Raw genomic sequence first — 104,935 nt, 5'->3', positions numbered from 1 at the left:
GGAGGAAAAAGCGTCGAGAAGAGGAGAGAAAAAGAGATGACAAAATCCTACATCCCCGGCTTCGGCAACCACGTCGCGACCGAGGCGGTCCCCGGCGCGCTCCCGGTCGGGCGCAACTCGCCGCAGCGCCCCCCTTACGGCCTATACGCCGAGCAGCTCTCCGGCACCGCCTTCACCGCGCCCCGCCACGAGAACCGTCGCTCCTGGCTCTATCGTCTGCGCCCCACCGCCGAGCACCCGCCTTATCAGCCTTATGACGGCGCACCGCGCTTCGCCCCCGGTACGAGCGACGTCCCCCTGCCCCCCAATCGACTGCGCTGGGATCCGGCCCCGATGACGCCACCGGACACCGACTGGATCGACGGCATGACGACGATGCTCGCCAACCGCGATCCGGCGGATCTCGAAGGCGTCGCCGTCCATGTCTATGCCTGCAATCGCGACATGGACCGGGTGTTCGTCGATGCCGATGGCGAACTCGTCTTTCTGCCCCAGTCCGGGCGGCTGACGATCCTGACCGAGCTCGGCCGTATCGACATCGCGCCGGGCCAGATCGCACTGGTCCCGCGCGGTGTGCGGTTCCGGGTCGAACTGCCCGATGGCGAAGCGGCGGGCTATGTCGCCGAAAACCATGGCAGCCTGTTCCGGCTGCCCGATCTTGGCCCGATCGGTGCCAATGGCCTGGGCAATCCGCGTGATTTCGAGACGCCGGTCGCCTGGTTCGAGGATCGCGACGAGCCGACCGAGGTCGTACAGAAGTTTCTCGGCTCGCTCTGGACGATGACGCTGGATCACAGCCCGCTCGACGTCGTGGCGTGGCATGGCAATCTTGCCCCCTGGCGCTATGATCTATCGCGTTTCAACACGATCAACACGGTCAGCTTCGACCATCCCGATCCGTCGATCTTCACCCTGCTGACCTCGCCCAGCGACGTGCCCGGCCGGGCCAATGCCGACCTCGTCCTGTTCCCGCCGCGCTGGATGGTGGCGGAAGACACGTTCCGGCCGCCCTGGTTCCACCGCAACGTCATGTCGGAGGCGATGGGCCTGATCACGGGCGCTTACGACGCCAAGGCAGAGGGCTTCCGTCCCGGCGGCCTCTCGCTCCACAATCTGATGGCGGGCCATGGGCCCGATCTGGCCAGTTGGCAGGGGGCTAGCCATGCTGAGCTGAAGCCGCATCGCATCGAGAGGACGATGGCCTTCATGGTCGAAAGCTGCTGGCCCTATCGGCCGACCGAGCATGCGCTGGCCCATGCCCAACTCGATTATGACGCGGTATGGAAGGACTTCCCCAAGGCCAAGCTGCCATGAGCCTGACGCTCCACGGCTATTGGCGGTCGAGCGCGGCCTACCGCGTTCGGCTGGCGCTGGGATTGAAGGGTTTGTCCTATGACAGCGTCGCCCACGACCTGCGCAGGGGCGCGCAACGGGCCGAGGATTATCGGCTTCTTCAACCACAGGGGCTGGTCCCGGTGCTGGAGACGCCCGATGGTCCGCTGATCCAAAGCCCGGCCATTCTCGAATGGCTGGAGGAGCGCTATCCCGATCCGCCGCTGCTCCCCGGCGAAAGTGTTGGCCGAGCGGTCGTTCGTGCCATGGCGGCGATCGTCGCCTGCGACATTCACCCGATCAACAATCTACGCGTCCTGACCCGCCTGCGCGAGGATATGGGCGCCGACGAAGCCGCCATACGCCGCTGGATCGGCCATTGGGTCAGCGAGGGTTTGGCGGCGCTCGAAACCCTGATCGCACAACATGGTGACGGCTATGCCTATGGCGACAGGCCGACCCTGGCTGACTGCCACATCCTGCCCCAGGTCTATAATGCCCAGCGGTTCGCGGTCGATCTCAGCCCCTATCCCCTGTTGACCGCCAGCGCCGCCCGCCTGCATGCCCTCGTGCCGGACGCGGCGCCCGAAGCCCAGGGCGATGCGGGATGAGCGAAGAACGACTGACAAGCACGCCGGCCGGCATCGGGCTCGGTCCGCTGGAGACGATCGCCGATGGTAGCGCGCGCAATTTCGTCATCCAGATGCGGGCGGGCCGCTTTCACGGCTTCGTCGTGCGCCGGGGGGAGCAGGTCCATGGCTATGTCGATCGCTGCCCACATATGGGGCTGCCGCTGGCACAGGAGTTGGATGCCTATCTGACACCGCGTGGCGACCGGATCGCCTGTTCCTGGCATGGCGCCATCTTTGCGATCGAGGATGGTCAGTGTCTGGGCGGCCCCTGTGCGGGCCAGGCGCTCACCCCCTGGCCGGTTACCCTTCGCGACGGCATGATCGTTACGGCCTGACGCCCGTCAGTTCGGCTTGGGCAATCGCCTGGAGGCGCCCGACCATGCGCGGCTCCAGCCCCAGATCGCGACCTGCCCGTTCCTCCTCGCCCAGGCGGCGGACATCGAAACCCGTCACCTTGCCGAACACGACCAGCGCTTCGAGATAATAGCCCGCCGCGCTGGCGTGATATTGATCCCAGGTCCATAGATCGATCTGGCCAAAGGCGATGCCATCATAGGGGTTGGGATCGGCCACCCGTTCGCGCCATGCCCGGTTCCACGCCTGCCCCACCGGGATCGCCCCTGCCAGATCGGGCCGGCGTCGCAGCGTATAGGCATTCGCCGCCGCCAGATCGTCCGCCATCGCGGTGATCGGCTTGCCATGCCAGGGGCTGGGCGTGCGATAGGTCAGGTCGGCGCGGCTCCAGGTCGAAACCAGCTCGATCCGGACGCGCGGATTGGCCCGCCGCAGCAGGTCGGCGATCAGCCCGACCGCCTCGACATGGCGCACGGGGTCGCCGGGCTTCTGCGCGTCCAATGTGCTGTAATCCTGAAGGATCACGACATCCCAGCGGCGATCGATCTCGCGCCGCTTCTGCTCGTAATGAAAGGCCAGATCCTTGCCCGGCGACGTCTCCAGGCTGACAGTCCAGTCGAGCCCCGCCTGCTCGGCAAAGGTCTTGAACAGGGCGGGCACCCCACCGATGCCCTCCTTGTTCAGATCGCGCACCACATCGGGCCGATAGCGCATCACCGGAGAATGTGCGCCGAACGTAAAGCTGTTGCCGACGAACAGGATCGACTCGGCCGAGACCGGCGTGGTCCCGCACAGGGCCATCAGGGCCAGCGCCCATCGCCGCCACAACCGCATGATCTTATTCCCCTTTGGCCATCCCAGTCCGAGGCTTTTGGCGGAGGGAAAGGCCTGCGGCAACCCGAGGATTGCGGCTAAACTCGATATACCCTATACCCCTATCCATTATGGCGCATGTGACAACGAGCAAGGAAAAGATCATCGCCCGCGTCCGTCGGATCGCGGGGCAGGTCGCGGCGATCGAACGCTCGGTGACGGCGGATGCGGATTGCGCCGAGACACTGCACCTCGTCGCGGCGGTGCGTGGTGCGGTCGCGGGCCTGATGGACGAACTGGTCGAGGACCATCTGCACGCCCATGTCGCAGCCCCCGGTCAGTCCGATGCCGAGCGCAACGCCGCCGCCGCCGAGCTGGCCAAGCTGCTCCGCCGTCATTTTCGCTGATTTGGAAAGCCTGAGGACGACGTCATGATCACCCATAGTCATGATTATCTGGGCCACGCCCATGACCATAATGCCCGGCGCACCGCAGCGGTCGCTTGGCTATCAGCGCTGATGATGGTGGGCGAGATCGTCGCCGGCTATTGGACCGGGTCGATGGCGCTGCTAGCGGACGGCTTTCATATGGCGACGCATGTCGGCGCGCTGGGGATCGCGGCGATCGCCTATTCCTATGCCAAGCGGCACGTGGCCAATCCCCGCTATAGCTGGGGCACCGGCAAGGTCGGCGAGCTGGCCGGGTTCGGATCGGCGATGGTGCTGGGCCTCGTCTCGCTGTTCATCGCCTATGAGTCGATTACCCGTCTAGCCGAGCCGCATCCCGTCATCTTCGGCGACGCGATCATGGTCGCGGTGCTGGGGCTGGCAATCAATCTGATCAGCGCCTTGATGCTCTCGGGCGGACATCATCATGGTCATCACCATCATCACGGCCATGGCCATGATCACGACGATCATCACGGGCATGACCATCAGCATGACCGCCATGGCGGCGACACCAATATGCGGGCGGCCTATGTCCATGTGCTGGCCGATGCGCTGACCTCGGTCATGGCGATATTGGCGCTGGTGGCCGGTCGCTATCTGGGGTGGGTCTGGCTCGATCCGGCAGTCGGCCTGCTCGGTGCCGTCGTGATCGCCAACTGGTCGATCGGGCTGATGCGGCAGGCTTCCTCGGTACTGCTCGATGCCGCCGATCCCAAGCTGGCGCGCGAGGTCCGCGACCGGGTCGAAGGCCCCGGCGACACGCGCATTCATGATTTCCATATCTGGCGGATCGGCCCGACCGCGCATGCCGTCGTGCTGGCCGTCGAGGGTGTCGGAACGCCGCTCAGCAGCGCCACGATCCACGGCCGACTGGCGGGCATGGCGGCGGTGGGGCATGTCACGGTCGAAATCCGCTAACGCTTCGTTCAGCGGCAACCATTAGGTCTATCGGCATGCGAGCGTTGCAATTTCTGGCTGGCGCGATCTTGCTCGGGGCCCTTGGCGGTGGCGCGATGCTCCTGCGCCGTGCCGATACTCCGGCGGCAGAGCCGGTCCCGAGGTCGCCCAAACCGGTGGCCGCCACGCCTTCGCCCTTACCGCCTCCGACGCCGATCGCATCGCCCCCCCCCACCCCTTTCGTGGTCCGCCAGATCCTCGACCTGAAAAAGCCACTGCGGCATGGCGATTATGTCTGGAACGAGAGCGCCGCGCCGCAGGGACCGGTGGTGATCACGGTCGACCTCGCGGCGCAGGTCGTCTCGATCTTCCGCGACGGCTATGAGATCGGGACGGCCGCGATCATCTATGGCGCGGACAATATGCCGACCCCGCTCGGCGTGTTCCCGATCCTGCAAAAGGATGCCGATCACGTCTCCAACCTCTATGACGCGCCGATGCCCTATATGCTGCGGCTGACCAATGACGGGATCGCGATCCACGCCAGCGATGTTCAATACGGCAACGCCACCCATGGCTGTATCGGCGTGCCGACCGGCTTTGCCCGCAAGCTGTTCAACGCCACCCGGATTGGGGACCGGGTGATCGTGACCAATGGCAAGACGATGACCCTGGGCCAGTCGATCATCGGCTGACGTCCGAGAGATTTACATTCACGAAAATGGAGCGGGTGAAGGGAATCGAACCCTCGTCGTAAGCTTGGGAAGCTTCTGCTCTACCATTGAGCTACACCCGCGCGACCAAGGAAGTTTGCCTTGGCGGCATGATCGCGGTCGCGATGGAAAGGCACCTATTGAAGCGCAATCAATTTGGCAAGCGGGTTACGACGCCTTTTCGGACGGAAAGGCTCTGCTCAAACTCGGTAATAATCCCGGTACCAGTTCGCGAAGCACCCCAATCCCTCGGCCAGCCTGACTTTCGGTTCATAGCCCGCAATGGCGTGCAGCTTTGATATGTCGGCATAGGTCGCGGTCACGTCACCCGGTTGCATCGGCCGCATGACCTTCACCGCCTCACGTCCCAAGGCGTGTTCCAGGGTGGCGATCATATCCATGAGCGGAACGGGATGGCTGTTGCCGATGTTGAGGATGCGGTGTCCACCTTGCTCCGGCGGATGGTCGAGCGCGCCGATGATGCCATCGACGATGTCGTCGATATAAGTGAAGTCACGCGCCATGCGTCCCTCGCCGTAAACCTCGATCGGCTGGCCGGCCATGATGCGGTCGGTGAACGAGAAATAGGCCATGTCGGGCCGACCCCAAGGCCCATAGACGGTGAAGAAACGCAATCCCGTCTGCGGAAAGCCGTACAGCGCGGCATAGGACTGGCTCATCAATTCGCAGGACCGCTTGGTCGCCGCATAGAGGGAGACAGGGGCGACCGAAGGCTCGTCCTCGCTGAACCCCTGCCCGCCCATGGGCCGGTCGCCATAGACCGAACTAGATGAGGCATAGACGAGGTGCGCGAATCCCGGCTGATGACGGCACGCCTCCATCACCGCCAAATGGCCCGCCAGGTTCGAACGTTCATAGGCGAAGGGATTGGCGATGCTGTGGCGAACCCCGGCTTGGGCGGCCAGGTGGATGACGCGGGCTATGCCATTCTCTCGAACCAGCCGTGCGATCGCATCGGCGTCGGCGATGTCCATTCGGTGGAAGGTGAAAGCCCGCCGGCCATTGAATGTCGAGAGGCGGGCCTCCTTCAAGGCGGGATCATAATAGTCGTTGACGATGTCGATGCCGATCACCGTCTCACCGCGTTCCAACAGGCGATGCGCGGTCGCATGGCCGATAAAGCCGGCGGCGCCCGTGACCAGGATGGGCGTTGTCATATCGGCATCACCGTCATGCTGTTTGCCATAATGGGAACCAAGCCGTTAAAAACAGGCTAAAATCAGATGCCTTCCGCGATCACATGGTGCCCCTGCCCTTCCAAGGCGACGGTCAAGTCACGAATGCAGGTCGCGACCAGCGCCGCGTCCGGGCTGCGCACCACGAAATTGGCGCCCGTCCGCCCCTCGCGGAAAAAGGGATAGCTGCCGATCGCCACACCCTCATGCGTCTTTTCCGCCTGGCGTAGAAGATCCGCTACCTCGCTTTCCCCGACCCAGCAACCGATGGTGCCGGACACGACCGGCCGGCCGCCTTCCAATGTACCGGTCAGGGCGTCGAGCATGCCGGCGGTGATATGCGGGACGCCCGCCATGATGAAGATATTGCCGATCCGGATGCCGGGCGCCCCGGATACGCGGTTGGGGATCAGCGAAGCGCCTTCCGGCGTCCGCGCCATACGGGCACGCGCCGGCGTCACACCGCCGCGCGTTGCGTAATAATCCTCCAGGATCGCCCGCGCTTCGGGATGCTCGATGACCGGCAGGCCCAGTGCGGCCGCAATGGCGTCGACGGTGATGTCGTCATGTGTGGGCCCGATACCGCCTGTGGTGAACAGATAATCGTTGCGTACCCGCAAGCCGTTCACCGCCTCCCCGATCGCATCCATCCGGTCGGCGACAACCCGCACTTCGGCCAGCCTGATGCCCTGCACGTTCAGCCAGGCGGCGAGCTGGGCGATGTTACGATCCTGCGTTCGGCCAGAGAGGATTTCGTCACCGATGACGACCAGCGCGGCGGTCCAGATGCGCTCGGGGGCGGGGGCAGTTTCCATGCCGCGTGACATAGCCTCGCAAAACGCACGACGCCACGCTATATCCGCCGCATGACCGATTATGTGACCGTTTCCGCCGATGCGCCCCAAGGGCGGGACGGCGCGATCAAGCTGTGGGGCCGCGAGGCGTTCGAGGGCATGCACAAGGCCGGCCGGTTGGCCGCCGAGACGCTGGACATGCTGGTCCCGCACATGGTGCCGGGCGTTTCCACCGCCGAGATCAACCGCTTGGTCCACGACTTCATCGTCGAGCACGGCGGCGTGCCCGCGACCTTGGGCTATCGCGGCTATGCCCATTCGACCTGCGTCTCGATCAACCATGTCGTGTGCCATGGCATTCCGTCGGACAAGGCGCTGAAGTCCGGCGATATCGTCAATGTCGACGTCACCCCGATCGTCGATGGCTGGCACGGCGATACCAGCCGCATGTACCTGATCGGCGACGTGCCGCTGAAGGCGCGCAAGCTGGTCGAAGTGACCTATGAATGCCTGATGCTGGGCATCGAGCAGGCCAAGCCCGGCAACCATATGGGCGACGTCGCCAACGCCATTCAGCGTCATGCCGAAAAGCATCGCTATGGCGTGGTCCGCGATTTCTGCGGCCATGGCCTGGGCCTGTTGTTCCATGACGCGCCAGAGGTCGTCCATGTCGGCCGGCCCGGCACCGGTCCCGAGTTGAAGCCCGGGATGATATTCACCATCGAACCGATGATCAATATCGGCCGCCCGGACGTGAAGCTGCTCGACGATGGCTGGACCGCGGTGACGCGCGACCGGTCGCTGTCGGCGCAGTTCGAGCATTCGATCGGCATCACCGAAGAGGGTTGCGAAATCTTCACGCTCAGCCCCGCCGGCTACACCCAGCCCCCTTATATCTGAGGTGACGATGCTCGGGGCGATTCGCGTCGCGGCGCGGGATCGCGCACGATTGGCCGAAGTCATCGCGACCGCGTCGCGCTTCGGGCTTGATGTCCTGCTCGCCCGGCTGGGGCTCGATCCGGCGCGGCGTGATCCCGACGCCCTGCCCTTCGATCTGCCCGCTCGCACGCGACAGGCGATGGAAGCGCTGGGGCCGGTCTGGGTCAAGCTCGGCCAGATATTGGCCACCCGTGCCGATCTGCTGCCGCCCGAGTGGATCGCCGAGCTGGAGCATCTGCATAGCGCCGCCCCCCGCCTCCCCTTCTCGGCATTGCGCGAGCAAGTCGAGGCCGCCTTGGGTGAGCCACCCGAAACCGCCTTTGCCCGCTTCGACGCCGAGCCGCTCGCCGCCGCGTCGATCGCGCAGGTCCACCGTGCCGCACTGGAGGACGGCACCGAGGTCGTGCTCAAGATCCGCCGCCCCGGCATCCGGCCGATCATGGAAGCGGACCTCCGCCTGCTGACCCAGTTCGCCGCGATGGTCGAGGCGACCAACGCCGAGGCCAGGCGCTACGGCGCCGCAGGAATGGTGCGCGAACTGGGCCGGGAGATATTGGAGGAGCTGGACTTCACCAACGAAGGCCGCAACGCCGACCGGTTGCGCGAGGATTTCGCACGCGAGCCCCGCGTGGTGATACCGACGATCCATTGGGGCCGAACGTCCGAAACCCTGCTGGTCATGGACTTCATCGACGGCGTCCCGCCCCGCAATGCAGCGGCGCTGGAGCAGGCGGGGATCGATCCGACCGCGATCGCGGCGGTCGGGGCCGACATCGTCCTGGACATGACGCTGATCACCGGGCGTTTTCACGGCGACCCGCATCCCGGCAATTTGCTCTGCCTGCCCGGCAACCGCATTGCGATGCTCGACCTGGGGCTGATCGGCCATGTTTCCCCACGTCGGCGCGAAGAGGTCATCGCCTTCACCCAGGCGATCATGAACACCGACTCCGCCCTGCTGGCCGAGACGATGAAGCAATGGTCGCAGACCGACGATATCGCCCCCGACCGCTTCGACGCCGTCGCCGATCGGCTGATCGCCCGGCATGGCGGTGGCTCGCTACGCCTGGCCGCCATTCTGGCCGACATCTTTCCGATCCTGCGCGAGGAACGGATCGTCCTTCAGCCGGACCTGCTGCTGCTGTTCAAGGCGCTGATCACCATCGACGGCGTGCTGAGCGGCATCCAACCCGACTTCAACCTGTCGGATGCGCTTCGCCGCGCCGCCGGGCGCATCGTCGAAGCGCGGCTGTCCCCCGAACGCTGGGGCAAGCGCGCAGCCGCCCTCGCGCTCGAACTGGATCGGATCAGCGATGACCTACCTCGCCTGATCCGCGCGACCACCCGCAAGCTGGAGAGTGAGAGCCCCGCCGTATCGACCGCCGGGATCGAAGCCGCGATCCGTGTCGGCGCCGGCTGGATCGCCGCCGCGCTGGCCCTGTCGGGCGTCACGATCGCGGTCGCGATGCATCTGGGATAGTCGATCGACCAACAGCGATAGTGACGAAGCCGCGACACCTCGCTAAAGGCGCGGGCCATGACCGAGATCACGCCCCAGATCGTCGCCGACCACGGCTTGTCCGAAGAAGAATATCAGCGCGTCCTCACCGCGCTGGGCCGCGAGCCCAATCTCGTGGAGCTCGGCATCTTTTCGGTGATGTGGTCCGAGCATTGCAGCTATAAGTCCAGCCGCATCCACCTGAAGAAGCTGCCTACCGAAGGCCCTCAGGTGATCTGCGGCCCCGGCGAGAATGCGGGCGTGATCGACATCGGCGACGGCCAGGCCGCCATCTTCAAGATGGAGAGCCATAACCACCCGTCCTATATCGAGCCCTATCAGGGTGCGGCGACGGGCGTCGGCGGCATCCTGCGCGACGTGTTCACCATGGGCGCGCGCCCGGTCGCGAACCTGAACGCGCTGCGCTTCGGGCGGCCAGATCATCCCAAGATGCGCCATCTGATCTCCGGCGTGGTGCATGGCATCGGCGGTTATGGCAATTGCGTCGGAGTGCCGACGGTCGGCGGCGAGGTGAATTTCCACCCGGCCTATGATGGCAACATCCTGGTCAACGCGATGACGGTCGGCGTCGCCGATCAGGACAAGATCTTCTATTCCGCCGCGAGCGGTGTCGGCAATCCGATCGTCTATGTCGGCTCCAAGACCGGCCGCGACGGCATCCACGGCGCGACCATGGCCTCTGCCGATTTCGGCGAGGATGCGGACGCCAAGCGCCCGACCGTGCAGGTCGGCGACCCCTTCACCGAGAAGCTGCTGATCGAGGCGTGCCTCGAACTCATGGCCTCGGACGCGATCGTCGCGATCCAGGACATGGGCGCAGCGGGCCTGACCTCCTCGTCGGTCGAGATGGCGTCCAAGGGCGGCGTCGGCATCGAGCTCATCATGGACGACGTGCCCCAGCGCGAAGAGGGTATGACCGCCTATGAGATGATGCTGTCGGAGAGCCAGGAGCGCATGCTCATGGTGCTGAAGCCCGGCCGCGAGGACTTTGCCGAAGCCATCTTCCGCAAGTGGGAGCTGGACTTCGCGGTCATCGGCCACGTCACCGAGACGGGCCGCATGGTCCTGCGCCACAAGGGAGAGGTGGTGTGCGACATCCCGCTCGCGCCGCTGGCCGACGACGCACCGCTCTATGACCGTCCGCATGTCCCGACCGAAGTCCCAGCCGTGATCACTTCGCCTGGTTGCCAGGATCCGGCGGCGGACCTGCTGAAGCTGATGGGCTCGCCCGACATCGCCTCGCGCCGGTGGATCTGGGAGCAGTACGACCACATGGTCGGCGGTGACACGGTGCAGCGCCCCGGTGGCGATGCCGCCGTGGTCCGCGTCCATGGTACGCAGAAGGGGCTCGCGATGAGCACTGACTGCACGCCCCGCTATTGCTATGCCGATCCGGTCACCGGCGGCATGCAGGCGGTGGTCGAGACGTGGCGCAACATCACGGCGGTCGGCGCCAAGCCGCTCGCCATCACCAACTGCCTCAATTTTGCCAATCCGCAGCGGCCCGAGATCATGGGCCAGATTGTCGGCTGTCTGGAGGGTATGAGCCAGGCGTGCCGTGCGCTCGACTATCCGATCGTCTCGGGCAACGTCTCGCTCTACAATGAATCGAAAGCGACCGGCGGCGGCTCGGCGATTCTGCCGACCCCGGCGATCGGCGGCGTCGGCCTGATGGCCGACTGGTCCAAGTCGGCAACCATCGCCTTCAAGGGTACCGGCGACGTCATCGTCCTAATCGGTAGCCCCAAGGGCGAGATCGGCCAGTCGGTTTGGTTGCGCGAGGTGCACGGCATCGAAGGCCGGGATGCTGGTCCGCCCCCCTCGATCGATCTCGATGCCGAGCGCCGCACCGGCGACCTGGTGCGTGAGGCGATCACCGCGGGGCATCTGACCGCCGTGCATGACGTGTCGGACGGCGGCATCGCGGTAACCGTCGCCGAGATGGCGCTGGCCGGCAATATCGGAGCGCTGATCCAATTCCCGGAGACGGGCGAGGCTTGCCGTCAGCTCTTTGCCGAGGATCAAGGCCTGTATGTCGCAACGGTCGAGGACACCGCGCTGATCGACTTCCTCGCCAATGCGCATCAGGCGGGCGTCGAGGTCGAACGGATCGGCCGCACGGCGGGTACGCGCCTGATCTTCGAACGCCAGGATGGCGACTTTGTCGTGGCGCTCGACGATCTGCGCCGCGCGCATGAGGGCTTCTTCCCCACGCTGATGGGCGCCGACGCGGCGCTCGCCTAACCCTCGGTCGGAGCCTCGGCCTTGGGCCGGGGCTCCGCACAGGACGACAGGATCGCATAGCCGATCCCGGCGGCCAGCAGCGAGGCGATCAGCACGCCCAGCGACGCCGCCTCGCGCATCTCGCCATCACCGAAGGCGAGCCCCGCGATGAACAGCGAGATGGTGAAGCCGATCCCGGCCAGTGCGCCGACGCCAATCACCATCCGCCACGTCACCTGATCGGGCCGCTGGGCGACACCCAAGATACTGGCCAGCCATGTAAAGCCCAGAAACCCGAGCGGCTTGCCAACCACCAGCCCCGCCACGACGCCCAGCACCAGCGGGCTGCCGACCATCCCGATCAGATCGGCAGAGAAGTGGATGCGGACATTGGACAAGGCAAACAGCGGCAGGACCACATAATTGACCCAAGGCGTCAACAGTTCGATCAGCCGGCTGCTCGCCTCGCGCGTCGCCGATGCCATTTCATGAAGATAGCCCAGTCGGTCCTCCGCGCGCTCGCGCAGCCGCATTTCCTCCTCCTGGTCATCCGTTTCTTCAGCCGCGCCATGCGCATGCTGAAACTCGTCGACGCGCCGCTGCACCCGCTCGGCGAAGCGCGCCTGATCGAGCCGGGGCGCCACCGGTACGGTCAGCCCGATCATTACCCCGGCGATGGTCGCATGAATGCCCGACTCGAGCACGCCACCCCATACGACCAGCGCCAGCAGCACATAGGGCACCGTCGAGATCCAGCCGAGCCGCCGCAGCCCGGCGATCGCACCGAGCGCCACGCCGGCCGTCACCAACCCCCAGGGATCGATCGCATCGCTATAGGCAAAGGCGATGACGAGAAGGCCGCCGACATCGTCGACCGCCGCGAAGGCCAGCATCAGCGCGCGCAATCCGGCAGGCAAACGTGTGGCAAATAGCGCGATCAATGCCAGGCCAAAGGCGGTATCGGTGGTGATGACGCTCCCCCATCCCGGTGCCGCCGCCGTGCCCCCCGCCGCCGCCAGATACAGCCCCACCGGCACCGCCATGCCGCCCACCGCACCGGCCAGCGGGAAGGCCGCCGTTCGCCAGCGTGCCAGCGGCCCCAATACCAGCTCCCGCTTCACATCGGCGCCGACGATCACGAAGAAGAGCGGCAACAGCGCATGGTCGATCCACTCCGCCAGCTTGTGCGATACCTCCCGCGCCCCGAAGCCAATGGTCAACGGCGTATCCCAAAAGCCCTCGAACCCGCCGGACCATGGGCTGTTGGTCAGTACCAATGCGAGGATCGTCGCGATGAGCAGCGGACCGCCGGTGACCTCGCTGCCGGCAAAGAAAGGCTCGATCTTTTGCAGAAATGCCGAGGCGGCGGGCGAATGATGCGCCCGCGCGGTAACTCGGCCCGTCAGGCGAGGCGATAATCCCATGCCAGGGCAATGCTTCGCGCCGGCCCCCGGTTGCATCGCAAGCCGGCAGCGGTAAGTCGCATGATCGTCTGGAGCCCATATTGATCGACCCTTCCCCCTCCCCGCCGGCCGCCTTGATCGATCGCGGGCGATTGCTGACCCTCGACGCATTGCGTGGCGTGGCGGTGATGGCGATCCTGCTCGCCAACATGCCCGGCTTCGCTCTGCCCGATCCGGCCTATTCCAATCCGATCGCCTGGGGCGGGGATCGCCCGATCGATATCGCCCTCTGGGTCTTCACCGAGACCTTCATCAACGGCCGGATGCGGGGGCTGTTCTCCCTGCTGTTCGGCGCCTCCATGCTGCTGATCCTGCAACGCGCCGATGAAGCCGGCGAGAATGGTGCCGCGCTGCACCTCCGTCGGATGGCCGTGCTGTTCGTGCTGGGCCTGATCCATCTCAGCTTCATCTGGACCGGCGATATCCTGGCGCATTACGCGCTCGTCGGGGTGATCGCGCTGGGCTTTGTCGGCATGTCGCCGCGACCATTGCTCGTCATCGCCGTTGCAATGGTCGGATTGTCGATGGCACTGGGAGCCTTGGAATGTATCGGCCTCTTCGCCGCCTCGGCGCATGATACGCCGCAGGCCGTGGCATTATGGGATGCCTATCAGGCCGCGTTCGGCACACCGGGGGGCGCGGCGTTGAAGCCGGAGATCACCGCCATGCGTGGATCATGGGCCGACGCTACCCGCTTTCGCCTGGCGAATAACGGCAATCCCTTGTTCGACCTGATCAGCATCGGACCGGAAACGCTGAGCGCCATGCTTTTGGGCATGGCCGCGCTGCGTTCGGGCTTCCTGACCGGCCAATGGCCCCGCACGGCCTATCGGCGCTGCGCCATTCTCGGCCTCGGCGTCTCGATCCCCGCCTACGCCGCCATGACCGCCTTCGTCATGGCGAGCGGCTATGACGTGCGAGCCGTCGCCCTGACCCAATTGTTCCTCCAGGCGCCGGTCCGTCTGATCGGCACTGTCGGCTATACAGCACTCATCCTGCTGATGCTCCGCCCCGGCGGATGGTGGACGACACGAATCGCGGCGGCCGGGCGTACTGCCTTCACCAACTATATCGGGACGAGTGTGATGATGACGTTCGTCTTTTACGGCCATGGTCTGGGCCAGTTCGCGCGCTGGGACCGGGCGAACATCTATTGGCTCGTCCCCCTCGCCTGGGCCTTGATGCTTTTCTGGTCCAAGCCCTGGCTCGATCGCTTTGGCCAAGGCCCGCTCGAACGGCTGTGGCGGCTTGCCGCGCGAGGGCGTGTAGGAAATACCCGATAATAATCTGCGAGTGCCTTGCAATAGGCTTGCGATCCACTCTCATTAGCGGTAATTCAAGGGCGCTGCTGAGGAGAGCGTCTTGGTCGTCTGCGTCTGCAATGCCATCCGGGAATGCCAGGTTCGTGAAGCCGCCCGCGCCGGATCGGTCACCCCCTGCCAAATGTACCGAGCCCTCGGTCGCCAACCCAAATGCGGCCAATGCGCCATTCTGGCCCGTGCCATCATCGACGAAGAACGCACCGCCGCCTGAGGGCTCATAGTTGGGCGCGGTCGGCCTTTGCGCTTGATTGGCGCGCGTCATGCTAACCTCCATCATGTTGTGGGGGATTAGTGTAAAGCGTTGCCCCCCTCGCGGGCGAACAGGCCATGAATACCGGCTCTTGATGGCTCCGGGACTATTCCGGGACTGCCAAGCAAATTCCCTAGCGCTCGTTGCCGATTTCTGCCGCGCCGAAACTTAGCGCTTGCATCGGAATGCGGGCTTCTCCTAAGGGCAACAACCCGTCGGGGAGTGGCGCAGTCTGGTAGCGCGCCTGCTTTGGGAGCAGGATGTCGCAGGTTCGAATCCTGTCTCCCCGACCACAAATCAATGACATGGCGGTTGGGCGGTTTACGCCCGGTTTACACCTTCGATTTTTGTCGCCGCGATACGCCTCCCCAATCCTACCGCGACACGCGCTTGATCGACGTATTTCGCACAAATCACCGCGACCTCTTCGGAGCGCCATCCGAGGATGTCGGTGATCTGCTAGTCGGTAAGCCCGGCCGTCTTGCAGTGTGTCGCACACGTGCCGCGGAGATCGTGGAAGTTACGCTCGACCTCGCTCGCCAGCTTCGCGTCGTTGAACCGGCTGCCGAACCCTGGGGCAGTCCACGGCTTCCACCGACTAGTCGATAAGATCGTGTCCGCCAGTGGCTTCCGTTTCTCAGGCCAGCCCGCGGCCATGACCCAGGCGTAGCGAACCTTGATCGTCTCCAGGATAGTGGTCACATGAAAAAGAGCCGCTGCCGGCGCCCCAGCCGCATCGAGATCTTATTCGGCCGCCTCAAAGACGGGCGACGCGTCGCAACCCGCTACGATCGCTGCCCAGCCGTCTTCTCCGCTGTCCCCCTTGCCGCAACCTGCATCTTCTGGCTGTGATCAACGAGTCATCGTGTAATTTGTGGCTGCTTCCCCGGGCCGGCTGAGTGGCGCACCTTCTGGTTGTCGGACCTGAAGGAAGGAAACAGCCATGAAGCACTATGCCGGAATCGACTTGTCGATGGAAACATCGCACGTCTGCGTCGTCGACGCCGACGGGTGCAAGGTCGCGGCGCAATGCGTGGACAGCACGCCCGAGGCGATCAGCGCGCTGCTGGAACGCCATGGCCCAGTGGAACGCGTGGTGATCGAGACCGGCCGGATGACACCGTGGATCGCGCGGGGCCTGCACGAGCTGGGCGTCGCGATCGTCTGCATCGATGCACGACAGGCGCACCAGAGCCTCAAGGCCATGAAGGCGAACAAGACCGATCCACATGACGCAGCGGGGCTCGCGCAGTTGGCCCGGACCGGCTTTTACAAGGAGGTGCACGTCAAGTCTCCGACCTCGCACGGTGTACGCTCGGTGATCACCGCCCGCGCGCACCTGGTCGAGGCGCGCGTCCGGCTCGACAATACCATCCGCGGCTTATGCGCTACCTTCGGGATCAGACCGGGAGCTGGCCAGGGCGAGCGGTTTCTCGCACGGGTGCAGGCCGCCATCGCTGTCCCGGGGCTCGGCGAGACAGTGGCTTCGCTGCTTCGGGCGCGAACCGGCCTGGTCGATGAGATCCGTCGGATGGATCGCGAGCTCAAGGCGATCAGCATCGCCTCTCCAGCCTGTCAGGCGCTGATGAGCATTCCGGGCGTCGGTGTGCAGACCTCGGCTGCGTTCGCCGCTGCCGTCGATGAAGCGGGTCGGTTCAAGCGGTCGCGGACAGCCGGCGCCTACTTTGGCCTCGTCCCACGTCGGCACCAGTCCGGCGAGCTCGACTGGACGGGCCGGATCACCAAGCAGGGCGACGGCACCGTCCGCAAGCTCCTCTACGAGGCGGCAAACTCAATCCTGACGCGCACGCGGCAGACCTTCGCGCTGAAGACCTGGGCGCTGAAGATCGCGAAGCGGCGCGGCCTCAAGAAAGCTCGGGTCGCGCTCGCCCGCCGCCTCGCCGTCATCATGCACGCCATGCTCCGCGACGGCACCTTGTTCGAGGCCTGAAATGCGATAAGCTCCCGTTCGCCAGCGGTGATGCTCTCCAGCTGACCCGATGGCGGTGTCCCGCGAGGGAACGCAGGGACGGACGATCTGCGAAGGTTATCAGATGGGCTCCCGAGCCCGCTTCGAGTCAATGCAACGTCCGGCCTTGTGAGACCCGATACAGCACCACCGATCCTCGGATCGGCGAGTGCGGACAGATCCTTGAGACCCTCAAGGGACAACCGCCGGGCGACTACAAATTACAGATCCTGACCCTAATTGGGGGGGCGTCAATCCAGCGGACTGGCAGCGTGTGGGTCGCTGCTATGCATGGCGTTTCGAAGGAGTGCCTGCCATGCTCAGCCCGGACGCCCCGCGTGTCCGCCGAGGAGGAAGCATTGAAGATCGGGGTCATTGCCGACGCACATGGAAATCTGGCCGCGCTGGAAGCCGTCCGCGATGCGATGACCGCCACCGGGCCAGATTTCGTCATTAATCTGGGCGACCTCGTGTCCGGCCCGTTCGATCCTGCGGGAAGCGCCGAACTTCAGATGCGTTCCGGCTATCACACCATCGCGGGGAACCACGAGCGGCAGTTGCAGGACGGCAGTGACGGGGCGTTCGACGTTCTGGCGCGGCCGCTCCTCACGCAGGAGCATTGGGCATGGATCGACGGTCTGCCCGCAACGCTCACTCTTTGCGACGGCGACGTCTTCGCCTGCCATGGCAGCCCGGCGGGAGGGGATCTGGAGTATCTCCTCGAAGACGTGGCCTCCGGCCGCGCCATGCTGGATGCCGACGTTGCCATCCGGCCGCGTTTGAGGGGGATTGGGTCAGCCAGTCTGGTGCTGTGCGGGCATACGCACACGCCCCGCATGGTAGCGGTCGATGGCGTGTTGATCGTCAACCCCGGCAGTGTCGGGATGCCGTGCTATCGGGACCGGGGCGCGACCCCGCATGTCATGGAGGCGGGCAGCCCGCTGGCGCGCTATGCCATTGTCGAACGTCGCAACGCTGGATGGGTGGCCCAACTGCACGGCGTGCCCTATGACTATGAGATCGCCGCCCGCCAAGCGGAGGCCTTCGGCTTTCCGGCCTTTGCCTATGCCGCCCGGACGGGCCGTATCCCGCCCGGGTGATCTTCTGTCCCCGCGGACGAAAGGTCGGCGTGGCGGGATAGTCGTAAATCCATCCCGCCGAACCTGCGATATTCAGGCGCGATTGCCGCGCTGGCGCTCCAGCATCCAGCCGGGATATTCCGCTGGCAGCTTCGTCACCGCGTCGAGCGTGGCGAGGTCGTCCGCGTCGAGGGAAACATTGGTCGCGGCGATATTGTCGGTGAGCTGATCGACCCGCTTGGCCCCGACGATCACGCTCGTAACCACCGGCTGGTGGAGCAGCCAGGCAAGCGCGACCTGCGCGACGGTGCAGCCCTTCGCCTCGGCGATGCGGCGCATCTCGGGGATCACCACCGAACCGCGCGTCCGGTCGACCGGCGGGAAGTCGAAGCTAGCGCGCCGCCCGTCCGCCGCCTGACCCTCGCCATCATATTTGCCCGACAGATAGCCGCCCGCGAGCGGACTCCACACCATCAGCCCGATCTTTTCCGACCGCAGCATCGGTAGGATCTCGCGCTCCAGATCGCGGCCGACCAAGGTGTAATAGGCCTGGAGGGACAGGATTGGGGCGAGCCGACGCGCTTGCGCGATGCCGACCGCCTTCACCACCTGCCACGCCGCCCAGTTCGACAGGCCGAGATAGCGGACGTGACCGTGGCGGACGAGCGTATCGAGCGCCTCCAGCGTTTCCTCGATCGGCGTCGCGGGATCGAAGCCATGGATCTGGTAGAGGTCGATATGGTCGAGCCCCAGCCGTTGGAGGCTCTGCTTGCACTGGCTGAGGATGTGGCCGCGCGAGGCGCCACGCGCATTGGGTCCATCGCCCATCACGCCCAACACTTTGGTCGCGATCACGACATCGTCGCGCGCGACGCCGAGGTTCTTGAGCGATTGGCCGAGGATGCGCTCGCTCTCGCCGCCGGCATAGACATTGGCGGTGTCGATGAAGTTGATGCCGGCGTCGAGCGCGGTCTTCACGAGCGTATCGGCTTCCTCTTGGCGAAGCTGGCCGATCTGGCCCCAGATGCCCTCGCTGCCACCGAAGGTCATGGTGCCGAGGCAGAGTTCGGACACGAACAGGCCGCTATGGCCGAGTTGGCGCATACGCATGGGGATGGTTCTCCTGATGGGATGGATGGCCCCGAGATACGCCGCGAACGTTCGGCCGGCGACGCCGATCCGATCAATGTCCTGCCCGATCCTATCAAAGTGAAGTGTGCGCCGGTGCATTTGGCGCTCGGCGACGCTAATGTGCGGTGCATGACGACGCTGTCCGACCTTGCCCAACTGATCGAGCGCCATTGGTTCATCCATGGTCGCGAAACGCCGATCCCGGGCCTGCTCATCACCCGCGCGGAGGAGCCGACCGGCATCATCCGCTCGGTCTATCGGCCGTCCTTCTGCCTCGTCGTGCAGGGCGCGAAGATGTCCATGCTCGGGCCGACGCCCTATCATTATGCCGAAGGCCAATGCCTGCTCGCTTCGGTCGACCTGCCGGTCACGTCACGCATCGTCCGGGCGAGCGCGGCAAAGCCCTATCTCGCTCTGTCGCTGGCGATCGAGCCCGTGACCGTGGCCGAACTGGTGGCTGAGCAGGCGAGCTTGCAGAGTCCGGCCGCCGCCTTCCACGCGCTGGCGACCAGTGATCATGATCCGGCGTTGCGCGATCCTCTCAGGCGGCTGCTCGATCTGCTCGACCGACCGGCCGACCAGGCGGTCCTCGTCCCGCTGATCCGACGCGAGATCGTGTGGCGACTGCTCGGCGGCACGCTGGGGCCGGCGCTGCGTCAGATGGGTCTTGTCGACACCCATGCCGCGCGGATCGGGCGTACCACGGCGTTCATCCGCAACCATTATGCCGAGACGTTGCGCGTAGCCGACCTCGCGGCCTTGGCGGGTATGAGCGTTCCCGGCTTCCATCGGCACTTCAAGGCGGTGACGACGATGACCCCGGTGCAATTTCAAAAACAGGTGCGATTGCAGGAGGCGCGCCGCCGCCTGATCGCCGCCGAGGACGTAGCGCGGGTCGGATTCGCGATCGGATATGAGAGCCTGTCGCAGTTCAGCCGCGACTATCGCCGCCTGTTTGGCGCGCCACCGGGTCGCGATGCGGCGGCCCTTAGAGCGCAACTGGTGCCAGAGCCTGCGCTACCTTGATACTTGACTCCGTCAAGTAAGTTGATTCAGCTTGGCGGATATGGAAGATGCAGATGTCACCGCCATCCGCCGGTTCAACCGGTTCTACACCCAGACGATCGGCGCCCTCGATGCGCGGTTCCTGGGTACCGAGGCGAGCCTGCCCGAAGCGCGCTTGCTGTTCGAGATCGCCACGCGCGAGCCCGTCACCGCCAGCATGTTGCAGGACGCGCTCGGCATGGACGCAGGCTATCTCAGCCGCTTGGTCGCACGCCTCAAGAAGCGCGGCTGGATCCTGCGGGTGCGCCGCGACGACGACGCCCGTGCGCGCGACCTGCGGCTGACCGATGCGGGACGTGAAGCCTTCGCGATCATTGACCACCGCCAGAGCCATGCGGTCGGCGATCTGCTCGGCACGGTGGACGGACAAGCGCGGCGCGATCTGGTCGAAGCCCTGACGCGTGCGCGGCTGCTGCTCGATCCGACATCGGGTGGACCGTTCGTGATCCGGCCTTTCCGCACCGGCGAGCCCGCGCTGATCGCCGCGTGCCAGTCGCTCCTCTATGCCGAAAGCCATGGCTGGGGTCGCGAGCTGGAGGTGATCGAAAGTGAGGTCACCGCAGCGTTCCTTCGCGACTTCGACCCCGCGCGCGAGCAATGCTGGGTCGCCGAGATCGACGGGGTGATGGCGGGCGCGGTGTTCGTCACTGATGAGGGCGACGGCGTCGCTCGGCTACGGCTGCTGCATGTTGAGCCCTTCGCCCGCCGCCGGGGCATCGGCGATGCGCTGGTCGGCACTTGCGTTACCTTCGCAAGGGAAACAGGCTATCACGCGTTGACGCTGTGGACCCACACCGTTCTGGAGTCCGCACGCCGCCTCTATGCCGCGCATGGTTTCGCGTGTGTCGAGACGGCGGTGCATGAGCGGTTCGGCGTTCCGCTCCAGGGTGAGACTTGGCGGTTGGAGTTGGCGGCGTGACCGGCGGCCTGACGATCCGCCTTGCGACCGAAGCCGACCTCGGGGCGCTGCGCGACCTGATGACGCTGTCGATCGATCGCGGGCAGGCGGCGGTGCTGACCCCGGCACAGATCGTCGCCAGCCGCTCGCTGATGGGACTCGACACGCAATTGGTGCGCGACGGCACCTATTTCGTCGTCGAGGACCATGGCGTGCCGGTCGGCTGCGGCGGATGGAGCCGGCGCGCGACGCTCTATGGCGGCGACCATAGCACCGACCTGCGGGACCCGGCGCTGCTCGATCCGGCGAAGGACGCCGCGCGCATCCGCGCCATGTACACTCACCCGGACCATGTCCGGCGCGGTATCGGCCGGATGATCCTCGACCACTGCGAACAGGCGGCACGGGCGGAAGGGTTCGCCGCCGTCGAACTGATGGGCACGGCGGGCGGCGTGCCGCTCTATACCGCTAGCGGCTATGAGCCGATTGAGCGCGCCGATACACACGTCGATGGCGTCGTGGTGCCGTTGACCCGGATGTGGAAGCCGTTGCGCAATATGGCATAGCGTGACGGCAAACAAAGATACTGGGGATTGGCATGTCACAGTGGCCATTGCTGTCTCGTCATGGTGTCGGAACCCAAGGAGACCGATCATGACACCCCGTATCGTCAACCCACACGCTCTGGTCCCGGAAGCGATCAAGGCCATGATGGCGCTGGAACAAAGCTTCACAAGGAGCGGCCTCGACCACAATCTGCTCGAACTGGTGAAATTTCGCGTGTCGCAGATCAACGGCTGCGCCTTCTGCCTGCACATGCATGCGACCGACCTGCGCCGCCACGGCGAAAGCGAGATGCGCCTGTACATGCTGAATGCGTGGCGGGAAGCGACGCTCTATTCGGATCGCGAGCGGGCCGCGCTCGGCTGGGCGGAGGCGTTGACGCTGCTACCCGAAACGGGGGCTCCCAATGAGGACTATGATGCACTGAAGGCGGCGTTTTCCGACACGGAGCAGGTTTGGCTGACCATGGCAATCGGCGCGATCAACACCTGGAACCGCCTCCAGGTGGCTTTCCGGGTGGCGCATCCGGTGGACGATGCCTGACACCGCGCTGTTCGAGGCGGAGCGACCGCGGCTCGTCCGGCTGGCCTATCGCATGACCGGCTCGCTCGCCGAAGCGGAGGATCTGGTGCAGGACGCCTGGTTGCGCTGGTCGCGTGTGGAAGAGGTCGAGGCACCCGCCGCCTGGCTGACCCGGGTCGTCACGCGGCTTTGCCTCGATCACCTGAAGTCGGCGCGGGTGCGGCGGGAGACCTATGTCGGCACATGGTTGCCCGAGCCGCTGCTCGGCACGACCGATCCGGACGAGGTGGCCGACGATCTGACCGTCACCCTCATGCTGGCCATGGAGCGGCTGTCGCCGTTGGAACGGGCCGCCTTCCTGCTCCACGATGTGTTCGACGTCGCGTTGCTCGAGGTGGCCAGGACGCTCGACCGCGCGCCGGCCACCGTGCGGCAACTCGCCTCCCGCGCCCGGCGGCATGTCGCCGAGGCGCGGCCGCGCTATCCGGTCGATGCGCAAGAAGCGGCGCGGATCACTCGCGCCTTCTTCGCGGCGGCGCGGGACGGCGACGCGCGTGCCCTGTCGGACCTGCTGGCGGAGGACGTTGCGATCCATTCCGATGGCGGCGGGCGCGTTCTGGCATTCCACAACATCATCCGGGGTCTGGCAAAGGCGCAGCGGTTGTTCATGGGGCTACGTCGCAAATATCCCAACGAGCCTGCCGAACTGATCCGCTTCGCCACGATCGACGGCCTGCCCGGCTATGTCAGCCGTACGGGTGGCGGCGTGCTCCAGACCACCGCTCTCGACATCCGCGACGGCCGGATCACGGCGATTTATATCGTCCGCAATCCGGACAAACTCATCCACGTTGCAACCGCTCTTCAGACCGGACAGCTCCTCGCACGTGGCTGACGCCGGAATGCCAGCAGCATAATCAATGCCGCCGCCGCCATCGCCGCACCGGCCAGCGACACGACCGGCAAGCCCAGCCCGGCCCCGATCACGCCGCCGCCCAGCGCCGCGCCGATCGCATTGCCAAGGTTGAAGGCACCGATGTTCATCGCGGAGGCGAGGTTCGGGGCGTCCGAGGCCGCATCCATCACCCGCATCTGCAGGGGCGGCACGATCGCGAAGCTGGCGATGCCCCAGATGAGGATCGTGATGGCAGCGGTCATCGGCCATTGCATCAGCACGGTGAAGGCGAGCAGCGTCAGCGCCATGATCGCCAGCATGGTCATCAGCGCCCGGTCGACCGAACGGTCCGCCAGCCGCCCGCCGACGCCATTGCCGATCGTCGCGCCGACCCCGAACAGCATCAGCATCGCGGTGACATAGCCGGTCGAACCATGCGTCACATCCCGCAGGATCGGGACGATATAGGTGAACACGGTAAAGACGCCGCCAAAGCCGATCGTGGTCAGGGCCAGCGCCATCACCACCGGTCCGCGCGTCAGCACGCGCAGTTCGGCGCGCATGTCGCCGCCCTCCGCAGCCGGCAGCGGCGGCAGCGCGAGGCGCAGCGACAGCATCGCGATCGCGCCGACGCCTGCGATCCCGGCGAACGCGGAGCGCCAGCCAACCGCCTCGCTGACCCAAGTCGCCGCCGGCACGCCGCCGATGGTGGCGACGGTCAGCCCGGTGAACATCGCCGCCACCGCGCCCGCGCGCTTGTCCGGCGGGACGAGGCTGGCGGCGACCACGGATCCGACGCCGAAGAACGCGCCATGGTTGAAAGAGGTGACGATTCGCGCTGCCATCAGCATCCAGTATCCATCCGCCGCCGCCGACAGCGCGTTGCCGAGCGTGAAGATGCCCATCAAAGCGATCAGCAGTGTCCGCCGGTCGATCCGCCCGGTGGTGAGCGTCATGAGCGGCGCACCGACCAGCACGCCCATCGCATAGGCGCTGACCAGCAGCCCGGCGGCGGGTATCGACACCCGTAGGTCGGCGGCGATCACCGGCAACATGCCCATCGGCGCGAATTCGGTCACGCCGATGCCGAAGGCGCCGACCGCCAGCGCGATCAGCCCGAGGTTGAATTTCATGATCTTGGCTCCCTCAAACCATCGGCGGCGCGAGGCGGGCAAAGCCCTCCTGCTGCCGGTAGGGGGTGTACGGATAAGGCGGGAGTACGTCACTCGCGGTGTCGAGCATCGACACCTGCTCGGCCGTCAGCGCCCAGCCGACCGCGCCGAGATTGTCGTGCAGTTGGGCCTCATCGCGCGCGCCGATGATGACCGACGCCACGGTCGGCCGCCGCAGCAGCCAGTTGATCGCGACCTGCGGCACGGTCCTGTTCGTCTCCGCCGCCACCGCCCCCAGCGCATCGACGACGCGGTAGAGATGCTCGTCCTCGACCGGCGGCGCGAACTGAGCCGTCTCATGGAGGCGACTGCCCGCCGGGATCGGCCGTCCGCGCCCGATTTTGCCGGTCAGCCGGCCCCAGCCGAGCGGGCTCCAGACCAGCGCGCCGACACCCTGATCCGCTGCCAGCGGCATCAGGTCCCATTCATAGGCCCGGCCGATCAGCGAATAATAGACCTGATGCGCGACGAGGCGCGGCCAGCCGTGACGATCGGCCAAGCCTTGCGCCTTCATGATCTGCCAGCCGGGATAGTTGGAGACGCCCGCATAGCGGACCTTGCCGTCGGCGATCAGCCGGTCGAGCGTGCCCATCACCTCCTCGGTCGGCGTGGAGACGTCGAAGGCGTGAAGCTGGAGCAGGTCGATCCGGTCGGTGCCCAGCCGCTGCAGCGCCGCCTCGACCGCGCCGATCAGCCGCGCCCGCGACGCGCCCCAGTCCTGCGGGCCGTCGCCCATCGGCAGGCCGGTCTTGGTCGAGATCAAGACGGCATCGCGACGACCCTTGATCGCTTCGCCCAGCACCTGTTCCGAGGCGCCATCCGAATAGACGTCGGCGGTGTCGAACAGCGTGACTCCGGCGTCGAGACAGATGTCGACCAGCCGCCGCGCCTCGGTGGCGTCGCTTGTGCCCCAGGCGCTGAACAGCGGCCCCTTGCCGCCGAACGTGCCCGCGCCGAACGACAGGGCCGGAACGCGCAGGCCGGACGATCCCAATTGCCGATATTCCATGACACCTCCTTTCCCGAATGTCATTGTCAGGCGCATAGATGGACGGTGAAGCAGCGTGGCGGAACCGTCCGTCGGTGCAAAGGATCTATGCCTTGGACGCAAAGGTAGCTGGCAACGACGATCGCGCCCGGTCGCTTGCCTTGTTCGCGAGCGTGGTGGAGGAAGGCAGCTTCTCCGCCGCCGGTCGCACGCTCGGGCTGACGCCCTCGGCGGTGGCGCGCGCGATCGACCGGATCGAGGCGCGGCTGGGCGTACGGCTGCTGCTGCGCTCCACCCGCGCGTTGACGCTGACCGCCGAGGGGCAAGCCTATCTGCTTGCGGCGCGGCGCATCCTCGCCGATCTCGACGACGCCGAGCAGCAGATCGCCGATCAGGGCGCGCCGCGCGGACGGCTGCGGATCAGCGCGGCGCTGGCGCATGGCCGGTTGTGCGTCGTGCCTCTGCTCGGCGATTTTGCGCGCGCTTATCCGCACATCCTGATCGACATCGCACTGACGGACACGCTGGTCGATATCGCAGCGGGTCAGGTCGATGTCGCGATCCGCTTCGGCCCGCTCGCCGACAGCGGACTCACCGCCCGCAAATTGTCCGAGGCGCGACGGGTGATCGTGGCGTCGCCCGACTATCTGGCGCGGGCAGGCACGCCCAGGGTTCCGGAGGACCTGCACGCCCATAACTGCCTCAACTTCAACTTTCGCCGCGCCGAACCGATCTGGCCCTTCCGCCGCGACGGGAAGGATTTCGCGCTTAGTGTCGAAGGCGGCATCGTCGCCAACAATGGCGAGACGCTGGGTCATCTCGCCGCCGCCGGGGTCGGCATCACCCGGGTCGGCCGCTTCAGCGTCGCGGCCGAGATCGCCGACGGGCGGCTCGTGCCGTTGCTTGAGGACTATAATCCAGGCGACGTCGAGTTGATCCACGCGGTCTTCGTCGGGGGCGCCACCACGCCTGCACGGGTTCGCGTGTTCGTCGACTTCCTGGTCGAGCGCCTAGCCAGCCGGTTCGAGTAGCGGGCGCGACACGGTCTTTTCCAGAAAGGCGTACAGCCGGTCGTCATCGCTCATCGCGACGTTGAAGCGCATGTGATCGCGCCAGCCGCCGTTGGGACTGAACACCGGCCCCGGTGCGAGTACGATACCTTCCGTGATCGCCCGCCGGGCAAGCGCAACGGCATCGACGCCATTGGGCAATCGCGCCCATAGGAAGATGCCCGCCGCCGGATTGGTCCATGGCTCGATACCAATGGCCCGGAGACGTTTCGCGACACGGGCGGTCGCGCGGGCAAGCCGGGTACGAACGCCGTCGACATGACGCCGATAGCTGCCATCGGTCAGCACCGCGTGCAGCAGGTTAGCGGCGAGCGGACTGCCCGCCATCGACGTCGCGATCCGCAGGTCGGCCAGCCCGTCGATCCAGTCGGGTCGCGCCGCGATATGGCCACAGCGCACCGCCGCCGACAGCGATTTCGAGAAGCTGCCGATGCGGATCGTCCGGTCGAGGCCGTCGAAGGCCGCCAGTCGTGGCGACGGCGTGTGCTCGAAGTCGGCGAAGATATCGTCCTCGACGACGACCATGTCATGGGCCTCCGCGATCTTGAGCAGCCGGTGCGCGGTGGCGGCGGCGAGCGACGCGCCGGTCGGGTTATGAACGCCCGAGTTCGTGAGATAGAAGCGCGGCCGATGCGTCGCGGCGGCCTCGGCGAAGATGGCGACGTCCGGACCGGTCGGTGTCATCGGCACGCCCACGACCTTGGCGCGGTGCGCCCGTAGAAGCGCCAGGAAGTTGAAATAGCACGGGTCGTCGACCAGCACGGTATCGCCCGGCTGAAGCAGGAAGCGGCACACCAGATCGAGCGCATGGGTGCCGCTGTCGGTCAGCAGGATCTGGTCGGAGCCGGCTTCGATCCCCTGATCCGCCATCCGCCTCGCCAGCAATGCCCTGAGCGGGGGCGAACCCAAGGGGGAAGCATAGCCCGCCAGCGTGCCGTTCTCGTCGGATCGCGCCGCCCCACGCATCGCCTTGCGAAGGGCATCGCCCGCCAGCCAATCATCGGGCAGCCAGCCGCATCCCGGCATGATTTCGTTCCGCCGCTCGCCCAGTGACTGGCGCAGCATCCAGAGCGGATCGACCTCGCGCTCCTTCGTGCTGGCCAGCCGATCCAGCGCCAGCGGGGCCAAGGGCGCGGCAACATAAAATCCCGATCCCGGTCGCGACCGGATCATGCCCTCGGCCGCGAGGCGATCATAGGCCTCGACCACCGTCGAGCGCGCGACGCCGCTCGTCTCGGCCATCGCGCGGATCGACGGCAGCCGGGCGCCCGGCGTCAGCGTGCGGGCGTCGATTCGGTCGCGGATCGCGCGGACCACCATGCCGGTGCGGGTTTCGTCGGGGGCGCTCGCCATCGTACTGCCAATCTCACCAATACAGTTCGGCATGATCGTACCGATGTGTATCTGTCAGCGCCAGTTGTCGCGCGATAGGACCAGCCATCATCAACAGGAGATGCCCGTGACCCGCCCCTTTCGCCTCGTCGACGTATTCGGCACCGATCCGCTGACCGGCAACCCGCTGGCCGTCATCGCCGATGCCGATGGCCTGACGACGGACGAGATGCAGGCGATCGCAAGCTGGCTGAATTTTTCGGAGACGACCTTCCTGCTGCCGCCGACCGATCCGTCTGCCGACTATCGGGTACGCATCTTCACCATGGCGCACGAACTGCCCTTCGCCGGGCATCCGACCCTGGGCAGTGCGCATGCGTGGGCGGAAGCGGGCGGACAGTCGAAGCAGGACGGCGTGATCGTGCAGGAATGCGGCGTCGGGCTGGTGACGATCCGACGCGATGGCGACCAGCTTGCTTTTGCCGCCCCACCGTTGCTGCGCGGCGGCACGCCGACCGAAGCCGAGATCGCTCAGGTCGCAGAGTTGCTGCGGATCGACCGCTCGGCGATTGTCGATTCCGCCTGGGCGGATAATGGCCCCGGCTGGATCGCGGTCATGCTGGAATCTGCCGAGGCGGTGCTGGCGGTCGAGCCGGCGCGGTACCACCCCGAGCATATCGACATCGGCATCGTCGGCCCGCACGCCCCCGGTGGCGAGGTGGCGTTCGAACTGCGCGCGCTCTTCACCGGCGCGCATGGCGGGCTGATCGAAGACCCGGTGACCGGCAGCCTCAACGCGTCCGTTGGCCAGTGGCTGTTCGCCAGCGGTCGGGCCAGCGGCAGCTATGTCGCCGCGCAGGGGACGCGCCTCGGCCGGAGCGGGCGTATCCATGTCTCGCAGGATGAGACCGGCCAGGTCTGGGTCGCGGGTGCGACGCGGACGCTGTTCTCCGGACGAACGCAAGGGTGATGCAGGTCGCGGTCCTGACCTTCGACGGCTTCAACGAACTGGATTCGTTCGTCGCCGCTGCGATCATCAACCGGCTTCGCCCGCATGGCTCGGCCGCGCACATCACCGCACCGACGGAGACGGTGACGTCGATGAACGGCGTCACGGTCCAACGCCAGCGGCCGCTCGAATTCCTTGAGGAGGCGGATGCGGTGCTGATAGGCAGCGGTGCCCGCACGCGGGAGATCGCCGCCGATCCGGCGATGCTTGCCCGGCTTCGGCTCGATCCCACGCGGCAATTGATCGCGGCGCAGTGTTCGGGGACGCTGTTGTTGGCTAGGCTCGGCCTGATCGGCGATCTGCCAGCCTGCACCGACCTCACCACCAAGCCGTGGGTGGTGGAGGCCGGTGTTACGGTCATCGACGCACCGTTCGCCGCTCATGGCAATGTCGCGACGGCGGGCGGTTGTCTGGCGGCGCCCTACCTCGCCGCGTGGATGATCGCGCGCGGAGGGAAACCCGAACTGGCGCGCGAAACACTTCGTTACGTCGCGCCGGTCGGCGAGAAGACGCGCTTCGTCGACCATGCCATGGCGATCGTCGCGGGCGAGTTGGCATTCGCCTGACCCGCCCGCGCGCTTAGCTCGTAGGAACCCGCGTCGAGCTTACCCCTGCGGGCTGTCCCAGCCTTCAAGGACGATCTTGCCCCGCGTGGTCGCGCTCTCGATCCGACGGTGCGCCTCAATCAGATTGGCGGCATTGATCGGGGAGAGCGTGTCGGTCGCCGTGGTGCGAATGCGCCCTTCGTCCACCAGTTCGGCCACCGTGTTCAACAGTCGACCCTGCTCGCCGACGTCCGGTGTGTCGAAGAGCAACCGGGTGAACATCAATTCCCAATGTACCGACACCGCCTTGCGCTTGAAGGCGACGATGTCGAGGCTGGCGGGATCGTCGATCAGCGCGAAGCGCCCCTGCGGCGCGATCAGCTCGGCGATATCGGCCAGATGGCGATCGGTATGGGTGGTCGAGAAGACGAAGGCGGGCGCGCCGATCTCCAGCGCGGCGATCTGCGGTGCCATCGGCCGGGAATGATCGATGACATGATGTGCGCCGAGGTCGCGCACCCAGCCTTCCGTCTCGGCGCGCGAGGCGGTGGCGATCACGGTCAGGTCGGTCCGAGCACGCGCGATCTGGATCGCCGCGGAACCGACACCGCCCGCGCCGCCGATGATCAGGATGGCGCGGGCGCCGCCGGCCGGTTGGTCGTCGACCTTCAACCGGTCGAACAGGGTTTCCCAAGCCGTGATGGCCGTCAGCGGCAGCGCCGCCGCCTCTGCGAAGCCGATGCTGCGGGGGCGATGGCCGACGATCCGCTCGTCAACTAGCTGATATTCTGCATTACTGCCGTCGCGCATCAGGTCGCCCGCATAGAAAACCTCGTCACCCACCTTGAAGCGGGTAGCCTCTGGGCCGACCGCCTCGACGATGCCCGCCGCATCCCAGCCAAGAATGCGCTCGTCACGCCCGTCGAATGGCGTGGCGCCGGTGCGAACCTTCGCATCGACCGGGTTCACCGAGATGGCACGAACCGCAACCAGGATGTCACGCCCGGTCGGAGCGGGCCGTGGCAGCTCTATGTCGATCAGGGCTTCGTCCCGGTCAATCGGGCCGGGCTGGCGATAGGCTATGGCGCGCATGGGTCTTGCTCCTTTTGCTAACGCACGCGAGATAGGGACGGTGTCAGCTTATGTCGTAGGCACAAAAAACGCTCATAGTGTCAAAAAGGATACTATCCCGATGGCGAAAGCCCGTCACTCCCGCCTCGACTGTACCCCAGGCTGCGCCGTCGAAGCGGCGGTGAGCCTGATCGACGGCAAGTGGAAGGCGGTGATCCTCTACCATCTTCAGGACGGGCCGACGCGCTTCAACGAACTGCGCCGCCGGGCTGGTGACGTGACACCACGCATGCTGACCAATCAACTCCGCGAATTGGAGATCGACGGCCTGATCGAGCGCGAGGTCTTCGCCCAGGTGCCGCCACGCGTCGAGTACAGCCTGTCCGATCGCGGCCGATCCCTGTCGCCGATCATCGCGGCGCTGAAGGAGTGGGGCGACGCGAACATGGATCTCTTCGCGCGGCGGTGAGCATCCGGCCGATGTGCCGATGACGGTCGCCGACGTCGCCCAAGCTGCTCCGCCCCGGAATTCGTCCCACATTTCGCCCAGATTGGAAAATGTCGGATAAACGACGGATTTCCGCCGCTATCGCGCAGCGTGTTCACATCCTGTTCCTCTTGCAGTAAAGGGTACGCATGGCGGTGCGCAAGATCATCCACGTCGACATGGACGCCTTCTACGCGTCGGTGGAGCAGCGCGACGATCCATCGCTGCGTGGCAAGCCGGTCGCGGTCGGACATGCCGCCGCGCGGGGCGTGGTAGCGGCGGCCAGCTACGAGGCGCGCACGTTCGGCGTTCGCTCCGCTTTGCCTTCGGTCACGGCGCTCCGGCGCTGTCCCGACCTGATCTTTGTGCCGCCGCGCTTCGAGGTGTACCGCGACGTCTCGCGCCAGATCCATAACGTGTTCGCGCGCTATACCGACCTGATCCGGTCCGTCCTGCCGACCCCGAAGAGGATAAGGCTGGTCCGCGTGACGATATCGAACTTCGTCGAGGCCAAGGCTGCGGCGTCGGCCGAATTGCCGATCTTCGCAGAGGCGGTGGCGTGATGCTCGACCTGTTCGATGCGCCGTTCCTGCCGGGGCTCGCCACGCGGGCGAACCTAATCACGGCGAATGAGGAACGCATGCTGATCGAGCGGATCGACGCGACCGATCTCGAACCGTTTCGCTTCCAGGGCTGGACGGGCAAGCGCCTGACGACGTCCTTCGGATGGAGCTACGACTTCGAGGTCGGGCGCCCGAAGGACGCGCCGCCCATGCCGGACTGGCTCGTCTCCATTCGTGACCGGGCGGCCAATTTCGCCGGGCTCGCGCCCGAGGCGCTGATCCAGGCGCTGCTCATCCGCTACGACCCGGGTGCCGGGATCGGCTGGCATCGCGACCGGCCGATCTACGGCCATGTCCTCGGCATCTCCTTGGGCGAACCGGCGACGATGCGCTTCCGGCGTCGGCGCGCCGATGGCTTCGACCGGGTGTCCGTGCCGCTCGATCCGCGGGGCGGCTATCACATGAGCGGACCCGCCCGCCACGACTGGGAGCACAGCATCGCGCCGATGAAGCATCCGCGCTGGTCGATCACCTTTCGCAGCCTGGCGGAGCATCGGTGATCGGTAGAAGCAATTTTATCGTTCCCGCCCCATGGCCGACGATCAGCAATGCTGGTTAACCGCACTCGTCGAGAACGCCGTGAGGCTAATGACATACCCTTTCGGCAGGTGTCGACCAGCGCCAGCCGATCACGTTCACTCGGCCGGACGTCTGGTCCCGCCATTAGCTGCCAGTTGACCTGATCAAGACCAGTGAACCATCTGTAAACATAGTCGATCACGACTTCGGGAACATCGAAGAAATTCAAACGCAATGCCAATTTCCTTCGAACGACATCTTGTCGCAGACCGGCAAGAGCCAAGGGCGAGGTTTTATTTGCTCACCGGCTTTTGCAGGCAATATCGCCTGTAAACGAGGCGCACGCCATGCATGTCCTCATATGCCACGGGTGAGGAGACTTGAATATGATTTCGACGCGCCCCGCCATCGCAACAACAGCGGCGCGCGTCGAAAATTCATGGCCTTGCTCAGCACTGCGTGGGACGGGCGAGTATCGGGTTCAGACGTTCGCGGCATACTCGTCCGAGCATCGACGGTCCCGTCCACCGAGGTGGCCGGTTATTGGACTTAAGCCGTTGCACCGCCATCAATGTTGAGCGTCGTGCCGGTGATGTAGCTCGCATCCGGCCCGGCGAGGAACGCGACCGCGCCTGCGATCTCCTCGACTTTGCCATAGCGGCCGAGCGGGATCGCTTGCAGCACCTGTCCGGCGAACTCGCTGTCGGCCGGGTTCATGTCGGTATCGATCGGCCCCGGCTGCACGGTGTTGACCAAGATGTTGCGTGGGGCGAGGTCCTTAGCCCAGCCGCGCGCTAGCGCCGCCACCGCCGCCTTGGTCGCACTATAGACCGTGGTCGCGGGGAAGGCCATTTCGCCCGAGATGCTGCCAATCAGAATGATCCGGCCGCCGTCGCGAAGATGTGGCAATGCCGCGCGGGTACCGACGTGCAGGCCCTTCACGTTGACGCCGAACTGACGGTCGTACGTCTCGTCGGTGTCCTCGGTGACGGTGGAAAACTCAGCCACCCCGGCATTGTGGATCAGGATGTCGATACCACCCAGGGCAGCGGCGGCCTGTTCGACGCCCGCCCGCTGTGATGCCGGATCGGCGGCGTTTGCCTGGAAGGCGAAGGCGGTGCCGCCCGCGCTCTCGATCGCCGCCACCGTGGCATCGGCAGCGGCCTTGTTGCCGGCATAGGTAATCGCCACGGTCGCGCCATCGGCTGCCAGCCGCTTGGCGATGGCCGAGCCGATCCCGCGCGATCCACCGGTGACGAGCGCTGTCCTGCCCTGAATCGACATAGATATTCTCCAAAAATGCTGGCCCGCGATACGCCGTCGTGCGCTGTCGGCAGGCGGTAAATGGGATGACGCTTCAACAGTTCAAGAATACCGAACTATTAAAATGGAGGTGGTGCCCTATATCGGTTATATGGCCCGCTTTACTCACCCCCGGCTGGAGGACGTTCCGCTCGATCTGGCGCTGCACGCGCTGGCCGATCCCAACCGGCTGGCCATGGTGGCGCGGCTTGCCGCAACCGAGCGGCTGAGCTGTACCGATGCCGCGCCGTGCGAGTCCATTCCGAAGAGCACGCTGTCCAACCATCTGAAGCTGCTACGCGCGGCGGGGCTGATCGAGACGACGCAGGCCGGGCGTGAAATGATCAACACGCTGCGCCGCGCCGAATTCGACCAGCGGTTTCCCGGTCTGCTCGACGCGGTGCTCTCCAACCGGCCGGCCTGATCACCGCCCGATTGCGTCAAGCTCGGCCAAGGCGTCGTCAGGCAGCGTCAGCGAGGCCGCGGCGAGGTTCTCCTTAAGGTGCGCCACCGACGAGGTGCCGGGTATTAGCAGAATGTTGGGCGACCGCTGAAGCAACCAGGCAAGCGCCACCTGCATCGGCGTCACATTCAGCCGCGCCGCCACATCGGAGAGCGCCGCCGACTGGAGCGGGCTGAAGCCACCCAGCGGGAAGAAGGGGACGTAGGCCACGCCTTCCGCCGCCAGCGCATCGATGAAGGGATCGTCATCGCGGTGCGCAAGGTTGTACTGGTTCTGGACGCCGACGATCGCGGCGATGTCGCGGGCTTCCTCGAACTGGGTCGGCGTCACGTTGCTGAGCCCGATATGGCGCACCAGCCCCTGACGCTGCAGGTCCGCCACCGCCTTGAGCGGCGCGGCCAACGATCCTTCCGCCGGGCCGTGGACGTCGAACATCAAGCGCAGGTTGACCACATCGAGCGCCTCCACCCCGAGATTCGTTAGATTGTCCTCAACCGCACGGGTCAGTTCGTCCGGTGCGAATGCGGGCAGCCAGGACGCATCGTCACCACGCCGTGCGCCGATCTTGGTCACGATCAGCAGGTCGTCAGGATAGGGAGACAGCGCTTCGCGGATCAGCCGGTTGGTAACGTGCGGGCCGTAGAAGTCGCTGGTGTCGATGTGGTCGACGCCGGCCTCGACCGCGGTGCGAAGCACCGCGAGCGCTGCATCATGGTCGCGGGGCGGTCCGAACACGCCGGGTCCTGCGAGTTGCATCGCGCCGTAGCCGAGCCGCTTCACGTGGCGGCCGGCAAAGAAATAGGTGCCTGCCTGGTCGATCATCATCGTATCTCCTGTGCTGACATCGAGATACGACTTGCGGATCTTGGCGATAAGCCGGAGTGATCCGCACGGGCTGTACGGAAAACCGAACGATGAAGGCGGACCTTGCCGATCTCAACGCGTTCCTGGCGGTCGCGCAGGCACGCGGGTTTCGCGATGCGGCGCGCACCGTCGGGTCGAGCGCCTCGACGCTCAGCGAAGCGGTACGGCGGTTGGAGGCGCGGCTGGGCGTCCGGCTGCTCCATCGCACCACGCGCAGCGTTGTGCCGACCGAGGCGGGGACGCGGCTGATCGAGCGGCTGGCGCCCGCGCTGGGCGAGGTGAAGGCGGCGCTCGACGTCGTGAACCTGTTCCGCGACCGGCCGGCGGGCACGCTCAAGCTCAACGTGCCGGTCAGCGCGGCGCGGCTGGTGCTGCCGCCGATCCTGCCCGGCTTCCTCGCCGCCTATCCCGACATTCAGGTCGAGATCGTCGCCGAGGACGGCTTCGTCGACATGGTGGCGTCGGGTTGCGACGCCGGCATCCGCTATGACGAGCGGCTGGAGCAGGACATGATCGCGGTGCCGATCGGCCCGCGCGTCCAGCGTTTCGCGACGGCGGCGGCCCCGGCCTATCTCGACGCACGCGGACGGCCCGACCATCCACGCGACCTCCTCGACCATGCCTGTCTACGCGGCCGGTTCAGCAGCGGTGCGCTCACCAGCCCTTGGGAGTTCGAACGCGACGGCGAGGTCATACGGATCGAGCCGCAGGGACCGTTGATCGCCGGTGTCGCAGGTGCAGTGGAGCTGCTGGTCGATGTGGCGGTGGCGGGCGGAGGGATCATCTACCTGTTCGAGGACTGGCTCGCGCCGGCGTTAGGGAGCGGCACGCTCGAAGCGGTGCTGCCCGACTGGTGGCAGTCCTTCTCCGGCCCGTTCCTCTATTATTCCGGCCGCCGCCTCGTGCCGCCGCCGCTGCGTGCGTTCCTCGACTTCATCCGCAGCTAGAGCATCGCGAGCGGCTCGGGGCCGCGTGGCTGCGGAAACAGGTCGTCGAGGCGTCGTAGCTCGGCTTCGGACAGTATGAGGTCCAGCGCCGCCCGGTTGTCGCGCACATGGGCGACGGACCCGGCCTTGGGAATGGGGAGGATGCCGTCCCGCGCCAGCAGCCAAGCGAGAGCGAGTTGTGCGGGCGTGGCATCGCGCTCGGCAGCCATCCGGGTAAGGCCGCGATGGGCGACCAGACGACCTTGCTCGACCGGGCTATAGGCCATGACCGGCATGCGATGCTGCGCAAGCCAGGGGACGAGGTCGTATTCCGGACCACGGCGGGTCAAGTTGTAAAGGATCTGGTCAGTCTGGCAGCCCTCGCCGCTGCTCGCAACGAGCTCCGCCATGTCATCGGTGTCGAGATTGCTGACGCCCCAGCGCAAAATCTTGCCCGCCGCGACCAGTCGCTCCATCGCCTCGACCGTCTCGGCCAGCGGCACGTTGCCGCGCCAGTGCAGCAAGTACAGGTCGAGCCGGTCGGTACCGAGCCGTTCGAGGCTTGCTTCGCAAGCCCGCGGCAACCGGTCGCGCGAGCCATTCTGGGGATAGGCCTTGCTGACGAGGAACACCTCGTCGCGCACGCCCGCGATCGCCTCGCCGACCAGGCGTTCGGACTCGCCATCGGCATACATCTCGGCGGTGTCGATCAGGGTCAGGCCGAGCGACAGTCCCTCGCGCAACGCGGCGATCTCATCCGATCGGCGGGCGGAGTCTTCCGCCATCATCCAGGTGCCTTGGCCCAGCGCGGGGACGGTCGTACCGTCGGGAAAGCGGATCGTCTTCATGCAGTGGTCAACGTCCGATGTGGCGGATCGGACCAAGGGCTGTTCGGAAGCGTTCGGCCGTTGGAGGCAGGAAGGAACGCGGCACCATGCAGCTATACGGCACACCGGGTTGGGGATCGGCGATCGTGGAGGCGATGCTCGCGTTGGTCGGAGAGCCATACGAATTCGTCGATGTCGAAAACTTCGATCGTCCAGGCGACGCGCAGGAGAGGCTCGTCGCAGTCAATCCGCTACGCCAGGTCCCCACCCTGGTGCTAGACGATGGCGAGGTGCTGACCGAAACCGCCGCGATCGCGCTGTGGCTGGCGGATCGACATCCGGGGCTGGTCCCGACACCGGGAACGGTCGCGCATCGCCGCTTCCTGCGCCTGCTGATCTGGATCGTGGCGAACGTCTATCCGACCTTCACCTATGGCGATTACCCGGAGCGTTGGGTGCCCTCCGCACCGGATGAACTCGTCGCCGCGACCAACGCCTATCGCGAACGCCTCTACCAGTGGCTGGAGGATCAGGTCGTCGGCCCCTACCTACTGGGCGAGCAGCCATCGGCGCTGGATTGCTACGCGGCGGTGATGATCGACTGGCGGCCGCGGCGCGAATGGTTCGCCCGGAACACACCACGGCTGTTCGCCGCCGCCCGGCTGATGCGGCGCGACCCGAGGTTGGCGACCGTGATGAGGCGGAACAGGCTGATGGTCGACTGACAATCGTTGCCGGCCACGTGCCTACAGAAATCTAGTTGCTTTCAGCGTTCATAGACACAAACCAAAAAATCACCATTGCACATTGCACCCGTGGCGGTGACTGCGCGCTAGGGTAATTAAATACTTAGCAAGCAGATTTACTGGGATAGGAATCATGCCGTTCAGCTATGTAGGTTTCATTGCCTTTATAATGTTCCTTCGCTGGCAGAAGAAGATCCTTCTTCAAGGCATGAACACGGCGCGTAGGCAACCATCTTCCTTGTGCTTGAACATGTCATAGCCTTTTGGACCATCCTCCAGCGAAAACCGGTGCGTCGCGAGCGACGCCGGGGTCAGTTCGCCGCGCTGCGCGTGTTCCAGCAGGCGGGGGACAGAGGCTTGCCCGTGTTGCTGCGCGGCGGCGGAATGGGGGATCGGCTTCGCTGCCGCACCGATATTCAACCGGATCGGCATGGCCTCATCATGTGCGGGGCGTGGCCGGGACGACAATGTGGAATGCGTGTGGCGCATCGCTCACCCCCTTCAGCCACCAAGACTTTCTGGGCATTTTACGCGGCGATCGGCACTCGTAGCGTTCCTAGGTAGGCTTCCTTGTCGCATGACCATCGCCGGGCGGAGCGATGCCGGCCGCCAGGGCGAATTGGATCAGCTCGGCCAGACTGGCGGCATTCATCCGGTTCATGACCTGCGCGCGGTGCAGTTCGACAGTGCGCGGGCTGATGCCGAGCTTCTTGCCCAGCATCTTGTTGGTGTCGCCTTCGACTAGGCCGAGCAGCACTTCGCGCTCGCGCGGGGTCAGCCGGGTGATGCGCGCGCTGGCGGCCTCATCGCGAGAAACGGGGCGGACGGCCGCCAGGCATTCTGCGATGGCACTCGACAAGCCGGCGTGCAGCGCGGCTTCGTCGTCCATGATGATATAGTCGGTCGCGCCCGCCTTCATCGCAGTGACCGCCGACATCAGGTCGCCGCCTGTTCCGTCCAGCACTATGCTCGGCAGGGCGATCGCCCGCGCCTTCAATTCGCGGGGGACCGAGAGCCCCTCCGGTTTGCACCGGCGCAGATCGACGAGGACGCATCCGGGCGCGAGAATGGCGGCAATGTCCAGAAAGGCCGAAGCGTTCTCGAAGGTGCGCGCGCGATACCCCATCGAGCGAACAAGGGCGGCCAGCCGCCTTGCCTCGAGCGGCTTGGTGCTGACGATATAGACTTGGCCGCCATCCTCCTGCGTCATGTCCTCGACGATGCCGCCGATGCAAGTGACCGCACCATGGTCGTCGAGGATGGGGAAGCTCGTGTCGCGCAGGCGGCGGACGGCGCCGTCGCCGGGCCGGATGATGCGATATTCGAATTGGGTGACCTCGCCGGCCCCGACGCTGGCCAGCGCATGTTCGACCTGGGATCGGTCGTCCGGATGGACATCCTCCAGCCATCGCGCGATGAAATGCGCGCCGTCCTCGCGAGGGACGCCCCAGATCCGTTCGAACGCGGCGCTGCGATACAGGATGGCGCCGGTCGCCGGATCGCCGATCCACAGCAGGTTGCTGCTATGCTCGGCGAAGCTGCTGAACCGCGCCTCACTCGCACGGATCGCGGCTTCGGCGTGGCGTTGCGCGGTCATGTCCATCGCCGCGCCGATGAAGGCGATGGGGCTGTCATTCTCGAACATGGTGCGGCCCGATGTCGCGATGTGGCGGAGGATGCCGTCGTCGCGGCCGATCACGCGATATTCAATCGCATAGCTGCCGTCACCCGCCGGATCGACACAGGCAGCGATCGCCGCGCGAACTCGCGCCCGGTCGTTGGGATGGATCCCCTGTTCGAAGATCTCCTCGTTGATCGGCGTACCGGGTGGCAGGCCCCACATGGCGCGCAGCCGGTCATCCCATTCGAGCGCGCCTGTACGCGGGTCCCACGCATAGATGCCGATGCCGACCAGTTCGGTCACGGCACGTAGGCGGGCTTCGCTGGTCCGCATGGCCTCCTCGAACACGCGCCGCTCGCTGGTATCGCGCGACACGCCGATCACCAGTTCGACCGATCCGTCCGGCCCCAGCACCGGTCCCCAGACATAGGAGAAGTAGGCCGCATGGCCGGTCGGGCTGCGGTAGAAGACCTCGTTCTCGATCGTCGTGCCATCCGCGAAGATTTGGTCAATATGGCCGTTGAGCAGGCTTGCAAGATCGGCTGGATAGTCCAGGTCGGCGAAGGACTTGCCCAGCATCTGTTCCGACGTCAGGCCGAACAGCCCCAGCATGGCCGGATTGGCGTAGGCGAAGCGCCGACGCCGATCGAAGGCATAGACATAGTCCGGGATCGCGGACAGGTTCGCCTCCAGGAAGCGGACCTGTCGGGCCAGCGTATCGCCCGCGCCGTAGAGCGGATCATCACCCCGGGACGGCGCGGCTAGCGAATATTCCTCCATGGGCCGGCGCTCCTCAACCTTTGCCGGTCGAGGCGGCAAGCGCCCGCCGCCGGGTAAAGTTCCCTAGGGATCGCCCGGATGGGCCAGCGCCGGCGCGGCACGTACCTCGGTCGCACGCAACCGAGGAGAGCGGCATGAAAGCCCTGGTCTGGCACGGCAAGGAGGACATACGGTACGACACGGTGTCCGACCCTGCGATCGAACATCCCCGCGACGCCATCATCAAGGTTACGAGTTGCGCGATTTGTGGGTCGGATTTGCATCTTTTCCATAATCTCGTGCCCGCGATGCTGCCCGGCGACATCATGGGGCACGAGACGATGGGCGAAGTCGTCGAGGTCGGTAGCGCCGCCAAGGGATCGCTGAAGAAGGGTGACCGCGTCGTCATCCCCTTCACCATCCAGTGCGGCGAATGCGACCAGTGCCGGCGCGGCAATTTCTCGGTTTGTGAGCGCACCAACCGAAAGAAGGACCTAGGCGACAAGGCGTTCGGTCATGCGACCGCCGGTCTGTTCGGCTACACCCACCTGACCGGCGGCTATCCTGGCGGGCAGGCCGAATATCTCCGCGTGCCGTTCGCCGACACCACGCACATCAAAGTGCCGCACGGGATCGACGACGAGAAGCTGCTGTTCCTGTCGGACATCCTGCCGACCGGCTGGCAGGCGGCGGTGCAGGCCGACATCCAGCCGGGGGATACGGTGGCGGTGTGGGGCTGCGGCCCGGTGGGCCAGATGACGATCCGCTCGGCGATCCTGCTGGGGGCTGAACAGGTGGTCGCGATCGATCACCTGCCCGAACGCCTCTCCATGGCCGCCGCTGCGGGCGCGATCACCATCAACTTTCAGGAGGAGAGCGTCGTCGAACGGTTGAACGAGCTGACCGAGGGCAAGGGGCCAGACCGGTGCATCGATGCGGTCGGCGCTGAAGCGCATGTCAATTTCGGCCAGCCAGACACCGTGCTCGACCGTGCCAAGCAGATGCTGATGGTGGAGAATGACCGTCCGCACGTGCTGCGCGAGATGATCTATGTCTGCCGCCCCGGCGGCGTCATTTCGATCATCGGTGTCTATCTGGGCCTCGTCGACAAGATCCCAATGGGACAGGCGATGAACAAGGGACTGACCTTTCGCATGGCGCAGGCGCATGTCCCGCGCTGGACCGGCGACCTGCTCCGCCGGATCGAGGACGGGCAGATCGACCCCTCCTTCGTCATCACGCACAAGGTCGACCTGTCCAAGGGACCCGAAATGTACGCGACTTTCCGCGACAAGGCGGACGGCTGCATCAAGGTCATGCTCCAACCCTGAAGGAGGCATCCATGCCACTCACCACCATCACCGGCATCACCCGTTCGGAGGGCGACCCGAAGGTCGAACGCAAGGGGCCGAGTTCGCTGACCGGGGCCGACCGGCTGGCGCGGGCGCTCGGCTGGTTCTCGGTCGGGTTGGGCCTGGCCGAACTGATCGCGCCCGGACGCCTCGCCCGCACGCTGGGACTTGACGACAAGGAAGGGCTGATCCGCGCCTATGGCGCGCGCGAATTGGCGAGCGCAGTGCCGACGCTGTCGATCGACAAGCCGATCGGGCTGGCCGCCCGGATCGGGGGCGATGCGCTCGACCTGGCCACACTCGCTGGGGCGCTGCATCGCGACAATCCGAAATGGCGCAATGCCGCGGTCGCGACCGCATTGGTCGCCGGGATCACGCTGCTCGATGTTGCCGCTTTCAAGGGAGTAGAGGCCGCGCATGCCCGCGAACCCGGTAGCGACCGCGACTATTCGGACCGGTCGGGCCTGCCGAAAGGGGCGCAGGCGTCGCGCGGCCTTGCCCGGAAGGACTTCGACATCCCGCCGGACTATCGCGCCGAAGGCAGGGTGGCCGCTGCGATACCGGTGCCCGCGCTAACAAAGTCCGAGGCCTGATCGGCGCGGCGCAATCCTGTCCTTTGCCGGGCCGGTGATCGTCATGTCGCTGATCAGTTTCTGGACGCTCGGCCTGACGCTGGGTGCGGCGCTCTGATGCCCGGCGTCGGTGTCGAAAACGCGATGAGCGAATTCGGCAACCTCGCCCCGCCGCTTGCGGCGACGAAGGAAGTGCATCATTTCTACTTGCTGCTCTTCTACTTCCGCTTCCACGATCCGCGCTATGCCATGTCGCTGTTCGGGTTCCTGCTGCTGGACCTCGTCACGCTGATCGATACCGCGCTCGACCATGACCGCTATGCGACCCTGATCGCTTCCGCGCCGGTCGCTTTCTTCGAAGAGGCACGACGCTGTTACTCGAGGCGATCGCCGCGCATTTTCCCAGGCGCGGCGGTAGAGACGGGCTGCCCAAAGCCGTATGGGCGATGCGGCAGACCTTCATGACGGCGATCCATAGGCTTGAGGCGGGCGGCATGGCCGTGCGCTGCGAACGCACCGATGATTATATCAGCGGACGACAGGCATGGACCGCGCTGTCGCCTCGCGTTGTGCCGACCATGGGATACGCGATGATCGAGGTCGACCGCCGGTCCGCCTCGATGCCAAGTCTCAGGGAAACGGATGACGAGGCGTGCCAAAGCGTCCGTCACCTCTTCCTCCCCTATCAGAGACCCGGTTCGCTGAGGGTGACGTGCGTGCAAAAGCCCTTGTCGACCGACTCGTGCCGCACGCTTCCGCCCATCTGCTTGGCGAGCAGCCGGACGAGCCTGGAGCCTAGTCCGGGCTCGACACCGTCCGGGCATCCGACACCGTCGTCCTTCACGATGACGGTCATCTCAGGTCCGGCGCACGCGACAGTGACGTTGATGACGCCGCCGCGCTCGCCGGGATAGGCATATTTGAGGCTGTTGGTCACCAGTTCGTTGACGATCAGGCCGACATGGATCGCCACCGAACTGGGCACGTCGATCGCGTCGCACGTCACCCGCACCGCGATCGGTCGGACATCACGAAGCAGGTCGCCCAGCCCCTGACACAAGGTCGCGATATACTCAGCCAAGTCGACGCGCCCGCCATCGCCGTCACCGCGCAGCCGTTCCTGCGCCCGTGCGACGACCAAGACGCGCGCATTGGCGGCGTCCAGAGCCTCGCGCACCTCCGGATGGGAGGAGGCGCGGCTCTGCAACTGGATTGCCGAACTGATGATCGCAAGGTCGTTCTTCGTCCGGTGCGCCAGTTCCTGCAACAGCAGCGCCTTCGCCCGCTCGCTCTCATCCAGTCTGGCGATCGTCTGCCGCAGCATCTCCGTCGTCGCCGACATGGTGAAGCCGATGAGGACGAAGATGCCGACCGCGATCGCATTCTCGCCGCCGATCCGCAGCGAGAAACGCGGCTCGATGAACAGATAGGCGGCGAGGAAAGCGCTCAAAATCGTCGCGAAAAACCCTGAGCCACGATCGAATACCAGCGCGCAAAGGAAGACGGCGGGGTAGAAGAGCAGGATGGGGAAATTGTGGAGCGCTCCTTCGAGCGAATAGCGCAGTAGGGCGGTGAGCGAGACGATCAATGCGCTGGCGGCGTAGCGCGCAATGACACCATGCCGCCGCCCGGACATCATCCGGAGCAGGATATTCTCTTCGATCATAGCCCCCCCAATTTCCGGTCGATGCGGCTTTCCGCTTCTGGTCTTGGGACCGAGGCTAATCCCGATCAGTCCGGATCACCATCATCTGGATCAACCAGCCGACCTCACCGAAGTGCACCGAAAGCGTGGAGCGCGAGCCCGGCCGCTGCGGTGGCGAGCAAGGTCGTGATGACGCCGGCCCGGGTCATGAAGATGGCATAGGCCGCGCCCAGCGACAGGACGAGTGCCGCCGGATGGATGCTGTTCGGCACCGGCGCTTCGAAGCGGAGCGGCCCCGCCAAAACTGCTATCGTCCGGTGGAACAGGGTATGCATCGCGAACCAGACGGCCAAGTTGAGGACCACGCCGACCACGGCTGCGGTGATCGCCGAGAGTGCGCCGGCCACGGCGGCATTGCCGCGCAACTGCTCGATGAAGGGAGCGCCGAGGAAAATCCACAGGAAGCACGGCACGAACGTCACCCAAGTCGCCAGCAGCCCGCCGAGCGTTCCGGCCACCAGCGGCGGCAATCCGGCGGCATCGCGACAGACCCCGAGGAAGCCGACGAATTGCAGGACCATGATCAGCGGCCCCGGCGTCGTCTCCGCCATGCCGAGGCCATCCAGCATTTCCTTCGGCCCCAACCAGCCATAGGTCTCGACGGCCTGCTGCGCGACATAGGCGAGCACGGCATAGGCGCCGCCGAACGTCACCATCACCATCGTCGAGAAGAAGGTCGCAATGCGGCTGAACACGTCGTCGGGGCCGAGCGCGATCAGCAAGGCGGCGACGGGCAGCAACCAGAGCGCGAGCCAGATCAGGGCCGTGCGGATCGTTTCCGCCCCGCTCGGTCGGGCATGGGCCGGCAGCTCCTCGCCAAGCAGCGTGTCGGCGTCGGCAACGACCGCGCTCTTGGATGCACCGTGACTTCCGCCACGAAACGCCGTGCCGCCGCGCCTGGCGGACCACCAACCGATCAGGCCTGCGCCCAGCACGATCAATGGAAAAGGCGCATCGACGAAGAAGATCAGCACGAAGGCGATGGCGGCGAGCGCCTTGGCCGGGGTCGTACGAAGCGCGCGGCCGCCGATCCGAACCACCGCCTGGAGCACAACCGCCAGCACCGCGGCCTTCAGGCCGAAGAAGAGCGCGGAGATAATGCCGACGCCGCCATAGAGGACATAGACCCAGCTCAAGGCCATGATCGCAACCGCGCCGGGGATCACGAACAACACGCCGGCAACGATGCCACCCTTGGTTCGGTGCATTAGCCCGCCGATATAGGTGGCGAGTTGCTGCGCCTCGGGGCCGGGCAGCAGCATGCAATAGTTCAGCGCGTGCAGGAAGCGTTGCTCGCCGATCCAGCGCTTCTCGTCGACTAGGATGCGGTGCATCACCGCGATCTGCCCGGCCGGACCGCCGAACGACAGCATGGCGATGCGCAGCCAGACCCAGAAGGCCTGACCGAGCGTCACCGGCTCGGGGCGCGATGGCGTCGCGCCGTCTGCGACAACCATGCTCACGCCGACATCCGTGCGTGGGAGGGCTGATGCGACGACCAGTCGTGCCCTTCGGCGTGCGCGTCGCGCGCCCAGCGATAGAGCGCTTCATAGACGATCATGCCAGCATCGAGTTGGGCATGGTCGTCGCCGTGAATGCGCGACAGGCCCAGCGATATGGCGAGTAGGCCGGCGGCCTCCGGCGCGGTATCCAGCCGGTCGGTATCGGCACCGCGCACGATGGCGCCGAGGCGTGTTAGGGGCGCGTGATCGGCCAGCCCGAACGCCTCGACCATGATGTCGAAAGTGCAGCGTTCGCCACGATGACTCCAGAATACGGAGCGATCGGCGATGTCAAACGGCTCGGCCTGCTCGCGCTCGGCAACGGCCAGCATCTCCGACGGCGGGACGAAGAGGAAGCGCGCATCCGGATCCACGAAGCGGCGGATCAGCCAGCGACAGGCGATACGGTCGACCTTGGGCCGCGACCGCGTCACCCACCAGGTCCGGCCATCGGCATGGCGGGGCGGCAGATGCGCGGGCGACAGCATTGGAAGACCGGCCGCCTGCCACGCCGCGTGGCCGCCCTCGAGGGTTTCAGCGGCGATACCATCGCTGCGCAGGACCGCCGCCGCGGCGATCGCCATAGTCCCCCCCTCCTGGTCGACGACGATGACCGATTTGTCCGTCGCTCCGCCGCACTGGACACCGGTCACGGCGCCGGGGATGATGCGTTCGGGCGCATTCCGCAGGTCCAGGATGCGCGGACAATGGGCGGTGCCGACCAGGCGTGACAGCTTTTCGGGCGTGATGGCATGTGGCGCGGGCATGGAGCGTCCTTGATGCGATGGGGACGCGATGCTCCGATGATTGGTCGCTGCTTTATGTAACACCGCCAACTCGACAGGGTACCACTACCAATGGTTGGCCGCTTCAAATCCCGTCAAATGGCTTGCACGACACCGCATTGGTTCCAGTTATCGGACCCTAGCGGTTTTCCTGTCACTTAGTCGTGGTGAGCGGAGCGGCGATGGGTTCCATGCCGAGCTCGCTCTCAGGCTCGAAAGCGCCGCTCCACCACAATGATCTCTCCTGGGGGGCAGGAAACACCACTCAATTCAGATGATGCACCCGCTGGAGCGCATAGACGGGGGTTTCCAGCCCCTCCATCCGCGCCTTCAATTGCAGCGCGAGATAGAGAGAATAATGGCGTGATTGGTGGAGATTCCCGCCATGAAACCAGAGGTTTTCCTGTTGCGTCGGCTTCCACATATTGCGCTCTTCGCCTTCCCAGGGGCCGGGGTCCTTGGGCGTGTCCGAGCCGAGCCCCCAGACTTTGCCGACTTTGTCCGCGACGTCCTGGCTGATCAGGTCCGCCGCCCAGCCATTCATCGAGCCATAGCCGGTGGCATAGACGATCAGATCCGCTGGCAGTTCGGTCCCGTCGACGAACCGAACCGCCGTCTCGGTGATCTCATCGATCTCGACGCCGCTCTTCAGCTTGATCCTGCCGTCGATGACCAGATCGCATGCGCCGACGTCGATATAATAGCCCGATCCACGGCGCAGATATTTCATGAACAGGCCGGATTCATCGGCACCGAAATCGAGCATGAAGCCCACTCGCTCGAGCGCGGCGTAGAAGTCCTTGTCGCGCTCCTTGATCCGGTCGTACACCGGCACATGGAACTCATGCATGATCTTATAGGGTAAGGACGCGAAGATCATGTCGGCCTTGCGCGTGGTGATGCCGTTGGCGACCGCCTTTTCCGAATAGAGGTCCGCCATCACGATATCGGTCAGCGAGTCCGAGCGCAGGATGTGCGTGCTGGACCGCTGCACCATGGTCACATCGGCACCCGCCTCCCACAGCGCGGCGCAGATGTCGTGGGCGGAATTGTTCGCCCCAATCACCGCCACCTTCTTGCGCGCATAGGCGTCGGGGCCGGGATGCTGCGAACTATGATGCTGTTCGCCCTTAAAACGCTCCATGCCCTTGAAGGTCGGGATGTTGGGCTTGCCCGACATGCCAGTCGCCAGCACGAGATGCCTCGGTTTCAGCACCACTTCCCGACCGTCGCGATCGACGATCACGGTCCAAGTCTTCGTCGTGTCATCGAACATCGCCTTCCTGGCGGTGGTCCGCGACCAATAATTCACCTCCATGATCCGGGTATACATTTCTAGCCAGTCGCCGATCTTGTCCTTGGGGGCGAAGACCGGCCAGTTCTTGGGAAATTCCAGATAGGGCAGATGGTCGTACCAGACCGGATCGTGCAGGCAGAGCGACTTGTAGCGCCGACGCCACTGGTCCCCCGGCCTGTCATGCTTGTCGACGACGATGGTCGGAACGCCGAGCTGGCGCAGTCGCGCACCCAGAGCAATACCGCCCTGCCCGCCACCGATGATGAGGACATAGGGTTGCTCGGCATAGCCCAGCGCCGCCGCCTCGTCGGCGCGCTTCTCGGCCCAGCTCTTGCGCCCGCGCTGAACGCCGTGCTCGGCGCCCATGGGGCGGGAAAAGCCGCTCGCTTCTTCATGTCCCTTGAGTTCTGTCAGCGTGGTGAGGAACGTCCAGGCCTTGCCGTCCACCAGGCGCAGCACCGCCTCGCCCCGCCCCTGTGCGGTTTCGAAGGTCAGCCACGCCTCGGTGACGCCGTCCGCTTCGGTCGGCTCTTCCGCGATCTCGAAGATGACGCTGCCAAGCGTGGGCAGTGTCGCCGCCAGCATGTCACGTACGCCGTCAGGATCCTCGACGGTCGTCAGGTTCCAGGTGAACGCCACCAAGTCTCGCCAGAAGCTCGTATTCGCGAACAGCGCGGCGGCGGCATCGGGGTCCCCGTCCGCCAGCGCGGCGTTGAAGGCGGCGAGCCATTGCTCGGTCTGCGCCCTTGCGGCGGTCGCTGCGGACGTGGCGCCCACCTTGGTCATCTCGTTCATCTCTCGATCCTCTCCATGGTCGTTGCGCAGGGGTGGTCAGACGAAGACCATGCCGCCATCGGTCATCAGGCTCTGTCCGGTCATGAAGGCGCTCTCCTCGGAGGCAAGGAAGCGTGCGACGCCGACCATATCCTCCGGCTGCGACGAGCGGCCGAGCACCGCTCCCGCGGCAAAGGTCTCGAACGCCTCGTCGGTGCGCGCCGTCAGCTTGTTGTCGCGAAAGCCCTGGTCGATCGTCTTCCACATCGGGGTGCCGACGACTCCGGGGCAGATGGCGTTGACGCGAATGCCGTCCTTGCCAAAGGCGCGTGCGGCAGTCTGGGTAAGCGCGACCACCGCGAATTTCGACGCACAATAATGGCCGAGCGGCTCATAGCCCTGCTTGCCGGCGATCGAGGCGGTGTTGACGATCGACCCGCCGGTGCCCTGCTCCAGCATCACCTTGATCGCCTCCTGCATACCGATCATCACGCCCAGTGCATTGACGTCGATGACGGTGCGGAAATCCTCCTCGGTGATCGACAGGAAGGGGCGCACCTGCGCGATGCCGGCATTGTTGAACATCGCATCGAGGCCGCCAAATGCCTCCACTGCGACGCCGATCGCCGCCGCCACCGATGCGCGGTCGCGCACGTCGACCGCAGTCGCACAGGCCCGCTCGCCGATCTCGTCGGCGACGTTTTGCGCGTTACCGCCGTTGAGGTCGGCGATGACGACGCGCGCGCCGGCCTCCGCCAGCCCTTTGGCGATGGCGGCGCCGATGCCCTGGCCCGCGCCGGTCACCACCGCGCGGACATTCGACAGATCCTTGGCCATTTCCCGATCCTCTCATCGTTCATTCATTTGAAAACAGGTCTCGCCAGCGGCATGCCGAGCGCCGCGCCATAGCCGTGGCACTCAGAAGACGAGCGCGAGCTTCACATAGGCGGCGTTGGTGATCGGCACGTTGCGCCCCTCGATGCTGCGTGAATAGCGTGCGGTCAGCGAGAACTTGTCCCCCAGCCCCACCAGCACGCCGGTGCCCAGAGCGGTGTCATGGCCCGACGACAGCGGCACTACCGTGCCACCGATGCGGCTATGCGCGTTGCCCTGCCAGTCGGCCGCGACGAATGGCTCGAACCGGGTGCCCGTCTTCAGGCTCAGGCGGCCATTGGCATGGAAGCTGTTGCCCTCGTCCACATCGGGCAGCCGACCGTCATGACGATTGCCGCGCAGGATCACGCCCGCATCGCCGGTGAATGCAAGGCGCCTGCCCTGCCAGTCGAAGAATATCGAGCTGAAGTTCGCCCAGTAATTGTTGGTCACCTCGCTCGCCCCGATCGGGATGCTCGCGAAAGTCTGGAAACCCAGCGTGGTGTTCTTCGAGGGTTTGATCCACACCGCCGGCCCGGTCAGAGGATCGCCGAAGCCGCTCGCCTTCAACCCCGGGCCGGTAAGGCGAACCTCAGGCTGGATATATTCCCAGGCGAAACCGACGTCGGGCAGTCCCTTGAACGTCCAGAAATGAACATATTTGGACAGGCCGACGACCAGCGTCTGATGCGGCCCCGTGATCTCGTGTCCACGGTCGTCGAAGCTGCGTCCGCTGCTGTCATACTCGATATATTGGACCGCGACGTCGAATGGTTTGAAGCCATTGGTCGGAAGATTATATTCCTGGGGCCCGATGACCGCGAAGGTGATGTCGCGGGCCGAGGCCGACGTCGGCGCGATCGCCACGAACGCCAGTCCGGCCCCGGCGGCAAGCCGCTGGTAGCTGTACATGGATTGATCCTCTCTATGGCGCCGCCTCTGACGGGCGGATCGCCGGGGTCAGGCCTCGAGCGCGATCAAGATTTTCAGATGCTTGCCTGCGGGATCGAGCAGCGCGTCGAACCCCTCGCCGACCGCGTCGTTCAGCTTGATACGCCGCGTGACGATCTGTTTGGCGGGTATCGCGCCGCTGGCGATGAGGCGGATCACGCGTGGCCAGTAATGCGTTGGGTAGGCCCAGGCGCCGCGGATCTCGATGTCCTTGAAGGTCACCTGGAACCAATCCAGCGGGTTCTCGTGCGGGTGCAGTCCGGTCTGCACGACAACGCCCTGCTTGCGCACGGCATCGACGCAGGCCTTCAGCGCATGTTCGTTGCCGACGCATTCGATGGCCACGTCGCAGCCGACCTTGCCCTCGGTGCCGTCGCGCACGACCCTGCCGACATCGTCGCGGGTCGGATTGATCGTGGTCACCCCGGGCATGATGCGGCGAGCGAAGGCCAGGCGTTCGTCATTGACGTCGGACAGGAACAAGGTCGTGGCGCCCGCCGCCTTTGCCGCCAGCATGGTCAGCATCCCGATCGGTCCGGCGCCGGTGATCAGGACGCTGTTGCCGGCCTTCACGCCGCCACGATCGACGGAATAGACCGCGACCGCCGTCGGCTCGACCAGCGCCGCTTCCTCGTCCGTCATCGCATCCGGGATGGGGACGACATTATATTCGTTGACCGTGGCATACTCACCCATGCCACCCCATTTCCAGCTCAGTCCGACCAGCGCGATCTGATCGCTCAGATGGAACAGGCCGCGCGACGCATAATAATCACCCGCACGCGGCATGATGAGCGGCTGGATCGACACGCGGTCGCCCGGCTTCACGAGCGTGACGCCCGCGCCCACCGCCTCGACCACGCCGCCGAACTCATGCCCCAAAATCTGCGGCCCGGACACGCCGGTGAAGGGATGCGGCGTCGTCGGCACGAAGATCGGGCCATAGGAATATTCGTGCAGATCGGTGCCGCAAATCCCGACGAAGCGGTTGCGCACCAGCACCTGCCCCGGCGGCGGCTGGCGATCGGGTTCGGCAATATCCTCGATCCGCAGATCCTTGGCGGCATGAAAACGCAACGCTTTCATCAGGGCTCTCCTTCGTGTGTTTTGATCACGAGGGTTGGCAAGCCGCGTGCCAATCGCTGCGACGAAGGGGCGCGGCGCGGCCGTGGCCACCGAACGCCACACAGGCTGTGGCACCACTGTGGCATCGCAGGGGGGCAACGCCACAGTGAGGGTCCGAAAGGCCCGATATGGATCCGCATGGCACAAGAGTTGCTGCTGAGCGAGGCAGGCAAGACGCCCGCGCCCCGGCACAGACCGAAGGCGGCATAACCGAAACAGGAGGAGAGTATGCCCAACGGCACCATCCCGGTCGCGCCCGTCCGGCCGGGACGCACGATCGTCGCACTGACGCTGATCTACGCGCTCACCATCGCCAGTTGCTTCATGGTCAATATCATCGTCCGGCATTGGCCGATCGGCACCGCCACGGGTGCCGCCATCGATCAGAATTACTGGCTGGACAACGTCACCTGGCAATTGCTCGCCCTATGGTGGTCGCTGCTGTCGGTCGTCAGCGGCGGCTATCCTTTCCACCGTATCGACAATGGCGTTACCCGCGGCGTCGTCACGGTGGCGGCGAGTTGGGTGGTGGGATGGCTTTCGGCCAAGGGCATCTATGCAGTCGGTCTGGATACCGACTGGGTATTTCCGATCGTGGGCTGCATCTATTTCTTCCTCGCCTTCTTTTCGTTCGCCGGCGAGAACTGGGTCGTCGCCGGCATGCCGCCGCAGCGCCAATTCTTCCTCCTGCTGACCCTCATCGCCTTCCTGACCTATGCGGTCACCCATTCGGCGATCCGCTGGATACCGGCCTGGTGGTTTCCCTTTGTCGAGATGGGATCGGCCTCGACCCTCCTCACCTATCTCACGCGCCGTATGCGGCAGCCGGGCAAGGCATTCGCGCAGATCGCGATCCTGTTCATCGTCGTGCTCGCTTTTCTGTCGGTCAGTCGCATGCTCGGGCTGTGGGATGCAGGCGCACCGGGGATCGGCACGTTCTGGACGCTCGGCACCTATTCCAGCCAGATATGGCTGTTGTGGTTCATGGTCGCCTGTTCGGTATCCTATGCGCTGCTGATCCAGGGCTATAACTGGCCGTTCACGCTGATCCCGATGCCATGGGGCGGGCTACTCGCCTGCGCCTTCTGCCTCTTGGCGACGACCCTGGTCACGAAGGGGCTGTTCGCGCTGGTCGGGCCGGTGTTCACCGACATGAATGAGGCGCTGACCTATGGCTATATGGGCACGCACTGGTCGTTCGTGCTGGCGTTGCTCTTCGGTTTCGGACTCGACCAGCCCTATCTGTGGCGCGGACAGAAGACGCCGGGTAGCTGGGAGGATGTCGACTGAGCAGGCGAACGGGCGGCCGATCGGCCGCCCCTAGTTGCGGGTGGCGATCCCGAACCGACGGATCTGGCGGTGCACGGTGGTACGATCCACGCCCATCCGCCGCGCCGCCTCCGACACGTTCCAGTCGCACGCCGCCAGCGTCGTGCGCAGCACGGCCGCATTGTCCTTGCCATCCACGGCCTGCGGTGGCGTCCCGAACCCCTCCGGCAGGTCCTCAAGGTCGATCATATCACCATCCGCCATGGCGAGCGCCACGGCGATCACATTGTCCAGTTCGCGGATATTGCCAGGCCACTCATGTCCCCGAAGCGCGGCGCGCGCCGCCGGTGTGATCTCCACCGCCCCGTCACCCAGCCGATGCCGCTCGACGAGCCGCGCCAGCAGCCAGTCGAAATCGCTCCGCTCCCGCAGCGGCGGCAGCCGCAGCACCGCTGCACACAGGCGGTAATAGAGATCCTCGCGGAACGTCCCTTGCGCGACCAGTTCGGGTAGCGAGCGGTGCGAGGCTGAGATGACGCGGAGGCGTACCGGCTTGGGCATTGCGGCACCGACCGGCTGGACCTCCCGCTCGGCAAGGACGCGCAACAGCCGGCTCTGCAAAGCGATCGGCATGTCGCCGATTTCGTCCAGGAACAAGGTGCCGCCATCCGCCTGCTCGATCAGGCCCTTGCGCCCCTTCGGCGCCGCGCCGGTAAAGGCCCCTGCGGCATAACCGAACAACTCGCTCTCGATCAACGCCTCCGGGATCGCCGCACAGTTGATCGCGACAAACCGCCCGGCGACGCCGCTGCCGTCATGAATGGCGCGCGCCAGATGCTCCTTGCCGGTCCCGGTCTCACCCTGGATCAGGATGGGCAGCGCGGCGCGGGCGAGCTTGGCGGCCTTATGCTGCAGGTCCATCATCTCGGGCGTGTTGCCGCCGAGTTCCCGGAACGGCGCAGGCAAGGGTCGTGAGACGACACTGCGCCGAACCGCTTTCGGCTCGATAGCGTGCGCGAACAGCGTATCCCCGTCGCGTGCGCGCACGACCCGCTCATTCGTCGCGCGCCCCCGCGTCAGATCGGGCAGATCGTCGATATCCAGATCGAGGAAGCGCGACACCGGCTTGCCGATCAGGGTTTGCGGAGCGCGCCAGTCGCCGCCGACCGCGCGCGCGAGCACGCGCGCGCCGCCATGCGTCATTCCCGCGATCCGCCCGGCATCGTCGATCGCGATCGCCGCCTCGGGGTCGACCTCGATGAAGTCGGGCGAGCGGGCGAAGCGCAATACCCATTGATGCCGCGTGCGCGCCATCAGATGCGCGAGTTCGATCCGCCGCGCCGCCGCCGTCACCAGATGCAGCGCGAGGTTCTGGCTCGTCTTCACCGAAGGCGACGACAGCAGCGAGATGTCCAGTACCGCCGACAATTCCCCACTCGCGTCGTAGATCGGCGCGGAGGTGCAGGATAGCGGCGTATGGGTCGTGTCGAAATGATCGGTCTGATGAATGATCAGCGCTTCGCCGGTCGCGAGGCATGATCCGACCGCGCACGTCCCGCTCATATCCTCGGTCCATTTCGAGCCGAGATAGAGCCCCGCCTTGCGCAGATTGCCGTCGAACAGCGGGTCGCCGATGAAATCGACCGTCACCCCCTGCCGATCGGCAAGCAGCAGGACATAGGCTTGGCCCGCAACCTGACGGTATAGCGAGTCGAGCCCCGATCGGGCGATGGTGATGAGTTCCTCGGCCTGTTGCCGATGCTCCTTCAGCCTTTCGGCCGGCAGGATGACGGCTTCGCGCGCCGCGGCGGGATCCATGCGATATCGGTCGAGGCAGCGACGCCACGACTCGATGACATGCGTATCCCGGTTGGTCGCCCGGCCAAGGGCGACGCGTTCAATCTCACGAATGTGATCGCCATGCGAAAACATGATTGCCCGCGGCGTCGTTCGAACGCTCGCGCCTCTCCGAGTCCTCCTGTGATTGTGCATCCAGTTCAGGCAAGACGCAATCGGTACACGAACGACATGATCCTTGTATTGATCAGAGGAGCCTAGGTTGCAGCCCGGCAGATCGCCACCAGCTTTTGCCGCAACCAGCGATGGCCCGGATCGGCATCGAGGCGCGGGTGCCACATGGCACTGATGGCCAGTTCCGGCGTCGGCACGGGGAGATCGAACCCCTGTAACCCCTGCTGCCCCTCCATGTGACCGGCACCTATGCAGGAGCGCGGCACAAGCGCGACCAGATCCGAACGGCGGGCGATGTTCAGCGCGTCGAGAAAGCTCGGCACGACGGCGATGATTTCCCGCTTCAGGCCAAGCGCTGCAAGCGCGTCATCGACAGGTCCCTTCCCAACCCCCCGACGCGACGCGACGACATGACCGCAAGCGGCGTAGAGCGGCGGCGTGACCGGTCCCTTCAGCAATGGGTGATCCAGACGCACGGCACCCATGAAGCGGTCGCGAAAGACCAGCAGACTGCGGACCTCCGGCGCGGAGATCCCGGCCGTTCCGATTTCCAGGTCGACCGTCCCGTCCCGCAACGGGGTCGCTTGCTTGTCAGGCTTGGGGACGAAGCGAAGGCGCACGCCTGGTGCCTCTTCGACGATCCCGGCGATAATGGCGGGAGCGAAGAGCGCCACGAACCCCTCATTGGCGCGGATGGTGAACGTCCGTTCCAATGACTGCGGGTCGATCTGACCCGCGACCGGGGTCAGCACTGCCCGTGCCTCTTGCGCGAGCATATGCACCCGGCCGGCCAGCTGCTCCGCATAAGGTGTCGGCACGAGCGACCGTCCGGCCTGCACCAACAGGGGATCGCCCGTTGCGGTGCGAAGACGCGCCAGCGTTCGGCTGGTCGCGGACGGACTGAGCCCCAGCCGCTTCGCCGCCGACGTGACACTGCGCTCCGCCAACAGCACGTCGAGCGCCGTCAACAGGTTCAAATCGATCGTCGCCATGCGGGAAAGATAGCCGCTTCCGTCAAGCTGACATAGCGCCGGACGCAATCATGCTTTGCATCCGATGCGTCTGGCGCCTGTGGTCGCTGCCGCGATATTCCATCGGTGCAGCAAAGGAACCATGCCATGACGAACCATCGCGATCGGCCACCCCGCACCATATTGCTGGTCGGGGCATCCCGCGGCCTCGGCCAAGCCATGGCGGCCGAGTTTGTGACGAAGAACTGGCATGTCGTCGGCACGGTGCGGGAGGGCCGCGGGGCCGCGCTGGACGAACTTGCCCGGATGCATCCGGATCAGGTTTCGATCGAGCATCTCGACATCGCGCAACCCGAACAGATCGCCGCTTTACGCGGGCGTCTATCGGGCCAGATGTTCGACATGCTGTTCGTCAACGCCGGAACCGCCAATCACGATCAGGCCGAGACGATCGCCCAAGCATCGACCGATGAGTTCGTGCGCGTCATGCTCACCAACGCGCTTGGCGTGATGCGTGCGGTGGAAGGATTGCAGGACTTGGTGCGCCCCGATGGCCTGATCGGCGTCATGTCATCGGGCCAGGGCAGCATCGCCAACAATGTCAGCGGCGGCCATGAGGTGTATCGGGGCAGCAAGGCCGCGCTCAATCAATATATGCGCAGCTATGCCGCTCGCCATGCCGATGACCCCCGCGCCATGGTGCTGATGGCCCCGGGATGGATACGCACCGAACTGGGTGGGCCGGAGGCCCCCTTCGGCATAGAGGAAACCGTCCCCGATCTGGTCGATACGCTGATCGCGCAACAAGGCCAGCCGGGCCTCCGCTTCATCGACCGGCATGGCAAGACCGTGCCATGGTAAAAGGCGACAGGCGACGATCCGTAGGGATGCCGCCTTACTGATCAGACACCCAATGCGGAAAGCTCCTCGTCGGTAAAGACCCGGCCGCGAGTCAGGAAACGTTGCTCGCGTCCATTGTCGAGGCTGAACATGCCGCCCCGGCCGGGTACGACGTCGAGGATCAACTGGGTATGGGCCCAGGCCTCGCCCTGTGCCCGCCCGATATAGACGGGCGCGCCGCCGACCGTGCCAAGCAGGATATCCCCCTCCCCCAGCCGGAACTCGCCGAGCGGATAACACATCGGCGACGATCCGTCGCAGCAACCGCCGGACTGGTGGAACATCACCGGCCCATGATCGGCGCGGATCGCGTCGATCAGCGCCAGCGCCGCCGGGGTGGCGATCACCCGTTCGATCTGTGACACCCCGTCGGCCATGCCTCGTCCTCCTATGCTGCCAGGTCCATGACGACGCGGCCTTCGATCTGGCCCTTGTGCATCCGATCGAACACCGTGTTGATGTCCTCCAGCCTGGCGGTTTCCACAGTCGCCTTGACCTTACCCTTTGCGGCGAAATCGAGCGACTCCTGCAAATCGAGCCGGGTACCAACGATCGAGCCGCGCACGGTGATGCCGTTCAACACCAGTCCGAAGATATTGAGCGGGAAGTCGCCCGGCGGCAAGCCGTTGAGCGCGACGGTGCCGCCCCGTGCGGTGATGCCGATCGCCTGCTCGAACGCCTTCGGACTGACCGCGGTCACCAGCACACCGTTGACGCCGCCGCCCGTCTCACGCTTGATGACGGTCGCGGGATCGTCGTTGCGGGCGTTGACGGTGATCGTCGCCCCCAGCCGGCGGGCGAGGTCCAGTTTCGTATCATCAATGTCGATCGCCGCGACGTTCAGCCCCATCGCGACCGCATATTGGACCGCCATATGGCCAAGCCCGCCGATACCGCTGATCGCGACATAGTCCCCCGGCTTGGTGTCGGTCATCTTCAACCCCTTATAGACCGTGACCCCGGCGCACAGCACGGGCGCGATTTCGGTGAAGCTGACATTGCCGGGCAAATGACCGACATAGTTCGGATCGGCGACCACATAGTCCGCAAAGCCGCCATTGATCGAATAGCCGGTGTTGAGCTGCGCCTCGCACAACGTCTCCCAGCCGCCCAGGCAATGCACGCAATGCCCGCATGCGCTGTAGAGCCAGGGCACACCGACCCGGTCGCCCTCCTTCACGGTCGTCACGCCCCGACCGACCTGGCTGACATAGCCGACGCCTTCGTGACCGGGAATGAAGGGCGGGTTGGGCTTGACCGGCCAATCGCCCTCGGCCGCGTGCAGGTCGGTGTGGCACACGCCCGACGCCTGGATCGCCACCTGGATCTGGCCGGGGCCGGCCTGCGGCACGGGCACTTCGTCGATGCTCAACGGCTTGCCGAACGCGCGCACGACGGCAGCCTTCATGGTCTTGGCCATAAAGTCACTCCTTTGGCTTGAGAAAACACACCCCGCCCGCACCGGACGGGGTGCGGCAGGATCAGAAGAAGCCGAGCTTCTTGGGGCTGTAGCTGACCAGCATGTTCTTGGTTTGCTGATAGTGATCCAGCATCATCTTGTGGTTTTCGCGGCCGATGCCTGACTGTTTATAGCCGCCGAAGGCCGCATGCGCCGGATAGGCGTGGTAGCAATTGGTCCACACGCGCCCGGCCTGGATCGCGCGGCCGAAGCGATAGCAGGTGTTGACATCGCGGCTCCAAACGCCTGCGCCTAGCCCATAAAGCGTGTCGTTGGCGATCGACAGCGCCTCCTCCTCATCGCGGAACGTCGTCACCGACAGGACCGGGCCGAAAATCTCCTCCTGGAAGATGCGCATCCGGTTGTGCCCGCGGAATACCGTCGGCTGGACATAATAGCCGTTCGCCAGTTCGCCACCGAGGTTCGCTGCGGCACCGCCAATCAGCAGCTCCGCGCCCTCCTGCTTGCCGATGTCGATATAGGACAGGATCTTGTCGCGCTGTTCCGACGACGCCTGCGCCCCGATCATCGTCGTGCTGTCGAGCGGGCTGCCCTGCACGATGGCGGCGACGCGCTTCAGCGCGCGTTCCATGAAGCGATCATAGATCTTCTCATGGATCAGCGCGCGGCTGGGACAGGTGCAGACCTCGCCCTGGTTCAGCGCGAACATGGTGAAACCCTCGATCGCCTTGTCGAGGAAATCGTCATCCTCGCGCGCCACATCCTCGAAGAAGATGTTCGGCGACTTGCCGCCCAGTTCCAGCGTAACCGGGATCAGGTTCTCGCTGGCATATTGCATGATGAGCCGGCCGGTCGTCGTCTCACCGGTAAAGGCGATCTTGGCGATGCGGCGCGAGGTCGCCAGCGGCTTGCCCGCCTCCAGCCCGAAGCCGTTGACGATATTGAGCACGCCCGGGGGCAACAGGTCGCCGACCAGATCGATCCACACCATGATCGATGCCGGGGTCTGCTCGGCCGGCTTCAGCACGATGCAGTTGCCTGCGGCGAGCGCCGGCGCCAGCTTCCAGGCGGCCATCAGCAGCGGGAAGTTCCAGGGGATGATCTGCCCCACGACGCCCAGCGGCTCGTGGAAGTGATAGGCGACGGTGTCGTGATCGACCTCGCCGATCGAGCCTTCCTGTGCGCGCACCACGCCGGCGAAATAGCGGAAATGATCGATCGCGAGCGGAAGGTCGGCGGCCATCGTCTCGCGGATCGGCTTGCCGTTGTCCCATGTCTCGGCGATGGCGAGCTGTTCGAGATGCTGCTCCATCCGATCGGCGATGCGGTTGAGGATCAGCGCACGCTCGGCGACCGAGGTACGCCCCCAGGCGTCCTTCGCGCGGTGTGCGGCATCCAGCGCGGCTTCGACATCCTCCGCCTGGGAACGGGCAATCTCGCCTACGACGTGCCCGGTCAGGGGGGAGATATTGTCGAAATAGCGCCCCGCCTTGGGCGCGACCCAAGTGCCGCCGATGAAATTGTCGTAGCGCGGCCCGAACGGCGATCGCAGTGTCGTCGCCGGGCGATCCAGGACGTTGGTGGTCATGGCTGATCCTCTCCATAGCAATGTCTGGCGCCATTGGGCTGGCGTCTGATCGCATCCTATCGAGGTGGCCGCGCATGACGAAAGAGGGGGGCCTTAAGCAGACCGGGCATAGTGTCTCGCCAGCGAGACAGGTTGCGGCGGCGGTCGTGCGCCGGGACGGTTCAGCCCGCCAGACCGGCTCGCGCCATACGCCGATAGAGCGTCGCCCGCCCGATACCGAGCAAACGCGCCGCGCGGCTGGCATTGCCCCCCGCCCGGGCCAGTGCCTGCCGCAGCACCGTCCGGTCCGCATCATCGAAGGACGGCTGCGCATCCTCGCCAAGCACCTGCGTCAATGCGCGCGGCGTCGCCAGCGCGGCGTCGTTCAAACCGAGTTGCAACCGCGCCGCCCGACTGGCGCCGACCACCAGATCATCGCGGTCCACCGCCAGCAGCGCGCTGCCGGTCACCGCATCGTCGCACAGGAAGATGATGCGACGGTCGGCGAAATGCCGGCAGAAATAGTCACGCTCGATCTTGCGCGCCGCATCGCGGACCAGCGCGGCCACCATCTCCGCCATCGCCGGCCCATGGTCGTCACGGCAACTCGATACGTCCAACGCCCCTGCCAGTCGGCCAAAGGGATCGTGGACCGGCGCGTCCATGCAGCTTATGCCGACATTGCGGCTGGCGAAATGCTGGTCGCGGTGAATGACGACCGGCTTGTCTTCGAACAGGCAGGTGCCGATGCCGTTGGTCCCCTCCACCGCTTCGCCCCAGCGCATCCCCTCGACCAGCCCTGCGGCGGAGAAGCCGTCCCGGTCCGCATCGCCCGCCCGGCGTTCCAGGATCACGCCGCTCGCGTCGCTCAGGATGACCGCGCAGCCCGACCGGCCGACCGAGCGGAACATATGGTCAAGCACCGGCGTCGCCACCGCCAGCATATCCTCATGCTCGGCGCGCAAGGACAGCAGGGCCGCCTCGCTCAGCCGTTCGCGTCGCCCACATGCTTCGGGGTCGAGACCGTGGTTCAGCGCCGATCGACACCATGATGCGGCGACCGCCGAAATCCCCGCCTGGCTGGGCGAACTGATCGCTTCCAGCACCGCTTCGCTGTGACGCATATTAGTTTGCGGCATGGCATCTCTCCGGCCGCGAGGATCGCAGCAAATGCGCTATAAAGTCAATTACAGATGGAGACGCGGTACAGCAGAAGAGATACACCCAAGTCTTGACCTGGGCGCATGTCCTTCCCTTCCTATACCGATATATTTTCTGACTTCGCCAAAGCCCCTTCTATCTGCGCGGTGGATCGCGCGGCGATCAGGTGACGAAGCATCTCGATGTCATTCTGCACCGCGACGGGATCACATATGCGCGCCGACCAGAGCGCATCCTCCAACCAGTCGCTGAAGGCGGGATGATCGAGCACCCAAGCGATACGGCGCTCCGCGATGGCCAGTTTGATTTCGGGTTCGTGTTCCATGATCCTCTCGCAATGGTCAGGGATTGCAGCAGGGGCAGTATCGCGGGTCGGCAGCGGCGGCCGTCACGGCCTGCTCGACGCGGTGATCGCAGCGGATGCACGTCCGTATCTCCGCCCGTATGGCGAGGGTCGGCACGCCGCAGTCCGCACATGCCAAGCCCGCGGTCCGTTCGCTCACCACATAACCCGGGGCAGCGCAGGACGGGCAGCGGCTGCGGGCGCGCCGGATCAGGTCGGTCGTCGCGCGGGCCATCGCGCGCATACGCTGCGGATTGCGGTGCGCGCGCATGTCCGTTTCCACGAACGCCGCACCGCAGCGCCGGATGATGTCCGCAATGGCCTCGCCCAGCGCGACATGATCCGCCACATCCTTGGTCAGTGCCATATCGGGGGCCGGCTGTCCGTCCCGGACCGCGATCACAACCACCCCATGGCCGGGAAAGCCGATGCCCGCGGCAAAGGCCAGCCCTGCGGACACGTTCTGCACGATCCGGTGGCTGTAATTCGTACTCGCCGTGGCATGTTGCCCGACCAGCTCGAACCCGCTCGCCCGGTCCGCCAGGACCACGATCTCGCGGTCGATGGCGAGAAAAGGGAAGTGCGGATGCGGGCCGAAGCTTCCTTCACTGGCGAGCGCGAGCGACGCGCCCGGATCGATCGCGAACGCCGCCGCCACCTTTTGCCGGGCGGCGTCGAGCGCGGAGCTGAGGCGCGGAACGTCGCGCGCGAAGGTTCCGAAGCGATCGGTGTCGAGCCCGGCGGGCACCGCGACGGCCATGCCCAAGAAACGTCGCACCAGCGGGGCCACGACGCGTTCCTTGCCATGCATCGTGGCGAATATGGCGCGCTCCCCGGCGCACATGCGTCCCGCCATCGTCGCATCACTCATGCCGCGAGCGTCTCCTTCGCCGCATTGCCGAGCGCGACCCATTGCAGGTCACCCGCATAGCGAGCGACCATGCCGCCTTCCTCGCCCAGCGCGATCAGATGCATCCAGCCGCTGTCGAACAGCGCGCGGACACCGTCGTGCCGCGCCAGGATCGCCGACATGGCGCTCGTCGGCGCCTCGATACAGACGCTCAGCCGGAGCGGCTCGTGCACTGGCGCCGTCCCGTCCTCGACAGACTGCCGGGGCAAGCCGACGCGCAGCATACCGCCATTGCCCTCGACGACGCCGATGCCGCCGATCACATTATGGATCAGCTTGTTGCCGCCCCCGAACAGATCGGGCGACACGGTCGAGCCATAATATTGCAGGCTGATCCAACTCGCGACGACCACCGGAGCGGTCATGATGAGCTCCAGCACCGCAAAGCCCTGATCCGCTCTCCAGTCATAGTCATGGAGGAAGGCCCGTCCCCCCAGGTCGACGCCGGCCGTACGCCGACGCGGCGCGGCGATGAAGGCGTTGCACCCGGCCAGTCCCCATTCGGGCCGCGTCTCCGCCCAGTCGCGGCTCCGACGCAAAATGTCCTGCGGCCCGCGCGCACGCGGCAGGCGCTTGGCCCGCTCGGCGCGCGCCCGCTCGCCCGCGGCGGCCAGCCATAGCCGCACCTGTTCGAGCGCCGCCGGCGCTTCCCCGTCGGCGAACAGGGTGACGGCATCGGTCGTGGTATCATGCAGCGCGGCGACGAACCGCGTGCTGGATGGGATGAGAATATCCGCCTCGGCCAGCCCGGCGCGCACGTCCGCATCATTGAGCAATGCCGCCAGCAGCCGTGCGTTGACATCGCCCTTATGCCCGCCACATGCGCCGCAATGGAGAGCGCTGGCGTGCGGGTTGTTCGTGACGGTCGCGCCATGGCCGACCAGCAGCACGATCGGTGCGAAGTCGCGCGTCAGCGACATGGCCCGCAGCACCTTCGCCGCCGTCGCTATACGCGTCGTAAGGTCGAGTGGCGGATCGAAACGGGGTGCCGGATCGGCCGCCAGTCGAGTTCCCCCCACACCCAGCGCGTCGCGGGCCAGCTTGACGATATAGGCCGGTCCCGACGCTTCCACGAAGGCGAAGGACGACACCGCCGCCAGCTTGAAACGCCCCCAAGCCCGAACCGCGCGCGCCTTGAACCGGGCGGAGAGGTCGGCGGCATGGCCGGACGCATCCCCCGAGCACGAATGCGAACCCGGATTGAGCAGCACCGGTAGCCGGTGCTCCACGGTATCGGCCGCGAACGGGCGATGCGCGGTGGCCAGCCCGAAGAAGCCGGCAAAGCCCAGCGTCCGGATCGCCGGGTCGACGGCCTCCAGCGCGCGGCGGAACACCTCCGACCGGACATCAATGCAGAACGCCGCCTGCAGCGCGATCGTCGCCGGAGCCGCGTCGCCGGACGCCGCCCGCAGTCGTTCGTCCAGACGCCGCTGCACCCCGCGCTCGCTGGCGTCCTGCATGATCGCGTCGATCACCTGATCGCGATTGGGGGTTATCGGCTTGGCATAGCGGATCAGGGCCGCACGCCAGTCCGCGCCGATACGCTCGCCATATCGATCAAGCAGCGCCTGGTCCCACAACAGGCGGATCGCCAGAAAACCGGTGATCGTGTCATCGCTTTCACCCCTCAGCTCGGCCTGCCACAGCCGATGCCGGGCATAGTGCGACCAACCGCCCAGCGTGATGAGCAGCCGATGGAAATAGCCATCCGCCGCACCGGCGGTCAGCCCCATAAGCGCCGCCGCCCTCGTGATCGTCTGGGACGCCGTGCCGGATAGACCGCTGACGAAGGCAGCAAATCCGCTCAGCCCCGCAATTTCCGGCGCGAGGTCGTGGGTGGCGAAGGCACGCCAGGCATCGAACGCGTGCCCGCCCCGTGGCGCCGCCCATAGCGCTTGGCCATCATCGGCATAGTGCGCCGCCCAGGCACCGAACCGCTCGGCAATGATCGCTGGCCAGTCGATCCCGGATACCCGCGCAGCGAGATCGGCGACCGTCGGCAAAGGGGCCGGCGCCGTCACCGGCACCTGGAACGCCGCCTTCAGCTCCACGATCGACCGGGGACGTAGAGGGGATCGGCTCGCCTCGAGCGCCCCGGCGATATCCGCATCGGTGATTTCGCCGGATGCGATGCGGGCATTGTACCAGTCGCGCGCCATGGTCACTGGCTGCCCGGCCACGCGGGCCAGCAATGCGGCCGTGCCCGCCAGGTCGCGCCCGGTTTGCCCGAGATAGGGATTGACGGCGACGGTGGCCGCCAGCGGCCAGGCTGGCGGGATAGCGAGACCTGCGGCCCGGGCCGCCGCGAGGATGGTGGCCGGATCGGCCTGCTTCTGAATGTGCTGGATCATGATCGCTCCTAGATTTTCAGGCGTCACGGGTGCGCCAGCCGCCGATCAGGCGGTCGAACGCGGCATTGGCGTAAAGGCCGTTGGACAGATGGACACGCAGCCCGGCGGCGGCCGGGTGGTAGGCCCAGCGCGGGAACATGGCCTGGGCGACGGCCACTGCTCCGAAGCTTGCGACCGCCAGCACGATCAGTGCCCATTCGAGCGCGCCCGGCGCCGGCGGCGCGGGCAGCGTGGTCGCGGTCAGCCGAAAGGCGAGTTCGTGCATGATGAAATAGCCCAGCGCCGCAAGTATCGAAGCCGCGATCAACCGCCGCGTGAGCGGGCGCGGCGCCTTGTCGGCCAGCCCTTGCGCCAGCAGATAGGCCACGCCGAAGATCAGGATCGCCCCGAGTGCGATCGCCTGCGGGGAATTATGGTAGAAGCCGAAGCCCCAGCCGATCGCGACATAGAGTGCGATGGCGATCAGGAAGGCCTGCGCGACCGCCCCGACCCCGGGAACGGCCACCGGTCCCGGGCGGCGGGCGGCGGCGATCCGCTCCACCGCCCCGCCCGATGCCAGGAAGGAATGCGCCTTGTAGAGCGAGTGCGCGACGATGTGCAGCAGCGCCAGCGGGAACAGCGCCAGCCCGCATTGCATGATCATGAACCCCATCTGCGCGACGGTCGACCAGGCGAGCGACGTCTTCACCGCCGGCTGGGTGAGCATGACCAGCCCGCCGAACAAGGCGGTGAAGCCGCCGAGCATTACGAGGACGGCCAGCACCCCCGGGGCGAGCAGCATCACATCGGCAAAGCGGATCAGGATCAAACCGCCCGCATTGATGACGCCGGCATGCAACAGAGCAGAAACCGGCGTGGGCGCCTCCATGACCTCGGTCAGCCAGCCATGAAGGGGGAATTGCGCGGACTTGAGCACCGCTGCCACCGCCAGCAACGCCGCAGCACCGATCGCAAGACCTCCGCCCGATCCGGTCCGCGCCGCCTGCGCGATGTCCGCGATCGTGGTCGTGCCATAGGCGAGGAAAAGCAGCAGCGCGGCGGCGATCAACGCCCCATCGGCGGCGTGCGCGGTGAGGGCGAACTTACGTGCCGCCCGTCGAGCCGCGATACGTTCCGGATAGAAGAGCAGCAGGTTGCGCAGGCACAGCCCGACGCCGATCGACGCCACGACCAGCGGCACCACATCATCGGCCGCGACCAGCACCATGATCAGCGCGAGCACCGCCGACAGCCACGCCATGAACCGGCGCTGCCCCGCCTCTCCGTCCAGATAGACGCGGGCGTAACGCACCACGATCCAGCCGATAAAGCTGACCAGCGACAACATCACGACGCCAACGACATCGGTGCCGCCGGTCGCGACCGCCACGCCGATCGCGGTGGCGAGTCCGCCAAGCGCCAGGGCCTCCACGACCGCAAAGCGCCCCCACAAGGCGGGCAGGATGGCCAAGCCCAATAATATCGGGGAAAGTAGAGTGAGGGGAATATCGGACATCGGGCCTTCTCTTCGTGGCTGGTGTGCCGCGACCCGCTAGAGCGCCGCCCTGATCAATGAAAATTCATTGTTTAGGCGTAATCATTCGCTAAAAACGAAGGGTGAGCGATTTCAATTACAACCATCTCCGCTATTTCTGGGCGGTGGCGAGGGACGGCAACCTCACCCGGACCGCCGAGCGCCTCCATGTCTCGCAATCGGCACTGTCGGTGCAGATCCGCAAGCTGGAGGATCGTCTGGGTCACGCGCTGTTCGAGCGGCGGGGACGGCAGTTGCAGCTCACCGAGGCCGGGCGAATCGCGCTCGATCATGCAGACAGCATCTTCGCTGCCGGGGACGATCTGGTCGGCATCCTACGCGCGACGGGCATGGCGCGGCGCCCGGTCCGGGTGGGAGCACTGGCGACCCTGTCGCGCAACTTTCAGCTCGCTTTCCTGAAGCCGGTGCTGGGCCGCAACGACCTGGAAATCATCCTGCGTTCGGGCAGCCCGGCGGATCTGTTGAGCGGTCTGCGTTCCTTGTCGCTGGACGTGGCGCTCACGAACTCCGTGCCGGCAACCGATGCATTGACGCCGTTCGTCGCGCACAAGCTGCACGAGCAACCGGTGAGCCTGATCGGCCATCCACATCTGGTCAGCGATGGCGGACCGCTGGAGCAGATACTGGCCCGCCACCCCGTGATCCTGCCCACCGAGGAGAGCGGCGTGCGGACCAGCGTGACGGCGCTGGTCGATCGCCTCGGCATCCGCTTGCAGATCGCCGCCGAGGTGGACGATGTCGCGATGATGCGCCTGCTGGTTCGCGAAGGTTTCGCACTGGCGGTCCTGCCGCCGATCGCGGTCCGCGATGAACTGGCAAGCGGCATCCTTGTCGAAGCGGATACCCTGCCCGGCATCGTCGAGACCTTCTACGCCGTGACCGTGGACCGCAAATTCCCCAACCCACATGTCGCGGAACTGATCAAGCTGGGCACCCAGACCGCCGATAACCCTTTCCAATAGCGGCAGGCCATCGATAGAGGCTTGGCCGATATCCATATATCCATTATACCGGATATATGGATATCGACTCGGCTATCACTGCATTGGGGGCCCTGGCGCAGGACACGCGCCTCTCTGTGTTTCGCCTTCTGGTTCGCCATGAACCGGACGGGCTGGCGGCGGGTGATATCGCCCGGCAACTCGATGTGCCGCAGAACACCATGTCGGCGCATCTTGGTATCCTCGCCCGGGGCGGCCTGGTGCGGTCAGAACGACGCAGCCGATCGATCATCTATCGCGCCGATCTGGATGGGCTGCGGGCACTGATGCTGTTCCTCGTCAAGGATTGTTGCGACGGGAAAGTCGAGCTGTGCGCGTCGCTCGTCGCCGAACTCACCCCCTGCTGCTGAAAGCCCGCGCTATGGCCATCGATATCATCGTCTATCACAACCCCGAATGCGGCACGTCCCGCAATGTCCTGGGCCTCATCCGCAATGCGGGCATCGAACCGCATGTGATCGAGTATCGGAAGACGCCGCCGTCACGCGCGCTGCTGATCGACCTCATCGCACGCGCCGGGATGACGCCACGTGCATTGCTGCGCGAAAAGGGCACGCCCTATGCCGAACTTGGTCTGGGCGATCCGTCCCTGTCCGATGAGGCGCTGATCGATGCGATGATGGCGCATCCGGTCCTCATCAACCGCCCTTTGGTGGTATCGCCGCTCGGCGTGAAGCTCTGTCGGCCGTCCGAGGCGGTTCTCGATCTGCTGCCGACCGCACAGTGCGGCGCCTTCGCCAAGGAAGATGGCGAGCAAGTGGTAGACGCATCCGGCCAGCGGGTTGCCTGACCCGATGTCCCCCACCACCCCTATCTCAGCCCCTGAGCCTGCGCGTTCCGGTATCGGTACGTTCGAGCGATATCTGACGCTTTGGGTGCTGCTCTGCATCCTCGCCGGGATCGGTCTGGGGCATCTGCTTCCCGGCCTGTTCGGTGCGATCGCCGCAGCCGAAGTCGCGCGGGTCAATCTGGTCGTCGCCGTGCTGATCTGGCTGATGATCATACCCATGCTGCTGAAGATCGACTTCGGCGCGTTGGGATCGGTGCGGCAGCATTGGAAGGGCGTCGGCGTCACGCTGTTCGTCAACTGGGCGGTCAAGCCCTTCTCGATGGCGGCGCTGGGGGCGCTGTTCATCGGCTGGCTGTTCGCACCGCTGCTGCCCGCCGGCGAAGGACCGTCCTATATCGCGGGCCTCATCCTGCTGGCCGCCGCGCCCTGCACGGCCATGGTCTTCGTTTGGTCGAATCTGTGCGACGGAGAGCCAACCTATACGCTGAGCCAAGTCGCGTTGAACGACGTCATCATGGTGTTCCTGTTCGCGCCGCTGGTCGGCCTGCTGCTCGGCGTCGCGTCGGTGACGGTGCCGTGGGACACGTTGCTGATCTCGGTGCTGCTCTATATCGTCGTGCCGGTGATCGCGGCGCAAATCGTCCGCCGCGCCGTACTGGCAACGGGCGGGCCCGCCGCGCTCGAACGACTGCTGAGCCGCCTTGGCCCAATCTCACTGATGGCGTTGCTGGCGACGCTGGTGCTGTTGTTCGGTTTCCAGGGCGAGGCGATCGTCGCGAAGCCGCTCGTGATCGCGCTGCTCGCGGTGCCGATCCTCATCCAGGTCTATCTCAACGCCGGCCTCGCCTATTGGCTGTCGCGGCGCTTCGGCGTCGCATGGTGCGTGGCGGCCCCGGCGGCGCTGATCGGTGCGTCCAACTTCTTCGAGCTCGCCGTTGCGGCCGCGATTTCGCTCTTCGGTCTCCAGTCCGGCGCGGCGTTGGCGACGGTCGTCGGCGTGCTGGTCGAGGTGCCGGTGATGCTGTCCGTCGTCACGATCGTGAAGCGGACACGCGGATGGTATGAAAGGGGGGCGCCGGCCTGAACCGCGATCCCCTCCGACCAACCCTATCCAGCCCCGACTGAATTATCGCCACCCCTGCGCCACCGCTTTCCGCTCCGCCGCAGCGTCGAGCGGATCGCCCGCCATGAGATCCTGGGCGTCAGCCATCAGGGAAGCGGTCGGCGACGATGCCTGGCGGTACGTGCCGGTCTCCGTGACACCCGAGATCGTACGGCGCAGCGCCCAGGAATTGCCATCGCGACACGCGATGCCGCTTGTCGTGGTGGCGGTGAACACCCGGCACAGTGCGCCGTCCTGCGCGCGGAAGCTCGCCAGCATCCGCACACCCTGGCGCGCCCCGTCGCTGCCCAACTGGGTATCGAGCGCTCGGGCAAGCGCGCCTCCCGCAACCAGCCCGGCCGACCCGACGGCGGCCGGCCGCTCCGGCATGAGCCCCCGACCAAGCACCAGTCCGACGACCAGGCTTGCGGCTACCGCGCCTGCCCAGACGGTGGGGAAACGGCGGCGGGGGCGATGCGGGAAGGCGACGACGTTCGACGCCAGCGGGGCGCTGATCCGCGCGGGTATCGGCTCGTCGGCCACCGGCGCGAACGCCCCGCCTAGTTGCGCCCGTAGCGCGCGATGCGCCTCCACTTCGGCGGCCAGCGCCGGATCGGCCGCGATGGCATGCTCGACGCGGCGCGCGGTCAGGGGATCGCATTCGCCATCGGCATAGGCCATCAGCGTTTCGGGATCGATGCTCATGCCGCCTTCCCCAGTTTCTCGATCAGCGCGGTGCGGCCCCGCACCAGCCGCGAGGTGAGCGTGCCGATCGGGATGTCGAGCACGGCCGCCGCCTCCTTATAAGCCAGCCCCTCGACCAGCACGAGCGCCACGGCCTCGCGCTGTTCATCGGGCAGCGTCGCCATCGCCCGACCGACCCGGCCGAGCTCGGCGCGGGCTTCGAGCGCGCGGTCGCCGTCATCGCCGACCATGGCCCCCGCCTCTTCCGCGACGAAGGTCTGCGCGGCGCGCGCTCGGCTGCGCGTGGTATCTATCCAGGCATTGCGCATGATCCGGTACATCCAACTATCCATCCGCGTTCCCGCGACGAAGCTTGCGCGTGCCACAAGCGCGCGCTCGACCGCGATCTGCGTCAGGTCATCGGCGTCCGCCGCGTCGTGCGTCAAGGCACGGGCGAACCGCCTCAGACGGGGCAGCAACAGGGTCAGATCGCTCTCGAAACTCAGCGTCGCTTCCTTCTCGGCTATGGATGAAACGGATGCCAGCGTACGTTTCATCCGTGACAGCGCGCTAATTTATGTCAAGAAGGACCGTGATGCCCCGCCTCCCGCTCGTGCTCGCCCTGCTGCTCGCCTCTCCCGCGAGCGGGCAATTGCTGCCATCGCTGCCCGCGCCCGTCGCCGCACTGCCCGATCAGGTCAGGGGCGCGGTCGACCGCGCCGTCGATGGCGTGCCGCGGCTGCTCGAAGCACCAGTGCGGCTGCTGGACGCGGCACGGCTCGATCGGATCATGCGGCTGGTACGCGACAGCGGTGGCTTGGTCGTACGTGACGATCGCGGCAATGCCGCCCGCGCTGGCGAGGTGGTGCTGACCGATCCTACCGATGCGGAAATCACGGCGCTCGAGCATGAAGGATTCCGGACGATCGAGAGGGCGGAAATCGACGGACTTGGCGTCGGCTATGCGCGGCTCGCGGTACCCGATGGGGTGCGGCTCGACCGCGCTCTCGCCCGGGCCCGGCGCCAGGCGGCAGACGTCGCCGCCGATGTGATCCACTTCGAGAGCGGTTCCGTGGCAGCGGGGAACGTCGCCGCCGTGCCGGTGCAGGTCCCCCCCGCCCCCGCCGGCACGACCGTGGGCATCATCGATGGCGGCGTCGCCGATCCCGGCGTGCGTCAAATGGGATTCGCGAACGGCGCGCCACGCGCCAGCGATCATGGCAGCGCGGTCGAGTGGCTGGTCGGGCGCGGTGCACCTGGTGCACGCGTGCTGGCCGCCGACGTCTATGGCAACGATCCTGCTGGCGGCGGTGCGGTCGCCATCGCGCGTGCGATCGGCTGGCTGGCGAGGGAGCGTGTCGGCACGGTCTCGATCAGCCTGGTCGGTCCGCCCAACCCGCTGCTCGCACGGGTCGTTGCGGCGGCGCAGCGGCGGGGGATGACGATCGTCGCCGCGGTCGGCAATGACGGCCCGACCGCCCCGCCCGCCTACCCCGCCTCCTATCCCGGCGTCGTCGCGGTGACCGGTGTGGATGCACGCGATCGGGTGCTGATCGAGGCCGGTCGCGCCAGCCATCTCGACTATGCCGGGCCTGCCGCCGGTTTTGCCGCGCCCGATGCAGGGGGACGGATGAAGGCCGTACGGGGCACTTCCTTCGCCGCGCCGCTGGTCGCCGCACGGATTGCCGCCGTCGGGCGTGCGGGCGCGGATCGCGAAGCGAGAAAAGGGCGCGGCTATGGCCGAGGTCTGGTCTGCGCCACCTGCGTCGCGCGCCGATAAGAAAAAATCGCACAGATCGGGATTAAGTGCGCGGCGGCATCCGTTCTCCCATCAGACAATAAGGAGACCCGTGATGACACGCACTCTGTTCACGACTGCCGCCCTCGCGCTTGCGATTGCCGCCACCCCAGCCTCGGCACAGTTGCTCGGTGGCAGCGGTGGGCTAGGCGGAACGCTGGGGGGCAGCCTTGGTGGAACGCTGGGTTCGGCAGGCGCCGGGGCCAATGGCACGCTCAGCCGCTCGGGTGCCGGCGAACTGCGCACCGAACGTCAGGTCGACACTCGCAGCGGTCGCGTTCGCGCCGGGGGCAGCGCCTCCGGTGAGGGTGGCACGTTGATCGATAGCCGCTCGCCGATCGGCGGCGGTGGCGCCGAAACACGTGGATCGGGCGGTGTTTCGGGTGCAGTCGACGCGCAGTTGATCGGCACCGACGCGGTCCGCTCGACGGCACGCGGCGTCGCCCGTGATATCGCCGGACGTGGCCGCGAGGCGATCGGCGGCGCACGCAATGCCGTCGGTTCGACCGCCGGCAATGTCGCTGGGTCGGGCGCGGGCTCCGCGAATGGCAGCGGTACCCTCGGCAACGGCATGCTCGCCCTGGCCGGTAGCGCTGCGGCACAGGGTGCGGGCAGTGTCGATGTGCGCCCCGGCATGAATGTCGTCGATGCCAAGGGGCGCGCGATCGGTACGGTGCGTGCGTTGAAGAGCGAGGCCGATGGCCGCGTGCGCGACGTGCTGGTGCAGGTCGGCAATCGCGTGGCGACGCTGCCTGCGGCGAACTTCTCGGGCGAAGGCAACGTCCTTGTCTCCGCGATGGCTCGCAGCGCCGTGAGTCGCGAAGCCACCGCGCAGTAAAACCCGATCCGGCCGGCTGCACCCGGCAGCCGGCAAGGGGGCGCACGCGAGCTCTTTAGCTTGCGTGCGCCCTTTTACGTTTGAAGTGGGTCTACTCTTGTAAACGGACCTCGGCACTGGGTCGGGGTCCCGGGCGCGATACCATCGGCCGCTGGCTCAGGATCAATCAATATTGCCACCTCGATGTCGGAGGCAGATTGCACGCCCTGTCCAGTAAACATGCAAGTCCTTCAATTCAGCGCTGCATTACACTATGAATAGCGCTCACTTCTCATGCCGATCCCTGAGTTGACCGAGGACGGCATGCACCCGATCCCTTGGACAAACCATCACGCCTATTTACCAAAACCAATCAACCATGATAGGTTTCTTCAAAATAGACAGGTTCTTAGGGGAGAAAACGTCATGGGTATGTTCGATTATCGTCGATATTCCGTTACGGAATCCGCGGAATTGGCCAACACAACGTTGCAGCTCGCGACCTTCGGCCAGCTCGATCGAATCTTCGGCTTGCCGGTCGCGCAGTTGGCCAACACGTTCGGCAACATCCTTCCCCCAGGGGCCACCGCCAATCCGATCCATGTGGCATTGCCCGCCGGCTGGTCCGACGTCGGCCCGGCGGCGCTCGGGATGGGGCCGGACTCGGTCGACAGCGATGGCTATTACATCATCGAAAGTCCGCTGACCGGGCGGACCTTCTCGGGGCCGCAAGCCAAAATCTATGAGGAGCGCGACACCAGCGGTCATGTCACTCGCCTGTCGGTGACCTTCGCCGGCACCAATTCGCCGGTCGATCTGCTCGACTATACGCAACTCAACAGCGGCGAGATCGCGCCCTATATGGAGCAGTTGCTCACCGCGGTCCGCGACTATGCGTTGCGCAACGGCCTGACCGCCGACGACGTGATCGTCACCGGCTATTCGCTGGGCGCCGCCTATACCAATATCATGGCCAAATATGCCGACACGCTGGCCGGGGGCTTCTTTGCCGACAGCAGCTATGTCGCGCATGCCGTCCCCTATACCTATGAAGGCCAGGACCGCGTCCTGAACATCGGGTTCGAGAATGATATCGTTCACCGGGCGGCGGGCGATTTCGATTCCCTGGGCGAGGCGGTGGATGCCGCCCCCGGCCTGATCGGGCAGGATTATGCCCTGCAATCCTCGACGGACAATCTCATCCTGTTCAGCGACGACTATGCCAACCCGGCATGGCCCTATGGCCCCTTTGCGCTGTACAATATTCCGGGCGGCTGGGCGGCGCATGTCGCGGGTATCACCTCGGACGCGGTCACGCGGATCACCCAGTCGGCATTCTACGATCTTACCTCGCGCGACAGCCTGGTCATCGTCTCTAATCTCACCGCCGCCACGCGCGACATCGCCTGGGTCGAGGATCTGGCACGCCCGTCCGACCGGCATGGCCATGTCGGCGACTCCGCCTTCCTGATCGGATCGCAATTTGGCGATCGGCTGCGCGGCAATGTCGGCAACGACTATATCGACGGCGCGGGCGGCGACGACGTCATACGCCCGGGTACGGGCCAGAACCGCATCGAGGGGGGGCTGGGCACCGACACGCTCGAACTGTCCGGATCGATGCGCGACTGGAGCGTGTCGCGCCTGGCGGACGGCACCACCGCCTTCTTCTCCAAATCCTTCGGCCTGAACATCGTCTCGGGGGTCGAAAAGGTGACGTTCCTCGACACCGGGCTATGGGGTGGACGCCATTACACGATCGAGGCCGATCGGCTGGAAGACCAGACGTTCAGCGGCATGTTCGAACGTTTCGACCAGGACATCGCCTATACCGCCGCGCGGCAGGGTACGGCCGGCGCGGATGTGTTGACGGGTTCGCGGGTCTTCGGCCTGGCGGGCAACGACACGCTGACCGGTACCAACGGCAGCGATCTTCTCTATGGCGGCAGCGGCGACGATCGGCTCGACGGGCGCGGCGGCAACGACTCGCTTTATGGTGGGGAAGGCAATGACTGGCTGACCGGCGGTGGCGGGCGCGACCTACTCAACGGCGGGCTGGGCGATGATCTGTTCGTCGTCGATGCCAGCCTGCCCGGTCATGTCACGATCGAGGATTTCCGCCTGAGCGATGTCGAACGCGACAAGATCCAGATCACTAATAGCGGCTTCCACACCATGGCCGAATTGCGCAGCCATAGCGAACAGACGGCCGATGGCCTGTTGCTGCATCTGGGGGCGACCGACCTGCTGATCGAACATGCGACCTGGGACAGCCTACCGTCGGACGGCCTGTTCTTCGGCTGATTGGCGCAGGGATTGGCAGGCTGGTCTCACAGACTGCCAATCCCTTCCGGGTCAGGCCACGCCTTCGCGATGAGCTAGGGCCGGTTCCGCGAGTTCCCCGTCCGGCGCGCCAGATGCCTCGACATAGTGGAAGTAGCGGAAATCCGCCGGCCGGCCGGTTCCGGCCATGTCCTGGCAGGCCATGCCGACAAAGGTGCCCGTGAAGTTGGGCAGCCCCGGCAATGTCGCCTCGTCCGACAACAGGCTGGCGTCGAATAGCTCGGGCAGCCAGGTCCAGTCGCCCTCCCCTTCCCCGCGAAAGGCGAAGCGCAACGCTTCGTGATCGACCTGAACGCGCATCGCGATCGGTCCGGCCGGCGCGGCGATCGCCGCACTCAATAGGCTCTGCCCCTCGCCGATCGACAGGACCGACAGGACCTGGATCTGGCGGGTCCCATCATCGGCGGCGGTCAAATGGAGGAAGAGATATTTGGTGCTGTTGTAATAGCAGATAAGGCCCGCCGCCTGCTGGAAATGCTGGGGCTCGAAATCGACGAGCGTCTGGGCATCGTAGCGAAAGCCGGTCTGGCGCCGCGCAACGAGCGCCTGGGTAAAGTGGCTGCCGATCGTTTCGCGCCCGAACAAGCGAAGATGGCCCGGCCGCTCGGTCAGGCTGAATATCTCATCGGGGCACGGCGTGCGGAGCCATTGGAACGCCTCCGGTAGCTCGCCCGTATCGAACATGTCCCGCGCAACCACCGGGGGCATCCCATCGGCGAGGACCGGCGGCTCCTCCGCGCAACGAAGCCAGCCATCCGTCCCCCAGGCCATCCGTCGGATCGCGGCCTCACGACCCAGCACACAGCGATCGCTGGACGGCAAAGGACGGCCGCACAGATAGGCCATCCAGGTCTCGCCGTCCGGCGTGTCGACCAGATCGCCATGGCCAGTGCGTTGCAGTGGTGCCTCGGGCGTGTAGCGTGCGGTCAGAACCGGGCCATCGGGATGCGGCGCATAGGGACCCAACAGATGGCGCGAACGGGCCATGACGACGGCATGGCTACGCTCCGTCCCGCCCTCCGCGACCAGCAGATGATACCAGCCGTCGCGCTTGTAGAGATGGGGCCCCTCGGTGAAGCCCAGCGCCGTGCCTTCGAAGATCGTGCGGCGCTCTCCCAGCAGCCGGCCGCTGCCCAGGTCGATCTCCTGCACGACGATGCCCGCGAAACGCCGCCGATCGGGACGATGGTCCCACAGCATGTTCAGCAGCCAGCTCCGCCCGTCATCGTCATGGAACAGCGCCGGATCGAAACCGCTGCTGTTGAGATGAACCGGGTCGGACCAGTCGCCATCGATCCGCTCGCTCGACACCCAATAATTGTGAAAGTCGCGCAGCGATGCGCCCTTCGCGCCGTCCACCGTGGTGCGACCATAGCGCTTCACATCCGTATAGATCAGATGGAAGCGCCCGTCCTTATAGCTCAGGTCCGGCGCCCATACCCCGCAGGAATCGGGATTGCCCCGCATATCAAGCTGGCGCGCGCGCGACAGCGGCCGGGCGACGAGTGTCCAGTTCGCCAAGTCACGGCTATGGTGGATCTGGACGCCAGGATACCATTCGAAGGTCGAGGTCGCGATATAATAGTCTTCGCCGACGCGCACGATCGACGGATCGGGATTGAACCCGCGCAGGATGGGATTGACCGGGTTGAAAGGGGCGGAGGTCATGCGGGTTTGCGCACCAGGATCCAGAGGAGAGTGGCGCCGGCCAGATCGAGCAGGCCGAGCAGAATGAAGAAGGGCTGATAGCCGACCTGATCGACCAGCGACCCCAGGGTCAGGGTGAACAGCAGCACGCCCAGATTGGCGGCCGTGCCCGACACGCCCGTCGCGGTCGCGACCTGATCCTGCGGGAACAGGTCCGAGCACAGGGTGATGACCGTCACCGACAGGGTCTGATGCGCGAAGCCACCCAGGCATAACAGGGCGATGGCCGCCACCGGACTGGTCACGCTGCCGACGAACATCATGCCCGTCATCAGCACCGCGCCGAGCGTGAAGGCGCCGCGCCGGGCATCGATCAGGTTGACGCCGCGCCGCTGGAGAAAGGCGACGACCGCAGGCCCGAACAGACAGCCGAGATCGGCCGCCAGAAAGGGCAGCCAGGCGAACAGCGCGATCTGAGTCAGGTCGAAATGCCGCGCCTGGACGAGATAGAGCGGCATCCAGAGCGACAACATACCCCAGACCGGATCGGCGAGGAACCGCGCCGCCGCGATCGCCCAGAGGTTGCGCCGCCGGAGCAGCTCGCCCAGCGGCGGCCGCGCGCGATGCTGGGCCAAATTGGTTTCCTGCCCCTCGACGATCAGCGTGCGCTCGGCCTCCGACAGCCGCCGATGCCGCGCGGGCGGCGCGTACCAGAACAGCCAGGCGACGACCCAGAGCAGCCCCAATCCCCCCGCGACGAAGAACGCCGCACGCCAGCTATGATGGAACACGGCCCAGGCGACGAGCGGCGGCGCGAACACCGCGCCGAACGACGCGCCGATCTGATAGATGCCGCCCGCCACCCCGCGCTCGCGCGCCGGAAACCATTCGGCGACGACCTTCATGCCGGCGGGCTGTGCCGAGCCCTCGACCAGCCCCAGCGCGCCACGAAGCCCCGCAAAGCCCAGCCAGCCATGGGCGAAACCATGGCCCAGCGTGATCAGCGACCAGACCGCGACGAACAGGCTGAACCCGATCTTCAACCCGATCAGGTCGAGCAGATAGCCCGCCACCGGCTGGAACATGATGCCGAACTGAAAGGCCCCGGTGATCCAGCTATATTGCGCGGACGAGATATGCTGCTCGGCCATGATTGCCGGCGCGGCGACGCCCAGGATGCTGCGCGTCAGATAGTTGATGACCATCGCGACGACGAACAGCGCGATGATCGTCCAGCGGATATAGGGAAAGCGCCTCACCCGCCCAGTTCCCTCGATCGCGTCCCGACGCACCCTGTCTCCTCTCATGGCTGCCCGACCGGCATTGACGTTTCCCGCCGCCGCAAGGCAGGAGGTGATGCGACCCCCGGGCCGAAGCCCGACGATAGAACGGAACTGGATTGACCGGCAGGAGACGGCGCCCCCGCGGTGTCACGATCATCGATGTGGCCAAACAGGCGGGCGTTTCGCCGATGACCGTGTCGCGCGTCATCAACGGCGATGCCGGCGTCCGCGACGAAGTCCGCGCGCATGTCAGCGAGGTGATCGCCACGCTGAACTATACGCCCAATCTGATGGCCCGCAGCCTGGTGACCTCGCGCGAAATCCGCATCGGCGTCATCTACTCCAATCCCAGCGCCGCGTTCATGAGCGAACTGCTGGTCGGCGTGTTCGAGGAAGCCTCGACCCGCGCGGCGCAACTCTTCCTGCTCAAGGGCGAACAGGGGCAGCCTCCCACGCGCGAGGCGATCGAAGGGCTGATCCACCAGCGGATCGCCGGGCTGATCCTGGCGCCGCCGCTCGGCGAGTCCGGCTTCGTGCGCGACATCATCCGCGAGGCGGGTCTGCCCGTCGCGGTCGTGGGCGGCATCGCCCCCGATGCGATCTGCGTCGGCATCGACAATGCCCGCGCCGCCTATGACATGACCCGCCATCTGATCGGACTGGGCCATCGTCGCATCGGCTTCGTCCATGGCAATCCCGACCAGTCCGCCAGCAACGAGCGCCTCGCCGGTTTCCATAAGGCGATTTCGCAAGAAAGCGATCTGGAAACGCAGGTCGTCCAGGGCGATTATAGCTATGCCTCGGGCCTGATCGCGGGTGAGGCATTGCTGGGCGGCGAGCGGCCGCCGACGGCGATCTTCGCCAGCAACGACGACATGGCCGCCGCAATCGTCTCCGTCGCGCATCGTCGGCACCTCGACGTGCCGGGAGACCTGACCGTGGCGGGCTTCGACGACAGCACCGCCGCGACGACCCTGTGGCCGCCGCTGACCACCATCCATCAGCCGGTCCGCGCACTGGCGACGGCGGCGCTGCATATGTTGATCCAGGACATTCGCGGTGGTGCGCCGGCCGCCGACGGCCGGCCGCGCGTGACGGTGCTGGAGCATCAGTTGATCGAACGCGACTCCACCGCCGCTCCGCCTGTCCGCTAAAACCGTTTCGCGTCCTCGACCTACACCGAGGTCGCCGAGTGGAAGATCGCTCACGACCTCAGCGCGCCGACGCCGTCACACCGGCCGCGGTCTGGACCACCGGCACCATCGTGCCATCGGGATTGTAGCGTAGCGGCTCGACCGTCACCGCCCGCCGCCCGATCGCACCGCTCTGATCGCCGATCGCCAGCGTGGCATTGTGCAGGAACAAATAGGACTTGCCCTTGAACTCGGCGATGCCGGGATGAATGGTGAAGCTGTATTTGCCCGACCCTGTCAGCAGCCCGCGATAGGTCCAGGGTCCCTTCAACGACGGGGCGGTGGCATAGGAGATATGCTCGTCCCGCTGCGTCGTCCGGTCGAGCGAGGCATAGGTCAGGTAATAGAGCTTGCCCCGCTTGTGCAGCCAGGGGCCCTCCTCGAAATGTGGAGGCGTGATCTCGGTAATCGGGCCGTCGATCTCGATCATATTGGGCTTCAGCTTAGCGATATAGCATTGCCGATTGCCCCAGGCGATCCAGGTGGTGCCGTCGTCATCGGTCAGCACGGTCGGGTCGATATCCTCCCAGCTATGCGTGCCCTTGGGCGTCATCTCATTGGTGATGAGCGCGGAGCCCTTGGCATCGACGAAGGGCCCGGTCGGCTTGTCGGAAACCGCGACCGCGATCGCCTTGCCGGGATGGCTGTCGTCATGCTCGACGGCGGCGTAGAACCAGTATTTGCCGTTCTTGTAGATCGTCTGGCTGGCCCAGGCGTCCTTCTTGGCCCATTTGAAATCACGCACGTTCATGATTGGCCCGTGCGGGGTCCAGTGGCGCATGTCGGTGGTGGAATAGACAAGCCATTCCTTCATGTTGAACATTTCGTCGCGCTGCGCCTCGTCATGCCCGACATAGAGGTACAGACGGTTGCCCACGACCAGCGGCGCGGGATCGGCGGTGAACGCGTCGCGGATGATGGGATTGCTCCCCGGCTGATCGGCGGCCAGCACGGCCCCCGGCAAGGCGAGCACCAATATCGACGCCATGATCTGCGACACGTTCATCCAGAACCCCTCCCCTTTAGAAATTGAAGCGCACACCCGCGCGGAACACCCGGCCCAGCACGTCATAGAGCGCCGGATTGACGAAATAGGGCGAAGGCGCCGGATCGCGATTGAATAGGTTATCGACCTTGAAATAGGCGGTCACCGCCGGGGTCACGTTATAGGTGCCGCCCACGTCGAAATAGAAGGCGCCGGGGATGAAATTCTGGTCGATCGTCGGGCGATTGACGGTCGAGGCGGGGCAGCCGGTCGTGCAGACGACATATTGATTGCCAAGCTTGCCGTCGCTGAACCAGCGCTCCTGCAGCAGCAGCGACCAGTCGTCGGTCGCATAGGTCTGCGTTGCCAGCCACTTCCATTTGGGCGTGTTGCCGATATTCACCCCGGCCGTGTCATTGGGGATCGTGCCTGGCAGGCCGGTATCGGTGATGAAACGCCGGATATTGGTGGCAAGCGTCCGCAGCGTCAGGTTACCCGACAAGCCGAACGGATTGCGCCAGCGATAGCTTGCCTCGATATCGAACCCATCGGTGAAGATCGATGCCAGGTTGAACGACTGTACGTTGATGAAATTGGGGCCGTTCGGGTTGTTCAGGTTGAACACGCCGCAGGTCTCCGGCGCGATGTTGAGGAAGCACAGGTTTACAATGTCCTGCGCGGCCAGGCTGGAAATCACGTCGGTGATCTTCAGCTTGTAATAGTCGACCGACAGGCTGAGCCCGGGGATCGCCTGTGAATTGGAGAAGGCGATGCCCAGCGTGGTGTTGCGGGCGATCTCGGGCGTCAGGTTGACGTTACCGATGGTGTTCTGCAGCGCCAGCACGGTAACGTTGCGGAACGGGTCGAAAAAGCCCGGCAGTGTCGTCGTGACGGGCGCGGCGAACAGTTCGGACAGGTTAGGCGCGCGAACGTCGCGCGAAGTCACGCCGCGAATGCGCAGGCCATCGACCGGCAGATCCCAGGTCCCGCCGATCTTCCACGCCCAGACGGTGCCCGAGGTGCTGTAATCGGTGACGCGCACCGCGCCGTTGATATTGGCCCGCCCTCCGGCATCGGAGTTGATGATCGGCAGATCGGCCTCGATAAAGGCTTCCTTGACGCTATAGGCGCCGCCGCCATTCTTGTAATTGCCCGCATACCAGTTGTTGCCATCCGCCAGCAGCACCGGATCCGCCGGATAGGCGGCGTTGGCCGGGGTGTTGGCGAAGCCCGCGCCATAGGGGTCGGCACGCACCCGGTAGAATTCGTGACGGAACTCACCGCCGAACGCGACCGACACCGGCCCCGCCCAGGACGAGAAGGGCGAGCCCGAGAAGTTGAGGCTGATCACGTCCTGCGTCTGGCGCGTCCGCTGATAGGGTCCGCGGTCGGGCATGATATAGCCGAGCGCCGCTTCGGATGGATTGCCGCCAAAGATATTGAGCGGCTGGCACCCATTGGCGCGCGCCGTGGGGTCGGCGCAGACGATCGCGCCGTTCAACGTGGTCGCGTTGATCGCCTGGTTGAACCGACGCGACAGCATGATGTTGCTGACGTCGATATCGGTATAGTTGGTGCCGTGCTCGTAATAGATGTCGTAGGACCAGTCGGACCCAGCGACCGCCTCACGCCCCTTGGCGCCTGCGACGAAGCGGAACTGGCGGCGATCGGTATAGACTTGGCTGTTGCCCAGCGCGGCATTGCTGGTGCCGTACTGGAAATTGGTGATGCCCGCCGTGGCACAGGCCGCCTTGACCAGTGCCGGGACATAAGGGTTGGCGCATTGGATGGTCAGGTTGGGGCGGTTCTGGCCGCCGACCGGCTGGTTGTTGGTCTTCACCTGGCCGATATTGATCGTGCCGTAAATCTCGCCGTTGGGCGCGAAGTCATAGCCGATCCGGCCATAGCTGTTGACCCGCTGGATCTTCGACTGAAGCGAACGCCCGGCATCGACGTTGCCCGACAGATCGCCGCCTTGGCAGAAACCGGGCAGACAGCCGATGACATTGCCTGCCGCGTCGCGAGCGGGGACGCCGTTCGATCCATATTGGAACTGGAACGGGTTGCCCGACTGATCGAAGGCAATGCCCTGAAGCGGCCCGGCGGTGATCAGGCCGTATTTGGTGTAATTATAGGACTGGGCATAGTCGCGGAACAGATATTGCGGCGACCCGTCGTTCAACACGTTGCGGTTGATCAGCGTCGGCTGACGGAACCAGTCGCGTCCCCCTGCCAGACCAATACCAAAATCGCCGCCGCCGACGCCCTCCTCATGCGCATATTCGGTACTGACGACGAGGTGCAGGCTGTCGTTCAGCAGGCTGGTACCGCCGGCGAGCTGGACCAAGACCTGTTCATCATCGCCATAGGTGGTGATGCCACCCTGGACATTGCCCTTGATGCCCTTGAACCGGGTATCGGTAATGAAGTTGACGACGCCGCCGACCGCATCCGAACCATAAGAGGCCGAGGCGCCACCATTGACGACATCGACCCGCTTGATCAGCAATTGCGGGAACAGACTGATGTCGGGCACGCCCGTGACATTGGCGCCGACGACGCGCTGACCGTCGAGCAGGGTCAGGGTGCGGATCGCACCGACACCGCGCAGCGAGAAGGAGCTGAGCCCCTGCTGCCCGCTCGAGGTGCTGAAAGTGTTGACCGAGGTGCCGGTCGACCCCTGAAGCGAGGGCAATTGTGCGATGGTGGTGAAGACGTTGGGCTGCGCATTGGCGGCGATCTGTTCCTCGCCGATCACCGTGGTCGGGGTCGGCGCGGTGAAGCCGCCGGTGGTGATACGCGAGCCGGTGACGATGATGTCGCGTGTACTCGCCTCTGCCGCCTGTCCATCGGGGGCGGCCGTCACGGTCGACTGCTCGTTCTGCACGTCCTGCGTCGGTGTGGCCTGCGGCGTGACCACCGATTGCGCCCAGCTCGGCGTGGCCACGATACAGGCGGCAATCACCGCCAGGCTAGCCGGGGCCATCATCGTCTGATGCAGGCACAGCGCCCGCGATCCCGTCCTCGTCATCATCCTCTCCCTCGCGCGTTCCGTTTTATCTGGTAACGTTACCAACATCCTTGTCGGATTTGTGCGGCTTGTCAATGCTCTGACATTTCAAGGTGCTAGCCGATGGGGTCAAGGCGTACAGAATCTGCCGGCGCACTGCGGCCCGGCAGATGACTTACCTTCTCAAGAGATCACCCTATCTACTTGCGTAACAGGTATTTTCTGAGGACGACAATAACCGCCAAGGCATCGGGGACGCGAAGCAAAACTGCCCCTTCGTCATACCGCCACGGCCTGCCGGACATGGCCGTCCTGTCCGAAAATTCGCAGATAGCGTTCCATTTCCGCCGGATTTCCCGTCGCCTTGGACGGGTTGTCGGACAGCTTCACCGCCGGGCGGCCATTCGCGCTGATAACCTTGGCGACGAGCGAGATGGGCTCCAGACCGTGTCCGCCGGCGGGGTCGCAACCGCGAAAGTCGTTGGTCAAATTGGTGCCCCAACCGAAGCTCATCCGCACTCGGCTGTGGAAATGGCGATAGGTCGCCTCGATACTCTCCACATCCATGCCATCCGAGAAGATCAGCAATTTGCCGCGCGGATCGCGGCCATGCGCCTGCCACCACGCCATGATCTGCTCGCCCCCCTCGATCGGCGGCATCGAGTCGGGGCGAAACCCCGTCCAGTCGGCCAGCCAGTCTGGCGCGTTGCGCAGGAAGCTGGTGGTGCCAAAGGCATCGGGCAAGGCGATTAGCAGATTGCCGTCATAATGCGCCTGCCACTCCTCCAGGACGCGATAGGGCGCCTGTGCGACCCCGGCGTCATCCTCGGCCAGCGCGGCGAGCACCATGGGCAGTTCATGCGCGTTGGTGCCGATCGCCTCCAGGTCGTTGTCCATCGCCAGCAGTACGTTCGAGCTGCCGATGAAGCGATCGCCCAGCCCTTCCTTCAACGCCTCGACGCACCAGCGCTGCCACAGGAAGCTATGACGCCGCCTCGTGCCGAAGTCGGAGATGACGAGGTCGGGCAATTGGCGCAGCCGCTCGACCTTCTCCCACAATTTGGCCTTCGCGCGCGCATAGAGGATGTCGAGCTCGAACCGCCCCCGCCCCTTCATGGCGGCACGCGAGCGGAGTTCGTTGACGATGGCCAGCGCCGGGATTTCCCACATCGTCGTATGGGTCCAGGGCCCATCGAAATGCAGCTCGAACTGCCCGTCGACGGTACGCAGTTCGTAATCTGGCAACTGGAAATCGGCGAGCCACTGGATGAAGTCGGGCGCGAACATGCGCTGCTTGCCGTAAAAGCTGTTGCCCGCCAGCCAGATCAGCTCCTTCTTGGTGAAGCGTATGGTTCGCGCATGATCGAGCTGCTCGCGCAATTCGGTCTCGTCAATCACCTCGGCCAGGCGTACCGACGTGCTGCGGTTGATCAGCGAAAAGGTCGCCTGCACGTCCGGGTGCCGATGCCGGATCATCTGGAGCATCAGCAGCTTGTAGAAATCGGTGTCGAGCAGGCTGCGCACGACCGGATCGAGCCGCCAGCCATGATTATAGACGCGCGTGGCGATGTCGGTAACGGGCATGGTCGGTCCTTCAACGGGTCATGAGGGAAAGAGGAGGCGCGGCGAGCATCATCGCGCCTGCCCCCGGAAGCGATAGAGTTCGGCGGGGCGAAACGAGGCCCCCGCCTCCCGCTCACCGGTCGCGACGAGCCAGCCGCGATCGAGCATACGCCGACGAAAGGCCGGTTTGTTCACGCATCGGCCCAGGATCGCTTCGTAAACCTCCTGAAGCATTCGCAGCGTGAAACGCTCGGGTAACAGAGCAAAGGCGATCCCCGAATAGTCGAGCTTCCCCCGCAAGCGCTCCAGGGCGACGCCGATCATCATGCCGTGATCGAAGGCGAAGTGAACCGGCTCGCCGTCGTCGATCCGCGCCTCGACCCTCTGCTTTGATCCCGGCATGGCCAGCCGTGCAAGGCGCAATTCGGGAGCGGCCTTCAGCGCCGCCACGAAGCGATCGGCCGGCAGGAGCGCGAAGTAAGCGACACTGATCACCCGCATCCGAGGGTCGCGATCGACCGCGCCGAAGGTGTAGAGTTGCTCGACATAGGCCTCGGTCATATGCGCCTTGTCGCGCAGGATACGATGCGCCGCGTCGTCCAAGCTCTCGTCCATGCCGACAAAGCCGCCCGGCAAGGCCCAGAAACCAGCGAAAGGATGTTGGCGGCGTGCGGCGAGCAGGATCGCCGGCACGCCGTCAACGACGCTCATTAAAATCAGATCGACGGCGACCGAAGGCCGCTCAAAGGCGTTGGGGTCATAGCGTTCGAGAAAGGCGCCTTCATCCATCGGATCACCTTATATCCACCTTGCATTTTACTTATGCGCGCATCAGATATATGTCAAATGGCAGGAGACGGGTCATGAAGCGCTTTGTGATCGTTGTGGATATGCAGCGGGATTTCGTGGCGGCGGATGGCGCGCTGCCCGTGCCGGGTGCCGAGGCGTTGATCGCGCCGATGAATGCATGGCTGGCCAGCTTGCGCCCGGCCGACGTTACCGGCGTGTTGTTCACGCTCGATACTCATCTGCCCGAGGTCTATGCGCGGTCGGAGGAGGCCGAGCAGTTTCCGTTGCATTGTGTGAAGGACGCACCGGGATGGTCGCTGATGGTCGCCCCTTCCGCGGTCGATCCGGCCATTCCGACCTATACGCTCGAAAAGGGTGTTTTCGACATGTGGGAGGAGCCGGACATCACCCTGACCCCAGGTGATCGGAGCGAACCGATCGAACGCGAGGCCTTCTTCGCTCAACTCAAGGCGGCCGGCGTCCAGGATGTGACGGTCGTCGGGGTGGCGGCGGACTATTGCGTGCGCTGGGCCGTCGACGGCCTTATCCAGCGTGCCTTTCGCGTATCCGTCATCCCCTCGCTCACGCGCGGCATCGTCCGGCCGATCGATCTCGTCGCGGCCGAAGAATGGGGCGAACATCCGGTCAATCTTCAGGAAGCCGCGATCTGAGCGCGCCCTCATAAGCGAGTCCCGACCCGGACGGAACACCCGATCGAGGCCGCCCTATACCAGCAATTGCTACTGCGATTGACTCGCACTTTCGTCACTTCTATTCCCCGCTCAACAGGGGGGAAAGTGATGAGATTTTCAACCGTCTCAGCGGTGGCAGCATTGTCGTCGTCGTTCGCACTGGCCGCGCAAGCCCAGGCACAGGTCACCACGCAACAGGTCGTCACCGATCCGACCGCGGCGAGTTCGGCCGCAAAACCGGGCAATAGCGAGATCGTCGTGACCGGCGAGAAGACCAACCGCAGTCTGCAGGAAACGCCGGCCAGCGTCGCGGTGACGACCAACCGCACCATCACCGACCAGACGCTGCTGGGCGTCTATGACGTGCTCAATCGGACGCCGAATGTGGTGGCCAACGGCTCCGACACCCGCTTCTCGATCCGGGGCATCGACGCGTTCAACGTATCGGGCGGTGGCGACGGTCTACTCGCCACCGTCTATCTGGATGGCGCGTCCATCCCCCAGCCGGCTTTGTCGGTCGGCCCGCTGGATCTGTACGACATCGCCCAGATCGAGATTTTTCGCGGACCGCAATCGACGGTCCAGGGTCGCAACGCACTGGCCGGTGCGGTCATCATCCGTACCACCGACCCCAGCTATAGCTGGACGGGGCGAGCCCGCGCCTTGCTGACCGGCCCCAATGGCGAGCGCCGCCTGGCCGGTGCGGTCGGCGGACCGATCATCGACGGCCAGCTCGCCTTCCGCGTCTCGGGCGAGGTCGCCGCCTCCGATGGCAACAGCTACAATATAACCCGGCACGAGAAGGCCGACCGACGGGCATCGGAAACGATCCGGGGCAAGTTGCTCCTGACGCCCGACGCGATACCGGGGCTCCGGATCGTCGCCACCTATCTCCACGACCGGCATCAGCGCGGATATTATTATACCGAGTTCGATCCGCCCTATGCGTTGCGCGACCGCGTCGCGATCGAGGACGTCGCCGATGTGAACACCACGCGCAGCGATATCGCGACGATCGAGGCGGGCTATGACCTGGCACGTGGGATCTCGATCAACTCGGTGACCAACTATAGCGCGATCACCAATGTCATGCTGTTCGACACCGATCGCAGCCCGACGCCGGGGGGCATCAGCCGGATCGACAATCCCTTCCGCACCTTCCAACAGGAACTGCGCCTCAACCTCGATACCAGCTGGGTGCGGGGCGTCATCGGCGGCTATTATCTGCGCGAGGATGTTCGGGGCTATCGCTTCATCGCCGACCAGCAGTTGCAGCTGACCAGGCTGGGCGTACCTCAGGCCCTGGTCGCGGCCGGGGTGCCGGCGGTTGCGGTGGCGGCGACGCTCAACCTCTATGGCAATGCGGTCTCGATCCGCAACACGCTGACCCAGCCGCGCCTGACCAACAATTATGCCGGCTATGCCGATCTGACCTTCCCCATCACATCGCGGCTGCGCGTGGTCGCCGGCCTGCGGTACGACCGGGAAGATCAGGATCGGGGGGCGACGCAAGTGATCTCGCTCCGCGTGCCGCTGCCCAACCCGGCGACGTCGGGGGCGCTTGCCCCGATCGTGACGTTGCTCAATGGCCGGTTGACGACGCTTTTAACCGCCGCGAACACCTCGAGCCCGGTCCGGCGAGTATCCTATGACGCCTGGTTGCCCAAGGCTGGCATCACCTTCGACGCCGCCGACAATGTCTCGCTCAGCGCGACCGCGCAGCGCAGCTACCGGGCGGGTGGCGCCGGGATCAATCAGCAACGGGGCAGCTATTACACCTACGACCCCGAATATACCTGGACCTATGAGCTTGCGCTGCGATCCGAGTTTCTCGACCGGCGGCTGACGATCAATGCCAATGGCTTCTACACCGACTGGCGCAATCAGCAGGTGACCGTTCGACTGACGCCGGGAGCGGTTTTCGATTCCCAGACGATCAATGCGGGCCACTCGCGCGTCTATGGCGGTGAACTGTCGATCACGGCCCGGCCAGCGCCGCAACTGAGCCTGTTCGCAGGGGCAGGCTATACCAACACCAAGTTCCTGACGTTCGACATCGGTACCGCCGGCATTCAGGGCGCGGCGGCGGGCAATCAGTTCACGCTGGCGCCGCACTGGACTCTGTCGGGCGCCGCGACCTGGCAGCATCCCAGCGGTCTGTTCGCCAATGTGAACGCGCAGTACCGCAGCAGCTTCTATCAGGACACGGTGATCCAGACCGTGCCCGACATCCGCCCCCTCACCCTCGTCAATGCGCGGATCGGTTGGCAAAATGCGCATTTCGGCGCTTATCTGATCGCGAGCAACATCTTCGATGTGGCGAAGCCGACCCTGTCGATGCTGGATTTCGACGGCCGCAGGCGCGGTGTCCTGACCGCGCCACGCACGCTCGGCATGAGCCTGGAAGCCCGCTTCTAAAACGGGACGGGGCCGGACCGCGATCCGGCCCCGATCGCCTTACCAGTTCACCCCGGCGCGGGCGTAGAGATAGCGGCCGTTGAAGCCGAACGGCGAGTAATAGGGGAAGCCCAGCACGCCGGTCGAATTGTTGGCCGCGATCTGCTGCTGCGGATAGACATCGAACAGATTGCTGACGCCCAGCCCCAGCTGCACACCGCGATCGGCGGTATAGCGCAGTTCGATATCGGTGATCGCGCGGCGCCCGGTCGGCACGTCGGCGGCGGACGTCGTCCCCGGCTGGATGACATTGCCATAGTAGGTCACTCGCGCCAGCGCGCCCAGCCGGTCGAGCGACCAGTCGATCGTGCCCGTCACCTTCTCGCGCGGCGTCCCCTGCTCCAGCGTCAGGATACGGCTGCGCGCGAACAGCGTCGGGGCGGGATTGAGCACCGCCGTCGAGGTCGGCACGCGCGTCACATCGACATCGTTGATGTTGCCCGCGACCGTGAAGTCGAAGGTCCCCGCCCCCGTCGTGCGCCAGCGATAATGCGCCACCGCATCGATGCCCCGCGTGGTCGAAGCCAGCCCATTGATGAAGAAGCGCGCGGCCGACACGTTGAACGGCGCCAGCAGGGCCGCGACCTGCGGGCTGAAGGTCGCCTGGATATTCTCCGACAGGCCGAGCTGGTTGCGCAGCCGGATCTGATAGGCGTCCACGGTCAGGTCGAAGCCCCCTGCCCGCACCACGGTGCCGATCGAGAGGTTGGTCGACTTTTCCGGCTCGAGCGGCAGGCCACCCAGCGAGGCGCCGACCGACGACACCGAGGGGAAGGTGCCGGTCAAGATCGGCACGCCATTGGTGACAACCGAGGCGATCTGCGTGAAATATTGCTGCTGCAGCGACGGCGCGCGGAAACCGGTCGAGGCGGTGGCGCGGAAGGCGAGCCAGTCGACCACGTCATAGCGTGCCGAAATCTTGCCATTGGCGGTGCTGCCGAAATCCGAATAATCCTCGAACCGGCCCGCCAGACCGACGAGGAACTTGTCGGTCAGTTGCGCCTCCAGATCGAGATAGGCGCTGCCGTTGCGCCGGCTGCGCTTGGTCTCGTTGCGGGGCGAGAAGCCGCCAAAGCCTTGAGCGCCCGGCGATGCGCCAGCCACCGCGCCGGTCTCGGGATAGTCGTAGGAAGCGCGCTCGCCCGCGATGATCCGATACCCCTCGCGCCGCCCTTCGATGCCGAAGGCCAGGTTCAGCGACTGGAAGACATCGAACTGCCGCGTAACGTCCAAGCCGGCGACATACTGGTCGTAGATCAGCGCGCCGTCATTGAAGTTGCGCGGCGTCGCCGCACCATAGGCATAGTTGGCGGAGTTCAGCGTGCGGAACGTGATCTTGTTGCGGCCATAGCTGAACGACAGATCGACATCGAACCCGGCGACATTGCCCTTGATGCCGGCGGCCGAGTTCAGATCCTGCGACTTGGTGTTGATGATCGGCAGGAAGCCATCGGGATAACCGGCCAGCCGCGTGGCGGCGCTGGCCAGACGCGGGAAGGCCGCACCGCGCGAGTCACGGTCCTGATAGCCGACAAAGCCATAGAGGCTCCAATTATCGGTCAGCGAGGTGCCGGCGTTGATGAACCCGGTATATTGTTCGACTTCCGGGTCGCCATAGCGGCCGGTGATGCGGGTCGGGGTGACGCGCGGATCGAAATCGGCGCGGTTGGTCGGCTGGCGATTCAGATATTCGCCCGACACGGTGACATAGCCGTCGTCGCCGAAGCCGAAGCCCTGCCACAGCGACGCGGTCACCGCATGCTCGCCGGTGACGTGACGGTTACCGCGCGCCGTATCGACCTGGGTATCGTAGAAACCGTAATTGACCTGAGCGCCGCCGCCCGACCTTGCCTTGCGCAAACGGAGGTTCACGACGCCCGCGATCGCATCGGAGCCATATTGTGCCGAAGCGCCGTCGCGCAGCACCTCGATGCGGTCGAGTGCGACCGTCGGAATGGTATTGAGATCGACCGCCGCCGAACCGCGCCCCACCGTGCCATTGGTGTTCAGCAGCGCCGAGGTGTGGCCACGAATGCCGTTGATCAGCACCAGCGTTTGGTCGGGCGACAGGCCGCGTAGCGTCGCGGGGCGGATCGAGTCCGTCCCGTCATTGGCGGACGGACGCGGGAAATCGATCGACGGTGCGACGGTCGCCAGTGCGGCCCCCAGCTCGGTCGTCCCTTGGCGCTGAAGGCTGGCGCCACTCAGCACATCGACCGGCGAAATGCTGTCCAGCCGCGTGCGCCCCTCGACACGGGTGCCGGTGACGATCACGTCATTCTGCTGGTCGGCGGGGGTCGCGACATCGGCGCCGGTGGGGGCGGCCTCGGCCGGTTCGCTCGCCTGCGTGCCCGATGCCGGCGTCGTGCTCTGCGCGAAAGCCGGCGAGCCGATCAATGCGGCGAGGATGGTGCCGGTCAAAGCGGCCGTGCGAAGCTGATGCACCCTTGCAATCTCCCTGTGTTGCCCGGTGTGACCCGGACGATCCCTATAGGCACAGCCAGGTCCCTGATAGGGATGAGAAAATCTGTGCTCGGGCATAGGCGGAATTGGGGAAACGGGCCGGCCACGATCCGATAGCCGCGAAATGGCATGGCCGGATTCCAAGGGCTTATCGCCAACAAGAAAAGTGGAATCTCCGCATTTCCACTCGCGCGAAATGATGGACAAAAGGAGTACGCCATGCATAGGTCATGGCGGTGGCGGCGTTACTATTTCTGTTATTGGCGGTCGTGATGGCGTTCACTGGCGACGGTGCGTCATGGATCGTCGCGGCCACCGTCGTGGTGGCGGCGATCGCCGGGACCTTGCTGCCCGATCTCGATACGCCGCTGCGCCTTCGCCATCGCAGCGCCTTACTTCACAGCATCCTGCCGCTGTTCGTCGCCACGCTCGACCCGCGGACATGGCCGGTTGCCGCTGGTTTGGGCTTCGGTATCGGGCTGCATCTGGCGGCGGACCTGTTCCCCAGTCGGATGCGAGGGTTCGCGACGATCAAATTTCCGCTCTGGGGATCGATCGGGCCGATCCTGTCCTATCTCTGGATCGCGACCAATGCGGTCGCCAATCTGCTCGGCGGCCTGATTCTGCTCGGCCGCGTGGCACAGGGCCAGCCGATGCTCGCCGCCATGGCGACGGTCGGGATCATGGGAACCGTCTATCTGATCCGCACCGATGGCGGATGGTGTGCACTGGGCCTGTTCGGACTGATCGGCTGGCTGGCCTTCCGCTGAACGTCCTACGGCCTCTCAATCGAGCGAACAGGCGGTGATGGCCGGCGTAAACCGGGCATTGTGGAGCTGCCGCAGCCGCTCGACCTGAGCCAGCGAAGCGGTCAGCACGGCGGCCGGCGCCAGGCGATCGGCTCGGTGGAGCGCCAGCAATTCGGCGTCGGGCAAGCCCTGCATCGCCACTTCGTCGATCGTGTAGAGCCCGGCTAGGTCATGATCCGACCCATCCGCCTTGTTCAGCGACACCGCCAAGGGGCGGATCAGGTGATGCGCCGCCCAGGCATCGACCAATGATTGCACCGCCGTGACATCGGCCACCACCTGACCCAGCGCGCGGGCGATATCCGCCACGATCGGCGCCGGACGATCCCCCTCGAACAGGGCTTCCCCCTCCTGCCCCAGGGTCGGGTCCGCAGGATCGATCGCCAGCCCCCCGGCCCCGTCGGCAGCCAGCCGGAAGCCGCCGAGCAGCGCCGCGCGAGGGACATAGGTCGCCTGAAACCCGCCGGCGAAGACGAAAAGATTGGCCGGTTCGATGAGGCTCATCAGCGCAACCAGGTTGAACCGCCCGGTCTGCCCATCCTTGGCCAGGCACAGCGGCATGTCGGCGGCGGCAAAGGCGATCTCGGATAGGCCGATGCGGATGATCCGGCGCGTTGCACCCGCCGCATGACGATTATAGCGCAGCGCGCCATGCGCGGCTGGGGAAAGCGGAGTGATGCCGGTCATACCCGTTGCAGACCATGTTCGCGGATCGCGCGCAACAGGTCGCGGTGACGCGGCGCACGGTCCCGCAGTTCGTCCTTGGCGCGCGCCGTCCGCGCGGCGAAACGCTGCGCGAGAACCGCTTCTGGTGCGGCCGGGTCGATCGGCGGACAGGCGCCGTCAAAGCCCATGCCGTGGAGGACATATTGATAGCTGGGCCAGGAAAAGACCTCGCGCGCATGCTCGAAATCCTGGGGAGCGGGCGAATGATGCCGCCACAGCTCCAGCCGCTCGGCCAGCCCGTCGGGGATCGAGGCGGCCGCAACATTGTCCCGCCAGAAGTCGCTGTCGGTGCGCCGGGTCAGCACATAATGCAGCTTCAGAAACTCGATGATCCGCATCCAGTGATGGGTGAAGGTCGCATTGAACTGGCGCGCCATGACGTCCATCGCGGATCGGGTACGCGGCAGGCGATCGGCAATCGCGTCCATCGACGCCTCGATGAGCATCAGCGCGGATGCCTCCAGCGGCTCGATGAACCCGGCGGACAGGCCGACCGCGACGCAGTTATTCTGCCAAAAACGCTCGCGATGGCCGGCATCGATCGTGATGCGTCGGACATTCAGGTCGGCCGCACGGGGCCCGACATAATCACGCAGCGCCGCTTCCGCCGCGTCATCGCTGATATGCGCGCTGCTATAGACATGCCCGACGCCGCGCCGGCTCCACAGGCCGATGTCCCAGATCCACCCCGCTTTCTGCGCGGTCGACACGGTGTGGCAAGTGATAGGCGCGTCCTCGTCGTCATAGGGCACTTGAAGCGCCATGGCCCGGTCGGCGAACAGGGTCTCGCCACAGCGACGGAACGGTACATCGTACACGCCACCGATCAGCAAGGCGGCAAAGCCCGTGCAGTCGACGAACAGATCGCCGGGGATCAGCCGGCCATCGGCCAGTTCCAACTGCGCGATGTCGCCATGTCCGGTCATATGCGGGCACACCACATCCCCCACCACATGCTCGACCCCCAGCACATCCACGCCATGGTCGCGCAGCATCGTCGCGAACTGGCCGGCATCCAGATGATAGGCATAGTTCGCATGGCCCGCATATTCGGGCATCACGATCGTCTTCGGGGCAAGCCCCGCGTCGCAGAGCATCGCCTGATAATCGACCCAGTCCGCAAAGACCGCCGCGTCGCCCTCCGGCCGATGCTGCCAGTGCGGCGCCATATCGATCTCGGTCGCGCCGGCCGGGGGGTTGAGTGGATGGTAATAGCCATCCTGCGGCGTTCCATCGGTCCAGCCGACAAAGCGCGCGCCCTGTTTGAACGCGGCGTCGCATGACCGGATGAAATCGCTTTCGGTGATCCCGACCTTGGCGAGCGTGTTGCGCATCGTCGGCCAGGTCCCCTCGCCCACGCCGACCGTCGGCACGGTCCGGGATTCGACCAGCGTGACGCGAACGGCGTCCCCCGTCCGTCGCACGCGGGCGGCCAAGCGACAGGCCGCGATCCAGCCCGCCGAGCCGCCGCCCACCACCACGACGTGCCGCACCGAACCGTCGCCCTGTTCCGCCCGCTCCGTCATCCGCCTCTCCCCCTCCCAGCGTCCATCGTATGCCATTCGCGGCGATTACAATTGAACTTGTCTGACATAGCGCATAAGCTTGGCCCAGCAAGTCGTTCAAGAGAAGCGGCTGCGGGACATGTGATTAGGGGAGAGATATGATCCAAGCTGCTGCAATCAAAAAGCGTCATCGCATGCGTGTCGTGGGTGGCCTGTCCAGTGCACTTGTCGCACTTATCGCCGCCACACCGGCCTTGGCGCAGACCCAGACACCGCCCGCCGATCAGACTGCTACTCTCCCCAGCCAGACCGAGGCGGACGGCACCTCCGCCGATATCGTCGTCACCGGCATCCGCCGCAGCATCGAATCGGCCGCCGCCGTAAAGCGCGATGCGGCCGGCATTCTCGACGCCATCTCGTCCGAGGATCTCGGGAAATTTCCCGACGCCAATGTCGCCGAGTCGCTGCAACGCATTCCCGGCGTCGCGATCGACCGCAGCAATGGCGAAGGCCAGTCGGTCAGCGTGCGCGGCCTCGGCCCCGCCTTCAACACCGTGTTGTTCAACGGCCGCAGCTTCGCGTCGGACAATTACAATCGCGCTTTCTCCTTCGACCTGATCCCGGCCGAACTGATCAGCGGCGCGCAGGTCTATAAGAGCTCGCAGGCCTCGCTTCAGGGCGGCGGTATCGGCGCGACGATCAACGTCCAGACGCCGCGTCCGCTGGCGCTCAAGGAGTTCAAGGGCGTCTTCACCGGCAAGGCGCTGTATGAGGGCAACAGCAAGAAGGTGACGCCGCAGCTCTTCGGGCTGCTCAGCGACACCTTCGCCGATGGCAGGCTGGGGTTGCTCGCCTCGATCTCGTACCAGAAGCGCATCGCCTCGATCCGTGCGATCAACACCGACGGCTATATTCCCGGCACCTCGGTCGGCCCGAACAGCGCGCCGCTCTATACCAATGTCTATGCCCCGCGAAACCAGGACGTGAACGAGACGCGCGACGCGCGGACCCGCCTGGGCGCCACGCTAGTCGCGCAATATGCCCCGACCGACGAGCTGACCTTCACTGTCGACGGCCTGTACAACCGGTTCAAAAGCGACACGACGACGCGGGGTTTGGGCAGTTGGTTCGAGCCGACCAGCTACACCGCCGCCGGGATCGATTCCAACCGCACCGTCACCTCGCTGACCACCAATGGCAATGCCGACTTCATCGCCTCGGGCGGGGTGCGCGAGACGACGACCTATGAGGCCGGGTTCAATGCCGAATGGCGCCCGACCGAGACGGTGCGCATGGTCTTTGACGCCACCTATTCGCAGGCCAAGAATGCGGGCGGCGGCAAATCCTATTTCACCGTTATCGGCGTGCCGACCCAATATTCGTTCAACGCGGCCGAAGGAAACGGCATTCCCTCCACCTCGGGCTATGCCGGCGGCGTGCTGACCAACCCGGCGCTGGGTCGTACCCATATCGCCGGGCGTACCGGCAATGACGTGACCGAGAAGGTCCAGGAATATCGCTGGAACACCGAATGGAAACCGGGCTGGGACATCGTCTCGGCGCTCCGCTTCGGCGTGACCGGCACCTCGCGCGACAAGCGCAACGTCCCCTTCTCGTCCGATCCTAATATCGGCTGCCTCTATTGCGGCTATCCGACGCTCGCCGATCCGTCGCTGCTCTCGCCCTTCACCATCGGAGCACTGGGACAGAAGGGCGGCAGCGTGCCGACCACCTTCCTGACCTATGATCCCCAGGCCTATTTCAACTTCCTGACCAGCGCGGCGGCGACGGCCGCGCTCGATCGTGCCCGGGGCCAGCCAGTGGGCACGACGGCGGCGATCTTCGCGCGCACCAATGGCTATGCGGTGACCGAGCAACCCTCGGCCCGCGTGCGCGAAAAGGTGTTCGCCAGCTATGCGGATGTCGATCTGGAGGGGACGGTCGCCGGGCTCCCCTGGTTCATCAATGTCGGCGGGCGGTATGAATATACCGAACTAGTCTCCGCCGGACAGCAATTGCAGTTGACCGACCTGCTGCCGGTGCCAGGCGATCCGACGACCTATACCGGCGTCTTCGCCAACAACCGGGCGGCGGTATCGGTCAACCGGCGTTCTTCCTACAGCAACTTCCTGCCCAACCTGAACGCCAAGCTGAACTTCACGCCCAAGCTCCAGGCGCGCTTTGCGGCGTACAAGACGCTGACGCGGCCAGCGATCGGCGACTTGGCGCCCAGCCTGGACATCGGGACGCTGCGCCCCGCCACGCTGACCGCCAGCGGCGGCAATCCCGAGCTGAAGCCCTATCGCGCGACCAATTTCGACCTGTCGCTCGAATGGTATCCGACGCCGACCACGACCCTGTCGGCGGCGGTGTTCCATAAGACGGTCAACGACTTCATCGTCCAGACCTTTGGCGAGGAATTGTTCACCATCGCCAATGCCGGCAACCTGCCGGTCGGCGGGCTGATCGTCGGCCCCAACACCGCCAAGTTCAGCGTCCGACGCCCGCGCAACGCGGAGTCGCTGAAGATCAAGGGGCTCGAACTGAACGTGGTGCATACGTTCGACTGGCTGCCGGGCGTGCTGAGCGGTTTCGGTGTGCAGGCCAATGCGACCTTCGTGACCACCAACCGCGAATTCGACGTGAGCCAGGTCGGCCAGTCCTTCGCGGCAGAGGGTATCGGCAATTCGCAGAACGCCACCCTGTTCTACGAAAAATTCGGCGTGTCGGCGCGTATCGCCTATAACCGGCGCGAACGCTTCCTTCAGCAGCTCGCGGGCGGTCCGGGTAACGAGCCGGTGTTCGTGCGCGATTACGGCCAGTTCGACGGCAGCGTGGCGGTGAACGTCACACCCTTTGCCCAGGTCTTCGTCGAGGGGACCAACCTGTTCAACGCGAAATATTTCGCGACCGGGCGCTTCGACAACCAATTGCTACGCTACCAGAATTTCGGGCCTCGCTATGACGCGGGCGTCCGCTTCTCCTTTTAAGGGCTGAACCATGTCGGGGCGGGAGGGCATCGCCTTCCCGCACCGATCTTTCCGCTGCTCGGAAAGCCGCCGAACCATCACTCCGCCGCGATGACGGTCAGTGCGGCCGCCAGCGCGTCGAAGACCGTCCGGCATCGCGAGATCCGCCGCAAATCCTCATGCATGACGATCCATAGGGGAAGCGGCAGGTCCAGCGCATCGGGCAAGATACGAACCAGCGCCGGATCGCGGCGGGCGATCGCGGTCTGGCAGATACCGATGCCGAAACCGGCCCGGATCGCCGCAAACTGCGCCGCGTCGCTATCGACCCGCAGGGCGAACATCGATCGATCGATGCCGGGCAAGTGCCGCATCGCCGCGCGGATGAAGTTGGTCTGCGTGTCGAAACCGATCAGGTCATGCCCGCGCAGCTCGGCCAGCGTGCCCGGTATGCCGCGCCGATCCAGATAATCGCGGTGAGCATGGAAACCCAGGCGAACGGCACCGACCTGTCGGGCGACCAGCGCCTGCTGGGCGGGCTCGAACATCCGGACCGCGATATCGGCACGGCGTTGCAGCAGGTCGTCGGGCTCATCGGACAGCGCCAGTTCGATCGTAAGTGCGGGATGCGCGCGACGTAGGTCAGTGAGGATGGGCGGCAGGTGCATGACGCCGACCGCCTGGCTCGCACTGATCCGCACGACGCCGGACACATGATCCGGCTCGCCGCTGCCGGTACGGCGCAGCGCCCGGGCCGCATTCACCAAGGCCTCGGCATGAGGGCGGAGCGCATGGGCACGATCCGTGGGTGACAGCCCCCGCTGCGAGCGGACGAAGAGTTTGCCGCCCAGCTCCTGCTCCAGTGCGTCGATATGGCGCGCGATGCTCGGCTGCGTCATGCCAAGCGCTCGGGCTGCGCCGGACAATGATCCTTCGCACAGCACCGCTGCGAAGCTGCGATAGACGTCCCAACTTGGCTCCTCGCTCATTCATTTTCGTATAGCTGATTGCCGTTTTTCGGCAATTTCCGTTTCACCGCCCCGGCATCATTATTCCCGGCATCACGAATGATGGAGGTGATGATGACGCAGCGCACGGCCCTGATCTTGGGCGCCACGGGTGGCATTGGCGGCGCGATGGCCCGGCGACTGCTCGCGGGGGGCTGGACGGTGCGGGCGCTGACGAGAACGAGCGGCGCGCCACTTCCCAAAGGATGCGAACGCATGATCGGCGATGCCTTGGACGAGACCAGCGTGATCGCCGCCGCCGCCAGGGCCGATGTTATCGTGCACGCGGTCAACCCACCGGGCTATCGCGACTGGGAGACGCTGGTCCTGCCGATGCTCGACAGCACGCTGGCGGCGGCGAAGGCGAATGGCGCGCGCATCGTGCTGCCTGGTACCGTCTATAATTTCGGGCCCGATGCCTTCCCGCTGATCGCCGAAGACGCCCCCCAGCATCCGCGCACCCGCAAAGGCGCAATCCGTGTCGCGCTGGAGCTACGCCTGAAGGCGGCGTCGGAGGCCGGCGAGGCCCGGGTGCTGATCGTCCGGGCCGGCGATTTTTTCGGACCGGGGGCTGCGAACAACTGGTTCGGTCAGGGACTGATAGCCTGCGGCACACGTCCCCGTGTCATCCGCAATCCCGGCAAGCGCGACGTGGGGCACCAATGGGCCTTCCTGCCCGACGTCGCTGAGACGATGGCGCGGTTGCTCGACCGCCCCTCTCTCCCAGCCTTTGCGCGCTTCCATATGGACGGCCATTGGGACCCGGATGGGCGCGGGATGGTCGAGGCGATCGCGCGCGTATTGGGCGATCCGGCCGTACCGATCCGTCCGCTTCCCTGGTGGCAGCTTCGCCTCGCCAGTCTCTTCGCGACGACGCCGCGCGAACTGATGGAAATGCGCTATCTGTGGCAGCGACCGGTGCGCCTGGACAACCGCCGCCTGGTCGCGGAACTTGGCGACGAACCGCATACGCCACTCGATGAGGCGGTGCGCGTGACGCTGGCGGGTCTGGGCTGTTTATGAGGCCGGGTGGCGCGGACCATCATCATCCTCTATATTCCACCGACAACGAAGGAGCCAAGCCCGTGAACAACCGGAAGATCAGCGCCATCCGCCCTGCCCTCCCCGTCCGTCACGGTGCCTATGTCCAGTTTCCTGACCTTCTCGCATCTTTCCGCCGCCACGCCTGACGGCCAAGCGCTCTTCCACGATCTGACCTTTGCGGTCGGGACCGAGCGTATCGGTCTTGTCGGCCGCAACGGATCGGGCAAATCCACGCTCCTGCGCATCGCCACCGGGGAAGCCATGCCCTTATCGGGCAGCGTCCATCGCACCGGTACGATCGGCATGCTCATTCAGGCCTGGCCCGAAGAAGACAGGGTTGCTGAAGCGCTGGGCGTTGCAGGGCCACTGGCTGTCCTTGCCCGGATCGAAGCCGGGGGCGGCACGGCCGCCGACTTCGATGTCGCCGACTGGATGCTTCCGGCCGCGATCGATGCCGCGCTCGCCGATATGAGGTTGGACGGCATCGACCTTCACCGACCGATGGGCAGCCTGTCCGGCGGCGAGCGAACGCGGATCGGCATCGCCAGACTGGCGATCGCACGGCCCGATCTGTTGCTGCTCGATGAGCCGACCAACAATCTCGATCGGGAGGGTCGCGCCGCCATCGAGCGGCTTGTCGCAGGCTGGCGTGGTGGCCTGTTGGTCGCCAGCCATGACCGCGCCCTGCTCGAGCATATGGATCGCATCGTCGAGCTCAGCCCGATCGGCAGTCGCATCGTCGGCGGCGGCTGGTCGGTTTTTGCCGCCGCACGAGACGCCGAGCGGGCGCTTGCCGAAGCCGAACGCGATCGCACCGACGCGGCGCTTCGCGCCACTCGCCTCGCCGCCCAGACCGCGCGCGAAGCGAAGGATCGCCGCGACAAGGCGGGTCGCGCTTTCGCCGCCAAGGGGTCGGAGCCGAAGATCCTGCTCGGCGCTCGGGCGGAACGGGCGGAGAATAGTGGCGGGCTCGCCCGTCGTCTTGCGGATCGGCAGATCGGGGAGGCCGCGCAAGCCCATGACGCGGCCCGCGCACGGATCGAGGTCCTCACGCCACTCACCATAACGTTACCAGCCACCGGCCTGCCCCCGCAGGCGCAAACCCTTGCGATCGAGCAGGCGACGGTCGATCGCGGTGGCCGGCGCTTCGGGCCGTGGTCGCTGGCGATTCATGGTCCGGAACGCGTTGCGATCACTGGTCGGAACGGCGCAGGCAAATCAACCCTGCTCCGCCTCGCGAGCGGCGACCTCACGCCACTCACCGGCACCATCTGGCGGCGCGACGATCGGATCGCGATGCTCGACCAGCATGTCGGCTTGCTGAACCCCGACGATACGATCTTCGGCAATCTGCGGCGCCTCCACCCGACGCTCGACGACGAAGCCGCCCATGCCGCCTGCGCACGCTTTGCCTTTCGCAATCGCGACGCGCAACGGGTCGTCGGCAGTCTGTCGGGTGGCGAGCGTCTCAGAGCTGGTCTCGCCGCCGTTCTTTCGGGGCCGCAGCCGCCTTGGCTGCTGATCCTCGACGAACCGACCAATCATCTCGACATCGAATCCATCGAGGTGCTCGAATGCGCCCTCAAAGGGTTTGACGGAGCGCTGCTCCTGGTCAGTCACGACGCCCGCTTTCTGGATGCGATCGGCATCGGACGGACCATGGCCATCGACGCCGTCGAAGAAGATGGCAGCGTAACGAAACCCGGCTAGATTGCGCTCATGAAGCGTCTTCAGATCGCCATTGCGGGATGCGGCCCCGCCGGTCTCGCCTCGGCGTTGCTCCTGCATCGCGACGGCCATCATGTCACGCTTTTCGAGCGGTTCGATGCGCCCCGGCCGGTCGGATCGGGACTGATGATCCAGCCGACCGGCTTTGCGGTGTTGCAGGCGCTGGGGTTGGCCGATGGCCTGCTCGAACTGGGCGCGCGGGTGGACCGCCTGCACGGCGAAGCCGGAAGCAGCGGGCGGGTTGTTCTCGATGTGCGCTATTCGGCACTGGGCAAGCGTGCCGCATTCGGCGTCGGCGTTCACCGCGCGACCTTGTTCAGTCTGCTGCACCAGGCCGTCGTCACCGAGGGGATCGCGATCGAGACCGGCTGCGGGGTGACCGGTAGCGAGCCGTCCGCCGGCGACCGCCGCTATCTGCTGCTGGAGAAAAGCCGCCGCATCGGCCCGTTCGACCTGATCGTCGATGCGCTCGGCACACGCACACCGCTCGCACCGCCCTGTGGCCGTGCTTTGGCCTATGGCGCGCTGTGGGGAACCCTCGACTGGCCCGCCCATGCCGGATTCGATCCGGCGGCGCTCGAGCAACGATACCTGCGGGCGAGCGTGATGATCGGGGTGCTTCGGACCGGACGCTTTCCGGGCGATATGCGTCAACAAGCCGCCCTTTTCTGGTCGCTGCGCGCCGATCGGCTGGCGGATTGGCGAGCGGCGGGGCTAGACGCCTGGAAGGCCGAGGTCGCCGCGCTATGGCCTGCGACCCGGTCGCTGCTCGATCAGATCCACACGCCCGAGCAGCTCACCTTCGCTCATTATGCGCATCGCACGCTGCCCGCGCCGACGGAGACGGGAATGATCCATATCGGCGATGCCTGGCATTCGGCCAGCCCGCAATTGGGCCAGGGTGCGAATATGGCGTTGCTCGATGCCTATGCCTTGGCGCTGGCTTTGCGGCGGTCACGGGACGTTGCATCGGCGCTGACCGATGCGATCGCGATGCGGCGGCGGCATGTCCATCTCTATCAGACGCTGACCGCCTTGTTCACGCCGGTCTATCAATCCGACAGCCGGGTGATCCCCTTCATACGCGACCGCATTGTCGGCCCCTTGTCGAAGCTATGGCCTGCGCCGCGCATTCAGGCGGCGACCGTCAGCGGCTTGGTCGGCCATCCGTTGAAGCCTTTGTTCGACTGAATATTGCGGCCGCTCCGTGCGCCTGGAGTTCGGGCGGACCGATACCGCGCCGTCTTTCGCCCATCGTCGGGAAAAGGCGCGTCGCTACGCGACAGAGCAAGCGATTGGGCGTCGCAACTCTTTCTCTCGAAACAAGGAGGCTCCGAGTCGCGCCTGAGCTTGCTCTGATTACTCCGCGCCTTGCCCTCACCTACCCAAATCTTTGAAATTTCTTTTTTCATGCGGCGGCGCGGGATGTATTTGACTCATAACGAAATTTTCATGATTGAAAAACAAAGCATTCCAAGCGGTTCGATTCCTTATTGTCAGTCTTATTAATCCCTCGCAGGATGCGGCTCGCGGATGTCGGCAGCATGACAAGGTCGCACCGCGAAACCCGGAGAGGAGTAGAGCGATGGGCAGATTTCATGTCGTGCGCCAGGCGGTGGCTTGCTGTGCACTGATCGGTTCGGCCGCCTTCGGCCAGAATGTTGCCGTCAACAATGGATCGCAGTTCACGACGACGACCGGCGACGCCGTGCAGGCTCATGGCGCTGGGATCGTCAAGGTCGGCAATTATTATTACATGCTCGGCGAAAATCGGGACGGCTGGCTGTTCAAGGCGGTTTCGATGTATCGCTCGACCGACCTCAACAACTGGGAATTCCGCCGCGACATCCTGACCCGCAATTCGGCTCCCAGCCTCAACACGTCCAACATCGAACGGCCCAAGGTCATCTACAACGCCGCGACCAACAAATATGTGCTGTGGGCGCATAAGGAGAACGGCCAGGATTATGGTGAAGCACGGGTCGTGGTCGCGACGTCGGACACGGTCGACGGGGACTACACCTATGTCGGCGAGTTCCGGCCGCTCGATTATGAATCGCGCGACATGACGCTGTTCGCCGATACCGACGGCAACGCCTATCTGATCTCGGCGGCGTCCAACAATTACGACCTCAACATCTATAAGCTGAACAGCAGCTATACCGGCATCGACTCGCTCGTGACGGTCCTGCAGGGCTATCACCGCGAGGCCCCGGCGGTGTTCAAGCGCAACGGCGTCTATTTCCTGATCACCTCGGCCGCGACCGGCTGGAACCCTAACCAGGCCGCCTATCAGACCGCAACGAGCATGGCCGGCCCCTGGACTGCGCCGCAGGGCTTCGGCGATCCCCGCACCTATAATTCGCAATCCACCTATGTGCAGCCAGTGCAGGGGACCAATGGCACATCTTATCTCTATCTCGGTGATCGCTGGGGTCCGGCAACGGGGCAGCAGCCCAATGATTCCACTTATGTCTGGCTGCCGTTGACCTTCCCCAGCGCGACCTCGGTGGACATGCCGACCTCGTCGCAGATCACCATCAATGCCAGCGCCGGTACGATCGCCAATGGCTATAGCGGCACGACGCTGACGATGATGAAGGTCGCCTCGAGCGGGCTGTGCGCCAATGTCGCCAACCAGTCGCGCAACTATGACTCCGGGATCATCCAATGGGATTGTGACGGCGCCCCCAATGCCACGATCGAACGACGCCCCGCCGGCAATTATACCCAATATGTCTTCCAGCAGAGCGGTCTTTGCCTGGCGGAGGCGGACAATGGCAGCGATGTCGTGCAGACGACCTGCAATATCGGCAATCGCGCGCAATGGTCGGTGTCGGGATCGGCGATCATCAACCGCGCCAGCGGCCGCTGCCTCAACGTATCGGGTGACTCGCGCGACCGCGGCGGCAAGCTGATCACCTGGCCATGCAGCGGTGCCATAAACGAACGCTGGTCGTTCACGTCATGACGAAGCACCATGGCTGGATGACGCTTGGCGGGGCAGCGGTCGGTCTAGCTGCGCTGGCGGCCGGACTAGTCCTGACGCGGGGCCCAGCCGGGGACACAGGCCATGGCGAAATCGCGGTCGTTGGTGGGGCGGCACCAGCCGCCTCGCCGTCCGTGGTCGTGGAGCACGCTCCCAAGCCACTCCCTGCCCCACCACCCGTCACGGTCGCCACACGCAAGCCGCATGTAGCGGAGGCACTCGCCCGCAGCGACTCCGACACGCGCAACGTCGCCGAACTCATGCACCAGCAACCGCGCGACGCCCGGGGGCAGGCGATCGAGCAACGTGTGCTGAGCGCGTTTACCGGTCATTTCGCCGGTTCCGTCGTGGGCGAAGTGAAGGTCGCCTGCACGATCACGCTGTGCGAACTATCGGGGACGGCAAATGGCGGTCCCGAAGCGGCCCGCACCGCCTTCCGCGCCCCGGCAGTGCAGCAGGCCTTGGCCGCGATCGGCTATTCCGGGGGCGAGGAAGTGGTCGCAGGCCATGATGGGCAGACGGATTTTGTCTTCTACGTCAATCGTGAGGCGTGAGGTACAAGCACCAAGACCGCGTTCGATGCGATCTCCGGGCGTCGAGCAGTGGAATGAAGCGGCTTCTCACTCCCCCAGATAGAAGGCGGCCGCATCGGGATCGAAGAACGCCGCACGAAGCGGCATAGTCGCCGCGCCCACCGCTGCAGCATCTCCGCCGATCATCGATGGAGCAATTCGGGCCGCGGGGCGGTGGAAGCCACGGCGCTCAGGGTTGGTGAAGCGAATGCGCTCGGCAATCCGCGAGGCCAGTGAGGTCGGCAAACGGCCACCCAGCACGATCATGCCGGGATCGATCGTTGCCGAAATCGCAGACGCCACTAGATTGAGCGACGGCAGGCTGCGATCCAGCCACAGGTCTACGGCCGGATGTGCCGGATCGAAGCCGGCGAGCATCGAGTGGAGATCGGGAAACGGCGTACCGGTCTCCTCGAAGATCAGTCGCAAGGCCTCCAGATTGGGCTGCGGCCAATCCACCGGCAGGATCGAGGCGAATTCCCCCGCATTGCCATGGCGTCCCCGCAAGGGCAGCCCCTTGGAAATGATGCCGCCGCCGAAACCGACGGAAAAGTACAGATAGGCAAAATCACGTGACGTCCGGCCATGACCAAGCATCGCTTCGCCGATCGCGGCGACATTGCCGTCATTGTCGATCCAGACCTTCTGCCCCAGCGCGTCGGCCAGGATCGTATCGAGCGGCACCAGCGCCCAAGGATCGAGCAGACGGGGCGGGTTCAATCGAGCGCCGTCGCCGATGAAATATCCCGTCACACCGACGCCGATCCCGACCAGCGTCGTGCGGTCGCGCCCCGCTTCGGTAACTGCGTCGTCGATCATCCGGCGGATCTGGCGACAGGCTGGTTGGATGGCGGTGTCGGCCAATCGTTCGCTATGGACGCCCTGCACCTGTCCGGCCAGATCGAGAAGGACAAGCGACACGGCATCGGTCATCACCGACACCCCGACCGCAAAGGCCGCCCCCCCCTCCAACGTCAGTTTCGCCGCCGGCTTGCCACGCCCGGCGGCAACAGGCATCGCCTCTTGGAGCAGGCCACGTGCGATCAGTGGCTCGACCAGGCGAGTGATCGAATGCGGTGCGAGCCCGGTCAGCCGGGCAAGATCGGCGCGACTCAACGCCCCATGACGCGACAGCAATTCCATCACGACACGCTCATTGGCGGTCGCAGTGCGGCGTCCGTCTTCACGCAGGAATCGGGCCGGATATTCGCCTGCGGTGATCGCGTTCATGCGCTTGGCAAAGCCCGCAGGATCGCTGCTGTCAAGCGGGTGTGAGGACCGTAACGCCTTAACTATGCAGGCAGAACCATCGATGGGAGGTGGAGGCGGTATAGCCGTGCTGGGGAAGTGGGCGCCTCCCGGCGCCCTGGCAAACGCGCGGTCCGACCCATCCGGTTCGGCACATCGCTTTTGCGGGAATGCGGCGTGGAACAGGCGACAGGGCACGGGGCCCGTTCATGGCAGCCAACGAACCTTGTAGAGCTTCATACCCGGCGTCTCGATCCGCCGTGGGTCGGTCGCATCCCGGTTGGCCACCGTAAAGCCATGCGCCCACCAGCTTTCCTCCGCCTGCACCCATGCCATCGCTTCTCGCGTCACGCTGACCGCCTTGACCCGTAGCTTGGGATTGAGCGCCGATAGGGGCGTGAAATCGCCGTTGTCGGGATCGAAGCGCCAGACACCATCGTCGGTGGTGACGACATAACCGCCATCGGGCCCCGGTGACAGGTCGTGTCCGTCCCGGCGACTGGGCAGCGTCCAGCGCGCGGTTTCGATCAGGTGGAGCTTGGCCGGCTTCGGATCGAAGGAAAAGGCCTGGATCAGGTCATGCGACAGGGCAAACAGCCGCTGCCGCCGCGCATCCCAGACCGCGCCATGGCCGGAGGGCAGCGGCAGGGCGATCAGCGGATGCTCGCTCCGCGACAATTTGTAGAGTTCCAATCGATCGCTCACCCCGGATGCCTATCTGATGCTCCGCCGCCAGGCCGCCCGCCTGTCGCGTGACGATGTGGCGCGCCGCATCGCACGCGGGCCGGAAGGGGTCAGCATCGCGGCGCAGCTCCTCCGGTCGCTGGAGACGCCCGGCGTCCGCGCCAAGCTGCGCGCGACGCTCGACCAGTTGCGCGCCGTCTTCCCCTTCGACCCGGATGTCTATCACCAGCTCTACAATGCACCGGCCGGCGCGCATCCGCGCATCTGTCGCGGGTGCGGGGTCAGCGCCTGGGACATGGAGACATCGCCAGGCGTCGAAGCCGGCGGCTGGCACGATGATGCGACCTGCCTGGCCTGCGCC

Annotated in this window: 94 protein-coding genes, 2 tRNA genes and 2 pseudogenes; 52 read left to right on the top strand and 46 right to left on the bottom strand. The window is 65.5% G+C overall.

Going from position 1 to position 104,935, the window contains the following annotated elements:
* Positions 1–36: 36 nt before the first annotated feature.
* Genes hmgA through SP6_RS04640 form a run of 3 tightly spaced genes read left to right on the top strand, consistent with a single transcriptional unit; the run spans position 37 to position 2,299 of the window.
* The gene (gene hmgA, locus SP6_RS04650; protein WP_007404405.1) at positions 37–1,314 is read left to right on the top strand and encodes a homogentisate 1,2-dioxygenase; all 1,278 of its coding nucleotides are present in this window, start codon (positions 37–39) and stop codon (positions 1,312–1,314) included.
* Positions 1,311–1,943 (top strand): maleylacetoacetate isomerase, encoded by a 633-nt coding sequence (maiA, locus tag SP6_RS04645; protein ID WP_007404481.1) that lies wholly within the window; start codon positions 1,311–1,313, stop codon positions 1,941–1,943. Before hmgA ends, maiA begins: the two co-directional genes overlap by 4 nt.
* A complete protein-coding gene (locus SP6_RS04640) occupies positions 1,940–2,299 on the top strand; it encodes a Rieske (2Fe-2S) protein (protein ID WP_007404283.1) in 360 nt (119 codons plus the stop codon). The genes maiA and SP6_RS04640 overlap by 4 nt, the downstream gene beginning before the upstream one ends.
* Here SP6_RS04640 and SP6_RS04635 read toward each other — a convergent pair.
* Positions 2,289–3,152 carry a hypothetical protein gene (locus SP6_RS04635; protein WP_007404353.1) on the bottom strand — a complete coding sequence of 288 codons (864 nt, stop codon included), beginning with the start codon at positions 3,150–3,152 and terminating at the stop codon, positions 2,289–2,291. The two genes, SP6_RS04640 and SP6_RS04635, sit on opposite strands and share 11 nt — an antisense overlap.
* 110 nt (positions 3,153–3,262) lie before the next feature.
* Here SP6_RS04635 and SP6_RS04630 point away from each other — a divergent pair, with 110 nt between their 5' ends.
* The 3 genes from SP6_RS04630 (at position 3,263) to SP6_RS04620 (ending at position 5,172) form a co-directional block, all read left to right on the top strand.
* Complete coding sequence (locus SP6_RS04630) at positions 3,263–3,538, top strand: metal/formaldehyde-sensitive transcriptional repressor (protein WP_007404344.1); 276 nt, start codon at positions 3,263–3,265, stop codon at positions 3,536–3,538.
* Positions 3,539–3,562: 24 nt separating this feature from the next.
* Positions 3,563–4,498, top strand: a complete 936-nt coding sequence (gene dmeF, locus SP6_RS04625; protein WP_007404414.1) for a CDF family Co(II)/Ni(II) efflux transporter DmeF — start codon at positions 3,563–3,565, stop codon at positions 4,496–4,498.
* A gap of 221 nt (positions 4,499–4,719) precedes the next feature.
* Positions 4,720–5,172 (top strand): L,D-transpeptidase family protein, encoded by a 453-nt coding sequence (locus tag SP6_RS04620; protein WP_007404359.1) that lies wholly within the window; start codon positions 4,720–4,722, stop codon positions 5,170–5,172.
* A 27-nt stretch (positions 5,173–5,199) separates the two neighbouring features.
* Here the strand turns inward: SP6_RS04620 and SP6_RS04615 are convergent.
* The 3 genes from SP6_RS04615 to SP6_RS04605 all read right to left on the bottom strand — a co-directional run bounded on the left by SP6_RS04615 (position 5,200) and on the right by SP6_RS04605 (position 7,213).
* Positions 5,200–5,273 (bottom strand) — tRNA-Gly (locus tag SP6_RS04615).
* A gap of 117 nt (positions 5,274–5,390) precedes the next feature.
* Positions 5,391–6,368, bottom strand: coding sequence for an SDR family NAD(P)-dependent oxidoreductase (locus tag SP6_RS04610; protein WP_007404416.1), 978 nt, complete (start codon positions 6,366–6,368; stop codon positions 5,391–5,393).
* Positions 6,369–6,430: 62 nt separating this feature from the next.
* Positions 6,431–7,213: a competence/damage-inducible protein A gene (locus SP6_RS04605; RefSeq protein WP_007404266.1), complete on the bottom strand. Its 783-nt coding sequence runs from the start codon at positions 7,211–7,213 to the stop codon at positions 6,431–6,433.
* Positions 7,214–7,252: 39 nt separating this feature from the next.
* On the opposite strand from SP6_RS04605, the gene map reads away from it, so the two are divergent.
* The 3 genes from map to purL are packed head-to-tail and all read left to right on the top strand — an operon-like array spanning position 7,253 to position 11,882.
* On the top strand, positions 7,253–8,080 hold the full coding sequence (map, locus tag SP6_RS04600; RefSeq protein WP_007404296.1) for a type I methionyl aminopeptidase: 828 nt from the start codon (positions 7,253–7,255) through the stop codon (positions 8,078–8,080).
* 7 nt (positions 8,081–8,087) lie between these two features.
* Entirely contained in the window at positions 8,088–9,599 is a 1,512-nt protein-coding gene (locus SP6_RS04595; protein ID WP_007404382.1) for an ABC1 kinase family protein, read from the top strand.
* A gap of 57 nt (positions 9,600–9,656) precedes the next feature.
* Positions 9,657–11,882 carry a phosphoribosylformylglycinamidine synthase subunit PurL gene (gene purL / locus SP6_RS04590; protein ID WP_007404312.1) on the top strand — a complete coding sequence of 742 codons (2,226 nt, stop codon included), beginning with the start codon at positions 9,657–9,659 and terminating at the stop codon, positions 11,880–11,882.
* Here purL and nhaA read toward each other — a convergent pair.
* Positions 11,879–13,285 (bottom strand): Na+/H+ antiporter NhaA, encoded by a 1,407-nt coding sequence (gene nhaA, locus SP6_RS04585; protein ID WP_007404432.1) that lies wholly within the window; start codon positions 13,283–13,285, stop codon positions 11,879–11,881. The genes purL and nhaA overlap by 4 nt on opposite strands.
* Positions 13,286–13,365: 80 nt before the next feature.
* Here nhaA and SP6_RS04580 point away from each other — a divergent pair, with 80 nt between their 5' ends.
* From SP6_RS04580 to SP6_RS04560, 6 genes and pseudogenes are all read left to right on the top strand, one after another.
* Positions 13,366–14,607 (top strand): DUF418 domain-containing protein, encoded by a 1,242-nt coding sequence (locus SP6_RS04580; RefSeq protein ID WP_007404441.1) that lies wholly within the window; start codon positions 13,366–13,368, stop codon positions 14,605–14,607.
* Positions 14,608–14,686: 79 nt separating this feature from the next.
* A complete protein-coding gene (locus tag SP6_RS21435; protein ID WP_007404429.1) occupies positions 14,687–14,857 on the top strand; it encodes a (2Fe-2S)-binding protein in 171 nt (56 codons plus the stop codon).
* A gap of 255 nt (positions 14,858–15,112) precedes the next feature.
* Positions 15,113–15,189 (top strand) — tRNA-Pro (locus SP6_RS04575).
* Positions 15,190–15,619: 430 nt separating this feature from the next.
* Positions 15,620–15,748: pseudogene (locus SP6_RS20255) on the top strand (IS5/IS1182 family transposase); the annotation flags it as partial.
* 91 nt (positions 15,749–15,839) lie between these two features.
* The gene (locus SP6_RS04565; RefSeq protein ID WP_042468598.1) at positions 15,840–16,847 is read left to right on the top strand and encodes an IS110 family RNA-guided transposase; all 1,008 of its coding nucleotides are present in this window, start codon (positions 15,840–15,842) and stop codon (positions 16,845–16,847) included.
* A 356-nt stretch (positions 16,848–17,203) separates the two neighbouring features.
* Positions 17,204–17,965, top strand: a complete 762-nt coding sequence (locus SP6_RS04560; protein WP_007404291.1) for a metallophosphoesterase family protein — start codon at positions 17,204–17,206, stop codon at positions 17,963–17,965.
* A 72-nt stretch (positions 17,966–18,037) separates the two neighbouring features.
* On the opposite strand, the gene SP6_RS04555 is transcribed toward SP6_RS04560, so the two are convergent.
* Complete coding sequence (locus tag SP6_RS04555) at positions 18,038–19,054, bottom strand: aldo/keto reductase (RefSeq protein WP_037568204.1); 1,017 nt, start codon at positions 19,052–19,054, stop codon at positions 18,038–18,040.
* Positions 19,055–19,204: 150 nt separating this feature from the next.
* Between SP6_RS04555 and SP6_RS04550 the strand changes: the two genes are divergently transcribed.
* The 5 genes from SP6_RS04550 (at position 19,205) to SP6_RS04530 (ending at position 23,019) form a co-directional block, all read left to right on the top strand.
* Positions 19,205–20,101, top strand: coding sequence for an AraC family transcriptional regulator (locus tag SP6_RS04550; RefSeq protein WP_007404460.1), 897 nt, complete (start codon positions 19,205–19,207; stop codon positions 20,099–20,101).
* A gap of 40 nt (positions 20,102–20,141) precedes the next feature.
* Positions 20,142–21,059, top strand: a complete 918-nt coding sequence (locus SP6_RS04545) for a bifunctional helix-turn-helix transcriptional regulator/GNAT family N-acetyltransferase (protein WP_007404468.1) — start codon at positions 20,142–20,144, stop codon at positions 21,057–21,059.
* The gene (locus SP6_RS04540) at positions 21,056–21,604 is read left to right on the top strand and encodes a GNAT family N-acetyltransferase (RefSeq protein WP_007404401.1); all 549 of its coding nucleotides are present in this window, start codon (positions 21,056–21,058) and stop codon (positions 21,602–21,604) included. The genes SP6_RS04545 and SP6_RS04540 overlap by 4 nt, the downstream gene beginning before the upstream one ends.
* A gap of 88 nt (positions 21,605–21,692) precedes the next feature.
* Positions 21,693–22,145: a carboxymuconolactone decarboxylase family protein gene (locus SP6_RS04535; protein ID WP_037568203.1), complete on the top strand. Its 453-nt coding sequence runs from the start codon at positions 21,693–21,695 to the stop codon at positions 22,143–22,145.
* Positions 22,138–23,019: a sigma-70 family RNA polymerase sigma factor gene (locus SP6_RS04530; protein ID WP_007404452.1), complete on the top strand. Its 882-nt coding sequence runs from the start codon at positions 22,138–22,140 to the stop codon at positions 23,017–23,019. The genes SP6_RS04535 and SP6_RS04530 overlap by 8 nt, the downstream gene beginning before the upstream one ends.
* On the opposite strand, the gene SP6_RS04525 is transcribed toward SP6_RS04530, so the two are convergent.
* Positions 22,989–24,152, bottom strand: a complete 1,164-nt coding sequence (locus SP6_RS04525) for an MFS transporter (protein WP_007404315.1) — start codon at positions 24,150–24,152, stop codon at positions 22,989–22,991. The two genes, SP6_RS04530 and SP6_RS04525, sit on opposite strands and share 31 nt — an antisense overlap.
* A gap of 13 nt (positions 24,153–24,165) precedes the next feature.
* Positions 24,166–25,200 carry an aldo/keto reductase gene (locus tag SP6_RS04520; protein WP_007404325.1) on the bottom strand — a complete coding sequence of 345 codons (1,035 nt, stop codon included), beginning with the start codon at positions 25,198–25,200 and terminating at the stop codon, positions 24,166–24,168.
* Between the two features lie 92 nt (positions 25,201–25,292).
* Here SP6_RS04520 and SP6_RS04515 point away from each other — a divergent pair, with 92 nt between their 5' ends.
* A complete protein-coding gene (locus SP6_RS04515) occupies positions 25,293–26,210 on the top strand; it encodes a LysR family transcriptional regulator (RefSeq protein ID WP_007404448.1) in 918 nt (305 codons plus the stop codon).
* On the opposite strand, the gene SP6_RS04510 is transcribed toward SP6_RS04515, so the two are convergent.
* A complete protein-coding gene (locus SP6_RS04510) occupies positions 26,190–27,602 on the bottom strand; it encodes an aminotransferase-like domain-containing protein (protein WP_007404478.1) in 1,413 nt (470 codons plus the stop codon). The genes SP6_RS04515 and SP6_RS04510 overlap by 21 nt on opposite strands.
* Positions 27,603–27,708: 106 nt before the next feature.
* Between SP6_RS04510 and SP6_RS04505 the strand changes: the two genes are divergently transcribed.
* On the top strand, positions 27,709–28,551 hold the full coding sequence (locus SP6_RS04505; protein WP_007404262.1) for a PhzF family phenazine biosynthesis protein: 843 nt from the start codon (positions 27,709–27,711) through the stop codon (positions 28,549–28,551).
* Complete coding sequence (locus tag SP6_RS04500) at positions 28,551–29,156, top strand: DJ-1/PfpI family protein (protein WP_007404470.1); 606 nt, start codon at positions 28,551–28,553, stop codon at positions 29,154–29,156. The genes SP6_RS04505 and SP6_RS04500 overlap by 1 nt, the downstream gene beginning before the upstream one ends.
* Before the next feature lie 39 nt (positions 29,157–29,195).
* Here SP6_RS04500 and SP6_RS04495 read toward each other — a convergent pair whose 3' ends face one another.
* Complete coding sequence (locus tag SP6_RS04495; protein WP_007404305.1) at positions 29,196–30,227, bottom strand: zinc-binding alcohol dehydrogenase family protein; 1,032 nt, start codon at positions 30,225–30,227, stop codon at positions 29,196–29,198.
* 100 nt (positions 30,228–30,327) lie between these two features.
* On the opposite strand from SP6_RS04495, the gene SP6_RS04490 reads away from it, so the two are divergent.
* From SP6_RS04490 to SP6_RS04480, 3 genes and pseudogenes are all read left to right on the top strand, one after another.
* Positions 30,328–30,675 (top strand): winged helix-turn-helix transcriptional regulator, encoded by a 348-nt coding sequence (locus SP6_RS04490; RefSeq protein ID WP_037568201.1) that lies wholly within the window; start codon positions 30,328–30,330, stop codon positions 30,673–30,675.
* Positions 30,676–30,842: 167 nt separating this feature from the next.
* Positions 30,843–31,139 (top strand): annotated as a pseudogene (locus SP6_RS04485) (Y-family DNA polymerase); the annotation flags it as partial.
* Positions 31,140–31,255: 116 nt separating this feature from the next.
* A complete protein-coding gene (locus SP6_RS04480) occupies positions 31,256–31,816 on the top strand; it encodes an alpha-ketoglutarate-dependent dioxygenase AlkB (RefSeq protein WP_007404391.1) in 561 nt (186 codons plus the stop codon).
* Positions 31,817–32,384: 568 nt separating this feature from the next.
* On the opposite strand, the gene SP6_RS04475 is transcribed toward SP6_RS04480, so the two are convergent.
* Positions 32,385–33,119 (bottom strand): SDR family oxidoreductase, encoded by a 735-nt coding sequence (locus SP6_RS04475; RefSeq protein WP_007404459.1) that lies wholly within the window; start codon positions 33,117–33,119, stop codon positions 32,385–32,387.
* Positions 33,120–33,249: 130 nt separating this feature from the next.
* On the opposite strand from SP6_RS04475, the gene SP6_RS04470 reads away from it, so the two are divergent.
* A complete protein-coding gene (locus tag SP6_RS04470) occupies positions 33,250–33,561 on the top strand; it encodes an ArsR/SmtB family transcription factor (protein WP_037568244.1) in 312 nt (103 codons plus the stop codon).
* Here SP6_RS04470 and SP6_RS04465 read toward each other — a convergent pair whose 3' ends face one another.
* The gene (locus SP6_RS04465) at positions 33,562–34,422 is read right to left on the bottom strand and encodes an aldo/keto reductase family oxidoreductase (RefSeq protein WP_042468609.1); all 861 of its coding nucleotides are present in this window, start codon (positions 34,420–34,422) and stop codon (positions 33,562–33,564) included. It lies immediately after the preceding gene.
* 92 nt (positions 34,423–34,514) lie between these two features.
* On the opposite strand from SP6_RS04465, the gene SP6_RS04460 reads away from it, so the two are divergent.
* On the top strand, positions 34,515–35,411 hold the full coding sequence (locus SP6_RS04460; protein ID WP_007404350.1) for a LysR family transcriptional regulator: 897 nt from the start codon (positions 34,515–34,517) through the stop codon (positions 35,409–35,411).
* Here SP6_RS04460 and SP6_RS04455 read toward each other — a convergent pair.
* Positions 35,408–36,238 carry an aldo/keto reductase gene (locus SP6_RS04455; RefSeq protein WP_007404431.1) on the bottom strand — a complete coding sequence of 277 codons (831 nt, stop codon included), beginning with the start codon at positions 36,236–36,238 and terminating at the stop codon, positions 35,408–35,410. The two genes, SP6_RS04460 and SP6_RS04455, sit on opposite strands and share 4 nt — an antisense overlap.
* 86 nt (positions 36,239–36,324) lie before the next feature.
* Here SP6_RS04455 and SP6_RS04450 point away from each other — a divergent pair, with 86 nt between their 5' ends.
* Positions 36,325–36,942 carry a glutathione S-transferase family protein gene (locus SP6_RS04450; protein WP_007404335.1) on the top strand — a complete coding sequence of 206 codons (618 nt, stop codon included), beginning with the start codon at positions 36,325–36,327 and terminating at the stop codon, positions 36,940–36,942.
* Positions 36,943–37,164: 222 nt separating this feature from the next.
* On the opposite strand, the gene SP6_RS04445 is transcribed toward SP6_RS04450, so the two are convergent.
* Together SP6_RS04445 and SP6_RS19990 are read right to left on the bottom strand one after the other, a co-directional pair.
* Positions 37,165–37,395, bottom strand: a complete 231-nt coding sequence (locus SP6_RS04445) for a hypothetical protein (RefSeq protein ID WP_037568198.1) — start codon at positions 37,393–37,395, stop codon at positions 37,165–37,167.
* Between the two features lie 124 nt (positions 37,396–37,519).
* Positions 37,520–39,364, bottom strand: coding sequence for a PAS domain-containing protein (locus SP6_RS19990; protein ID WP_007404363.1), 1,845 nt, complete (start codon positions 39,362–39,364; stop codon positions 37,520–37,522).
* 134 nt (positions 39,365–39,498) lie between these two features.
* Between SP6_RS19990 and SP6_RS04435 the strand changes: the two genes are divergently transcribed.
* The 3 genes from SP6_RS04435 to SP6_RS04425 all read left to right on the top strand — a co-directional run bounded on the left by SP6_RS04435 (position 39,499) and on the right by SP6_RS04425 (position 41,732).
* Entirely contained in the window at positions 39,499–40,674 is a 1,176-nt protein-coding gene (locus tag SP6_RS04435) for a zinc-dependent alcohol dehydrogenase (RefSeq protein ID WP_007404258.1), read from the top strand.
* Between the two features lie 11 nt (positions 40,675–40,685).
* Positions 40,686–41,288: a hypothetical protein gene (locus SP6_RS04430; RefSeq protein WP_007404351.1), complete on the top strand. Its 603-nt coding sequence runs from the start codon at positions 40,686–40,688 to the stop codon at positions 41,286–41,288.
* Between the two features lie 123 nt (positions 41,289–41,411).
* Complete coding sequence (locus tag SP6_RS04425) at positions 41,412–41,732, top strand: hypothetical protein (protein WP_047866945.1); 321 nt, start codon at positions 41,412–41,414, stop codon at positions 41,730–41,732.
* 220 nt (positions 41,733–41,952) lie between these two features.
* On the opposite strand, the gene SP6_RS04420 is transcribed toward SP6_RS04425, so the two are convergent.
* From SP6_RS04420 to SP6_RS04390, 7 genes are all read right to left on the bottom strand, one after another.
* A complete protein-coding gene (locus SP6_RS04420; protein WP_007404268.1) occupies positions 41,953–42,933 on the bottom strand; it encodes a sensor histidine kinase in 981 nt (326 codons plus the stop codon).
* A 104-nt stretch (positions 42,934–43,037) separates the two neighbouring features.
* Entirely contained in the window at positions 43,038–44,429 is a 1,392-nt protein-coding gene (gene chrA, locus SP6_RS04415; RefSeq protein ID WP_170170846.1) for a chromate efflux transporter, read from the bottom strand.
* 2 nt (positions 44,430–44,431) lie between these two features.
* Positions 44,432–45,241, bottom strand: a complete 810-nt coding sequence (locus SP6_RS04410) for a chromate resistance protein ChrB domain-containing protein (RefSeq protein ID WP_007404395.1) — start codon at positions 45,239–45,241, stop codon at positions 44,432–44,434.
* Positions 45,242–45,524: 283 nt separating this feature from the next.
* Positions 45,525–47,351: a flavin-containing monooxygenase gene (locus tag SP6_RS04405; RefSeq protein ID WP_007404447.1), complete on the bottom strand. Its 1,827-nt coding sequence runs from the start codon at positions 47,349–47,351 to the stop codon at positions 45,525–45,527.
* 36 nt (positions 47,352–47,387) lie between these two features.
* The gene (locus SP6_RS04400; protein WP_007404409.1) at positions 47,388–48,167 is read right to left on the bottom strand and encodes a glucose 1-dehydrogenase; all 780 of its coding nucleotides are present in this window, start codon (positions 48,165–48,167) and stop codon (positions 47,388–47,390) included.
* 81 nt (positions 48,168–48,248) lie between these two features.
* Positions 48,249–49,115, bottom strand: coding sequence for a transporter (locus SP6_RS04395; protein ID WP_053003277.1), 867 nt, complete (start codon positions 49,113–49,115; stop codon positions 48,249–48,251).
* A 48-nt stretch (positions 49,116–49,163) separates the two neighbouring features.
* Positions 49,164–50,240 carry a 2,3-butanediol dehydrogenase gene (locus tag SP6_RS04390; RefSeq protein WP_007404310.1) on the bottom strand — a complete coding sequence of 359 codons (1,077 nt, stop codon included), beginning with the start codon at positions 50,238–50,240 and terminating at the stop codon, positions 49,164–49,166.
* Between the two features lie 267 nt (positions 50,241–50,507).
* Here SP6_RS04390 and SP6_RS04385 point away from each other — a divergent pair, with 267 nt between their 5' ends.
* Complete coding sequence (locus SP6_RS04385) at positions 50,508–51,569, top strand: hypothetical protein (protein ID WP_007404326.1); 1,062 nt, start codon at positions 50,508–50,510, stop codon at positions 51,567–51,569.
* Between the two features lie 30 nt (positions 51,570–51,599).
* Here the strand turns inward: SP6_RS04385 and SP6_RS04380 are convergent, their stop codons facing one another.
* Complete coding sequence (locus SP6_RS04380) at positions 51,600–53,366, bottom strand: sigma-54-dependent Fis family transcriptional regulator (protein ID WP_197913053.1); 1,767 nt, start codon at positions 53,364–53,366, stop codon at positions 51,600–51,602.
* 236 nt (positions 53,367–53,602) lie between these two features.
* Positions 53,603–54,511, bottom strand: a complete 909-nt coding sequence (locus SP6_RS04375) for a LysR family transcriptional regulator (protein WP_007404265.1) — start codon at positions 54,509–54,511, stop codon at positions 53,603–53,605.
* Between the two features lie 126 nt (positions 54,512–54,637).
* On the opposite strand from SP6_RS04375, the gene SP6_RS04370 reads away from it, so the two are divergent.
* Positions 54,638–55,351 (top strand): SDR family NAD(P)-dependent oxidoreductase, encoded by a 714-nt coding sequence (locus tag SP6_RS04370; protein ID WP_007404354.1) that lies wholly within the window; start codon positions 54,638–54,640, stop codon positions 55,349–55,351.
* Positions 55,352–55,392: 41 nt separating this feature from the next.
* On the opposite strand, the gene SP6_RS04365 is transcribed toward SP6_RS04370, so the two are convergent.
* The 8 genes from SP6_RS04365 to SP6_RS04330 all read right to left on the bottom strand — a co-directional run bounded on the left by SP6_RS04365 (position 55,393) and on the right by SP6_RS04330 (position 64,637).
* A complete protein-coding gene (locus SP6_RS04365; RefSeq protein WP_037568195.1) occupies positions 55,393–55,767 on the bottom strand; it encodes a DUF779 domain-containing protein in 375 nt (124 codons plus the stop codon).
* Between the two features lie 11 nt (positions 55,768–55,778).
* Complete coding sequence (gene adhP / locus SP6_RS04360; protein ID WP_007404348.1) at positions 55,779–56,810, bottom strand: alcohol dehydrogenase AdhP; 1,032 nt, start codon at positions 56,808–56,810, stop codon at positions 55,779–55,781.
* A gap of 61 nt (positions 56,811–56,871) precedes the next feature.
* Positions 56,872–58,398, bottom strand: coding sequence for an aldehyde dehydrogenase (adh, locus tag SP6_RS04355; protein ID WP_007404484.1), 1,527 nt, complete (start codon positions 58,396–58,398; stop codon positions 56,872–56,874).
* A 161-nt stretch (positions 58,399–58,559) separates the two neighbouring features.
* Positions 58,560–59,516 carry a GAF domain-containing protein gene (locus tag SP6_RS04350; protein ID WP_037568193.1) on the bottom strand — a complete coding sequence of 319 codons (957 nt, stop codon included), beginning with the start codon at positions 59,514–59,516 and terminating at the stop codon, positions 58,560–58,562.
* 119 nt (positions 59,517–59,635) lie between these two features.
* Positions 59,636–59,863 (bottom strand): hypothetical protein, encoded by a 228-nt coding sequence (locus SP6_RS04345; protein ID WP_007404317.1) that lies wholly within the window; start codon positions 59,861–59,863, stop codon positions 59,636–59,638.
* A 16-nt stretch (positions 59,864–59,879) separates the two neighbouring features.
* Positions 59,880–60,752, bottom strand: coding sequence for a DUF6671 family protein (locus SP6_RS04340; protein ID WP_126053139.1), 873 nt, complete (start codon positions 60,750–60,752; stop codon positions 59,880–59,882).
* Positions 60,749–63,142 (bottom strand): YbcC family protein, encoded by a 2,394-nt coding sequence (locus tag SP6_RS04335; protein WP_007404334.1) that lies wholly within the window; start codon positions 63,140–63,142, stop codon positions 60,749–60,751. The genes SP6_RS04340 and SP6_RS04335 overlap by 4 nt, the downstream gene beginning before the upstream one ends.
* Positions 63,143–63,158: 16 nt before the next feature.
* Positions 63,159–64,637, bottom strand: coding sequence for a proton-conducting transporter transmembrane domain-containing protein (locus tag SP6_RS04330; protein WP_007404444.1), 1,479 nt, complete (start codon positions 64,635–64,637; stop codon positions 63,159–63,161).
* Between the two features lie 101 nt (positions 64,638–64,738).
* Here SP6_RS04330 and SP6_RS04325 point away from each other — a divergent pair, with 101 nt between their 5' ends.
* From SP6_RS04325 to arsB, 4 genes are read left to right on the top strand one after another with little or no spacing between them, the layout of a single operon-like run.
* On the top strand, positions 64,739–65,638 hold the full coding sequence (locus tag SP6_RS04325) for a LysR family transcriptional regulator (protein ID WP_007404465.1): 900 nt from the start codon (positions 64,739–64,741) through the stop codon (positions 65,636–65,638).
* Between the two features lie 56 nt (positions 65,639–65,694).
* Positions 65,695–66,027 (top strand): ArsR/SmtB family transcription factor, encoded by a 333-nt coding sequence (locus SP6_RS04320; RefSeq protein WP_007404290.1) that lies wholly within the window; start codon positions 65,695–65,697, stop codon positions 66,025–66,027.
* An 11-nt stretch (positions 66,028–66,038) separates the two neighbouring features.
* Positions 66,039–66,467, top strand: coding sequence for an arsenate reductase (glutaredoxin) (gene arsC / locus SP6_RS04315; RefSeq protein ID WP_007404270.1), 429 nt, complete (start codon positions 66,039–66,041; stop codon positions 66,465–66,467).
* A 4-nt stretch (positions 66,468–66,471) separates the two neighbouring features.
* The gene (arsB, locus tag SP6_RS04310) at positions 66,472–67,551 is read left to right on the top strand and encodes an ACR3 family arsenite efflux transporter (RefSeq protein ID WP_037568192.1); all 1,080 of its coding nucleotides are present in this window, start codon (positions 66,472–66,474) and stop codon (positions 67,549–67,551) included.
* Positions 67,552–67,593: 42 nt separating this feature from the next.
* On the opposite strand, the gene SP6_RS04305 is transcribed toward arsB, so the two are convergent.
* Positions 67,594–68,274, bottom strand: coding sequence for an anti-sigma factor family protein (locus SP6_RS04305; protein ID WP_007404346.1), 681 nt, complete (start codon positions 68,272–68,274; stop codon positions 67,594–67,596).
* On the bottom strand, positions 68,271–68,759 hold the full coding sequence (locus SP6_RS04300) for a sigma-70 family RNA polymerase sigma factor (RefSeq protein WP_037568238.1): 489 nt from the start codon (positions 68,757–68,759) through the stop codon (positions 68,271–68,273). The genes SP6_RS04305 and SP6_RS04300 overlap by 4 nt, the downstream gene beginning before the upstream one ends.
* 89 nt (positions 68,760–68,848) lie before the next feature.
* Between SP6_RS04300 and SP6_RS04295 the strand changes: the two genes are divergently transcribed.
* The 3 genes from SP6_RS04295 (at position 68,849) to SP6_RS04285 (ending at position 73,172) form a co-directional block, all read left to right on the top strand.
* On the top strand, positions 68,849–70,033 hold the full coding sequence (locus SP6_RS04295) for a S8 family serine peptidase (protein ID WP_007404331.1): 1,185 nt from the start codon (positions 68,849–68,851) through the stop codon (positions 70,031–70,033).
* Between the two features lie 73 nt (positions 70,034–70,106).
* A complete protein-coding gene (locus SP6_RS19985; RefSeq protein WP_007404285.1) occupies positions 70,107–70,889 on the top strand; it encodes a PRC-barrel domain-containing protein in 783 nt (260 codons plus the stop codon).
* A 453-nt stretch (positions 70,890–71,342) separates the two neighbouring features.
* Positions 71,343–73,172, top strand: a complete 1,830-nt coding sequence (locus SP6_RS04285) for a calcium-binding protein (protein WP_158005305.1) — start codon at positions 71,343–71,345, stop codon at positions 73,170–73,172.
* 51 nt (positions 73,173–73,223) lie between these two features.
* On the opposite strand, the gene SP6_RS04280 is transcribed toward SP6_RS04285, so the two are convergent.
* Both SP6_RS04280 and SP6_RS04275 read right to left on the bottom strand, forming a co-directional pair.
* Positions 73,224–74,879, bottom strand: a complete 1,656-nt coding sequence (locus SP6_RS04280) for a glycoside hydrolase family 43 protein (RefSeq protein WP_007404301.1) — start codon at positions 74,877–74,879, stop codon at positions 73,224–73,226.
* On the bottom strand, positions 74,876–76,150 hold the full coding sequence (locus tag SP6_RS04275; RefSeq protein ID WP_042468593.1) for an MFS transporter: 1,275 nt from the start codon (positions 76,148–76,150) through the stop codon (positions 74,876–74,878). Before SP6_RS04275 ends, SP6_RS04280 begins: the two co-directional genes overlap by 4 nt.
* Positions 76,151–76,302: 152 nt before the next feature.
* Here SP6_RS04275 and SP6_RS04270 point away from each other — a divergent pair, with 152 nt between their 5' ends.
* On the top strand, positions 76,303–77,295 hold the full coding sequence (locus tag SP6_RS04270; RefSeq protein WP_232093387.1) for a LacI family DNA-binding transcriptional regulator: 993 nt from the start codon (positions 76,303–76,305) through the stop codon (positions 77,293–77,295).
* A gap of 58 nt (positions 77,296–77,353) precedes the next feature.
* On the opposite strand, the gene SP6_RS04265 is transcribed toward SP6_RS04270, so the two are convergent.
* From SP6_RS04265 to SP6_RS04250, 4 genes are all read right to left on the bottom strand, one after another.
* Positions 77,354–78,340, bottom strand: coding sequence for a glycoside hydrolase family 43 protein (locus SP6_RS04265; protein ID WP_007404360.1), 987 nt, complete (start codon positions 78,338–78,340; stop codon positions 77,354–77,356).
* Positions 78,341–78,356: 16 nt separating this feature from the next.
* Positions 78,357–81,353, bottom strand: a complete 2,997-nt coding sequence (locus SP6_RS04260; protein WP_007404451.1) for a TonB-dependent receptor plug domain-containing protein — start codon at positions 81,351–81,353, stop codon at positions 78,357–78,359.
* Positions 81,354–81,608: 255 nt separating this feature from the next.
* A complete protein-coding gene (gene pncB, locus SP6_RS04255) occupies positions 81,609–82,913 on the bottom strand; it encodes a nicotinate phosphoribosyltransferase (protein ID WP_007404372.1) in 1,305 nt (434 codons plus the stop codon).
* A 48-nt stretch (positions 82,914–82,961) separates the two neighbouring features.
* Positions 82,962–83,681 carry an NUDIX hydrolase gene (locus tag SP6_RS04250; RefSeq protein WP_007404388.1) on the bottom strand — a complete coding sequence of 240 codons (720 nt, stop codon included), beginning with the start codon at positions 83,679–83,681 and terminating at the stop codon, positions 82,962–82,964.
* Between the two features lie 74 nt (positions 83,682–83,755).
* Here SP6_RS04250 and SP6_RS04245 point away from each other — a divergent pair, with 74 nt between their 5' ends.
* On the top strand, positions 83,756–84,352 hold the full coding sequence (locus SP6_RS04245) for a cysteine hydrolase family protein (RefSeq protein ID WP_037568185.1): 597 nt from the start codon (positions 83,756–83,758) through the stop codon (positions 84,350–84,352).
* 129 nt (positions 84,353–84,481) lie between these two features.
* The gene (locus SP6_RS04240) at positions 84,482–86,791 is read left to right on the top strand and encodes a TonB-dependent receptor (protein WP_126053143.1); all 2,310 of its coding nucleotides are present in this window, start codon (positions 84,482–84,484) and stop codon (positions 86,789–86,791) included.
* Positions 86,792–86,830: 39 nt separating this feature from the next.
* Here SP6_RS04240 and SP6_RS04235 read toward each other — a convergent pair whose 3' ends face one another.
* A complete protein-coding gene (locus SP6_RS04235; protein ID WP_007404307.1) occupies positions 86,831–89,275 on the bottom strand; it encodes a TonB-dependent receptor plug domain-containing protein in 2,445 nt (814 codons plus the stop codon).
* Between the two features lie 248 nt (positions 89,276–89,523).
* On the opposite strand from SP6_RS04235, the gene SP6_RS04230 reads away from it, so the two are divergent.
* Entirely contained in the window at positions 89,524–90,063 is a 540-nt protein-coding gene (locus tag SP6_RS04230; RefSeq protein WP_007404427.1) for a hypothetical protein, read from the top strand.
* Positions 90,064–90,078: 15 nt separating this feature from the next.
* Here the strand turns inward: SP6_RS04230 and SP6_RS19980 are convergent, their stop codons facing one another.
* Both SP6_RS19980 and SP6_RS04220 read right to left on the bottom strand, forming a co-directional pair.
* Positions 90,079–90,789, bottom strand: a complete 711-nt coding sequence (locus tag SP6_RS19980) for a SapC family protein (protein ID WP_007404342.1) — start codon at positions 90,787–90,789, stop codon at positions 90,079–90,081.
* Positions 90,786–92,354: a tryptophan halogenase family protein gene (locus SP6_RS04220; protein ID WP_007404398.1), complete on the bottom strand. Its 1,569-nt coding sequence runs from the start codon at positions 92,352–92,354 to the stop codon at positions 90,786–90,788. The genes SP6_RS19980 and SP6_RS04220 overlap by 4 nt, the downstream gene beginning before the upstream one ends.
* Positions 92,355–92,527: 173 nt before the next feature.
* On the opposite strand from SP6_RS04220, the gene SP6_RS04215 reads away from it, so the two are divergent.
* Entirely contained in the window at positions 92,528–95,323 is a 2,796-nt protein-coding gene (locus SP6_RS04215; protein WP_050794147.1) for a TonB-dependent receptor, read from the top strand.
* Positions 95,324–95,400: 77 nt separating this feature from the next.
* On the opposite strand, the gene SP6_RS04210 is transcribed toward SP6_RS04215, so the two are convergent.
* On the bottom strand, positions 95,401–96,291 hold the full coding sequence (locus SP6_RS04210; RefSeq protein ID WP_007404329.1) for a LysR family transcriptional regulator: 891 nt from the start codon (positions 96,289–96,291) through the stop codon (positions 95,401–95,403).
* Between the two features lie 93 nt (positions 96,292–96,384).
* Between SP6_RS04210 and SP6_RS04205 the strand changes: the two genes are divergently transcribed.
* The 5 genes from SP6_RS04205 (at position 96,385) to SP6_RS20805 (ending at position 102,624) form a co-directional block, all read left to right on the top strand.
* On the top strand, positions 96,385–97,332 hold the full coding sequence (locus SP6_RS04205) for an NAD-dependent epimerase/dehydratase family protein (protein ID WP_007404322.1): 948 nt from the start codon (positions 96,385–96,387) through the stop codon (positions 97,330–97,332).
* A 120-nt stretch (positions 97,333–97,452) separates the two neighbouring features.
* Complete coding sequence (locus tag SP6_RS04200) at positions 97,453–99,063, top strand: ABC-F family ATP-binding cassette domain-containing protein (protein WP_007404318.1); 1,611 nt, start codon at positions 97,453–97,455, stop codon at positions 99,061–99,063.
* 9 nt (positions 99,064–99,072) lie between these two features.
* The gene (locus SP6_RS04195; protein WP_007404294.1) at positions 99,073–100,272 is read left to right on the top strand and encodes an FAD-dependent oxidoreductase; all 1,200 of its coding nucleotides are present in this window, start codon (positions 99,073–99,075) and stop codon (positions 100,270–100,272) included.
* Between the two features lie 394 nt (positions 100,273–100,666).
* Positions 100,667–102,052, top strand: a complete 1,386-nt coding sequence (locus tag SP6_RS04190; RefSeq protein WP_042468591.1) for a family 43 glycosylhydrolase — start codon at positions 100,667–100,669, stop codon at positions 102,050–102,052.
* On the top strand, positions 102,049–102,624 hold the full coding sequence (locus tag SP6_RS20805; protein ID WP_126053146.1) for a hypothetical protein: 576 nt from the start codon (positions 102,049–102,051) through the stop codon (positions 102,622–102,624). The genes SP6_RS04190 and SP6_RS20805 overlap by 4 nt, the downstream gene beginning before the upstream one ends.
* Positions 102,625–102,690: 66 nt before the next feature.
* Here SP6_RS20805 and SP6_RS04175 read toward each other — a convergent pair whose 3' ends face one another.
* Both SP6_RS04175 and SP6_RS04170 read right to left on the bottom strand, forming a co-directional pair.
* A complete protein-coding gene (locus SP6_RS04175; protein ID WP_007404324.1) occupies positions 102,691–103,872 on the bottom strand; it encodes an ROK family transcriptional regulator in 1,182 nt (393 codons plus the stop codon).
* Positions 103,873–104,097: 225 nt separating this feature from the next.
* Positions 104,098–104,595 carry a hypothetical protein gene (locus SP6_RS04170; protein WP_126053147.1) on the bottom strand — a complete coding sequence of 166 codons (498 nt, stop codon included), beginning with the start codon at positions 104,593–104,595 and terminating at the stop codon, positions 104,098–104,100.
* A gap of 16 nt (positions 104,596–104,611) precedes the next feature.
* On the opposite strand from SP6_RS04170, the gene SP6_RS04165 reads away from it, so the two are divergent.
* Positions 104,612–104,935 (top strand): hypothetical protein (locus SP6_RS04165; protein WP_053003276.1); only part of this gene is annotated, 324 nt, incomplete at its 3' end.

The organism is Sphingomonas paucimobilis NBRC 13935 (genome assembly GCF_000739895.2).
In the GTDB taxonomy this organism is placed as follows: Bacteria; Pseudomonadota; Alphaproteobacteria; order Sphingomonadales; family Sphingomonadaceae; genus Sphingomonas; species Sphingomonas paucimobilis.
The sequence above is the reverse complement of the archived record's forward strand: the minus strand, read 5'-3'. Positions and strand labels throughout refer to the sequence as shown.

Excerpts from the sequence above, each read along its gene's own strand:
- hmgA (WP_007404405.1), top strand. The coding sequence starts at position 37 with ATGACAAAATCCTACATCCCCGGCTTCGGCAACCACGTCGCGACCGAG.
- maiA (WP_007404481.1), top strand. The coding sequence starts at position 1,311 with ATGAGCCTGACGCTCCACGGCTATTGGCGGTCGAGCGCGGCCTACCGC.
- SP6_RS04640 (WP_007404283.1), top strand. The coding sequence starts at position 1,940 with ATGAGCGAAGAACGACTGACAAGCACGCCGGCCGGCATCGGGCTCGGT.
- SP6_RS04635 (WP_007404353.1), bottom strand. The coding sequence starts at position 3,152 with ATGCGGTTGTGGCGGCGATGGGCGCTGGCCCTGATGGCCCTGTGCGGG.
- SP6_RS04630 (WP_007404344.1), top strand. The coding sequence starts at position 3,263 with ATGGCGCATGTGACAACGAGCAAGGAAAAGATCATCGCCCGCGTCCGT.
- dmeF (WP_007404414.1), top strand. The coding sequence starts at position 3,563 with ATGATCACCCATAGTCATGATTATCTGGGCCACGCCCATGACCATAAT.
- SP6_RS04610 (WP_007404416.1), bottom strand. The coding sequence starts at position 6,368 with ATGACAACGCCCATCCTGGTCACGGGCGCCGCCGGCTTTATCGGCCAT.
- SP6_RS04605 (WP_007404266.1), bottom strand. The coding sequence starts at position 7,213 with ATGTCACGCGGCATGGAAACTGCCCCCGCCCCCGAGCGCATCTGGACC.
- map (WP_007404296.1), top strand. The coding sequence starts at position 7,253 with ATGACCGATTATGTGACCGTTTCCGCCGATGCGCCCCAAGGGCGGGAC.
- SP6_RS04595 (WP_007404382.1), top strand. The coding sequence starts at position 8,088 with ATGCTCGGGGCGATTCGCGTCGCGGCGCGGGATCGCGCACGATTGGCC.
- purL (WP_007404312.1), top strand. The coding sequence starts at position 9,657 with ATGACCGAGATCACGCCCCAGATCGTCGCCGACCACGGCTTGTCCGAA.
- nhaA (WP_007404432.1), bottom strand. The coding sequence starts at position 13,285 with ATGGGATTATCGCCTCGCCTGACGGGCCGAGTTACCGCGCGGGCGCAT.
- SP6_RS04565 (WP_042468598.1), top strand. The coding sequence starts at position 15,840 with ATGAAGCACTATGCCGGAATCGACTTGTCGATGGAAACATCGCACGTC.
- SP6_RS04555 (WP_037568204.1), bottom strand. The coding sequence starts at position 19,054 with ATGCGTATGCGCCAACTCGGCCATAGCGGCCTGTTCGTGTCCGAACTC.
- SP6_RS04550 (WP_007404460.1), top strand. The coding sequence starts at position 19,205 with ATGACGACGCTGTCCGACCTTGCCCAACTGATCGAGCGCCATTGGTTC.
- SP6_RS04545 (WP_007404468.1), top strand. The coding sequence starts at position 20,142 with ATGGAAGATGCAGATGTCACCGCCATCCGCCGGTTCAACCGGTTCTAC.
- SP6_RS04535 (WP_037568203.1), top strand. The coding sequence starts at position 21,693 with ATGACACCCCGTATCGTCAACCCACACGCTCTGGTCCCGGAAGCGATC.
- SP6_RS04530 (WP_007404452.1), top strand. The coding sequence starts at position 22,138 with ATGCCTGACACCGCGCTGTTCGAGGCGGAGCGACCGCGGCTCGTCCGG.
- SP6_RS04525 (WP_007404315.1), bottom strand. The coding sequence starts at position 24,152 with ATGAAATTCAACCTCGGGCTGATCGCGCTGGCGGTCGGCGCCTTCGGC.
- SP6_RS04520 (WP_007404325.1), bottom strand. The coding sequence starts at position 25,200 with ATGGAATATCGGCAATTGGGATCGTCCGGCCTGCGCGTTCCGGCCCTG.
- SP6_RS04510 (WP_007404478.1), bottom strand. The coding sequence starts at position 27,602 with ATGGCGAGCGCCCCCGACGAAACCCGCACCGGCATGGTGGTCCGCGCG.
- SP6_RS04500 (WP_007404470.1), top strand. The coding sequence starts at position 28,551 with ATGCAGGTCGCGGTCCTGACCTTCGACGGCTTCAACGAACTGGATTCG.
- SP6_RS04495 (WP_007404305.1), bottom strand. The coding sequence starts at position 30,227 with ATGCGCGCCATAGCCTATCGCCAGCCCGGCCCGATTGACCGGGACGAA.
- SP6_RS04490 (WP_037568201.1), top strand. The coding sequence starts at position 30,328 with ATGGCGAAAGCCCGTCACTCCCGCCTCGACTGTACCCCAGGCTGCGCC.
- SP6_RS04480 (WP_007404391.1), top strand. The coding sequence starts at position 31,256 with ATGCTCGACCTGTTCGATGCGCCGTTCCTGCCGGGGCTCGCCACGCGG.
- SP6_RS04475 (WP_007404459.1), bottom strand. The coding sequence starts at position 33,119 with ATGTCGATTCAGGGCAGGACAGCGCTCGTCACCGGTGGATCGCGCGGG.
- SP6_RS04470 (WP_037568244.1), top strand. The coding sequence starts at position 33,250 with ATGGCCCGCTTTACTCACCCCCGGCTGGAGGACGTTCCGCTCGATCTG.
- SP6_RS04465 (WP_042468609.1), bottom strand. The coding sequence starts at position 34,422 with ATGATCGACCAGGCAGGCACCTATTTCTTTGCCGGCCGCCACGTGAAG.
- SP6_RS04460 (WP_007404350.1), top strand. The coding sequence starts at position 34,515 with ATGAAGGCGGACCTTGCCGATCTCAACGCGTTCCTGGCGGTCGCGCAG.
- SP6_RS04455 (WP_007404431.1), bottom strand. The coding sequence starts at position 36,238 with ATGAAGACGATCCGCTTTCCCGACGGTACGACCGTCCCCGCGCTGGGC.
- SP6_RS04450 (WP_007404335.1), top strand. The coding sequence starts at position 36,325 with ATGCAGCTATACGGCACACCGGGTTGGGGATCGGCGATCGTGGAGGCG.
- SP6_RS04445 (WP_037568198.1), bottom strand. The coding sequence starts at position 37,395 with ATGCCGATCCGGTTGAATATCGGTGCGGCAGCGAAGCCGATCCCCCAT.
- SP6_RS19990 (WP_007404363.1), bottom strand. The coding sequence starts at position 39,364 with ATGGAGGAATATTCGCTAGCCGCGCCGTCCCGGGGTGATGATCCGCTC.
- SP6_RS04435 (WP_007404258.1), top strand. The coding sequence starts at position 39,499 with ATGAAAGCCCTGGTCTGGCACGGCAAGGAGGACATACGGTACGACACG.
- SP6_RS04430 (WP_007404351.1), top strand. The coding sequence starts at position 40,686 with ATGCCACTCACCACCATCACCGGCATCACCCGTTCGGAGGGCGACCCG.
- SP6_RS04425 (WP_047866945.1), top strand. The coding sequence starts at position 41,412 with ATGAGCGAATTCGGCAACCTCGCCCCGCCGCTTGCGGCGACGAAGGAA.
- SP6_RS04420 (WP_007404268.1), bottom strand. The coding sequence starts at position 42,933 with ATGATCGAAGAGAATATCCTGCTCCGGATGATGTCCGGGCGGCGGCAT.
- chrA (WP_170170846.1), bottom strand. The coding sequence starts at position 44,429 with ATGGTTGTCGCAGACGGCGCGACGCCATCGCGCCCCGAGCCGGTGACG.
- SP6_RS04410 (WP_007404395.1), bottom strand. The coding sequence starts at position 45,241 with ATGCCCGCGCCACATGCCATCACGCCCGAAAAGCTGTCACGCCTGGTC.
- SP6_RS04405 (WP_007404447.1), bottom strand. The coding sequence starts at position 47,351 with ATGAACGAGATGACCAAGGTGGGCGCCACGTCCGCAGCGACCGCCGCA.
- SP6_RS04400 (WP_007404409.1), bottom strand. The coding sequence starts at position 48,167 with ATGGCCAAGGATCTGTCGAATGTCCGCGCGGTGGTGACCGGCGCGGGC.
- SP6_RS04395 (WP_053003277.1), bottom strand. The coding sequence starts at position 49,115 with ATGTACAGCTACCAGCGGCTTGCCGCCGGGGCCGGACTGGCGTTCGTG.
- SP6_RS04390 (WP_007404310.1), bottom strand. The coding sequence starts at position 50,240 with ATGAAAGCGTTGCGTTTTCATGCCGCCAAGGATCTGCGGATCGAGGAT.
- SP6_RS04385 (WP_007404326.1), top strand. The coding sequence starts at position 50,508 with ATGCCCAACGGCACCATCCCGGTCGCGCCCGTCCGGCCGGGACGCACG.
- SP6_RS04380 (WP_197913053.1), bottom strand. The coding sequence starts at position 53,366 with ATGGATCCCGCCGCGGCGCGCGAAGCCGTCATCCTGCCGGCCGAAAGG.
- SP6_RS04375 (WP_007404265.1), bottom strand. The coding sequence starts at position 54,511 with ATGGCGACGATCGATTTGAACCTGTTGACGGCGCTCGACGTGCTGTTG.
- SP6_RS04370 (WP_007404354.1), top strand. The coding sequence starts at position 54,638 with ATGACGAACCATCGCGATCGGCCACCCCGCACCATATTGCTGGTCGGG.
- SP6_RS04365 (WP_037568195.1), bottom strand. The coding sequence starts at position 55,767 with ATGGCCGACGGGGTGTCACAGATCGAACGGGTGATCGCCACCCCGGCG.
- adhP (WP_007404348.1), bottom strand. The coding sequence starts at position 56,810 with ATGGCCAAGACCATGAAGGCTGCCGTCGTGCGCGCGTTCGGCAAGCCG.
- adh (WP_007404484.1), bottom strand. The coding sequence starts at position 58,398 with ATGACCACCAACGTCCTGGATCGCCCGGCGACGACACTGCGATCGCCG.
- SP6_RS04350 (WP_037568193.1), bottom strand. The coding sequence starts at position 59,516 with ATGCCGCAAACTAATATGCGTCACAGCGAAGCGGTGCTGGAAGCGATC.
- SP6_RS04345 (WP_007404317.1), bottom strand. The coding sequence starts at position 59,863 with ATGGAACACGAACCCGAAATCAAACTGGCCATCGCGGAGCGCCGTATC.
- SP6_RS04340 (WP_126053139.1), bottom strand. The coding sequence starts at position 60,752 with ATGAGTGATGCGACGATGGCGGGACGCATGTGCGCCGGGGAGCGCGCC.
- SP6_RS04335 (WP_007404334.1), bottom strand. The coding sequence starts at position 63,142 with ATGATCCAGCACATTCAGAAGCAGGCCGATCCGGCCACCATCCTCGCG.
- SP6_RS04330 (WP_007404444.1), bottom strand. The coding sequence starts at position 64,637 with ATGTCCGATATTCCCCTCACTCTACTTTCCCCGATATTATTGGGCTTG.
- SP6_RS04320 (WP_007404290.1), top strand. The coding sequence starts at position 65,695 with ATGGATATCGACTCGGCTATCACTGCATTGGGGGCCCTGGCGCAGGAC.
- arsC (WP_007404270.1), top strand. The coding sequence starts at position 66,039 with ATGGCCATCGATATCATCGTCTATCACAACCCCGAATGCGGCACGTCC.
- arsB (WP_037568192.1), top strand. The coding sequence starts at position 66,472 with ATGTCCCCCACCACCCCTATCTCAGCCCCTGAGCCTGCGCGTTCCGGT.
- SP6_RS04305 (WP_007404346.1), bottom strand. The coding sequence starts at position 68,274 with ATGAGCATCGATCCCGAAACGCTGATGGCCTATGCCGATGGCGAATGC.
- SP6_RS04295 (WP_007404331.1), top strand. The coding sequence starts at position 68,849 with ATGCCCCGCCTCCCGCTCGTGCTCGCCCTGCTGCTCGCCTCTCCCGCG.
- SP6_RS19985 (WP_007404285.1), top strand. The coding sequence starts at position 70,107 with ATGACACGCACTCTGTTCACGACTGCCGCCCTCGCGCTTGCGATTGCC.
- SP6_RS04280 (WP_007404301.1), bottom strand. The coding sequence starts at position 74,879 with ATGACCTCCGCCCCTTTCAACCCGGTCAATCCCATCCTGCGCGGGTTC.
- SP6_RS04265 (WP_007404360.1), bottom strand. The coding sequence starts at position 78,340 with ATGAACGTGTCGCAGATCATGGCGTCGATATTGGTGCTCGCCTTGCCG.
- SP6_RS04260 (WP_007404451.1), bottom strand. The coding sequence starts at position 81,353 with ATGATGACGAGGACGGGATCGCGGGCGCTGTGCCTGCATCAGACGATG.
- pncB (WP_007404372.1), bottom strand. The coding sequence starts at position 82,913 with ATGCCCGTTACCGACATCGCCACGCGCGTCTATAATCATGGCTGGCGG.
- SP6_RS04250 (WP_007404388.1), bottom strand. The coding sequence starts at position 83,681 with ATGGATGAAGGCGCCTTTCTCGAACGCTATGACCCCAACGCCTTTGAG.
- SP6_RS04245 (WP_037568185.1), top strand. The coding sequence starts at position 83,756 with ATGAAGCGCTTTGTGATCGTTGTGGATATGCAGCGGGATTTCGTGGCG.
- SP6_RS04240 (WP_126053143.1), top strand. The coding sequence starts at position 84,482 with ATGAGATTTTCAACCGTCTCAGCGGTGGCAGCATTGTCGTCGTCGTTC.
- SP6_RS04230 (WP_007404427.1), top strand. The coding sequence starts at position 89,524 with ATGGCGGTGGCGGCGTTACTATTTCTGTTATTGGCGGTCGTGATGGCG.
- SP6_RS19980 (WP_007404342.1), bottom strand. The coding sequence starts at position 90,789 with ATGACCGGCATCACTCCGCTTTCCCCAGCCGCGCATGGCGCGCTGCGC.
- SP6_RS04220 (WP_007404398.1), bottom strand. The coding sequence starts at position 92,354 with ATGACGGAGCGGGCGGAACAGGGCGACGGTTCGGTGCGGCACGTCGTG.
- SP6_RS04215 (WP_050794147.1), top strand. The coding sequence starts at position 92,528 with ATGCGTGTCGTGGGTGGCCTGTCCAGTGCACTTGTCGCACTTATCGCC.
- SP6_RS04210 (WP_007404329.1), bottom strand. The coding sequence starts at position 96,291 with ATGAGCGAGGAGCCAAGTTGGGACGTCTATCGCAGCTTCGCAGCGGTG.
- SP6_RS04205 (WP_007404322.1), top strand. The coding sequence starts at position 96,385 with ATGACGCAGCGCACGGCCCTGATCTTGGGCGCCACGGGTGGCATTGGC.
- SP6_RS04200 (WP_007404318.1), top strand. The coding sequence starts at position 97,453 with ATGTCCAGTTTCCTGACCTTCTCGCATCTTTCCGCCGCCACGCCTGAC.
- SP6_RS04195 (WP_007404294.1), top strand. The coding sequence starts at position 99,073 with ATGAAGCGTCTTCAGATCGCCATTGCGGGATGCGGCCCCGCCGGTCTC.
- SP6_RS04190 (WP_042468591.1), top strand. The coding sequence starts at position 100,667 with ATGGGCAGATTTCATGTCGTGCGCCAGGCGGTGGCTTGCTGTGCACTG.
- SP6_RS20805 (WP_126053146.1), top strand. The coding sequence starts at position 102,049 with ATGACGAAGCACCATGGCTGGATGACGCTTGGCGGGGCAGCGGTCGGT.
- SP6_RS04175 (WP_007404324.1), bottom strand. The coding sequence starts at position 103,872 with ATGAACGCGATCACCGCAGGCGAATATCCGGCCCGATTCCTGCGTGAA.